The organism is Pseudomonas tensinigenes, assembly GCF_014268445.2.
GTDB lineage: Bacteria > Pseudomonadota > Gammaproteobacteria > Pseudomonadales > Pseudomonadaceae > Aquipseudomonas > Aquipseudomonas tensinigenes.
Genome location: NZ_CP077089.1, coordinates 1,677,256 through 1,791,113 on the forward strand (window position 1 = coordinate 1,677,256; position 113,858 = coordinate 1,791,113).

Annotated in this window: 104 protein-coding genes, 1 tRNA gene and 1 riboswitch (2 of these 106 only partly in view); of the genes, 54 read left to right on the forward strand and 51 right to left on the reverse strand. The window is 59.1% G+C overall.

Features of this window, described 5'->3' with window-relative positions; translation table 11 throughout:
• Positions 1–115: the 5' portion of a short chain dehydrogenase gene (locus HU718_RS07395; protein ID WP_122600752.1), read on the reverse strand. It extends 485 nt beyond the left edge of the window; 115 of the gene's 600 nt are visible here — the first part of the coding sequence; the start codon lies at positions 113–115; its stop codon lies beyond the left edge, outside the window.
• 104 nt (positions 116–219) lie between these two features.
• Here HU718_RS07395 and HU718_RS07400 point away from each other — a divergent pair, with 104 nt between their 5' ends.
• Positions 220–1,134: a LysR family transcriptional regulator gene (locus tag HU718_RS07400; RefSeq protein ID WP_186612590.1), complete on the forward strand. Its 915-nt coding sequence runs from the start codon at positions 220–222 to the stop codon at positions 1,132–1,134.
• A 115-nt stretch (positions 1,135–1,249) separates the two neighbouring features.
• Here HU718_RS07400 and HU718_RS07405 read toward each other — a convergent pair whose 3' ends face one another.
• The 5 genes from HU718_RS07405 to HU718_RS07425 form a co-directional block, all read right to left on the reverse strand.
• Positions 1,250–1,726: a DoxX family protein gene (locus HU718_RS07405; protein WP_186612592.1), complete on the reverse strand. Its 477-nt coding sequence runs from the start codon at positions 1,724–1,726 to the stop codon at positions 1,250–1,252.
• On the reverse strand, positions 1,723–2,481 hold the full coding sequence (locus HU718_RS07410; protein ID WP_186612594.1) for an HvfC/BufC N-terminal domain-containing protein: 759 nt from the start codon (positions 2,479–2,481) through the stop codon (positions 1,723–1,725). The genes HU718_RS07405 and HU718_RS07410 overlap by 4 nt, the downstream gene beginning before the upstream one ends.
• On the reverse strand, positions 2,478–3,365 hold the full coding sequence (gene bufB, locus HU718_RS07415; RefSeq protein ID WP_150706155.1) for an MNIO family bufferin maturase: 888 nt from the start codon (positions 3,363–3,365) through the stop codon (positions 2,478–2,480). The genes HU718_RS07410 and bufB overlap by 4 nt, the downstream gene beginning before the upstream one ends.
• Before the next feature lie 25 nt (positions 3,366–3,390).
• Positions 3,391–3,696: a BufA1 family periplasmic bufferin-type metallophore gene (locus HU718_RS07420; protein ID WP_102902698.1), complete on the reverse strand. Its 306-nt coding sequence runs from the start codon at positions 3,694–3,696 to the stop codon at positions 3,391–3,393.
• 82 nt (positions 3,697–3,778) lie between these two features.
• Entirely contained in the window at positions 3,779–3,949 is a 171-nt protein-coding gene (locus HU718_RS07425) for a hypothetical protein (RefSeq protein WP_186612596.1), read from the reverse strand.
• Between the two features lie 138 nt (positions 3,950–4,087).
• Between HU718_RS07425 and HU718_RS07430 the strand changes: the two genes are divergently transcribed.
• Entirely contained in the window at positions 4,088–5,404 is a 1,317-nt protein-coding gene (locus tag HU718_RS07430; protein WP_225936844.1) for a DUF2599 domain-containing protein, read from the forward strand.
• A gap of 33 nt (positions 5,405–5,437) precedes the next feature.
• Positions 5,438–6,673 carry a DUF2599 domain-containing protein gene (locus tag HU718_RS07435; protein ID WP_186612600.1) on the forward strand — a complete coding sequence of 412 codons (1,236 nt, stop codon included), beginning with the start codon at positions 5,438–5,440 and terminating at the stop codon, positions 6,671–6,673.
• Positions 6,674–6,862: 189 nt separating this feature from the next.
• Here HU718_RS07435 and HU718_RS07440 read toward each other — a convergent pair whose 3' ends face one another.
• From HU718_RS07440 to HU718_RS07460, 5 genes are all read right to left on the reverse strand, one after another.
• Positions 6,863–7,564: an ABC transporter ATP-binding protein gene (locus HU718_RS07440; RefSeq protein WP_008082262.1), complete on the reverse strand. Its 702-nt coding sequence runs from the start codon at positions 7,562–7,564 to the stop codon at positions 6,863–6,865.
• Complete coding sequence (gene livG / locus HU718_RS07445) at positions 7,565–8,332, reverse strand: high-affinity branched-chain amino acid ABC transporter ATP-binding protein LivG (RefSeq protein ID WP_027621149.1); 768 nt, start codon at positions 8,330–8,332, stop codon at positions 7,565–7,567.
• Positions 8,329–9,585, reverse strand: coding sequence for a high-affinity branched-chain amino acid ABC transporter permease LivM (locus HU718_RS07450; RefSeq protein WP_093438700.1), 1,257 nt, complete (start codon positions 9,583–9,585; stop codon positions 8,329–8,331). The genes livG and HU718_RS07450 overlap by 4 nt, the downstream gene beginning before the upstream one ends.
• Entirely contained in the window at positions 9,582–10,505 is a 924-nt protein-coding gene (gene livH, locus HU718_RS07455) for a high-affinity branched-chain amino acid ABC transporter permease LivH (protein ID WP_007918526.1), read from the reverse strand. The genes HU718_RS07450 and livH overlap by 4 nt, the downstream gene beginning before the upstream one ends.
• A 231-nt stretch (positions 10,506–10,736) precedes the next feature.
• Positions 10,737–11,864, reverse strand: a complete 1,128-nt coding sequence (locus HU718_RS07460) for a branched-chain amino acid ABC transporter substrate-binding protein (protein WP_016986598.1) — start codon at positions 11,862–11,864, stop codon at positions 10,737–10,739.
• A gap of 352 nt (positions 11,865–12,216) precedes the next feature.
• On the opposite strand from HU718_RS07460, the gene HU718_RS07465 reads away from it, so the two are divergent.
• Positions 12,217–12,537, forward strand: a complete 321-nt coding sequence (locus tag HU718_RS07465) for a DUF2288 domain-containing protein (RefSeq protein WP_150706160.1) — start codon at positions 12,217–12,219, stop codon at positions 12,535–12,537.
• A gap of 280 nt (positions 12,538–12,817) precedes the next feature.
• Here HU718_RS07465 and HU718_RS07470 read toward each other — a convergent pair whose 3' ends face one another.
• On the reverse strand, positions 12,818–15,016 hold the full coding sequence (locus HU718_RS07470) for a hypothetical protein (RefSeq protein ID WP_007918508.1): 2,199 nt from the start codon (positions 15,014–15,016) through the stop codon (positions 12,818–12,820).
• 196 nt (positions 15,017–15,212) lie between these two features.
• On the opposite strand from HU718_RS07470, the gene HU718_RS07475 reads away from it, so the two are divergent.
• On the forward strand, positions 15,213–16,109 hold the full coding sequence (locus HU718_RS07475; protein ID WP_186612602.1) for an NAD(P)-dependent oxidoreductase: 897 nt from the start codon (positions 15,213–15,215) through the stop codon (positions 16,107–16,109).
• Here the strand turns inward: HU718_RS07475 and HU718_RS07480 are convergent.
• Together HU718_RS07480 and HU718_RS07485 are read right to left on the reverse strand one after the other, a co-directional pair.
• Positions 16,000–18,282 carry a putative bifunctional diguanylate cyclase/phosphodiesterase gene (locus HU718_RS07480; RefSeq protein ID WP_186612604.1) on the reverse strand — a complete coding sequence of 761 codons (2,283 nt, stop codon included), beginning with the start codon at positions 18,280–18,282 and terminating at the stop codon, positions 16,000–16,002. The genes HU718_RS07475 and HU718_RS07480 overlap by 110 nt on opposite strands.
• Before the next feature lie 149 nt (positions 18,283–18,431).
• Positions 18,432–18,800 (reverse strand): YkgJ family cysteine cluster protein, encoded by a 369-nt coding sequence (locus HU718_RS07485; protein ID WP_007918504.1) that lies wholly within the window; start codon positions 18,798–18,800, stop codon positions 18,432–18,434.
• A gap of 301 nt (positions 18,801–19,101) precedes the next feature.
• On the opposite strand from HU718_RS07485, the gene HU718_RS07490 reads away from it, so the two are divergent.
• Positions 19,102–20,451, forward strand: a complete 1,350-nt coding sequence (locus HU718_RS07490) for a spinster family MFS transporter (RefSeq protein WP_186612606.1) — start codon at positions 19,102–19,104, stop codon at positions 20,449–20,451.
• A gap of 180 nt (positions 20,452–20,631) precedes the next feature.
• Here HU718_RS07490 and rapA read toward each other — a convergent pair whose 3' ends face one another.
• Positions 20,632–23,478, reverse strand: a complete 2,847-nt coding sequence (rapA, locus tag HU718_RS07495) for an RNA polymerase-associated protein RapA (protein ID WP_137217599.1) — start codon at positions 23,476–23,478, stop codon at positions 20,632–20,634.
• Between the two features lie 242 nt (positions 23,479–23,720).
• On the opposite strand from rapA, the gene HU718_RS07500 reads away from it, so the two are divergent.
• The 3 genes from HU718_RS07500 (at position 23,721) to ccoM (ending at position 24,597) form a co-directional block, all read left to right on the forward strand.
• On the forward strand, positions 23,721–24,062 hold the full coding sequence (locus tag HU718_RS07500; protein WP_003222394.1) for a hypothetical protein: 342 nt from the start codon (positions 23,721–23,723) through the stop codon (positions 24,060–24,062).
• Between the two features lie 114 nt (positions 24,063–24,176).
• Positions 24,177–24,338, forward strand: coding sequence for a hypothetical protein (locus HU718_RS07505; protein WP_007918490.1), 162 nt, complete (start codon positions 24,177–24,179; stop codon positions 24,336–24,338).
• A 145-nt stretch (positions 24,339–24,483) separates the two neighbouring features.
• Positions 24,484–24,597 carry a cytochrome c oxidase subunit CcoM gene (ccoM, locus tag HU718_RS29865; RefSeq protein WP_003222396.1) on the forward strand — a complete coding sequence of 38 codons (114 nt, stop codon included), beginning with the start codon at positions 24,484–24,486 and terminating at the stop codon, positions 24,595–24,597.
• A gap of 1,200 nt (positions 24,598–25,797) precedes the next feature.
• On the opposite strand, the gene HU718_RS07510 is transcribed toward ccoM, so the two are convergent.
• On the reverse strand, positions 25,798–27,273 hold the full coding sequence (locus HU718_RS07510; protein ID WP_016982821.1) for an inorganic phosphate transporter: 1,476 nt from the start codon (positions 27,271–27,273) through the stop codon (positions 25,798–25,800).
• A gap of 374 nt (positions 27,274–27,647) precedes the next feature.
• Positions 27,648–27,848, reverse strand: coding sequence for a hypothetical protein (locus HU718_RS07515; protein WP_008080067.1), 201 nt, complete (start codon positions 27,846–27,848; stop codon positions 27,648–27,650).
• Between the two features lie 651 nt (positions 27,849–28,499).
• On the opposite strand from HU718_RS07515, the gene pcaR reads away from it, so the two are divergent.
• From pcaR to pcaC, 11 genes are all read left to right on the forward strand, one after another.
• The gene (gene pcaR, locus HU718_RS07520) at positions 28,500–29,342 is read left to right on the forward strand and encodes a pca regulon transcriptional regulator PcaR (protein ID WP_007917109.1); all 843 of its coding nucleotides are present in this window, start codon (positions 28,500–28,502) and stop codon (positions 29,340–29,342) included.
• Between the two features lie 294 nt (positions 29,343–29,636).
• Complete coding sequence (gene pcaK, locus HU718_RS07525) at positions 29,637–30,983, forward strand: 4-hydroxybenzoate transporter PcaK (protein WP_095119182.1); 1,347 nt, start codon at positions 29,637–29,639, stop codon at positions 30,981–30,983.
• Between the two features lie 262 nt (positions 30,984–31,245).
• A complete protein-coding gene (locus tag HU718_RS07530) occupies positions 31,246–32,103 on the forward strand; it encodes a CoA transferase subunit A (RefSeq protein WP_064393052.1) in 858 nt (285 codons plus the stop codon).
• Complete coding sequence (locus HU718_RS07535; RefSeq protein ID WP_095049151.1) at positions 32,103–32,882, forward strand: CoA-transferase subunit beta; 780 nt, start codon at positions 32,103–32,105, stop codon at positions 32,880–32,882. Before HU718_RS07530 ends, HU718_RS07535 begins: the two co-directional genes overlap by 1 nt.
• A complete protein-coding gene (pcaF, locus tag HU718_RS07540) occupies positions 32,879–34,084 on the forward strand; it encodes a 3-oxoadipyl-CoA thiolase (RefSeq protein WP_186612608.1) in 1,206 nt (401 codons plus the stop codon). Before HU718_RS07535 ends, pcaF begins: the two co-directional genes overlap by 4 nt.
• 36 nt (positions 34,085–34,120) lie before the next feature.
• Positions 34,121–34,825, forward strand: a complete 705-nt coding sequence (gene pcaH, locus HU718_RS07545; protein WP_008080089.1) for a protocatechuate 3,4-dioxygenase subunit beta — start codon at positions 34,121–34,123, stop codon at positions 34,823–34,825.
• Between the two features lies 1 nt (position 34,826).
• Entirely contained in the window at positions 34,827–35,393 is a 567-nt protein-coding gene (pcaG, locus tag HU718_RS07550; protein WP_150730693.1) for a protocatechuate 3,4-dioxygenase subunit alpha, read from the forward strand.
• Between the two features lie 196 nt (positions 35,394–35,589).
• Positions 35,590–36,885 (forward strand): MFS family transporter, encoded by a 1,296-nt coding sequence (locus tag HU718_RS07555; RefSeq protein WP_150730691.1) that lies wholly within the window; start codon positions 35,590–35,592, stop codon positions 36,883–36,885.
• 46 nt (positions 36,886–36,931) lie between these two features.
• The gene (locus HU718_RS07560; RefSeq protein ID WP_150730690.1) at positions 36,932–38,296 is read left to right on the forward strand and encodes a 3-carboxy-cis,cis-muconate cycloisomerase; all 1,365 of its coding nucleotides are present in this window, start codon (positions 36,932–36,934) and stop codon (positions 38,294–38,296) included.
• Positions 38,297–38,308: 12 nt separating this feature from the next.
• Positions 38,309–39,097 carry a 3-oxoadipate enol-lactonase gene (pcaD, locus tag HU718_RS07565; protein ID WP_186612610.1) on the forward strand — a complete coding sequence of 263 codons (789 nt, stop codon included), beginning with the start codon at positions 38,309–38,311 and terminating at the stop codon, positions 39,095–39,097.
• A gap of 13 nt (positions 39,098–39,110) precedes the next feature.
• A complete protein-coding gene (gene pcaC, locus HU718_RS07570) occupies positions 39,111–39,503 on the forward strand; it encodes a 4-carboxymuconolactone decarboxylase (RefSeq protein ID WP_007917093.1) in 393 nt (130 codons plus the stop codon).
• Positions 39,504–39,626: 123 nt separating this feature from the next.
• Here the strand turns inward: pcaC and HU718_RS07575 are convergent, their stop codons facing one another.
• From HU718_RS07575 to HU718_RS07595, 5 genes are all read right to left on the reverse strand, one after another.
• Positions 39,627–40,430, reverse strand: a complete 804-nt coding sequence (locus tag HU718_RS07575; protein WP_186612612.1) for a methyltransferase domain-containing protein — start codon at positions 40,428–40,430, stop codon at positions 39,627–39,629.
• A 293-nt stretch (positions 40,431–40,723) separates the two neighbouring features.
• Positions 40,724–41,983: an OprD family porin gene (locus tag HU718_RS07580; RefSeq protein ID WP_186612614.1), complete on the reverse strand. Its 1,260-nt coding sequence runs from the start codon at positions 41,981–41,983 to the stop codon at positions 40,724–40,726.
• Positions 41,984–42,401: 418 nt separating this feature from the next.
• A complete protein-coding gene (emhC, locus tag HU718_RS07585) occupies positions 42,402–43,862 on the reverse strand; it encodes an efflux RND transporter outer membrane subunit EmhC (RefSeq protein WP_186612615.1) in 1,461 nt (486 codons plus the stop codon).
• Complete coding sequence (emhB, locus tag HU718_RS07590; protein WP_016982808.1) at positions 43,859–47,008, reverse strand: efflux RND transporter permease subunit EmhB; 3,150 nt, start codon at positions 47,006–47,008, stop codon at positions 43,859–43,861. The genes emhC and emhB overlap by 4 nt, the downstream gene beginning before the upstream one ends.
• A 3-nt stretch (positions 47,009–47,011) precedes the next feature.
• A complete protein-coding gene (locus HU718_RS07595; RefSeq protein ID WP_102902716.1) occupies positions 47,012–48,169 on the reverse strand; it encodes an efflux RND transporter periplasmic adaptor subunit in 1,158 nt (385 codons plus the stop codon).
• A 266-nt stretch (positions 48,170–48,435) separates the two neighbouring features.
• Between HU718_RS07595 and emhR the strand changes: the two genes are divergently transcribed.
• A complete protein-coding gene (gene emhR, locus HU718_RS07600; protein WP_016982806.1) occupies positions 48,436–49,068 on the forward strand; it encodes an efflux system transcriptional repressor EmhR in 633 nt (210 codons plus the stop codon).
• Between the two features lie 371 nt (positions 49,069–49,439).
• Here emhR and HU718_RS07605 read toward each other — a convergent pair whose 3' ends face one another.
• From HU718_RS07605 to HU718_RS07615, 3 genes are read right to left on the reverse strand one after another with little or no spacing between them, the layout of a single operon-like run.
• The gene (locus tag HU718_RS07605) at positions 49,440–50,489 is read right to left on the reverse strand and encodes an alkene reductase (protein WP_102902717.1); all 1,050 of its coding nucleotides are present in this window, start codon (positions 50,487–50,489) and stop codon (positions 49,440–49,442) included.
• 28 nt (positions 50,490–50,517) lie between these two features.
• Positions 50,518–51,684: an MFS transporter gene (locus tag HU718_RS07610; protein ID WP_186612617.1), complete on the reverse strand. Its 1,167-nt coding sequence runs from the start codon at positions 51,682–51,684 to the stop codon at positions 50,518–50,520.
• Positions 51,685–51,718: 34 nt separating this feature from the next.
• Positions 51,719–52,021, reverse strand: coding sequence for an ArsR/SmtB family transcription factor (locus HU718_RS07615; RefSeq protein WP_007917068.1), 303 nt, complete (start codon positions 52,019–52,021; stop codon positions 51,719–51,721).
• A 170-nt stretch (positions 52,022–52,191) separates the two neighbouring features.
• Between HU718_RS07615 and HU718_RS07620 the strand changes: the two genes are divergently transcribed.
• Positions 52,192–52,776 (forward strand): acyl carrier protein phosphodiesterase, encoded by a 585-nt coding sequence (locus HU718_RS07620; RefSeq protein WP_186612619.1) that lies wholly within the window; start codon positions 52,192–52,194, stop codon positions 52,774–52,776.
• 101 nt (positions 52,777–52,877) lie between these two features.
• Here the strand turns inward: HU718_RS07620 and HU718_RS07625 are convergent, their stop codons facing one another.
• Positions 52,878–53,672, reverse strand: coding sequence for a lysophospholipid acyltransferase family protein (locus HU718_RS07625; protein WP_175555137.1), 795 nt, complete (start codon positions 53,670–53,672; stop codon positions 52,878–52,880).
• Complete coding sequence (gene olsB / locus HU718_RS07630) at positions 53,672–54,427, reverse strand: L-ornithine N(alpha)-acyltransferase (protein ID WP_007916280.1); 756 nt, start codon at positions 54,425–54,427, stop codon at positions 53,672–53,674. Before olsB ends, HU718_RS07625 begins: the two co-directional genes overlap by 1 nt.
• Positions 54,428–54,580: 153 nt before the next feature.
• Between olsB and HU718_RS07635 the strand changes: the two genes are divergently transcribed.
• From HU718_RS07635 to HU718_RS07655, 5 genes are all read left to right on the forward strand, one after another.
• Positions 54,581–55,459: an acyl-CoA dehydrogenase middle domain-containing protein gene (locus tag HU718_RS07635; protein WP_186612621.1), complete on the forward strand. Its 879-nt coding sequence runs from the start codon at positions 54,581–54,583 to the stop codon at positions 55,457–55,459.
• Positions 55,460–55,625: 166 nt separating this feature from the next.
• A complete protein-coding gene (locus HU718_RS07640) occupies positions 55,626–56,699 on the forward strand; it encodes a serine hydrolase domain-containing protein (protein WP_186612623.1) in 1,074 nt (357 codons plus the stop codon).
• Positions 56,696–56,992 carry an amidase gene (locus HU718_RS07645; protein ID WP_186612625.1) on the forward strand — a complete coding sequence of 99 codons (297 nt, stop codon included), beginning with the start codon at positions 56,696–56,698 and terminating at the stop codon, positions 56,990–56,992. The genes HU718_RS07640 and HU718_RS07645 overlap by 4 nt, the downstream gene beginning before the upstream one ends.
• A 184-nt stretch (positions 56,993–57,176) precedes the next feature.
• The gene (locus tag HU718_RS07650) at positions 57,177–57,767 is read left to right on the forward strand and encodes a YceI family protein (protein WP_150706178.1); all 591 of its coding nucleotides are present in this window, start codon (positions 57,177–57,179) and stop codon (positions 57,765–57,767) included.
• 1 nt (position 57,768) lies between these two features.
• On the forward strand, positions 57,769–58,926 hold the full coding sequence (locus HU718_RS07655) for a phospholipase D-like domain-containing protein (protein ID WP_134178077.1): 1,158 nt from the start codon (positions 57,769–57,771) through the stop codon (positions 58,924–58,926).
• A 126-nt stretch (positions 58,927–59,052) separates the two neighbouring features.
• Here the strand turns inward: HU718_RS07655 and bglX are convergent, their stop codons facing one another.
• A complete protein-coding gene (gene bglX / locus HU718_RS07660; RefSeq protein WP_150706179.1) occupies positions 59,053–61,344 on the reverse strand; it encodes a beta-glucosidase BglX in 2,292 nt (763 codons plus the stop codon).
• Positions 61,345–61,605: 261 nt separating this feature from the next.
• Between bglX and HU718_RS07665 the strand changes: the two genes are divergently transcribed.
• From HU718_RS07665 to HU718_RS07680, 4 genes are all read left to right on the forward strand, one after another.
• Entirely contained in the window at positions 61,606–62,214 is a 609-nt protein-coding gene (locus HU718_RS07665; RefSeq protein WP_034153093.1) for a LemA family protein, read from the forward strand.
• A 119-nt stretch (positions 62,215–62,333) separates the two neighbouring features.
• A complete protein-coding gene (locus tag HU718_RS07670; RefSeq protein WP_186612627.1) occupies positions 62,334–63,089 on the forward strand; it encodes a TPM domain-containing protein in 756 nt (251 codons plus the stop codon).
• Positions 63,090–63,122: 33 nt separating this feature from the next.
• Positions 63,123–63,740 carry a TPM domain-containing protein gene (locus HU718_RS07675; protein ID WP_102902728.1) on the forward strand — a complete coding sequence of 206 codons (618 nt, stop codon included), beginning with the start codon at positions 63,123–63,125 and terminating at the stop codon, positions 63,738–63,740.
• A gap of 311 nt (positions 63,741–64,051) precedes the next feature.
• Entirely contained in the window at positions 64,052–65,269 is a 1,218-nt protein-coding gene (locus tag HU718_RS07680; protein ID WP_186612629.1) for a class I SAM-dependent methyltransferase, read from the forward strand.
• A gap of 65 nt (positions 65,270–65,334) precedes the next feature.
• Here the strand turns inward: HU718_RS07680 and HU718_RS07685 are convergent, their stop codons facing one another.
• Complete coding sequence (locus tag HU718_RS07685) at positions 65,335–66,240, reverse strand: DMT family transporter (RefSeq protein ID WP_186612631.1); 906 nt, start codon at positions 66,238–66,240, stop codon at positions 65,335–65,337.
• A 269-nt stretch (positions 66,241–66,509) separates the two neighbouring features.
• Between HU718_RS07685 and HU718_RS07690 the strand changes: the two genes are divergently transcribed.
• The 3 genes from HU718_RS07690 (at position 66,510) to HU718_RS07700 (ending at position 67,926) form a co-directional block, all read left to right on the forward strand.
• On the forward strand, positions 66,510–67,091 hold the full coding sequence (locus HU718_RS07690; RefSeq protein WP_102900216.1) for a DJ-1/PfpI family protein: 582 nt from the start codon (positions 66,510–66,512) through the stop codon (positions 67,089–67,091).
• A gap of 13 nt (positions 67,092–67,104) precedes the next feature.
• Entirely contained in the window at positions 67,105–67,410 is a 306-nt protein-coding gene (locus tag HU718_RS07695; protein ID WP_016982789.1) for a ribbon-helix-helix domain-containing protein, read from the forward strand.
• Between the two features lie 171 nt (positions 67,411–67,581).
• Complete coding sequence (locus HU718_RS07700) at positions 67,582–67,926, forward strand: YegP family protein (protein ID WP_186612633.1); 345 nt, start codon at positions 67,582–67,584, stop codon at positions 67,924–67,926.
• A 127-nt stretch (positions 67,927–68,053) separates the two neighbouring features.
• On the opposite strand, the gene HU718_RS07705 is transcribed toward HU718_RS07700, so the two are convergent.
• Together HU718_RS07705 and HU718_RS07710 are read right to left on the reverse strand one after the other, a co-directional pair.
• A complete protein-coding gene (locus HU718_RS07705; protein ID WP_150730676.1) occupies positions 68,054–68,935 on the reverse strand; it encodes a dihydrodipicolinate synthase family protein in 882 nt (293 codons plus the stop codon).
• Positions 68,936–68,957: 22 nt separating this feature from the next.
• Positions 68,958–69,740 carry an aldolase gene (locus tag HU718_RS07710; RefSeq protein WP_007911518.1) on the reverse strand — a complete coding sequence of 261 codons (783 nt, stop codon included), beginning with the start codon at positions 69,738–69,740 and terminating at the stop codon, positions 68,958–68,960.
• Between the two features lie 106 nt (positions 69,741–69,846).
• On the opposite strand from HU718_RS07710, the gene HU718_RS07715 reads away from it, so the two are divergent.
• On the forward strand, positions 69,847–70,389 hold the full coding sequence (locus HU718_RS07715) for a helix-turn-helix domain-containing protein (protein WP_150706184.1): 543 nt from the start codon (positions 69,847–69,849) through the stop codon (positions 70,387–70,389).
• A gap of 101 nt (positions 70,390–70,490) precedes the next feature.
• Here the strand turns inward: HU718_RS07715 and HU718_RS07720 are convergent, their stop codons facing one another.
• The gene (locus tag HU718_RS07720) at positions 70,491–71,510 is read right to left on the reverse strand and encodes a DUF4917 family protein (RefSeq protein WP_186612635.1); all 1,020 of its coding nucleotides are present in this window, start codon (positions 71,508–71,510) and stop codon (positions 70,491–70,493) included.
• 156 nt (positions 71,511–71,666) lie between these two features.
• On the opposite strand from HU718_RS07720, the gene yiaY reads away from it, so the two are divergent.
• From yiaY to HU718_RS07780, 12 genes are all read left to right on the forward strand, one after another.
• On the forward strand, positions 71,667–72,815 hold the full coding sequence (gene yiaY, locus HU718_RS07725; protein ID WP_186612637.1) for an L-threonine dehydrogenase: 1,149 nt from the start codon (positions 71,667–71,669) through the stop codon (positions 72,813–72,815).
• 68 nt (positions 72,816–72,883) lie between these two features.
• Positions 72,884–73,795: a LysR family transcriptional regulator gene (locus tag HU718_RS07730; protein WP_102900223.1), complete on the forward strand. Its 912-nt coding sequence runs from the start codon at positions 72,884–72,886 to the stop codon at positions 73,793–73,795.
• 250 nt (positions 73,796–74,045) lie between these two features.
• Positions 74,046–75,239: a CaiB/BaiF CoA transferase family protein gene (locus HU718_RS07735; protein ID WP_186612639.1), complete on the forward strand. Its 1,194-nt coding sequence runs from the start codon at positions 74,046–74,048 to the stop codon at positions 75,237–75,239.
• Positions 75,236–76,162 (forward strand): hydroxymethylglutaryl-CoA lyase, encoded by a 927-nt coding sequence (locus tag HU718_RS07740; RefSeq protein WP_150706189.1) that lies wholly within the window; start codon positions 75,236–75,238, stop codon positions 76,160–76,162. Before HU718_RS07735 ends, HU718_RS07740 begins: the two co-directional genes overlap by 4 nt.
• 172 nt (positions 76,163–76,334) lie before the next feature.
• Positions 76,335–77,666, forward strand: coding sequence for an MFS transporter (locus HU718_RS07745; protein WP_186612641.1), 1,332 nt, complete (start codon positions 76,335–76,337; stop codon positions 77,664–77,666).
• A 368-nt stretch (positions 77,667–78,034) separates the two neighbouring features.
• Complete coding sequence (locus HU718_RS07750; RefSeq protein WP_186612642.1) at positions 78,035–78,769, forward strand: PA3715 family protein; 735 nt, start codon at positions 78,035–78,037, stop codon at positions 78,767–78,769.
• Positions 78,770–78,798: 29 nt separating this feature from the next.
• A complete protein-coding gene (locus tag HU718_RS07755) occupies positions 78,799–79,524 on the forward strand; it encodes a PA3715 family protein (protein ID WP_186612644.1) in 726 nt (241 codons plus the stop codon).
• 4 nt (positions 79,525–79,528) lie between these two features.
• On the forward strand, positions 79,529–79,945 hold the full coding sequence (gene fos, locus HU718_RS07760; RefSeq protein WP_186612646.1) for a fosfomycin resistance glutathione transferase: 417 nt from the start codon (positions 79,529–79,531) through the stop codon (positions 79,943–79,945).
• A 60-nt stretch (positions 79,946–80,005) separates the two neighbouring features.
• Positions 80,006–80,644, forward strand: a complete 639-nt coding sequence (locus tag HU718_RS07765) for a LysE family translocator (protein WP_186612648.1) — start codon at positions 80,006–80,008, stop codon at positions 80,642–80,644.
• A 79-nt stretch (positions 80,645–80,723) separates the two neighbouring features.
• On the forward strand, positions 80,724–82,073 hold the full coding sequence (locus tag HU718_RS07770; RefSeq protein WP_186612650.1) for a sensor domain-containing protein: 1,350 nt from the start codon (positions 80,724–80,726) through the stop codon (positions 82,071–82,073).
• Between the two features lie 116 nt (positions 82,074–82,189).
• On the forward strand, positions 82,190–82,345 hold the full coding sequence (locus tag HU718_RS07775) for a KGG domain-containing protein (protein ID WP_007911485.1): 156 nt from the start codon (positions 82,190–82,192) through the stop codon (positions 82,343–82,345).
• A gap of 76 nt (positions 82,346–82,421) precedes the next feature.
• The gene (locus HU718_RS07780) at positions 82,422–82,925 is read left to right on the forward strand and encodes a DUF4142 domain-containing protein (protein WP_150706193.1); all 504 of its coding nucleotides are present in this window, start codon (positions 82,422–82,424) and stop codon (positions 82,923–82,925) included.
• Positions 82,926–83,013: 88 nt separating this feature from the next.
• Here HU718_RS07780 and HU718_RS07785 read toward each other — a convergent pair whose 3' ends face one another.
• Positions 83,014–83,424 carry a low affinity iron permease family protein gene (locus HU718_RS07785; RefSeq protein ID WP_007911483.1) on the reverse strand — a complete coding sequence of 137 codons (411 nt, stop codon included), beginning with the start codon at positions 83,422–83,424 and terminating at the stop codon, positions 83,014–83,016.
• A gap of 164 nt (positions 83,425–83,588) precedes the next feature.
• Here HU718_RS07785 and tam point away from each other — a divergent pair, with 164 nt between their 5' ends.
• Positions 83,589–84,359 carry a trans-aconitate 2-methyltransferase gene (tam, locus tag HU718_RS07790; protein WP_186612652.1) on the forward strand — a complete coding sequence of 257 codons (771 nt, stop codon included), beginning with the start codon at positions 83,589–83,591 and terminating at the stop codon, positions 84,357–84,359.
• A 202-nt stretch (positions 84,360–84,561) separates the two neighbouring features.
• Here tam and HU718_RS07795 read toward each other — a convergent pair whose 3' ends face one another.
• Positions 84,562–85,290 (reverse strand): class I SAM-dependent methyltransferase, encoded by a 729-nt coding sequence (locus HU718_RS07795; RefSeq protein ID WP_186612654.1) that lies wholly within the window; start codon positions 85,288–85,290, stop codon positions 84,562–84,564.
• A gap of 564 nt (positions 85,291–85,854) precedes the next feature.
• Here HU718_RS07795 and HU718_RS07800 point away from each other — a divergent pair.
• The gene (locus tag HU718_RS07800; protein WP_186612656.1) at positions 85,855–86,217 is read left to right on the forward strand and encodes a DUF6124 family protein; all 363 of its coding nucleotides are present in this window, start codon (positions 85,855–85,857) and stop codon (positions 86,215–86,217) included.
• A gap of 76 nt (positions 86,218–86,293) precedes the next feature.
• Here HU718_RS07800 and HU718_RS07805 read toward each other — a convergent pair whose 3' ends face one another.
• From HU718_RS07805 to HU718_RS07820, 4 genes are all read right to left on the reverse strand, one after another.
• Positions 86,294–87,553, reverse strand: a complete 1,260-nt coding sequence (locus HU718_RS07805) for a type II toxin-antitoxin system HipA family toxin (RefSeq protein WP_186612658.1) — start codon at positions 87,551–87,553, stop codon at positions 86,294–86,296.
• Positions 87,546–87,863, reverse strand: coding sequence for a helix-turn-helix domain-containing protein (locus tag HU718_RS07810; RefSeq protein WP_102900239.1), 318 nt, complete (start codon positions 87,861–87,863; stop codon positions 87,546–87,548). Before HU718_RS07810 ends, HU718_RS07805 begins: the two co-directional genes overlap by 8 nt.
• Positions 87,864–88,006: 143 nt before the next feature.
• Positions 88,007–88,414, reverse strand: a complete 408-nt coding sequence (locus HU718_RS07815) for a type II toxin-antitoxin system HicB family antitoxin (RefSeq protein WP_102900240.1) — start codon at positions 88,412–88,414, stop codon at positions 88,007–88,009.
• Positions 88,415–88,450: 36 nt separating this feature from the next.
• The gene (locus HU718_RS07820) at positions 88,451–88,630 is read right to left on the reverse strand and encodes a type II toxin-antitoxin system HicA family toxin (protein WP_186612660.1); all 180 of its coding nucleotides are present in this window, start codon (positions 88,628–88,630) and stop codon (positions 88,451–88,453) included.
• A 363-nt stretch (positions 88,631–88,993) separates the two neighbouring features.
• On the opposite strand from HU718_RS07820, the gene HU718_RS07825 reads away from it, so the two are divergent.
• Positions 88,994–89,512 carry a BRCT domain-containing protein gene (locus tag HU718_RS07825; RefSeq protein WP_110720088.1) on the forward strand — a complete coding sequence of 173 codons (519 nt, stop codon included), beginning with the start codon at positions 88,994–88,996 and terminating at the stop codon, positions 89,510–89,512.
• Positions 89,513–89,798: 286 nt separating this feature from the next.
• Here the strand turns inward: HU718_RS07825 and HU718_RS07830 are convergent.
• The 12 genes from HU718_RS07830 to HU718_RS07885 all read right to left on the reverse strand — a co-directional run bounded on the left by HU718_RS07830 (position 89,799) and on the right by HU718_RS07885 (position 103,870).
• A tRNA-Gly gene (locus HU718_RS07830) sits at positions 89,799–89,872 on the reverse strand.
• A gap of 158 nt (positions 89,873–90,030) precedes the next feature.
• On the reverse strand, positions 90,031–90,915 hold the full coding sequence (locus HU718_RS07835; protein ID WP_007911470.1) for an alpha/beta fold hydrolase: 885 nt from the start codon (positions 90,913–90,915) through the stop codon (positions 90,031–90,033).
• Between the two features lie 316 nt (positions 90,916–91,231).
• Complete coding sequence (locus tag HU718_RS07840; RefSeq protein WP_038358303.1) at positions 91,232–91,924, reverse strand: pseudouridine synthase; 693 nt, start codon at positions 91,922–91,924, stop codon at positions 91,232–91,234.
• Between the two features lie 34 nt (positions 91,925–91,958).
• A complete protein-coding gene (locus HU718_RS07845) occupies positions 91,959–92,189 on the reverse strand; it encodes a cysteine-rich CWC family protein (protein ID WP_064119704.1) in 231 nt (76 codons plus the stop codon).
• Positions 92,182–93,669, reverse strand: a complete 1,488-nt coding sequence (locus tag HU718_RS07850) for a sensor domain-containing diguanylate cyclase (RefSeq protein WP_186612662.1) — start codon at positions 93,667–93,669, stop codon at positions 92,182–92,184. Before HU718_RS07850 ends, HU718_RS07845 begins: the two co-directional genes overlap by 8 nt.
• A 385-nt stretch (positions 93,670–94,054) precedes the next feature.
• Positions 94,055–95,827, reverse strand: coding sequence for an allophanate hydrolase (gene atzF / locus HU718_RS07855; protein ID WP_186612664.1), 1,773 nt, complete (start codon positions 95,825–95,827; stop codon positions 94,055–94,057).
• 24 nt (positions 95,828–95,851) lie between these two features.
• Positions 95,852–99,499, reverse strand: a complete 3,648-nt coding sequence (gene uca / locus HU718_RS07860) for an urea carboxylase (RefSeq protein WP_186612667.1) — start codon at positions 99,497–99,499, stop codon at positions 95,852–95,854.
• Between the two features lie 280 nt (positions 99,500–99,779).
• Positions 99,780–100,421, reverse strand: a complete 642-nt coding sequence (locus HU718_RS07865; RefSeq protein ID WP_150730336.1) for an urea amidolyase associated protein UAAP2 — start codon at positions 100,419–100,421, stop codon at positions 99,780–99,782.
• A gap of 11 nt (positions 100,422–100,432) precedes the next feature.
• The gene (locus tag HU718_RS07870) at positions 100,433–101,158 is read right to left on the reverse strand and encodes an urea amidolyase associated protein UAAP1 (RefSeq protein ID WP_186612776.1); all 726 of its coding nucleotides are present in this window, start codon (positions 101,156–101,158) and stop codon (positions 100,433–100,435) included.
• 25 nt (positions 101,159–101,183) lie between these two features.
• Positions 101,184–101,972 carry an ABC transporter ATP-binding protein gene (locus HU718_RS07875; RefSeq protein WP_186612669.1) on the reverse strand — a complete coding sequence of 263 codons (789 nt, stop codon included), beginning with the start codon at positions 101,970–101,972 and terminating at the stop codon, positions 101,184–101,186.
• Positions 101,969–102,784 (reverse strand): ABC transporter permease, encoded by an 816-nt coding sequence (locus tag HU718_RS07880; protein WP_150795527.1) that lies wholly within the window; start codon positions 102,782–102,784, stop codon positions 101,969–101,971. The genes HU718_RS07875 and HU718_RS07880 overlap by 4 nt, the downstream gene beginning before the upstream one ends.
• Positions 102,785–102,802: 18 nt before the next feature.
• Complete coding sequence (locus tag HU718_RS07885) at positions 102,803–103,870, reverse strand: putative urea ABC transporter substrate-binding protein (RefSeq protein ID WP_186612671.1); 1,068 nt, start codon at positions 103,868–103,870, stop codon at positions 102,803–102,805.
• A 63-nt stretch (positions 103,871–103,933) separates the two neighbouring features.
• Positions 103,934–104,034, reverse strand: a riboswitch (guanidine-I (ykkC/yxkD leader).
• Between the two features lie 442 nt (positions 104,035–104,476).
• On the opposite strand from HU718_RS07885, the gene HU718_RS07890 reads away from it, so the two are divergent.
• From HU718_RS07890 to HU718_RS07905, 4 genes are all read left to right on the forward strand, one after another.
• A complete protein-coding gene (locus HU718_RS07890; protein ID WP_064388490.1) occupies positions 104,477–104,884 on the forward strand; it encodes a hypothetical protein in 408 nt (135 codons plus the stop codon).
• Between the two features lie 195 nt (positions 104,885–105,079).
• Positions 105,080–106,324, forward strand: a complete 1,245-nt coding sequence (locus HU718_RS07895; RefSeq protein ID WP_186612675.1) for a glycosyltransferase family 4 protein — start codon at positions 105,080–105,082, stop codon at positions 106,322–106,324.
• Between the two features lies 1 nt (position 106,325).
• Positions 106,326–107,180 (forward strand): hypothetical protein, encoded by an 855-nt coding sequence (locus tag HU718_RS07900; RefSeq protein ID WP_186612677.1) that lies wholly within the window; start codon positions 106,326–106,328, stop codon positions 107,178–107,180.
• A 2-nt stretch (positions 107,181–107,182) separates the two neighbouring features.
• Positions 107,183–112,747 carry a calcium-binding protein gene (locus HU718_RS07905; RefSeq protein ID WP_186612679.1) on the forward strand — a complete coding sequence of 1,855 codons (5,565 nt, stop codon included), beginning with the start codon at positions 107,183–107,185 and terminating at the stop codon, positions 112,745–112,747.
• A 68-nt stretch (positions 112,748–112,815) separates the two neighbouring features.
• Here HU718_RS07905 and dspII read toward each other — a convergent pair whose 3' ends face one another.
• On the reverse strand, positions 112,816–113,858 hold the 3' portion of the coding sequence (gene dspII / locus HU718_RS07910) for an enoyl-CoA hydratase/isomerase DspII (RefSeq protein ID WP_186612681.1). 70 nt of this gene lie beyond the right edge of the window; only the last 1,043 of its 1,113 coding nucleotides appear in the window; its start codon lies off the right edge, out of view; the stop codon is at positions 112,816–112,818.

A 113,858-nucleotide genomic window follows, 5' to 3' on the forward strand; every position in this document is an offset into this window, starting at 1 on the left:
CCACTTGCAAATCACCGCTGCTGCGCCCGATACGAATGACTTCGTGGCGTTGCGAGAGTTCTTTGTCCACCGCCGAACCAATAGTGCCGCCAGCGCCTATCAACAGAATCTTCATCGAGCTGTACCTCAAGTGAGTGAACGAGGTTTCAGTCTAGAGTGGTTTTTTCTGCGGATAAGCGCACTAATAGGCAACCTTTGGTTTTCAAATGGAAACAATCCATGAGCGAGATGGATGATCTGGCGGCGTTCGCGGTGCTGATCGAGGCCGGCAGTTTTACCCTGGCAGCGCAGCAATTGGGCTGCAGCAAGGGCCAGCTGTCCAAGCGCATCAGCCAGCTTGAAGCGCAGTTTTCTGTGGTGTTGCTGCAACGCACTACCCGGCGCTTGAGCCTGACCGCCGCCGGCGCAGCATTGTTGCCGCAGGCCCAGGCGCTGGTCGTCCAGGTGGAAAGGGCGCGTCAGGCCTTGGCGCGGTTGAAGGACGACATGGCCGGCCCGGTGCGCATGACGGTGCCGGTGTCGCTGGGCGAAACCTTCTTCGAGGGTTTGTTGCTGGAGTTCTCGCATCAATACCCTGAGGTGCAGATTGAGCTGGAGCTGAACAACAGTTATCGCGATCTGTCACGGGACGGCTTTGATCTGGCGATCCGCAGCGAGGTGGCCAATGACCAACGACTGGTGGCCAAACCGTTGCTGGCCTGGCAGGAAATGACCTGCGCCAGCCCGGCGTATCTCGAGCGTTTCGGTGAACCGCTGACACCGCAAGCACTGGTCGAACATCGCTGTTTGCTCAATAGCCACTACAGCGGGCGCGAAGAGTGGCTGTATCACCAGCAGCATGAATTGTTGCGGGTACGCGTGTCAGGACCGTTTGCCAGCAACCATTACAACTTGCTGAAGAAAGCCGCACTCAGCGGCGCCGGTATCGCGCGATTGCCTTCCTACCTGTTGCAGGCGGAATTGGCTGACGGCCGATTACGCTGGCTCCTGCGCGACTTTCAGACCCGGCGTATGCCGATGTATCTGGTGCATCCGTATCAGGGCGGCTTGCCGAAACGCACGCAGGTGCTGGCGGATTATTTGATCGGCTGGTTCAAGCGCAGCGGCGAGGCGCTGGATCGACTTCAGCGCTGATCATATGAACATAAACCCCATGTAGGAGCTGCCGAAGGCTGCGATCTTTTGATTTTGTTTTTTTCAAAGCAAGATCAAAAGATCGCAGCCTTCGGCAGCTCCTACAGGTCGGCGTTCAGTTGGCGAAGTGGCGGGCGATCAGATGATCAATCGACAACTTGCCCGGCCCTGTTGCCATCAGATACAGCAACACCGCCGCCCAGGTGCCGTGAGTCGGATAGGCATCGGGGTACACAAACAGTTGAATGACCAATGTCATACCCAACAACGCCAACGCCGAAAACCGTGTAGCGAAGCCAATCAGGATCAGCAGCGGGAAAAAGTGTTCGGCGAACGCCGCCATGTGCGCGGCAATCTCTGGCGACAGCAGTGGCACGTGGTATTCGCTCTTGAACAACGGAATGGTCGAATCGGCCAGACGTGGCCAGCCGACTTGAAAGGTGCCGTCGATCAGGTCAATGGCCAAACCTTCAATCTTGGTCTGTCCTGATTTCCAGAACACTGCGGCAATCGAGAAACGCGCAATGAACGCGACCAGGCTGTGGGGGATTTTTTCCAGCAGCGCGATGGCGCGGGTGATGAGCGTTTTCATGGCAGTTCCTTGCTATTCAAGTGGGTAATGGCGTTGCGCGCGATCAGTAAGCCGAGGGTTTGCGCAAGGTCGAATTCAGGGCTGTTTTCAGCCGCTGCCAAGAGGGGCTGTCCATCGATCAGGTTGCGGATAAACGTGCTGGCGCCGGGGTCGAGGGCAAACACTTCGACGTCCAGGTCATTGCGCAACACCAGCGCGTGTTGCCTTTGGTTGACGTCGATCCCCTCCAGCGTCAAGTCGTGTTGATGTGCGCCCCAGATCGCGACTACGGCATAGGCTGAGTCGAGCAGGTGAAGGGAGGGATGAAGGTCGAGGCGCAGCTCACTCAGCGTTTGCACATCAGCCAGTGCTGCCGTGATCTGTTCCGCGCGCACGGGCAGGGCGTCGGCCGCGTGGTAGGCGAGGGTGCGCAGGTGCTCAAGGCGCGCGACATCGGCCAGATAGGGCACGCTCGAGGCGGGTTCGAATGTCTGGATAAAGGCGGCGAACGCTTCGCCATAGCGATTCATCAACGGACTCTGCGGCGGCTGCTGTTGGACGAAAACGGCCGCCATGGCGCGAAAGAATTCATCGCCGACCAATTGCGCAACCACCGGGTAACTGTCGCTCAACGCATTGATCAGCGAACCCTGTACGTTATTGCGATACACCGCAAAGCGGCTTGCCGGATCGGCACCGTTGGCGCTGCACAGACCTTCGGGGCAGGGTAACCGTGTGTCGAGGAGCGCGGCAGCGAAATCGCGTTGCGCGCTCATGTGCGTGCTCCAGCATCCAGCAAAAGTGCATCAGCTTGCTGAGCTTCCGCCAGTAGCACCGCAAACGCCGGCACTTGATTGTCGCGCTCGATCAACGTCGCCACCGGGCCGATGCGTTGCAGCACTTGCCGGTACAAACCCCAGACGGCTTGATCGATCGGCGCGCCGTGATCGTCGATCAGCAAGCGATCGCCAAGGCTGTCGCTATCTTCGGCGAACCCGGCCAGATGAATTTCAGCCACCGTGTGTAATGGCAGCGCATCGAGATACGCCAGTGGATCACGCTGATGGTTCACGCAAGAAACGTAGACATTGTTGACGTCCAGCAGCAGGCCACAGCCGCTGCGGCGGATGACCTCGGCGATGAAATCTGCCTCATCGAGGGTTGAGCGTTGAAACGCCAGATAGGTTGCCGGATTCTCCAGCAGCATTGGCCGTTTGAGCGTGTTCTGCACTTGATCGATATGCTCGCAGACGCGATTCAACGTCGGCGTGTCATAAGCCAGCGGCAGTAGATCATTGAGGAACACCGGGCCATGGCTCGACCAGGCCAGGTGTTCGGAAAAGGCTTGCGGTTGATAGCGCTGAATCAGCTCGGCAAGGCGTTGAAGATGTTGTTTATCCAGCGGCCCTTCAGCACCGATGGACAAGCCGACACCGTGCAACGACAGTGGATACTGCTCGCGGATCAAACCGAGAAAATGATGAAACGGACCGCCGGCCACCATGTAGTTTTCGGCGTGGACTTCGAAGAAACCGATGTCCGGTTGTGAGCCGAGCACTTCACGAAAGTGCCCGGTCTTGAGTCCCAGCCCGGCACGGGACGGGAGCCCGGTGCGGGCTGCCTGAGTGCGGGGTTGGGCATGGTCATTGATCGTGAGCATGTTCGTCACTCAGGCAGGCCAACGATCAGGACTTGGCTTTGAAGGCTTGCATCTGACCGAAACCGGTCGGCGAAGTCTTGCTCTCAGTGGTAGCGCAGGTGCCCTTTGGAACGAGTTTCCAGGCGTTGGCCTGGTAGTCCATTTTCGCCGTGCCGGCACAGGTAGTGCCTGCACCTGCGGCGCAATCGTTGTGACCTTTCATGGCCACGCCGAAGCATTTTTCCATGTCGGCGTCTGCGGCATGGACGGTCGATACAGCAGCCATGCTCAGGGCAGAACCAAGGGCCAGAACCAGGGCAGTAGCGGACAGGGTGCGGGTGGTAGCAGTCATGATGTTTCTCCAGTCTTGTTCAGGGTTTTTACAAGCGCGATTGCGCTTGCTTGTCCCTCTAGAGAAAGCTCATGGCGATGCGTTACAGCCCAACCAAATCTTTTTCAGAAAAAACGCGCATCACCTGTAGGAGCTGCCGAAGGCTGCGATCTTTTGATCTTGATTCTGTTTTAAAAATCAAAGTCAAAAGATCGCAGCCTTCGGCAGCTCCTACAGGGGGAATCCACCTCACCGGTTTTTTCCACTCTGTCATGCGTGTTCTATAGTCAACTCGAAGGCCCTCTTTGCCTGGGCCGATTTACCAGGACGGTATCTCATGAAAAAGGATCGCTCGGATTCACCTGTGCTATCGCGCCGGTTTTCATGTTTTGTTTTGGCCTGCACATTCCCCTTGTGGTTCAGTTCGGCGGCTGCCCAGACAGTCTCCGATCCGCAGGACACCCTCAAACGCATCAACCTCAACTACAACACCCTCAAGGACGCCTGCCAGGAACCCGACACGGGTGCTGCACGCGGCCTCTACTATTGCAGCGGTGTGACCTTGCGAATGGTCAACGACGGGCCCTTCAATCCTTGGGATTACAGCCCTTACGCGATCAAGATCGGCGCGACTTCCTACTCGTGGATCCGCAAGGATCTGAGCACGCGAATTCTTATTCACCCGGCCGGTTTCATTCTGCGCACGCCCACCGATGCGGCGGCTCTGAAGCTGCCGGTCAAGGAGCAGGGATTTACCTGCATCTACGCATTCGACGGCGGCACCGGGCCTGAGCGCAAGTGGTATGGCTGCGGCTTTTTCGACAGCCGTGAGCCGCCGCGCACCGCTCAAGGCGCGATGAACAATCGCAATGCCGCGCTGGCCTATGGTACCTGCGCCGAAGCCGGGGTCAGTACCGCCGAGCAGTGGACGCAGAAATACACCGGGTTGATGAAGGGCCCGATCCAATATGGTCAGTGTTCATGGAACGCGGAAAAACCCAGCGACTGGAAAGCGATGATCCGCGTCCACGAGTCACGGCCGAACACCACCAACAAAGACCCTTTTGCCTTCAGTGCCCAGGTCAACGAATTCATGTTGAAGAACGCCACGGCGACCAACGATGGCAGCGAAAACATGAAGTACATCGATGCTTTTATCTACAACGTCAACAGCACACAGAACTTCGCCACGCGCGGTGATCAGGCGCCACCGAAACCGGAAAATGGCCTCAACAGCGCGCGCAACTTTCAGAAGAAACTCCACGCCCAAGGCTACAGCGTGCCGATCCTGCGCCTGGATTTCACCAAGCCGCCCGAGCAGCGCTTCAGTTATGTCGCCGCTGATCAGGCGATCGAGCCGATGATGGTAGGCGGCGTACAACCGACGCCCGTTGTGCCTGCGCCCGACTACATCGCCTCGGCCAATTGGATCAAGCGTTACGACCCGGGTACACGCAAGGATGAGTGGAGCTTGAGTGTGGTGCCCACATCGGCAGGGCGTGCCTTGCCCAACGAGCAACTCGGGGTTTTGTACGACCAGTTGTTCGCCCTCAAAGGGGCCGATAGCAATTGGCGCGATAACGAAAGATCCGTTGGCAGCATGCGTCAGCAATTGGGCTGCGTCCTGGTCAATTACCGCGCCAAGACGCCGTGGAATCTCGAGCCGTTTCGCCCGGCGTTGTCGGACAGCGAGACTCGGGCAGCGGGGTGCAATCCGGTCCCGCGTTGAAGATGTGTTTGGCTAATCAAGGAGATGCAAGCCATGAAAAAATGTTTGAACAGGATCACGCCATTTTTGATGTTGCCACTGCTGGTTCAGGCGACCTGGGCCAGTGCCGAGTCATGCGACGAGACGCTGAAAAAGGTTGAAACGTTGTACAACAAGACCGTCGACAGTTGCGGGCAGGACCCCGCGTCAGACTGTTCCGGGCTACTGGTGCGCGGCACGCATCGGGCGGACCCGGCGAAGGGGCAAAAATGGGATGTGTGGAATCCCAGCCCGAAAGCTGTGGAGCTGGGAACGTTTGCCGCCTCGTATATGCGCGCCGATGGCATCAGCTATGAAGACCCCGGCATGAGCACGCAGAATGGCTACCTCATTACGCCAAGGGATCTGATTCGCGACCCCGAGACGCCGGTACACGTGTACTGCGCCTTTCCCAATGACGCCTGGACCGACTATCGCAATGACCGGGGGTGCGGCGACAACAAAAACACCACGGCTTCAGAAGCGGTTTGCCAAGCCATGAAACCGCCGATCAGCAATCCGAATGCCTGGGTCGCGCACTTCACCCAGTACAACAACAATCGGCAACAGGACCAGTTGCAGTGCGGCTTCAATATGCGCAATCCGATGAGCAGCAAGGAGCGGGTCGACGCCTTTCGCAACTTCATGGGCGCGCGCAAAGTCATCAACAGTCGCGAGTTTCAAACCCAGACCGAACTGCGTCTAGGCAACCCGAAGACCGACGAGCTGCCAGTTCTGGCTTTTTTCTACAGCGATCAGCGCGGCTTGAACGACGCCTTGGCCAATCAGCGCGACTACAAGGCCAAGACCGGCAAGGACCGCAACATCATCAAGATCGATTTCCCGCGAACCCCGACCGCCAAGGCCACGTTCTCGTGCGTGCAAAGCGCACCGGCGCCAACGCAGTTCTGTGAGAAGTACATCGAGTCGAGCACCTGGGTACAACGGCCCGATCCGAAACTGGGGCCGAATACCTGGTCGCTCTCGGTGGTGCCGAGTGCATGCGGCCGCGCGATCAAGGACGACCAGACCGACCGGATGTTTGCCGAGTTGTACAACAAGCACAAAGACGATCAGCAGTGGCGGCAGTACAGCATCAATGGTGGGTCGTTGCGTCGGCAGATGGTCTGCCATCTGGCGGCGACCTACGAGGGAAAACCTGTCAGGAACAAGCCTGAGTGGAACCTTGAGCCGGCACGGCCTTATGTCGATCAGGCTACAGCGGTAGCCCAACACTGCAATCCGTACTAAGCGGTTGCTACAACTCTTCCCTGTGGGAGCGAGCCTGCTCGCGAAAGCGGTGTGTCATTCAGCAAATGTGCTGACTGATACTCCCTCTTCGCGAGCAGGCTCGCTCCCACAGGGGACTTGTGTTGAATTCAGGATTGGCAGATGAAAAAAAAACGGCCCGAAGGCCGTTTTTCTGTTTGGCGACATGCATCAACCGCCGAGATACGCCTCGCGCACTTTCGGGTCGGTCAGCAGCGCTTCACCGGTGCCTTGCATGACCACGCGGCCGTTCTCCAGAACGTACGCCCGATCTGCGATTTTCAAGGCCTGGTTGGCGTTCTGCTCGACCAGGAACACGGTCACACCGTCCTTGCGCAGCATTTCGATGATGTCGAAAATCTGCTGGATGATGATCGGTGCCAGGCCCAGCGACGGCTCGTCGAGCAGCAGCAGTTTCGGCTTGCTCATCAGCGCACGGCCGATGGCGAGCATTTGCTGTTCGCCGCCGGACATGGTTCCGCCGCGCTGGTTGAAGCGTTCTTTCAGGCGCGGGAACAGGCCGAGGACCTTGTCCATTTGCTCCTGATAGTCGCCCTTGTCGGTGAAGAAGCCGCCCATGGAGAGGTTTTCTTCAACGGTCAGACGGGCAAACACCCGACGACCTTCCGGCACCACCGCGATGCTCTTGCGCATGATCTGCGACGAGTCCTGGCCGACCAGTTCCTCACCCATGTAGCGGATGCTGCCGCTGTGCGCCTGCGGCGAACCGCAGAGCGTCATCAGCAGCGTGGACTTGCCGGCACCGTTGGCACCGATCAGGGTCACGATCTCGCCCTGACGGACTTCGACGTTGACGCTGTGCAGGGCTTGGATCTTGCCGTAGAAGGTGGAAACGTTTTCGAACTGCAGCATTTACGCTTCCCCCAGGTAGGCTTTGATCACTTCAGGATTGTCGCGGATCTGTTCCGGCGTGCCGTCAGCCAGAGGCGTGCCCTGGTTGATCACGACGATGTGGTCGGAAATGCTCATGACCAGTTTCATGTCGTGTTCGATCAGCAGCACGGTGACGTTGTGCTCTTCGCGCAGTACGCTGATCAGCGCCTTGAGGTCTTCGGTTTCCTTCGGGTTCAGACCGGCCGCCGGTTCGTCGAGCATGAGGATTCGCGGACGGGTCATCATGCAGCGGGCGATTTCCAGACGTCGTTGCTGACCGTAGGCCAGGGTGCCGGCGGTACGGTTGGCGAACTCTTTGAGGTTGACCTTTTCCAGCCAGTACTCGGCGAACTCCATGGCCTCGCGCTCGCTTTTGCGGAACGCCGGGGTCTTGAACAGGCCGGACAGGAAGTTGGTGTTCAAGTGACGGTGCTGGGCGATCAACAGGTTCTCGACCGCCGTCATGTCCTTGAACAGGCGCACGTTCTGGAAGGTACGCACCACGCCTTTGAGGGCGATCTTGTGGCCCGGCAGGCCTTGAATCGGCTCGCCGTCCAGCAGGATGCTGCCGCCAGATGGCTTGTAGAAACCGGTCAGGCAGTTGAACACGGTGGTCTTGCCCGCGCCGTTCGGCCCGATCAGTGCCACCACTTGTTTCTCTTTGACGGTCAGGGCCACGCCGTTGACCGCCAGCAAACCGCCGAAGCGCATGCTCAGGTTTTCGACTTTAAGGATCTCGCGGCTCATTTTCGCAACTCCATGTGTGGGCGTTGCATCGGCAGCAGACCTTGTGGACGCCAGATCATCATCAACACCATCAGCGCACCGAACATCAACATGCGGTACTCGCTGAACTCACGCATCATTTCCGGCAACAGGATCATCACCACGGCCGCCAGGATCACGCCCAGCTGCGAGCCCATGCCACCCAACACAACGATGGCGAGGATGATCGCCGACTCGATAAAGGTGAACGATTCCGGCGTCACCAGACCCTGACGGGCAGCGAAGAAGCTACCGGCGAAACCGGCGAATGCAGCGCCGAGAGTGAACGCGGAGAGCTTGATGATCGTTGGATTCAGACCCAGTGCACGGCAAGCGATTTCATCTTCACGCAGCGCTTCCCACGCACGACCGATCGGCATGCGCAGCAGGCGGTTGATGACGAACAGTGCCGCCAGTGCGAGCAACAGGGCAACCAGGTAAAGGAAGATCACCTTGTTGATCGAGTTGTATTGCAGGCCGAAATACTCGTGGAAGGTTTGCATGCCTTCCGCGGCTTTACGTTCGAAGGTCAGACCGAAGAACGTTGGTTTCTCGATGTTGCTGATGCCGTTCGGACCGCCGGTGATGTCGGTCAGGTTACGCAGGAACAGACGGATGATCTCACCGAAACCAAGGGTCACGATCGCCAGATAGTCACCGCGCAAACGCAGCACCGGGAAGCCCAGCAGGAAGCCGAACGTCGCCGCCATCAGGCCGGCAATCGGCAGGCAGATCCAGAAGCTCAGGCCGTAGTAGTGCGACAGCAGCGCGTAGCTGTAGGCGCCGACGGCGTAGAAACCGACGTAACCGAGGTCGAGCAGACCGGCCAGACCGACGACGATGTTCAGACCGAGGCCGAGCATCACGTAGATCAGGATCAGCGTGGCGATGTCCACCGCCCCACGCGAGCCGAAGAACGGCCACACCAGCGCCACCAGGATCAGCGCAATGATGAAATAGCGCTGAGTGGTCGGCAGGGTGAGGAAGTTGCTCGCCTTGGCCGGAATCAGCGGCAGGCCGGGCGACGAGCGCCAGGCTTTGCTGATCTGCTGGTTGAACAGCACGCGCAGGAACATCAGCACCGAGCAGATGGCGATGGTCGCCAGTACGGCCGGGCTGGTGTTGTGCACTTCCAGGTTGATGCCGACGATGGTCAGTTTCAGACCGAGTACCGGGTAGGCCACGGCCCACACCAGCAAAGCGCTGAACAGCGCCTGTTTAAGATTCCTAGTCATACTTTCTCAACCTCCGGACGGCCCAGAATGCCGGTCGGACGGAACAACAGCACCAGAACCAACAAGCCGAAAGCCACGACATCCTTGTACTGGTCGCCGAAGATATCGGCACCAAAGGCTTCCGCCACCCCAAGCACCAGCCCGCCGAGCATGGCGCCGGGGATGCTGCCGATACCGCCAAGTACCGCTGCGGTGAAGGCTTTGAGGCCGACGAGGAAACCGGCGTTCGGGTTGATCACCCCGTATTGCATGCTCAGCAGCACAGCGGCAACGGCTGCCAGCGCGGCACCAATGACGAAGGTCAGGGCGATGATGTTGTTGGTGTTGATGCCGAGCAGGTTGGCCATCTTGATGTCTTCGGCGCAGGCGCGGCAGGCGCGACCCAGGCGAGAGCGGGAGATGAACAGCGTCAGGCCGAGCATGGCGATCAGGGTCACCACGAACACCACGATTTGCATGTAGGAAATCAGCACTTCTTGTGCGCCACCTGGGCCGAAGGCAATGTTGCCCGGAATCAGGTTGGGGATAGCTTTGTCCTTGGAGTCTTGCGCCAGCAGAACCGTGTTCTGCAGGAAGATCGACATACCGATCGCGGAAATCAGCGGGATCAGACGGTTGCTGCCGCGCAGGGGGCGGTAGGCAATGCGTTCGATGCTGTAACCGTAGGAACTGGTGACGACGATGCTGGCGATGAACGCCGCCGTCATCAACAGCGGGACACTGTCGAGTCCCATCATGGTCAACCCGGCGATGGCGATGAACGCCACGTAAGAGCCGATCATGTACACCTCGCCGTGGGCGAAGTTGATCATTCCAATGATGCCGTAGACCATCGTGTAGCCGATGGCGATCAAGGCATACATGCTGCCAACGTTCAGGCCGTTAACCAGCTGTTGGAAGAAGTGATAGATGTCAGGCATTACAGCGCTCCTAAAAACCTGATACGCATTTCACTGGTGGAGTCATTTTCCCGCCCGGCCCCGTGGATCTATATCCACTTCGAATCCGGGTTTTGCCAGCGAACCGCTGATGACGGTTTTGAGATTTTCAGGTGGGGAGACTGGCGGATCACGCCAGCGCGGCCCAATACATTCGTAAAACAAAGCCCACGGCACGCCGTGGGCTTTATTGGCAGTCAGTCAGGCAGCGCCTTACTGAGGCGAAACTTCAGTTTTAGGTTTGCCGTTGTGCCACTCGTAAACCACGAATTTGAAGTCTTTCAGGTCGCCCTTGGCGTCGAAGCTCAGGTCGCCAGTCGGGGTCTTGAAGGTACCGGCGTGAATGGCTTCAGCCACTTTGGTCGCGTCTTCGGACTTGGCTGCCTTGATGCCTTCGGCAATCACTTCAACCGCCGAGTAGGACGGGAACACGAACGGACCGCTCGGATCTTCTTTCTTCGCCTTGAATGCATCGGCCAGGGCGATGTTGGCTGGATCCTGGTCGAAGGATTTCGGCAGGGTCACCAGCAGGCCTTCGGCTGCGTCTTTGGCGATCTGGGTGATCGAGTCGTTACCCACGCCTTCCGGACCCATGAACTTGGCTTTCAGGCCTTTTTCCTGGGCTTGACGCAGGATCAGACCCAGCTCCGGGTGGTAGCCGCCGTAGTAAACGAAGTCGACGTTGGCTTGTTTAAGTTTGGCGATGATCGCCGAGAAGTCTTTGTCGCCGGCGTTGACGCCTTCGAACACGGCAACCTTGGTGCCTTTCTTCTCGAGAGTCGATTTCACCGCGGTGGCGATGCCTTCACCGTACTGCTGTTTGTCGTGCAGTACGCCGACGATTTTCGGTTTGACGTGATCGGCAATGTAGTTACCGGCGGCAGGGCCCTGGGCGCTGTCGAGACCGATAGTACGGAAGATCATTTTGTAACCACGGGCGGTGATGTCCGGGCTGGTAGCAGCCGGGGTGATCATGATCACGCCTTCGTCTTCGTAGATGTCCGAAGCAGGTTGAGTGGAGCTGGAGCACAGGTGACCGACCACGAACTTGACGCCGTCGTTGACGACCTTGTTCGCTACGGCTACGGCTTGTTTTGGATCGCAGGCATCGTCGTATTCAACGGCTTCGAGCTTCTTGCCGTCGACGCCGCCCTTGGCGTTGATCTGCTCGATGGCCATTTTCGCGCCACTGAACTGCATGTCGCCGTATTGGGCTACTGGACCGGTTTTAGGACCGGCGATACCGATTTTGATGGTGTCAGCTGCGAACGAATGGCTGGCAACCCCGGCCAGAACCATAGCGGCAAACAGTTTGGAAATCTGCTTAGTAGCCTTAGTCATAGTGCTCCACTCTTACTGTTGTAATTTTTTTGAGTTCTGGCGCCGTAGCAGCAGAACCGGGTCAGATATCTTTGCGATACCCTCCGGAAATGCCCCCGGCAACTGTACCGGTACAGTGTAGAGCGCCGGTTGTCAGCCTGGGAAGCGGGCGCCGAGGGGCAAAACCTGGGGGTGTCGCATTTTTGAATGAAAAAGACAGAATCGCGGCGGGGTGTTCGTGGGCATATAGCCCAATCATCAGCATTCCTTGGCGTTCCTGCTCTTTTCGTTCGGTGCAGCCTTTTGCAACCGGGTTTTTCTGGCGGACCACCGACGTTATCATTCGCGTCGATTTCTTTTCCGGACAGCACCCATGAATCAAGAACCTAGCACCCTCTATGCCAAGCTGCTTGGTGAAACCGCATCTATTACCTGGAAAGAGTTGGAGCCGTTCTTTGCCAAGGGTGCCCTATTGTGGGTCGACCCTGCGCTCGATTTGATCGCTGCTGCCGAGGCTGTGGCGTCCGATGATGGCGAGAAAGTGGCTGCCTGGCTGGCCGAAGACAAACTCGCCAAGCTCTCTGAAACGCGGGCGCTGGATCTTTTTGAACGCGATCCCGAGATGTGGGCAGTGGTAGTTCGTCCGTGGATTCTGGTCCAGGAAAGGGCAGTTCCTGCTGACGTCGCACCTTGATGGTGCGGCCGGTCATCAGCGAAAAGTGTGTAGCGGAGTAGCGTGATGGCACGTTGCCGTAGAGAAACACCACAAGCGATGGTGGCCTCACGGTGACGTAAACGTAACGGGAACAGTTTAGTAAGCAGCCTAACGGCTGCTTAATTGTTTCTGGATATTGGAAAGGCTGAAATCTTCAGTGAATTTGAAGGCCTCTTCGCGAGCAGGCTCGCTCCCACATTTGGAATGCATTCCCCTGTGGGAGCGAGCCTGCTCGCGAATGGGGCGACTCGGTTGCGGATCAGACCGAGAACGACTTGCCGGTATGGTTATTCAGGGAAATAACCTTGGTCTTGCCAATCCGGTGACGGTAGATCTCGCGCAGGTACTTGATCGACTTCTTCACACAATCGCGCGACAAACGAATGTCATTGATCGAGACAAATTTCTCTTTGTCGTTGATCAGCTCGCGGTACTTCTTCTCGTACATCGGTTTGATCGCGTACCAGTTGGTGTCGAGGATCTTCGCCGGGTTCTCGAATTCGTTGAGCAGGTCATCAATGCGGTCTTCGTCGAACTCCTCGTTGATGATGAAATCAAGGATCGAGTTGTCCAGGGTCTCGTCGAAACGGTACGGGTTTTTCGCGAAGCAGCGTTTGATGAACGCCACTATCAAGGTCAGGAAGTCATCCGACAGGCACGGGCTCTTGGCGATCAACGTGGTCAGCGACAGGTTGGCCGAGGCGCCGATTACCAGTGCGTAACGCTTGAGCGTGGTGTTGGGGAACAGGCTGTTGAGGTGGGTCTTCAACCGGTTCAGGTCCATGTACGACAGCTTGTAGTCTTTCGGCAGCGAAACGATCGAGACCACCGACGAGCAGTTCTTGAAGAAGTGCAGGTCGTGCAGCGCGGCGGCGTCGTAACCGGAATTCTTGTACTGCTCCAGCGATGCGCGATAACGCTTGGACTCGATCGGCAAAAGACTGATGCCTTCAATCGCCTGCGTCACTTTGTTGAAGTGCGGCAGGTCGATCGAGCGGAAGAACAGATCGTCGATGTTCAGGCGCTGCGGCTCTTTGTCGAACACCTTGAACTTGTCGCTGCTCGGCGGCGGAGTTTCCGGCACCACCGATTCGGCGTAGGCAATCGCCACCGGGCCGGCCAGACTCATGAACAAGTCGTTGGCGTCGAGGCGAATGGTTTCGCCGATGTCGATGCCGGCGCGGCGGAAGTAGTTCTGGTCGTAGTCGGTGGTGACTGCCTGCGCCGTGAGAATGTTGAAGATCTGCTGCGAGATGTACTGGTTGGCGTGCTTTTCCATCGCATTGACATCAATGTTCTGGATGTTGCCGTCATCGCTCTCTTCGGCGTAACGCATGATGTCGTTGGAGATCAGCATCATCGCATTCCATGGGCGGATACGACCCATGACGCTGGCTTCGCTGCTGTCTTCATTGGCGAAGTTGTAGGAGAAATCCCATTCTTCCGAGAGGTATTTGCACAGCAGGCGACCGGCGTTGATGTGCAGCGCCTCGGACATTTCGCTGCGGTGGTCGGAAATGTTCGGTAGCACGCAGATGCCGCTGGTGAAGATCGGTTCGAACACGAACGAATGACCGCTCTTGCCGTCATGCTCGTCCATCGGCTTGGTGTCGAACGTCTTGTTCATGTACGAGTGCTGCTGGGCCAGACCGAATTCCGAAGCCATGCCGGAACCGGTACCGCCGCCGGCACTGAAGATCGAGAAATACAGACGCGACTGGTTGGCCTTGATGCCGCAGCTGTCGATCAGGTACGAGTGAATCATTTTCCAGTCAGGGCTGGAGAAGCGCTGGGTGTCCTTGTTGAGGATGATCTTCGCCAGGTACTGGCCGAGGATCGGCGCGTTACCGGCGCCACCGGCGTGGACTTCGGACAAGTCCATGATCTTCATTTTGCTGTAGTCGCGCAGGAAGCCGCTTTTCTCGCCCTTGCGCGAGAAACGGATACGCCCGGCGATGTCCTTGTCGAGGTCGCCGAGCATCACCAGCGGTTCGACCAGAAACACCGGTTTGGTCGATTTGTTCGGGCCGATGCGCAGGTTGTTCTTGATCCACTGCGCCGGGCTGTAACCCTTGTCGGCCAGTCGGCGATCCGCCGCGCGGTCTTCGTTGTTGAATTCGTTGAGGTAGAACTTGCGCGCGTTGTACACCAGCTCCGCGACGTCGAGGGCGATGTTCGAGCCGCAACGACCGAGGCCGATCAGGCACACCGAGGGGAATTCCTGGTCGTTGTGCTGTTCGTTGTCGCCTTCCAGGTGCGGTGGGCGCGGGAACACCAGATCACGCAGGCCGTCGAGGTTGTCGAGGATGCGGTCGGTATTGGTTTCAGTGAAGTACAGGTACTGCTGAGTCGACAGCGGGCGCGACGGGACCAATGGCTTCGACGATGACGGGCTGTTGGCGGCGGGGCTCAAAGTCAGATCGGATACCGCAGTGGCGGGATTATTTTTAGAAGTCATTGTGCGCCATATACCTGGACTGGTTGGCTCGCTGGCCTTTGCCTACGAACCTCACGGAATAAGATCTCGCGTCTTTTAATTGCGCGAATTGAGCCCGAGCATCAGGTTTTTGGCCTGACTGTCGCTGGGGGGAATCCTTTCCTGATCGTTGATGAATCGGCCATTATTCGGCGATCTTTAATCGAAAAGAGGCAAAATGATGTCAACGCTACCTTCGTTGGGGTTCGCCGGAATCGGTCTGATGGGCCTGCCTATGTGCCGCCGTTTGTTGGCCGCGGGTTACCCGCTGACCGTGTGGAATCGCAACCCGGCCAAGTGCGCGCCACTGGTCGAGGCCGGTGCCCGGCAGGTGGCGACCGCTGCTGAATTGTGCGAATACGCCGACGTGGTGATGTTGTGTCTGGCCGATACGGCGGTGGTTCGCGAGGTGGTGTTTGGCGCGGGCGGTATCGCCGAAGGCGCGAAAAGCGGCCATTTGCTGGTGGATTTTTCCAGCCTTGAACCGACGGCCACTCGCGAAATGGCGGCGACGCTTGCGGAGAAAACCGGCATGGCCTGGCTGGACTCACCGGTGTCCGGCGGCGTGGTCGGTGCCGAGGCGGGCAGTCTGGCGATCATGGTCGGCGGCGAAGCGGCAGATCTTCAGCGTGTACGTGCGGTGCTGCTCAACCTCGGTCAACGCGTCACGCACATGGGCGGCATCGGCGCGGGGCAGGTGACCAAGGCCTGCAACCAGATGATTGTCGCCTGCAACGCGCTGGTGATTGCCGAAGTGGTGGCGCTGGCGGAGCAGGCCGGGGTCGATGCGAGCCTGATCGCCGAGGCGCTGGCCGGCGGTTTTGCCGATTCGAAACCGTTGCAGATCCTCGCCCCGCAAATGGCCGAAAGCCGTTTCGAACCGATCAAATGGCACGTGCGCACACTGCTGAAGGATCTCGACACCGCCGTCAAATTCTCCCGCGAACAGGGTTCGGCGACGCCGATCAGCGGATTGGCCGCACAACTGATGCGCCTGCATGGGGCGCAGGGCTTTTTGGCGCAGGATCCAGCGACACTGGTGCAAATGTACCGCGCGCCAGAATCAACGGATTGACCGCGTGTGAATGTTTGCGCTGATTGATTTCTTCCAGCACCGGACGCAATTCGTCCAGCGGCACCGGACGGCTGAGCAGGTAACCCTGAATGAAATCGCAGCCCGAGCGTTCGAGGAATTCGTACTGCTCCAGGCTTTCCACGCCTTCGGTCACCACCTGCAAATGCAGGGTGTGGGCCATGACGATGATCGCTTGGACGATCTCCATGTCGGCGGTTGCCGTGGGAATGTCGAGGATGAACGAGCGGTCGATCTTCAGGGTGTTGAGCGGCAGGCGCTTGAGGTAGGCCAGCGACGAGTAGCCGGTGCCGAAGTCGTCGATCGACAGCGACACACCGAGCGCACGAATCTGTCGCAGCAGCACCAGGGTGTTGGCAATGTTGCCCATCAGCGCATTTTCGGTGACTTCCAGTTCCAGCCGTTCCGGCGCCACCCCGGCGCTGCGCAATGCCTGTTCGATTTCGTTGGCCAGTTCATCTCGGGTGAGGTTGAGTGGCGAGCAGTTCCAGGCGATTTTCAGTTCTTCGCAGCCATGCCGCGACAATTCGCCCAGATCCTTGCAGGCGCGGCGCAGCACCCAGTTGTCCAGTTCGGCGATCAGGCCATTGTTTTCGGCGATGGTGATAAAGCGATCCGGGGTCAGCAAACCGTGCAGCGGATGTTGCCAGCGGATCAGCGCTTCGAGCTTGGTGACACGGCCGGTTTTCAGTTCAAAAATCGGTTGGTAATAGAGCGTCAGACCGTTTTCTTCGCGCAGGGCATGGCGCAGTTCTTCTTCCAGTTGCAGCTCGAAGCTGGCGCGGGTCTTGAGGTTGGAACTGAAAAAGTGCAGGCCGTTGCGCCCCGCGCCTTTGGATTGATACAGCGCCAGATCGGCGTGTTTGAGCAGCTCCTCGCAGGTGCTGCCGTCCTCCGGAAACAGACTGATGCCGATGCTGGTGGTCATCACCATGCGACGTCCGGCCAGTTCGATCGGCTCTTTCATCTTGAGCATGATGCGCTGCGCCATATTGCGGGCTTCTTCGCGGTCACGCAGGTTGATGAGGATGCAGAACTCGTCGCCGCCGAAACGCGCGACCACGTCTTCATGGCTGCGCACCGAGCCTTTGATGTGCTGGGCGATCACCTTGAGCAGTTCGTCACCAGCGTCGTGACCGAGGCTGTCGTTGATCCGCTTGAAGTGGTCGATGTCGAGAAACATCACCGCGAGCATGCCGCCCTCGGCGGCTTTCTGGCAGAGTTTCTCGGCGAAGATCTGGTTGAACCCGCGGCGGTTGATCAGGTTGGTCAGGGCGTCGTAGTTGGCCGCTTGTTGCAGCGACATGCGCGCCTGATCGAGCTGGCTGAGCAGGGCGTTGACGCGGCGCAGGTCTTCTTCCTTGTTCTGCAGTTTTTTATCGGCCAGCGCCGCACTGATCGCACTGCCAAGGATCAGCAGGATGATCAGCGCCACGGTCAGGCCCAGTTGCAGATGCCCGTTATCGCCGCCGCTCGCTGTCAGGCCTCCCTCGGGAAGAACCAGATCCAGCGCAGCCATGCCGGTGAAATGCATGCTGATGATGCCGGCGCCGAGAATCAGCGCAGCGCTGTACTTGAGCAACTGATGCGCGACGCCGCTGCCTTCGCTGAGATAGCGGGCCACCCACAGCGCTGCGAAACTGGCGCCGATGGCGATCGCCACAGACAGCGCGAACAGTCCTGGCTGATAGTAGGCGGTGGCGCTCGACTTCATCGCCGCCATGCCAACGTAATGCATGCCGGCGATGCCCAGGCCGATGACAAACGCGGTTTTCAAGCAATGCAATGCACTCGGCTGCGCTTCGCTAAGGGTTTGCATGGCCAGCCAAGAGGCGAGCAGGGCGATCAGCAACGAGAAAAGGGTGATGCCAAGGTCGTACTGAATGTCGATCGGTGTCTGGAAAGCCAGCATGCCGATGAAATGCATGGCCCAGATGCCGCCTGCAAGGCAGGTCGCGCCGATCCAGCGCCAGATCCGTCGCGACCCCGGATCTTCGGCATTTACAACGCGCTCGGCCATATCCAGAGTGGCGAAACTGGCTGCGCAGGCGACCAGGTACGCAACCATCACCAGGAAAGGGTTGTGACTGCAATCGAGAATGACCTGCCCGCTCTCCGGCAGCTCGGTAACAAACTGCAAACCAAGCCACTCCATAGCATGCCCCGTCTCTGAAGTCGTCCTGACTGCGCGGTGAACGCAGGCGAATGACTGGAGTATAGAGGCGGTTTTAGCCGTGTAAGGGGTAGTGGCACATTGGCGCTAATGATTTCGGCATTAGCGTCATAGCGATTGGCGCTAAAGGCTCAAGCGATCTGCTCGAAAGGGATTTGCGCCCAGTCCGGTTGCAGCGGCGGCAAGCCGAAACGCGCGCGGGCCTTATCGCAATCGACATTCTGTTCGCCGTTTTCCCATGACGATTCGAATTCACGGCAGGGGCTGGAGCGCAATTCATAAATCGAGCACTTCACCTCGCTGCCGACTTCGCCGACCAACGCCGTGCAGCGCGGCGATTTGCAGTCGGTGCCGTTCATCGCCACCCGGCTGGGACTGATCTGCGTGACCAGTTCATCAGGCACCGTGCCGCCGGAAGATGAGCACTCACCCCAAAAGAAAGACACGCGAAAATGGGAACAGCAGGCACCGCAATTCAGACACGGACTGACTTCAGACATGGGCGAGGGTATCAAAGGGATTGATCGGGAGATCCGGACGGATCCGGCGGCCATTCTAGGCTTTGCCGCAGACTTGGGAAGGGGGGCGTGAAACTATTTTTTTGTGGCAAGGTTTTGCCGCAAAAGCCCCGGTTTTCGGGGGATTGCAGGCTTATCAAGGGCTTACGTTTCGTTACAGTGCCATGGGCCGATATCAGGCAGACGAATGATCACAGACAGCCTCGGCGCGGCTGACTAGATTGCAGGTTCCGGGCTCGGATGCGTTGGCAGTGAAGCCCCATAACAATAAAGAGACGGACCCATGCAGAACTCGACCCAAGCGGCGAATGCCTGGCGCATTCTGTTCCTGCTGTTCCTCGCCAACCTGTTCAACTTCTTCGACCGCACCATTCCGGCGATCATCATCGAACCAATCCGTATGGAATGGCACCTCAGTGACTTTCAACTGGGTATCGTCGGTACCGCATTCACCATCGTTTATGCCATTGCCGGCCTGCCCTTGGGGCGCATGGCCGATACCGGTTCGCGCAGTAAACTGATGGGCTGGGGCCTGGCAACGTGGAGTGCGCTGACGGCGGTCAACGGTCTGGTCGGCAGTTTCTGGAGCTTCCTGATCGTGCGCATGGGCATCGGCATCGGCGAAGCCAGTTATGCGCCGGCGGCCAACTCATTGATCGGTGACTTGTTTCCGGCGCATCGTCGGGCGCGGGCGATGGGCATTTTCATGCTCGGTCTGCCGCTGGGCCTGTTGCTGGCTTTCTTCACCATCGGCTGGATGGTCAAGGCTTTCGACAGCTGGCGTGCGCCGTTCTTTATTGCAGCGGTGCCGGGTCTGCTTCTGGCGATTTTCATGTTCTTTATCAAAGAGCCGAAGCGCGGGGCGGCGGAAACCGTTCAGGTTTCGCAAGAGAAAGTCGACAAGCCGATCCGCCGGATTCTGGCGGTGCCGACTTTTCTTTGGCTGGTGATGGCCGGGTTGTGTTTCAACTTCGCGACGTACGCCTGCAACTCGTTTCTGGTGCCGATGCTGCAACGCTATTTCCTCATGCCGTTGCAGGAAGCGGCGGTGGCGACCGGGATCATTGTTGGTGTGACCGGGCTGGTCGGCTTGACCCTGGGTGGCTGGATTGCTGACAAGATTCACCAGCGCGTGGCCAACGGGCGGTTGTTGTTCGCCGCGTTCAGTCTGATTATTTCGACGTTGTGCACGGCGTGGGCGTTGCATTCGGGGCGGATCGAGATTGGTGTGTTTGTCGCGGTGTTCAGTGTTGGTTGGCTGTTTGCCTACAACTTCTACACCTGCGTTTACACGGCGATTCAGGATGTGGTCGAACCACGTTTGCGGGCGACGGCGATGGCGTTGTTCTTTGCCGGGTTGTATCTGCTCGGCGGTGGCTTGGGGCCGGTGGTGGTGGGGGGCTTGTCGGATCATTTTGCGCATACCGCGATGGCGGCGGCGGGGGCTGAGCAGATGACCGAGGCGTTCAAGGCAGTCGGGCTGCATGATGCGATGTACCTGATTCCGGTGGCGCTGTTTTTGACCATGGTCTTTCTGTTTCTGGCGGCGCGGTGTTTTGTGCGCGATGCGCAGCGGATGAAGGAGGGGTTGGTTGCGGTGGTTGAGCCAGAGGTTGCTGCGGCGACGGCATGATGATCGTTCCCACGCTCTGCGTGGGAACGCAGCCCGGGACGCTCTGCGTCCCTTTCCGGAGCTGGAACGCGGAGCGTCCCCTGAGGCATTCCCACGCAGAGCGTGGGAACGATCTACGGCAAACAAAAAAGGCCCGCATCGCTGCGGGCCTTTCTGTTTTCAGCGCTGGAGCGGGGCGGTTTAGCCCGCCACCAACACCCGAATCGCTTCCAGTCGCAACGCCGCTTTATCCAGCATCGCCAGACCCTGCTCACGTTGTTCACGCAACGCCACCAGTTCGCTGTCACGCACGGTCGGGTTGACCGCTTGCAACGCGGTCAGGCGCGCCAGTTCTTCGTCGGTGTCGGCCGCCAGACGGCGACGGGCCTCGGCCACGCGCTCGGCGTGACGCGGGGCGATCTTGTCTTCACCGGCGTTGATCCGTGGCGTCAGCTGATCGCGCTGGGCCTGGATGAACTTGTTGGCGCTGGCGCGTGGCACGCTTTCCAGTTGATCGTTCAGCGTTTCGAACGAGACGCGTGGCGACAGATCGTTGCCATTGGCATCGAGCAGGCAGCGCAGAGCAGCTGGCGGCAGGTAACGGCCCAGTTGCAGCGAACGCGGCGCCACCACTTCGCTGACATACAGCAGCTCAAGCAGCACGGTGCCCGGTTTCAACGCCTTGTTCTTGATCAGCGCGACGGCGGTGTTGCCCATCGAACCGGACAGCACCAGGTCCATGCCGCCCTGCACCATCGGGTGTTCCCAGGTGATGAACTGCATGTCTTCGCGCGACAGCGCCTGGTTGCGGTCGTAGGTGATGGTCACGCCTTCGTCGTCGCCCAGAGGGAAACTGGCGTCGAGCATCTTCTCGCTCGGCTTGAGGATCAGGGCGTTTTCCGAATGGTCTTCGCTGTCGATGCCGAACGCGTCGAACAGGGTTTCCATGTAGATCGGCAGGGCGAACTGATCGTCTTGCTCGAGGATGTCCTCGACCAGCGCTTCACCTTCGCCGGCGCCGCCGGAGTTGAGTTCCAGCAGACGGTCACGACCGGTGTGCAGCTCGGCTTCCAGACGCTCACGCTCGCTGCGCGCTTCGTCGATCAGCGCTTGCCACTCGCTGTCGTCGGCTTCTTCGAGCAACGGCAGCAGGCGCGGGCCGAACTGATGCTGCAAGGCGTTGCCGGTCGGGCAGGTGTTGAGGAACGCGTTCAGTGCTTCGTGGTACCACTGGAACAGGCGCTCTTGCGGGCTGGTTTCCAGGTACGGCACGTGCAGTTCGATGATGTGCTTCTGGCCGATCCGGTCGAGACGACCGATTCGCTGCTCGAGCAGGTCCGGGTGCGACGGCAGATCGAACAGCACCAGGTGGTGAGCGAACTGGAAGTTGCGACCTTCACTGCCGATTTCCGAGCAGATCAGCACTTGTGCGCCGAACTCTTCGTCGGCGAAGTACGCGGCGGCGCGGTCACGCTCAAGGATGTTCATGCCTTCATGGAACACCGTGGCCGGGATGCCGGAACGCACGCGCAGGGCATCTTCCAGGTCCATCGCGGTTTCGGCGTGGGCGCAGATCACCAGCACTTTGGTGCGCTTGAGCATTTTCAGCTGATCGATCAGCCACTCGACGCGTGGGTCGAATTTCCACCAGCGCTCTTCTTCGCTGGCGTCCGGTTGCGCCTGGAAGCTGACTTCCGGGTACAGCTCGGCGTGTTCGCCCAGCGGCAGTTCGAGGTATTCGTCCGGGCATGGCAGCGGGTACGGGTGCAGTTTGCGTTCCGGGAAGCCCTGCACGGCGGCGCGGGTGTTACGGAACAGCACGCGGCCAGTGCCGTGGCGATCAAGCAGTTCACGCACGAGGCGCGCGCTGGCTTCGGTGTCGCCATCGTTGACCGCGGTCAGCAGCGCTTCGCCTTCGTTGCCGAGGAAACCCTGAATGGTTTTGTGCGCTTTGGCCGAGAGACGGCCCTTGTCGAGCAGCTCCTGAACGGCTTCGGCCACCGGGCGATAGTTGTCGCTCTCGGCGCGGAAGGCGGCCAGGTCATGGAAACGGTTTGGATCGAGCAGACGCAGACGGGCGAAGTGGCTGTCCTGGCCGAGTTGTTCCGGGGTGGCGGTGAGCAGCAGCACGCCCGGGATGACTTCGGCGAGTTGTTCGACCAGCGAGTATTCGGCGCTGGCCTTTTCTTCGTGCCAGACCAGGTGGTGCGCTTCGTCGACTACCAACAGATCCCAACCGGCAGCGAACAGTGCGTCTTGCGCCTTCTCGTCGTCGACCAGCCACTCCAGTGCAACCAGCGCCAGTTGGGTGTCTTCGAACGGGTTGGCGGCATCGCTTTCGATGAAGCGTTCTTCGTCGAACAGCGCAACCTGCAGGTTGAAGCGGCGGCGCATCTCCACCAGCCATTGGTGCTGGAGGTTTTCCGGGACGAGGATCAGCACGCGGTTGGCGCGGCCCGAGAGCAGTTGGCGATGGATCACCAGACCGGCTTCGATGGTTTTACCCAGACCCACTTCGTCCGCCAGCAGTACGCGTGGTGCAATGCGGTCGGCAACTTCACGGGCGATGTGCAATTGGTGCGCGATCGGTTGCGCACGCACGCCACCCAGGCCCCAGAGCGAAGATTGCAACTGGCGGCTGGTGTGTTCGAGGGTGTTGTAGCGCAGCGAGAACCACGCCAGCGGGTCGATCTGCCCGGCGAACAGACGGTCGCTGGCCAGACGGAACTGAATGAAGTTCGACAGCTGGGTTTCCGGCAGGGTGACGGCTTCGTTCTGCCCATTGAGACCGTGATAGACCATCAGCCCGTCGACATCGTCGACTTGCTGCACGGTCATCTTCCAGCCTTCGAAGTGGGTGATGCTGTCGCCCGGCGAGAATCGCACGCGGGTCAGGGGCGCATTCCGTAGCGCGTACTGGCGGGTTTCGCCAGTGGCCGGGTAAAGCACGGTCAACAAGCGGCCGTCCTGTGCCAGAACGGTGCCTAAACCAAGCTCTGCTTCGCTGTCACTGATCCAGCGTTGCCCCGGTTGATACTGCTGCGCCATGCTGCCTGACTCCCACCTTGAAAAAGCGGGCTATCTTAACGGAATGAGGGCTTCAGGGCCAAAGGATTAGGAGCAGTTGCGAGCTTTTAGCTGCAAGCTGCAGGTCGAAGCAGGCGGCGGTCATGCGTCGGTTTTACGAGAGAACAGGGCACCGGTGAGTGTTAACCCGGTCACAAGTTTGCGACCGACGGCTCAAGGCGCCTTTGCCGCAGCCGATAGCCTGCTGACAGGAGACCCTTTATATGTTGCCACCGATGCTCCCCCTGAGCGCTGTGCCGATCACTTCCCAGCAGGATCCGATCCGCCAGCGGCCGGACATTCCTCCGGTGGTGCCGGTGCAGGAAAGCTCCAACGAAAGCACGATCGATCTGCAAAAGCGCGATCCGGAAGAGGATCGATTGCTGGCGCGCGAAGAACAGCGCCGTCAGCAAGAACGTGATCGCCGTCGCCGCGAAGCCGATGAAGATCCCGAAGAGCATCTGGCCGTGCCTGGCACCGAACTGAATGCCGACAACACCGTGCCGGTGGTTCCGCTGATGGAAGATCAGCCGCGTCAGGGCTTGTGGGTCGATATCGAGATCTGAGTCGTTGTACCGCGTGGGACTCGCCGGCTGGTCAGCGCGCGGCTGAGGCTGCATTATTGGCGCAGTCCTGCCGGTGATGTGGCAGTTGTGATTCTTTCAAGTGATGCTGACGCCATGAGCCAAGACGACAAACTGATCGACCTCAGCACTGAACGCGCCAAGCGCGTGCACGATATTAAAGAGAAGCGCCTGAACGAAGTGCGCCAGGCTTTCGAGCAGGCGATGCCGTTGGGAAAAGCCAAGAAAAAGTCGAAAAACAAGCCGAAAAAGCGTTGATCTTCCCCTGCATCCGTTGATGCAGGTCAGTTATTTTCCCTCCTTTACTCTCCTTCGTTGCTGGTATTGATCCCGGTCAATTTGTGCGCCTGTGTGTTTGGTAACTTAGTTCCATCGCAGCAGAGCAGGGGCCAGGAGGCCAGTCATGTTTTTCGATAACGTGGTGTTTGCCGGGGTCCTGACTGTAGGGCTGATGGTTCTGTTTTTTGCAGGGTTTGGATTTTTTATCTGGAAGGATGCGAATAAGCGCAAGAAGTGATTCTTCTGGATTGATGAGCACGCAAGGCATTTTGGGGCGACTTCGGTTGCCCCTTTTTTTTGACTTGGCGGCCTGTGGGCCGACCATGTTGTGGGTGGGCTTTGTGAATACCCGTTGCTGCGGTAACGGCGGCTTAGGGTTCCGCCCTTACGGCGGGTCACTTTTTCCAGACGCCGAAAAAGTAACCAAAAAGGCTTGCTCCTACGTGCGGCCCGCTCGCTGGGGCTCGGGGTTCCTTCGCTGCGGGATCGATCCGGGCGCAGCGTCTCCGGTTTGCTTCGCTGCACCTCCTCTCGCTGTGTTTGGCTGCGCCAAACGGTCGCTGCGCTCCCACGCCCGGATCAATCCCTCCACTCAGCCTTCCGACGTCGCCCGTGGATCAAGATCAAGAGCAGGCGAGCTGACACTCGGCCTATTGAGTGGTGAAGAGCGGGTGTTCGGCTTTGGTTCGGTGTTGGATTCGCCCCTCACCCCAGCCCTCTCCCGAGGGAGAGGGAGCCGATTTGTGAGCTTTTCAGAATCTGAGTTCAACGTGGTATCGCACGTCGGCGTACCTCCCCCAAACACCGCGGTCAGTCCCCTCTCCCTCCGGGAGAGGGCTAGGGTGAGGGGCTCTTGATCTGATTCAGAATCTGAGTTCGGCTCGGTATTTCATGTCGGCGTAGCTCTCCCAAACACCTCGATCAGTCCCATCAATCGAGGGAGAGGGGGCAGATTTTTGTGCTTTTCAAAGCCTGAGTTCAGCGCGGTATCGCACGTCGGCGTACTTCTGCCAAACACCTCGATCAGTTACCTCTCCCTCCGGGAGAGGGCTAGGGTGAGGGGCTCTTGATCTGGCTTTTGATCTGGCTTTTTTGCCCCATCGGCAGGCCGAGCGTAGGTGTTCATCCGGGGGGAGGCGCGTAGCGCCGTGCGGCGAAGCCGCATACATCGAGAGGAGGTGCAGCGAAGCAAACCGTAGGCGATGCCCCCGGATGGACACCGTAGCGAGGGAACACTGAGCCTCAGCGAAGTGCCGTACGCCAGGGGCAAAGCCTTTTGCTTACTTTTTGGCGTTTGAAAAAGTGAGTCGCTGTAAGAGCGAAACCGCCAGCGGCAACTACCGCAGCAACGGATATGCCCCCAATCCAATCCCAAAACCCCAAACACAAAAAAAGCGCGATCCTCTCGAATCGCGCCTTTCTCATGTCCCGCTATCTATCAGCTACCCAGCGCCTTCGACGCCAGCCAGAACAACCCAGCCGATAGCGCAACCGTCGCCGGCAAGGTCAACACCCAAGCCAACAGAATGGTGCGAACCGTGCCACCCTGCAGGCCGCTCTTGTTAGCAACCATGGTGCCCGCCACGCCCGAGGACAGAACGTGCGTGGTCGACACCGGCAGGCTGAAGATGTTAGCCATACCGATCAAACTGGCCGTGGTGATCTGCGCCGACATGCCCTGGGAATAGGTCATGCCCTGCTTGCCGATCTTCTCGCCAATGGTCAATACCACGCGTTTCCAGCCAACCATGGTGCCCAGGCCCAGAGCCAGCGCGACCGCCAGAATCACCCAGAACGGCGCGTATTCAGTGGTGGTGGTCAGGTCTTTGCGCAGCTTGTCGAGGTCAGCCTTTTCACGGGCTTCCAGGCCAGGCAGCTTGCCAACCTTTTTCGCAGTGTCGTCCAGGCACAGCAGGTAGCGACGAACCTCCACACGGCTCTCCGAAGACAGCGAGTGGTAGTCCGCTACGCCTTTAAGCGTGTGCAGCAGGGCGGTGATGGTCGGTTCGGTCTGCTGCGGGTTGCAGCGGAATTTCTCCGGCAGGTCGCCTTCAACGCTCTTGCCCAGGGCCAGGAATTCACCCAGCGAATCGGCATTGCGTTGGTAGAACTGGCTCAGGTGCAGGGTCGCATCGCGAGTGCGTTCGATCTGGTAGGTGGTGCTGTTCAGATCGAGAACGAACTGCGCAGGCACGATACCAATCAACACCAGCATGATCAGGCCGATGCCTTTCTGGCCATCGTTTGAGCCGTGCACGAAGCTCACGGCCATGGCCGAGATCACCAGTACCAGACGGTTCCAGAATGGTGGGTGCTTCTTGTCGTCGATCTTGCGGCGCTGTTCCGGCGTCTTGTGCATCTTCGACAGCGGGCGCCACCATTTCAGGCCGATCAACACCAGCGCGGCGATCAGGAAGCCGGCCATCGGCGAGAACACCAGCGAGGCGCCGATGTCGATCGCTTTCTGCCAGTTCACGCCGTCAGCCAACGGGATATCGTTGATCAGGGCATTGGCCAGGCCGACACCGAGGATCGAGCCGATCAGGGTGTGTGAGCTGGACGCCGGGATACCGAAGTACCAGGTGCCGAGGTTCCAGGTGATTGCCGCGGCGAGCAACGAGAACACCATCGCCAGGCCATGGCCGGTGTTCACGTTGATCAGCAGTTCCACCGGCAGCAAGTGGACAATGGCATACGCCACGCCAACGCCACCCAGCAGCACGCCGAGGAAATTGAACACACCGGAAAAGAACACTGCCAGATGAGGCGGCATGGCTTTGGTGTAGATAACAGTGGCTACCGCGTTAGCGGTGTCATGAAATCCATTGATGAACTCGAAGGCGAGGACAAACGTCAGGGCGAGCAAGAGGCTCACAAGCACCCAAGCATCCAGTCCGCTGAATAAATCGATCATGAAGGTTTTCTGACCCGGTCGTAAGGGGGCGCGATTATGCCAGAAAAGACTGGAAATCGATGCCCTACCTGCTCATCGGTTACGCACTTCTTCGATTTAATTTGTTGCAGCACATGAAAACCTAGCGTTTTGCATGGTTTTTCAAGTCATTGATTTTGTTAGTAAAAGCATTGTTTTGCAGGTAATTTCGGCCATGCGCAAGGGTCTCAAACGCTTGTCTGAAATATCTGTGAAACGTGTAGGACGCCCGTCCTCAGTCTGCCAGACCGGTTGATGGCCGCTGCCCGCGGGTAGCGGGCGCGCAAGGCATCGTCGTTCCACCGCGCTCGTAGCCGGTATGGACGCAAACCTTCAAAAGCAACGAACACCGTCGCTCAAGGCTCTTCGGCTTTGAGTTCCTTTTCGATCTTTTCGATTTCTTGCTTGAAGACCTGATCCTGAACGGTCGGGCGTTTACGCCACGCTTTGCGTTCCGGTTCGGGCTGAGCGGCGTAGGTGGTGACTTCCCCGCCGTAAACTTCCTTGTAACGTTGTTCCTGGCGCTCAAGTTCCGCGCGCAGTTCGTCTTTCGTCACAGTGCTACCTGTATGAGTTGAGTTAAGTGTCTGGTGAAACGCACTGCAACGAATCGATTGAACGAAGCCACCGAGCATCCAACACCCGGACAGGCATTGGTGTAATCGGTGGGGCGATCAAGACTTCCGTGTTACAGGCGGCTACGGCACCAGATAAAAACTGACGCAGCATCAGTTTCCTGTTTCAGCGAGCGCAGGCGTTGCATGAATGATGCGCGTCAGGCGCTGGCCGGGCTGTTGGCGATGGACATCGCCGCAGCGAGTGAAAACCTCGACGATAAAAAAACGAGGTGCCACTGAGGTGCATTATAGCGGTCGATTCGGGAATGACTATCTTTGCCAAGTTAAAAACGGTTCTGGATGTGTGATTGTTTTGTGACTCGCAACTTTTGTCGCTAGTTGCAGTGCACGCTGGCCCTTATTTGCCGTGCGATCAGTTTTTGGCGTCATTTAGTCGAACAACTTAGGCGGTGATTCAAATAACGGCCGAAGTTGCCAACCCCGGAAAGGGTTTGAGGCGACCTGCACAGCTGATTGCGATTATCGGTCGGCGGTTCGATAATCGCCCAATCTTGCAGGCCCGACGCTTGTGCATTGGTCGGCAAGCCGTTTGTATAGCCCATTGATCCGTGCCGTATAGAAGGACAAGAAATGAACGATCAAATGCGCAACTCTTTCACCTCCGTGGCGCCGCCGATCGTCGCCTCACCGGCCAAACGCATCCAGGCGCTGACCGGTGATCCGGACTTCATGACCTCGCTGGCCCGTGGTCTGGCGGTGGTGCAGGCGTTCCAGGAGCGTAAACGCCATCTGACCATCGCCCAAATCAGTCACCGCACGGAAATTCCCCGCGCCGCCGTGCGCCGTTGCCTGCATACCTTGATCAAACTCGGCTACGCCACCACGGACGGTCGCACCTACTCATTGCTGCCCAAAGTACTGACCCTCGGCCACGCTTATCTGTCGTCGACGCCGTTGGCAGTATCCGCCCAGCCGTACCTCGACCGCATGAGCGAGCAACTGCACGAAGCCTGCAACATGGCCACGCTCGAAGGCGACGACATTCTCTACATCGCCCGCTCGGCAACCACGCAGCGGCTGATTTCGGTGGACCTGTCGGTGGGCGGTCGTTTGCCGGCGTACTGCACGTCGATGGGGCGGATTCTGCTGGCAGCACTCGATGACACATCGCTGCGTGAATACCTCGATCACGCCGAACTGGTCGCCAAGACCAGCCGCACGATTCACACCCCTGACGCGCTGCTCGAATGCCTGCAGGAAGTGCGGCAGCAGGGCTGGTGCATCGTCGATCAGGAACTGGAACAAGGCCTGCGTTCGATTGCCGTGCCGGTCTATGACGCTTCCGGCCAGGTGGTCGCGGCGCTCAACGTCAGTACCCACGCCGGTCGCGTCAGTCGCACCGAGCTGGAGCAGCGCTTCCTGCCGGGCCTGCTCAGTGCCAGTCGCGACCTCAGTGCACAGCTGTTCGCCTGATGAAGCTGTTCGATAAACGCACAGTGTTGCGTTTATCGAATTGACGCTAAAACCCTCGGATCATTAATGTCGCGGCAGCGTCATCCGGCGCTGATGTGAATGAGCCCGCCGGACTGTCGACTCCCATAATAATGACAAGAGGCAACTCACCATGCGCACGCTCTCCGACTGTCTCCGCTCCACCCGCTGTTGCCGGGTTTCCCGCAACGCCTGATCCAGACCTTCTATTCTTGTGACCGTGCCGCGTTTTGGCCGGTCGCCGTTCGACTGCGTTTTTTGCGTGGAATAAAAATAATGAACCAGCCTCAGTCCGCTGTGGGTAACTGCCTCGACGTGCAGACCTTCATCAATGCCCAACCGATCTCGCGCTATCAATGGCGGGTGGTGATTCTGTGTTTCCTGATTGTCTTTCTCGATGGCCTCGACACTGCCGCGATGGGCTTCATTGCCCCGGCGCTGTCGCAGGACTGGGGCATCGACCGCGCCAGCCTCGGCCCGGTGATGAGTGCTGCGTTGATCGGCATGGTTTTCGGTGCATTGGGTTCCGGCCCGTTGGCTGACCGCTTTGGACGAAAAGTCGTACTGGTGGGCGCTGTGGTTCTGTTCGGCGCCTTCAGCCTTGCTTCGGCATACAGCACTAACGTTGAACAACTGCTGGTGCTGCGCTTCCTGACCGGTCTTGGCTTGGGCGCGGGGATGCCGAACGCCACCACACTGCTCTCGGAATACACCCCGGAGCGCAAGAAGTCGCTGTTGGTGACCAGCATGTTCTGCGGCTTCAACCTGGGCATGGCCGGTGGCGGGTTTATTTCCGCCAAGCTGATTCCGGCGTTCGGCTGGCACAGCCTGTTGCTGATTGGCGGGGTTCTGCCGTTGATCCTCGCCGTGGTGCTGCTGTTCTGGCTGCCGGAATCGGCGCGTTATCTGGTGGTGCGCAATCGTGGCACTGACAAAGTGCGCAAGACCCTGGCACCGATCGATCCGGTCACCGTCGCTCAAGCCTCCAGTTTCAGCGTGCCGGAACAGAAAACCGTCAAGGCACGTAACGTGTTCGCGGTGATTTTCTCCGGCACTTACAGCACCGGCACCTTGTTGCTTTGGCTGACCTATTTCATGGGCCTGGTGATCGTTTACCTGCTGACCAGTTGGCTACCGACGCTGATGCGTGACAGCGGCGCGAGCATGGAGCAGGCCGCGTTTATCGGTGCGTTGTTCCAGTTTGGCGGGGTGTTGAGCGCGGTGGCGGTGGGATGGGCGATGGACCGCTTCAATCCGCACAAGGTCATCGGCATTTTCTACCTGTTGGCCGGGGTGTTTGCCTACGCGGTTGGGCAGAGCCTGGGCAACATCACCTTGCTGGCGACCTTGGTGCTGGTCGCGGGGATGTGCGTGAACGGTGCGCAATCGGCGATGCCGTCGCTGGCGGCGCGGTTTTATCCGACGCAGGGGCGGGCGACTGGCGTGTCGTGGATGCTGGGGATTGGCCGCTTTGGCGCGATTCTCGGCGCGTGGATGGGCGCTACGTTGCTGGGGCTGGGCTGGAATTTCGAGCAGGTGTTGACGGCGTTGGTGATTCCGGCGGCGTTGGCCACCACAGCGGTGGTGATCAAGGGCATGGTCAGTCATGCGGATGCGACCTGATATTTCGATGTAAAGCGAAAAGATCGCAGCCTTCGGCAGCTCCTACATGTGAACGCGTAACCCTGTAGGAGCTGCCGAAGGCTGCGATCTTTTGCAGGCAACACGAACCGATAGGCTGACAACAATCTGTTCGATAAACGAACACTCAGTCGATTATCGGATTGTTTGGCGATTTTCCCAGGCTTAATCTGCAGTGACTCCGGCGCTGAACCTCGCGCCTTTTTATCACTGGCGATTCATTACAAAAACAGGAGCCCGCTCCATGGCTGAGATCCTTTCGCTGCACGACGCGGTGAAGCAATTCGTCAACGACGGCGACACCGTCGCACTCGAAGGCTTCACTCACCTGATCCCTACGGCCGCCGGTCATGAAATCATTCGTCAGGGCAAGAAAGATCTGACATTGGTGCGGATGACGCCTGACCTGATCTACGACCAACTGATCGGCGCCGGTTGCGCACGCAAACTGATTTTCTCCTGGGGCGGCAACCCGGGTGTGGGTTCGCTGCACCGTCTGCGCGACGCGGTCGAGAAGCAATGGCCGCACGCTCTCGAAATCGAAGAGCACAGCCACGCCGACCTGGCGAATGCCTACGTCGCCGGCGCTTCCGGCCTGCCATTCGCGGTGCTGCGTGCTTACGCCGGCTCTGACCTGCCGAAGGTCAATCCACTGATCAAAACCGTGACCTGTCCGTTCACCGGTGAAGTGCTGGCGGCGGTGCCGTCGGTGCGCCCGGACGTGACCGTGATCCACGCACAGAAAGCCGACCGCCAAGGCAACGTGCTGCTGTGGGGCATCCTTGGCGTACAGAAAGAAGCCGCACTGGCGGCCAAGCGCTGCATCGTCACCGTCGAAGAAATTGTCGATGACCTCAAGGCGCCGATGAACGCCTGCGTCCTGCCGACCTGGGCCTTGAGCGCGGTCTGCCATGTACCCGGCGGCGCACATCCGTCCTACGCCCACGGTTACACCGAGCGTGACAATCGTTTCTATCAGGCGTGGGATCCGATCGCCCGCGACCGTGAGACGTTTACCGCGTGGATCAACGAATACATCCATGGCTGCGCTGACTTCAGCGCGTTCCAGGCCAAGTTGGCCGCTGCTTCGGAGGCCAAGTAATGACTTACACCACCAATGAAATGATGACCGTCGCCGCAGCCCGTCGCCTGAAGAACGGCTCGGTATGCTTCGTCGGTATCGGCCTGCCGTCGAAAGCCGCCAACCTTGCGCGCCTGACCTCGTCGCCGGACGTGGTGCTGATCTACGAATCTGGTCCGATTGGTGCCAAGCCGAGCGTGCTGCCGCTGTCCATTGGTGACGGCGAACTCGCTGAAACCGCTGACACTGTCGTACCGACCGGTGAGATTTTTCGCTATTGGTTGCAGGGCGGGCGCATCGACGTCGGTTTTCTCGGCGCCGCGCAGGTCGACCGTTTCGGCAACATCAACACCACCGTGGTTGGCGATTACTTCTCGCCGAAAGTGCGCCTGCCGGGTGCCGGTGGCGCGCCGGAAATTGCCGGTTCGGCGAAAAGCGTTCTGATCATCCTTAAACAGTCGGCGCGTTCGTTTGTCGACAAGCTCGATTTCATCACCTCGGTCGGTCACGGCGAGGGCGGCGATTCGCGTAAACGTCTGGGCCTGCCGGGCGCCGGTCCGGTCGGGATCATCACCGACCTGTGCATCATGGAACCGGAGGAGGGCACCCACGAATTTGTGGTCACCGCACTGCACCCGGGCGTGACCCGCGAGCAAGTGGTCGCGGCCACCGGTTGGGCGATCCGTTTTGCCGACAACGTCGAGAGCACTGCGCAACCGACTGAAGTCGAACTGACCGCGCTGCGCGATCTCGAAGCGCGCACCGCCGCCGCCCACGGTCAGGCACCGGGAGAAGCATGATGCGTGACGTTTATATCTGCGACGCGATTCGCACACCCATTGGCCGTTTCGGTGGCGGACTGTCCGCCGTGCGCGCCGATGACCTGGCCGCGGTGCCGATCAAGGCCCTGATGGAACGCAATCCATCGGTGGACTGGAGCGCCATCGATGAAGTGTTCCTCGGTTGCGCCAACCAGGCCGGCGAAGACAACCGCAACGTCGCGCGCATGGCGCTGCTGTTGGCGGGCCTGCCGGACAGCGTGCCGGGCGTGACGCTCAATCGTCTTTGCGCTTCGGGCATGGATGCGATCGGCACGGCGTTCCGAGCGATTGCCAGCGGCGAGATGGAACTGGCGATTGCCGGCGGCGTCGAGTCGATGTCCCGCGCACCGTTCGTGATGGGCAAGGCTGACGCGGCGTTTTCGCGCAACATGAAACTGGAAGACACCACCATCGGCTGGCGTTTCATCAACCCGTTGATGAAAGCGCAGTACGGCGTCGACGCGATGCCGCAGACTGCCGACAACGTCGCCGACGACTATAAAGTCTCGCGCGCCGATCAAGACGCCTTCGCTCTGCGCAGCCAGCAACGTACCGCCGCCGCGCAGGCTGCCGGCTACTTCGCCGAAGAAATTGTTGAAGTACGGATTGCCCACAAGAAGGGCGAAACCGTGGTTAGCCAGGATGAACATCCGCGCGCCGACACCACGATTGAAGCGCTGACCAAGTTGAAACCGGTCAACGGCCCGGACAAAACCGTCACCGCCGGCAATGCCTCCGGCGTCAACGACGGTGCCGCTGCGCTGATTCTGGCTTCCGCCGAAGCCGTGAAAAAACACGGCCTGACCGCCCGCGCCAAAGTGCTCGGCATGGCCAGCGCCGGTGTCGCGCCGCGGGTGATGGGCATCGGCCCGGTGCCAGCGGTGCGCAAATTGATCGAGCGCCTCGGCGTAGCGGTCAGCGATTTCGACGTTATCGAACTCAACGAAGCGTTTGCCAGCCAAGGCTTGGCGGTGCTGCGGGAACTGGGTCTGGCGGACGATGCCGCGCAGGTCAACCCGAACGGTGGCGCTATTGCCTTGGGTCACCCGCTGGGCATGAGCGGCGCACGATTGGTGCTGACTGCCCTGCATCAGCTGGAAAAAACCGGTGGCAAGAAAGGTCTGGCGACCATGTGCGTCGGTGTCGGCCAAGGTCTTGCCCTGGCCATCGAACGCGTCTGACGCAAGCCGTGACGAAAAAGAACAGAGGAAAGCGACATGTCTGACAAGCCTGGTTACCGTCGTCCGCAGGAAGGCACGCAGCCTGAATACCTGCACCCGACCTATCAATCCACTAACCTGCGCTCGCCGTCGAAACCGTTGGTGTTTCTGCCGCACTCGCTGTCGGAAATCACCGGACCGACCATCGGCGCCGAGCGCGTGGGCGACACCGATAACGACCTGACCGCCCAGCATGAAGGCGAGCCACAGGGCGAACGCATCATCATTCATGGCCGCGTACTCGATGAAAACGGTCTGCCGGTGCCGGGGATTCTGGTGGAAATCTGGCAGGCCAACGCCGCCGGCCGCTACAACCACAAGCGCGACCTGCACGATGCGCCGCTGGACCCGAACTTCACCGGCACCGGCCGCACCGTCACCGATGCCGATGGCTGGTATCAATTCCAGACCATCAAGCCTGGCGCCTACCCGTGGGGCAACCACCACAACGCCTGGCGTCCGGCGCACATCCACTTTTCGCTGTTCGGGCCGAGCATCCTCACCCGTTTGGTCACGCAAATGTATTTCCCGGGCGATCCGTTGCTGGCCTACGACCCGATCTACAACTGCGTGCCGGACACTTCGGCCAAGGAACGCCTGATCGCCAGTTTCGATCTGGAAAAAACCATTCCGTCCTACGCCCTCGGTTATCGCTGGGACATCGTGCTGCGCGGGCGTGAAGCCACGCCGATGGAGAAATAAGATGACGCTGACTGCGACCACGTCCCACACCGTCGGGCCGTACTACCACATCGGCCTGACCTGGCTGAACCGCGAAAACCTCACCGTTGATCAGACTCTTGGCGAGCGTGTGGCGATCACCGGGCAGGTGGTGGATGGCAATGGCGATGTCGTCAACGACGCCATGCTTGAAGTCTGGCAGGCGAATGCCGCCGGCAAGTACGACCACCCGGAAGACGAGCAGGACAAACCGCTCGATCCGCATTTCGAAGGCTTTGGCCGGGTGCCGGTGGATGCAGAAGGGCGCTTCCGCTTCACCACGGTCAAACCGGGTAGCGTAGAGGGCCTGAAAGGCTCGACGCAGGCGCCGCATCTGGTGGTGCTGGTGTTTGCCCGTGGACTGGTCAAGCACTTGCTGACGCGGATCTACTTTGAGGGCGAGCCGGCGAACGTTGATGATCCGTTGCTCGAATGCGTACCGGCGGAACGTCGCAGTACCCTGCTGGCCAAGCAGGACGCCTCGGGTGTTTACCAGTGGAATGTGATTCTGCAGGGCACTGATGCCGAGACGGTGTTCTTCGATTATTAATAGATCACCACCATCCCCTGTGGGAGCGAGCCTGCTCGCGAAAGCGGTGGGTCAGCCAACATCAATGTCGACTGACACTCCCTCTTCGCGAGCAGGCTCGCTCCCACAGGTGAGAACTGTGTTGCTGATGGAACTGTGGAACGGGACTGTTGCAAAGTATGTCTAGACTCTCACTGTCCCTATCGAGTGAAAAACAATGACAACTACCACCTCCCATTACACCGGCGAAGAGCGCAGCAAGCGCATCTTTGCCATTGTCGGCGCCTCATCCGGCAACCTCGTCGAATGGTTCGACTTCTACGTCTATGCCTTCTGCGCGATCTATTTCGCCCCGGCGTTTTTCCCCTCCGACAACCCGACGGTGCAACTGGTCAACACCGCTGGCGTGTTCGCCGCCGGCTTCCTGATGCGCCCGATTGGTGGCTGGATTTTCGGTCGCGTGGCCGACAAGCACGGCCGCAAGAATTCGATGCTCATCTCGATTCTGATGATGTGCTTTGGCTCGTTGCTGATTGCCTGCCTGCCGACGTACAAGGACATCGGCGTCTGGGCGCCAGTCCTGCTGTTGTTCGCCCGCTTGCTGCAAGGCCTGTCGGTCGGTGGCGAGTACGGCACCACCGCGACCTACATGAGCGAAGTTGCACTCAAGGGCCAGCGCGGATTTTTCGCCTCGTTCCAGTACGTGACGTTGATTGGCGGGCAACTGCTGGCGGTGTCGCTGGTAGTGGTCCTGCAGCAATTCCTCACCGAAGAAGACCTGCGCGCCTACGGCTGGCGGATTCCGTTTGTGGTCGGTGCGGTGGCGGCACTGATTTCGCTGTTCCTGCGTCGCAGCTTGAAAGAAACCACCAACAAGGAAACCCGCGCGCACAAAGACGCCGGCAGCATCGCCGCGCTGTTCCGCGATCACAAAGCCGCGTTCATCACCGTGCTCGGTTACACCGCCGGTGGCTCGCTGATTTTCTACACCTTCACCACCTACATGCAGAAGTACCTGGTGAACACCGCCGGCATGCACGCCAAGACCGCCAGCTACATCATGACCGGTGCGTTGTTCCTGTATATGTGCATGCAGCCGCTGTTCGGCATGCTCGCTGACAAGATTGGCCGCCGTAATTCGATGCTCTGGTTCGGCGCACTCGGCACGCTGTTCACCGTGCCGATTCTGTTGAGCCTGAAAAGCGTCAGCAGCCCGTTCCTCGCATTTGTGTTGATCACTGTGGCATTGGCGATTGTCAGTTTCTACACCTCGATCAGTGGCCTGGTGAAAGCCGAAATGTTCCCGCCGGAAGTCCGCGCCCTCGGCGTCGGTCTGGCTTATGCGGTGGCGAACGCGATCTTCGGCGGCTCGGCGGAATTCGTCGCCCTGAGCCTGAAGAACATCGGTATGGAAAACTCCTTCTACTGGTACGTGACGGCGATGATGGCGATCGCCTTCCTGTTCAGCCTGCGCCTGCCGAAACAGGCGGCGTATTTGCACCACGATCTCTAACCCGAAGTGCGCGGGCCGTGATGGCCGGCGCCGGCAAGGACTGTTTATGACTCAGCGACCGGGCAATCAATTGTTCGATGCCTACTTCACTGCCCGCGATATGCGCGAAGTGTTCTGCGATCAGGGCCGCGTGCAGGCGATGCTCGACTTCGAGGCGGCGCTGGCCCGGGCCGAGGCGCGGGTCGGGTTGATTCCTTCTGCGGCTGTCGCACCGATTGCTGCGGCGTGTAACGCGGGGTTGTATGACTTTGCGGCGCTGGGCGAGGCGATTGCCACGGCCGGTAATTCGGCGATTCCGCTGGTCAAGGCGTTGGGCAAGCAGATTGCTGCCCGCGACGCTGAAGCCGAACGTTACGTGCATTTGGGTGCGACCAGTCAGGACGTGATGGATTCCGGGTTGGTGCTGCAATTGCGTCAGGCATTGGTGTTGATCGAAGACGATCTGGCGCAACTGGCTGACTCTCTCGCTGTTCAAGCCCAACGCCATGCTGCAACGCCGCTGGCCGGACGCACCTGGCTGCAACACGCGACGCCGGTCACCCTCGGCATGAAAATCGCCGGATGGCTGGGCGCTGTTACTCGCAGTCGTCAGCGTCTACGCGAACTCAAGCCGCGTTTAATGGTGCTGCAGTTTGGCGGTGCATCCGGGACGCTCGCAGCCTTGGGCGAACAAGCCCTGCCAATTGCCGAAGCACTGGCCGAAGAGCTGCAACTGACCTTGCCGGAACAACCGTGGCACACCCAGCGCGATCGCGTGGTCGAGTTTGGCGCGGTGCTTGGTTTGATCGCCGGCAGCCTCGGCAAATTCGGCCGCGACATCAGCCTGTTGATGCAGACCGAAGCCGCCGAGGTTTTCGAGCCGTCGGCGCCGGGCAAGGGCGGTTCGTCAACCATGCCGCACAAGCGCAATCCGGTCGGCGCGGCGGTGTTGATCGGCGCAGCGATGCGGGTGCCGGGGCTGGTCTCGACGCTGTTCAGCGCGATGCCCCAGGAACACGAACGCAGCCTGGGTCTGTGGCATGCCGAATGGGAAACCTTGCCGGAGATTTGCTGCCTCGTTTCGGGTTCGCTGCAACAGGCTCGGTTACTCGCCGATGGCCTGGAAGTGGATGCCGAGCGCATGGGCCGAAACCTCGAATTGACTCAGGGGCTGGTGTTGGCCGAAGCCGTCAGCATCGTCCTCGCCCAGCGTGTCGGCCGCGACACCGCGCATCATCTGCTTGAACAATGCTGCAAACGCGCGGTGGCCGAGCAGCGCCATTTGCGCGCCGTACTCGGTGACGAACCGCAAGTCACCGCCGAGTTGAGCAGCGCTGAACTCGATCATCTTTTGAACCCCGCCCATTACCTCGGTCAGGCGCAAGTCTGGGTCGAGCGCGCGGTGGCCGAACACAACGCATTGTCTGACTGAAAGGAGAGGGCTGTGGCTTTCGTTCAACTCGCCGATGGCGAACTGCACTATCAAATTGAAGGCCCGGTCGATGCGCCGGTGCTGGTACTGTCCAACTCGCTGGGCACTGATCTGCACATGTGGCACGCGCAGATGCCAGCGTTCACCGAGCACTTTCGCGTGCTGCGTTTCGACACCCGTGGCCATGGCCAATCGCTGGTGACGCCGGGGCCTTACAGCATCGAGCAACTGGGTTATGACGTGCTCGGTTTGCTGGATGCACTGCACATTGAGCGCGCGCATTTCTGCGGATTGTCGATGGGCGGCCTGATCGGCCAGTGGCTGGGCATCAATGCCGGGCATCGTCTGAACAAGCTGGTCGTCTGCAACACCGCAGCTAAAATCGGCGATCCGTCGGTGTGGAACCCACGCATCGAAACCGTGCTGCGCGATGGCGCGGCGGCGATGGTGGCCCTGCGTGATGCTTCGATTGCCCGCTGGTTTACCCCGGACTTTTCGGCTGCTCATCCGGCGGCGGCCAAGCAGATTACCGACATGCTCGCGGCCACCTCGCCACAAGGTTATGCGGCCAACTGCGCGGCGGTGCGTGATGCCGATTTCCGTGAGCAACTGGCGTCGATCAATGTGCCGTTACTGGTGATTGCCGGTACTGAAGATGCGGTGACGCCGCCGTCCGGTGGGCACTTTATTCAGGAACATGTACGCGGTGCCGAATACGCCGAGTTCTATGCGGCGCACCTGTCCAACGTGCAGGCTGGCGCGGATTTCAGTGATCGCGTGTTGGCGTTTCTAAACGCCTGATAAGGGGATTTTCGTGGACGAGAAACAACGTTACGACGAAGGCATGCAAGTGCGCCGCGCGGTGCTCGGTGATGCGCATGTCGATCGCAGCCTGACCACGTTGACCGAGTTCAACTCGGAGTTTCAGGAGATGATCACCCGGCATGCCTGGGGTGATATCTGGACGCGTCCGGGCTTGCCTCGGCATACGCGCAGTTTGATCACTATCGCGATGCTGATCGGCATGAACCGCGAGGGTGAGCTGAAACTGCATCTGCGTGCGGCGGCTAATAATGGTGTGAGCCGGGGCGAGATCAAGGAAGTGATCATGCAGAGTGCAATTTACTGTGGGATTCCTGCGGCGAATGCGACGTTTCATCTGGCCGAATCGGTGTGGGATGAACTGGGTGTTGAATCCCGGGAATAAAGGTTGACCGATCCGACGTCTTCGCGAGCAGGCTCGCTCCCACAGGGAAATGCATTCCAATGTGGGAGCGAGCCTGCTCGCGAAGGGGGCAGACGCCGTTGCGCATCAATCAGCACAACTCACTCAAACCCTGGCAACAATAAATATCCGCTTGAACGCAAACAACGTATGCCCATCCCCCTCCTGCGGATAATGCTCATGCACCCGCATCAGGTAGTGATAAATAAACCGCGTCTGTTCCTCTGGACTCAGCGCCTGCATCACCGGCCGTAGCGCCGAGACCTTCACCCAGTCATACACTGGTGATTTGCCGTCGACTACCTGCAACTGCTCGGTCTCCCAGATATCCAGCGACGAGGTCAGCGGCGCGAGCAACCTGTAGTAATCCTCCAGTGCCAACAACGGCCGCGCCGCCATGCGCTGACGCAGCTCAGGTGTGCCCATCGGCGTGCCGCCGGGGCCGCCGTCTTCGAGGGTGTCGAGCATCAGTCGATACCACAGCGCATCGCGCCAGTCTGGCATGTGCGCCGCGAGACAACCGCCGGGACTCAGATAACCGAGCAGGTGCGGCAGCAGCGTTTCATGGCCCCCGATAAAGTGCAGTACCGCGGCAGCGAGCAGCAGGTCCGCCGGCTGCTCCGGTTGCCATTCGAGCAGATCGCAACACTTCCACTGCGCCCGGATCGGCAGGCAGCGCGCTTCATCGAGCATCTGCGTGGAGCTGTCGACGCCCTGCAACTGCGCGCTCGGCCAGCGTTCGGCCAACAACTGCGTGGCAATGCCGGTGCCGCAGCCGAGGTCGTAAATGCGTTGAGGGTTTTGCAAGTCGACACGGTCGAGCAATTCATTGACCGGGCGTTGCCTGAGACGGAAAAACTGCTGGTACGCCTTGGCGTCCCAGTCGGGTGTTGCGAGACGAGAGATCATTGAGGTGGTCCTCCGGTGATCGTTGGTGTCTTCCGATGACAACCTGGCTCCCAGCTTGAGGACCGACTACGACGACGGAAGCGGAAAGGTGAAGCACCTGATTCCTTCAGGTTTTGTCACTGTACCTGCCGGCCGGCAAAGTGCCACTTCTCCTGACCAATGGCGATAACTGCCTGTAGGAGATCAAATGTGGGAGCGAGCCTGCTCGCGAAGGCGGTGTATCAGTCAACATCTCTGTTGAATGTTAAGCCCTCTTCGCGAGCAGGCTCGCTCCCACAGGGGAATATCAGTGTTTAGAGGAGGCTGATCGGGTAGCTGACGATCAAGCGGTTCTCGTCGAACTCGTTGTTGCTGAAATCCCGGCGCATGGTCGAGTTGCGCCATCTGACGTTGAGATCCTTCAATGCGCCGCTCTGCACGGTGTAGCCCAGTTCCGATTCGCGGCCCCATTCCTTGCCGTCGGTGATCGTCCCGGTGTGCACATTGTCGCCGCTGATATAGCGGTTCATCAGGGTCAGGCCGGGGATGCCCAATGCCACGAAGTTGTAGTCATGGCGCACTTGCCAGGAGCGTTCCTGCGCATTGTCATAACTGGCGTTGTAGCTGTCGTTGGCCAGTGTGCCGCCGCTGGTGCCGTTGACGCGCATCCAGGCGCTGTCGCCGGTGAGTTTCTGCAGGCCGACGTAGAAGGTGTTGCCCCCGTACTTCGCGGAAAACATACCCGACCAGGTTTTGTTGTCGAGGTCTCCAGCACGGGCGCTACCATCGTCCTTGCCATAGAAGAATCCGAGGTTGGCGCCCAGCGTCCAGTCGCCCAGCGGCTGGCTGTGGATCAGGTTGACGTATTGCTGGCTGTAGATGTCTTTGAGTTCGGCATTCCACAGGCCGATCTGTGTGCGTTTTTCGTTGAAAACGTATTCACCGCCCTGGAAGTTGAAGCGATCAGAGGTGAACGCCGCTTTGCCGGTCATCGACATGTCGCTCATGCTGCTGTCGTCGCGCGGGCTGTTGGCGCGGAACTGGCCGCCGTAGAGGGTCAGTCCGTCGATTTCCTTCGAGGTGATCTGCCCGCCTCGGAAGGTTTGCGGCAGCGAGCGGCCGTCGTCCGAACGCAGGATCGGCAACACAGGCATCCACTCGCCGACCTTCACTTCGGTCTGCGAGAGTTTGGCCTTGAAGGCGACGTTGGTGCGGCCGAAGTTATCCGCCGGGCGGCCGTCGTGATCCAGCGGCAGCAACGCCGTGCCGCCGGTGCCTTTACCGCCATCAAGCTTTACCGAATACAGGCCGAGCACGTCCATGCCGAAGCCGACGGTGCCTTGGGTGAAGCCGGATTTTGCGTCGAGGATGAAGCTCTGCGTCCACTCTTCGGCCTTGCCCTGAGCTTTGGTTGGATTGGTGAAATTGCGGTTGATGTAGAAGTTGCGCAGGTTCAGGTTGACCTTGGCCCCTTCGATAAAACCGGCTTCTTCAGCGATAGCGGGCAGCGCCGCGCTGGCTAGAGCCAGGGCGATCAGGCCGGGAAATGCGTAAGGCGCAGGGGAAGCTGTCATGGGCTCGGGTCTCTCTTGTTTTTTTAAGGCGAACGGGTGCGCTGCGGCCGTTTTTTACGGTGCAGAAATGCGATGAATTCAGGGGGTGAAGCGACGGCGATCAGCCGGTCGGAGCAGGGCGCGGGAGCATGGTGTCGAACCTGTTGTTATTGGTTTTGTTGATCGAATGGTGCGGGGGGCGGATGTTCTGATTCAATTGGGAAAAGCGGGTTTTGGGCGATTATCGAACGCAAGATTAAGTCGGATTTTATGGTGTCTGTGAGGGCCTCTTCGCGAGCAGGCTCGCTCCCACATTTGGAATGCGATCCCCTGTGGGAGCGAGCCTGCTCGCGAAGGGGTCAGCCCAGAAAAAACAACTTTCTGACAGGCAACAAAAAGCCCACCAATCGGTGGGCTTCCTGTTTTCACCTGATGATGATCAGAACAACTTCATCTTCGGTGCTTCTTCTTTCAGCGGTTCGTTCTGCGCGGTCTGCGCATTCCAGCCACCGCCCAACGCCTTGTACAGGTTGACCGCACTGGTCAGCTGCGCGAGGCGGTCGGTGATCAGCGCTTGTTGCGCGCTGAACAGCTGACGCTGGGCATCGAGGAAGGTCAGGTTGCTGTCGACACCGATGCGGTAGCGACGTTCGGCCAGACGGTAGTAATCCTGGTTGGCCTGCACGAAGTCACGCTGCGCTTGCAACTGCTCGGTGTAGGTCTGGCGGGCGGCCAGGCCGTCGGCGACTTCCTGGAAGGCCGTTTGAATGGACTTCTCGTAGTTCGCCACGCCAATGTCCTTCTGGATCTTGGCGTAGTCGAGGCTGGCGCGCAGGCTGCCGGCGTTGAAGATCGGCAGGTTGATCTGCGGCTGGAACAGCCACGTTCCCGAACCACCCTTGAACAGGCCGGACAGATCCGGGCTCAGGCTGCCCGCGTTGGCGGTCAGGCTGATGCTCGGGAAGAACGCTGCACGGGCGGCGCCGATGTTGGCGTTGGCCGCTTTCAGGTTGTATTCCGCTTGCAGGATGTCCGGACGACGTTGCAGCAGATCCGAAGGCAGACCCGGCGGTACGTCGCTGAGCAGGTCATCCGCCAGCGGTTTGGCCGCTTGCAGATTGGCCGGAATACCGGTGCCGAGCAGCAGAGTCAGGCTGTTTTCGTCCTGCGCGACCTGGCGGGTGTAACGCGCCAGTTGTGCACGAGCGTTTTCCACCGAGGTGCGCGACTGCGCCAGGTCCAATGCCGAAGCGACACCGACTTCGTTGCTGCGGCTGGTCAGCTTGTAGCTTTCTTCGAAGGCACCGAGGGTGTCTTGGGTCAGCTTGAGCAGCTCCTTGTCCGCTTGCCAGGTCAGGTAAGCATTGGCGACGCTGGCGACCAGACTGATCTGGGTGCTGCGGCGTGCTTCTTCAGTGGCGAAGTATTGTTGCAACGCTTGTTCGCTCAGGCTGCGAACGCGACCGAACAGGTCGAGTTCGTAAGCGCTGATGCCGACGGTGGCGGAGTAGGAGCTGGTGATGCTCGACTCACCGGTCTGCGAGGCACGGGCCGGAACCCGCTGACGGCTGCCGCTGGCATTGGCCGAGACCGCCGGGAACAGGTCAGCACGCTGGATGCGGTATTGAGCCGCGTAAGCGTCGATGTTCAGCGCCGCGACACGCAGGTCGCGGTTGTTTTCCAGGGACACCTGGATCAGCTGTTGCAGCGCCGGATCATGGAAAAACTGCTTCCAGCCCTGCTCGGCAGCGGCCTGCGCCGGAGCCTGGGCCGGCGAGTACGCCGGCCCCTGCGGGAACTGGCCTGCGACCGGAGCCTCAGGCTGCTGATAGTCAGGTATCAGCGAGCAACCGCTCAGCACGAAGGCGGCGACTGCGATGGAGAGTAGCGACTTGCTCATTGGCCAGCCTCTTTAGGAGTTTCAGTCGCTTCATCCTCGTCAGCGATCTTACGCTGGCCGATGGACGAAACCGTAACGAAGAACAGTGGGACCCAGAAGATCGCCAGGATCGTGGCCGTGAGCATACCGCCAATCACGCCGGTACCGATCGCATGTTGACTGCCTGAACCTGCGCCAGTGGAGATCGCCAACGGTACAACACCGAGGACGAAGGCCAGCGAGGTCATGATGATCGGGCGCAGACGCATGCGGCAGGCTTCGATCGCCGCATCACGCAGGCTGCGTCCCTGTTCATGCAGTTCCTTGGCGAATTCGACGATCAGAATGGCGTTTTTAGCCGCCAGACCGATGGTCGTCAACAGGCCCACCTGGAAGTAAACGTCGTTGGACAGACCGCGCAGGCTGGTGGCCAGCAGCGCACCGATGATCCCCAGTGGCACCACGAGCATAACCGCGATCGGAATCGACCAGCTCTCGTACAACGCCGCCAGACACAGGAACACCATCAGCAGCGACAGAGCGTACAGCGCGGGCGCTTGCGAACCCGACAGACGTTCCTCATAGGACAGACCGGTCCAGGAGATACCGACACCCGCCGGCAGCTTCTTGGCAATCGCTTCGACTTCGGCCATCGCTTCACCGGTGGAATAACCCGGCGCTGGCGAACCGAGCACTTCCATCGCTTCTACGCCGTTGTAACGGGCCAGCTTCGGCGAACCGTAGATCCACTCGCCTTTGGCGAACGCGGAGAACGGCACCATGGTCCCGGCGTTGTTGCGCACGTACCATTTCTTCAAGTCTTCAGGGCTCATGCGAGCACCGGCCTGACCTTGCACGTAAACCTTCTTCACACGACCACGGTCGATGAAGTCGTTGACGTAGCTACTACCGAAGGAGATCGACAGCGTGCTGTTGATGTCGGTGAGGCTCAAGCCAAGGGCCTGGGCTTTCTCGTCGTCGATTTCCAGGTGGTATTGCGGTTCATCGTTCAGGCCGTTCGGACGCACCTGATAGAGCACCTTGCTCTGAGCGGCGAGGCCGAGGAACTGGTTACGCGCTTCCATCAGCTTTTCGTGCCCGATACCGGCGCGGTCCTGCAGGAACACGTCGAAACCGGTGGCGTTACCCAACTCCAGTACCGCAGGCGGGGCGAAAGCGAACACCATGGCATCGCGGAAACTGAAGAAGTGTTGCTGGGCACGTTGGGCCAGGGCAAACACGCTGTTGTCCGAGTTACGCTCGTCCCACGGCTTGAGCATGATGAACGCCAGGCCAGAGCTCTGACCGCGACCGGCGAAGTTGAAGCCGTTCACGGTGAACACCGAGGACACCGCGCCTGCTTCTTTATCCAGCAGGTAGCTGCGCATTTCGTCGATCACCACCTGAGTACGCTCGGCACTCGAACCGGCCGGGGTCTGCACCTGGGCGAACAGTACGCCTTGGTCTTCTTCCGGCAGGAACGCGGTTGGAATGCGGGTAAACAGCCAGATCATGCCGACCACGATCAGCAGATAAGCCAGCAGGTACGGCGCTTTGCGCGACAGCATGTTGCCGACACCGCGCTCGTAGCTCTGCACACCACGGTCGAAATTGCGGTTGAACCAGCCAAAGAAACCCTTCTTCGGCGTGCCATGCTCGCCTTTCGGAATCGCCTTGAGCATGGTGGCGCACAGCGCCGGGGTGAAGATCAGCGCAACCAGAACCGACAGGGCCATGGCCGAAACGATGGTGATCGAGAACTGCTTGTAGATCACACCGGTGGAACCGCTGAAGAACGCCATCGGCAACAGTACCGCCGACAGCACCAGCGCGATACCGACCAGTGCGCCCTGGATCTGGCCCATGGACTTCTTGGTCGCTTCCTTCGGTGACAAGCCTTCTTCGCTCATCACCCGCTCGACGTTTTCCACCACCACGATGGCGTCGTCCACCAGCAAACCGATGGCCAGCACCATGCCGAACATGGTCAGGGTGTTGATGCTGAAACCGAACGCCGCGAGGATGCCGAATGTACCCAGCAATACCACCGGCACAGTCATCGTGGTGATGACGGTGGCGCGGAAGTTCTGCAGGAACAGGAACATCACCAGGAACACCAGCACGATCGCTTCGACCAGGGTTTCAACCACACCTTTGATCGACTCGGTCACCACCGGGGTGGTGTCGTACGGGAACACCACTTCCATGCCTTGCGGGAAGAACGGCTTGAGGTCGTCAATCGTCTTGCGCAGCGCCTTGGCGGTGTCGAGGGCGTTGGCACCGTTGGCCAGTTTTACCGCCAGACCAGAAGCCGGGCTGCCGTTGAACTGCGCGGAAATGCTCGAGTTCTCACCGCCCAGACCGACGTCAGCGACGTCGCCGACACGCACTTGCGAGCCGTCCTGGTTAACCTTCAGCAGAATCGCCTTGAACTGCTCGGCAGTCTGCAGACGGGTCTTGCCGATGATCGTCGCGTTCAACTGCTGGCCCGGCAACGCCGGCAAACCGCCGAGCTGACCGGAAGACACCTGGACGTTCTGTGCCGAGATCGCGGTGCTGACATCGCCCGGGGTCAGGTTGTACTTGTTCAACTTGGCCGGGTCGAGCCAGATGCGCATCGCGTATTGGGCACCGAAGACCTGGAAGTCACCGACACCGGCGGTCCGCGAAATCGGGTCCTGCATGTTCGACACGATGTAGTTGGACAAGTCGTCCTTGGTCATGCTGCCGTCACGCGATACCACGCCGATCACCAAGAGGAAGTTTTTCACTGCCTTGGTCACGCGGATACCTTGTTGCTGCACTTCCTGCGGCAACAGCGGGGTCGCGAGGTTCAGCTTGTTCTGAACCTGCACCTGCGCGGTGTCGGAGTTGGTGCCTTGTTCGAAGGTCGCGGTGATGGTCATGCTGCCGTCGGAGTTACTTTCCGAGGACACATAACGCAGGTTGTCGATACCGTTGAGCTGCTGCTCGATCACCTGGACCACGGTGTCCTGCACGGTTTGCGCCGAAGCGCCCGGGTAGGTCACGGAGATCGCAATGGCCGGCGGCGCAATGCTCGGGTACTGGTTGATCGGCAATTTCAGGATCGAAAGTGCCCCGACCAGCATGATCACCAGGGCAATTACCCAGGCGAAAATCGGACGGTCGATGAAGAATTTTGACATGGATTACTCCCCTTTGCCGCCGGCGGCTTTGTCAGCTGCCTGAGCGGGGGCCGGGTTCTTGTTGCCGACATTGGTGGCTTCGGACGGGTTGACCTGAACACCCGGGCGCACGTACTGCAGCCCTTCGGTGATCAGACGATCGCCCGCTTTCAAGCCGTCTTCGATCAGCCACTGGCTGCCAACGGTGCGGCTGGCCTTGAGCTGACGCAGTTCGACCTTGTTGTCGGCGCCGACGACCAGTGCGGTCGGGGTGCCTTTGAGGTCGCGGGTCACGCCTTGTTGCGGCGCCAGAATGGCCGCAGCGTTGACGCCGGCCTGCAACTGGGCGCGGACGAACATGCCCGGCAGCAGGGTGTGATCCGGGTTCGGGAACACCGCGCGCAGGGTTACGGAACCGGTAGTCGGGTCGACCGTGACTTCGGAGAATTCCAGCTTACCGTCGAGCTTGTACTGGCTGCCGTCTTCCAGGGTCAGTTTGACTGCTGCCGAGTTTTCACCGGATTTTTGCAGACGACCGCTTTCCAGCTCGCGGCGCAATTCCAGCAGTTCAACCGAAGACTGGGTGACGTCGACGTAGATCGGATCGAGTTGCTGGATCGTCGCCATTGCGTCGGTCTGGCCGTTGCTGACCAATGCACCTTCGGTGACCGATGAACGGCCGATACGCCCGGAGATCGGCGCGTAAACCTTGGTGTAACGCACGTTGATCTGCGCGCTCTGCAACGACGCTTCCGATTCCATGCGGTTGGACACGGCGGTGTCGTATTCCTGACGGCTTACGGCCTGCTCGTCGACCAGTTGCTTGTAGCGATCGGAGATCGACTTGGTCGAACGCAGGTTGGCTTCGGCGCTTTTCAGGGTCGCTTCATAGACCGACGGATCGATCTGATACAGCTGCTGGCCGGCTTTGACATCGCCGCCTTCCTTGAACAGACGCTTGAGAATGATGCCGTTGACCTGCGGTCGAACTTCCGCAACACGGAACGCACTGGTGCGACCTGGCAGCTCGGAGGTGAGGGTAAACGCTTGTGGTTGTAGGGTGACGACGCCGACCTGAGGCGGTGGAGCGGCCGGTGCCGCTTCTTCCTTTTTACATCCGCTGAGCAGCGATGCCAGGGCGACGGCAGTGACCAGAGCGGTAACAGCTGGCTTGAATTGCATGAAGATCCTCGGGTCAGGCGCGCAAAGAGCGCACAAGAAGTGTGTAAGGGTAAAAAAAGGATACCGGGTGGATAAGTAGCTTGCTAAGGAATATACTTACGTTCATGGTTGTTTGTAAATACCTTGGCGTCGTATCCATCCTGTTACAAAACACGTCGCAAGGTTTGAAATTGTAGGCCGGGGAGCTGATCCGTGAGAGATCGCCCCCTCTTTATTCAGCGGATATTCAGCCATCCCTGAAACATCCTGTTTGAGGTTTTACTGTCATGGTCCGTCGTACCAAAGAGGAAGCTCAAGAAACCCGTAGCCAGATTCTGGAAGCGGCGGAGAAAGCCTTTTATGAAAGGGGCGTCGCTCGAACAACGCTGGCCGACATCGCGACAATGGCCGGCGTCACCCGCGGCGCTATTTACTGGCATTTCAGCAACAAGGCCGATCTGGTCCAGGCCATGCTGGATTCGCTGCGTGAACCGCTGGATGAATTGGCCAGGGCCAGCGAAAGTGAAGATGAGCTCGATCCATTGGGCTGCATGCGCCAACTGCTGATTCATTTGTTTCATCAAGTTGCGCTGGACCCGAAAACCCGGCGTATCAACGAAATTCTGTTTCATAAGTGCGAGTTCACCGATGAAATGTGCGATTTGCGCCAGCAGCGCCGGGACGTCAGTCTCGATTGCAATGAGCGCATCGCTCTGACGTTGCGTAATGCGGTCAATCGCGGCCAGTTGCCGGAAGATCTCGACACTGCCCGTGCGGCCATCAGCATTCACAGCTATATCGATGGCCTTCTGTATGGATGGCTGCTGGCGCCGGACAGCTTTGAGCTGCATGCCGAGGCTGAGCGTTGGGTCGATACAGGGTTGGATATGCTGCGCCTGAGCCCCAGCCTGCGCAAATGAAACAAATGCGTAATTGGCACAGGTTATGTCAATTGACCTGCCTTTACACAGACCTGCGGCGGGGAGTTTATACGTAGCGAACTACGCATTTTGTAGGGAATTTGTGTCGTCTGTGTGAATGAGTGTGAGCCGCTTGCCCTCACCCTAGCCCTCTCCCAGAGGGAGAGGGGACTGACCGAGGTGTTCTTGCAAGTTACACCGGCCTGAAAAACCCAGTCGAACTCCGAATTTAAAAACTACACAAATCGGCCCCCTCTCCCTCGGGAGAGGGCTGGGGTGAGGGGCTGCGTACTCAGCCGCGCAATCAATCTCCCGGCGAACACAAAAAAGCCCCCGACTCTCAAAAGTCGGGGGCTTTGTGTTTCTACTGCTTACAGCGCTGGATAGTCGATATAACCTACCGGGCCTTTCGCGTAGAACAACTCCGGCCGCGCATCATTCAACGGCGCATCCGCCTTCAAACGAGCCGGCAGATCCGGGTTGGCAATAAACGGCACACCAAACGCCACAGCGTCAGCCTTGCCACTGGCCAGCCATTCGTTGGCGCTGTCCTTGGTGAATTTTTCGTTGGCGATGTACGGGCCACCGAACGCTTCTTTCAGTTGCGGGCCGAGGCTGTCGGCACCTTCTTTCTCACGGGAGCAGATGAACGCGATGCCGCGTTTGCCCAGTTCACGTGCGACGTAGGTGAAGGTTTCCGCCAGGTTGTCATCGCCCATGTCGTGGGAATCGGCGCGCGGTGCCAGGTGCACACCGACACGGCCGGCGCCCCAGACTTCGATCGCCGCGTCAGTCACTTCCAGCAGCAGACGCGCACGGTTTTCCAGCGAGCCGCCGTAGTTGTCAGTGCGCTGGTTGGTGCTGCTTTGCAGGAACTGGTCGAGCAGGTAACCGTTGGCACCGTGGATTTCCACGCCGTCGAAACCGGCGGCTTTGGCGTTTTCGGCGCCGGTGCGGTAGGCGTCGACGATGTCGGCGATTTCAGCGGTTTCCAGAGCGCGTGGGGTTGGATAGTCGGCCATTGGACGAACCAGGCTGACGTGACCTTTCGGCTGGATGGCGCTTGGTGCCACTGGCGCTTCACCGTTGAGGTACGACGGGTGGGAAACCCGGCCGACGTGCCACAGTTGCAGGAAGATCTTGCCGCCAGCGCCGTGAATGGCTTTGGTCACGTTGGCCCAGCCGCGCACTTGATCGTTGGACCAGATGCCCGGGGTGTCAGGATAGCCAACGCCCATTGGCGTCACCGACGTGGCTTCGCTGAGGATCAGGCCAGCGGACGCGCGTTGTACGTAGTATTCCGCCATCAGCGCGTTCGGCACGCGGCCTTCGTCGGCGCGGCAGCGGGTCAGTGGGGCCATGATGATGCGGTTGGCCAGCTCGATGTCACCCAGTTTGATCGGATCAAAAATAGTTGCCATGTCTACAACCCTCGTAAGTAAAAGTTAATCAGTTAGTTGCCGGGGCCAGATCGGCATTGCCGTTCTGACGGAAAGTAATCAGGGTCACCAGCAGGGCGAGCACGGCCAGTGCGGCGGCTGCGAGCGGCACGCTGGTCAGGCCGTAACCGTGGGCGATGACGCTGCCGCCGACCCAGGCGCCAAGAGCGTTACCGACGTTGAAGGCGCCGATGTTCAGGGTCGACACCAGGTTCGGTGCGGCTTTGCCGAAGGTCACCACGTTGACTTGCAGCGCCGGCACGGCGGCAAAACACGCGGTGGCCCAGAGGAACAGGGTGATTTCGGTCGGGATCAGCGCGACGCTGGTCCAGGTCAGCACGCTGGAGACCACGGCCATGGTGATGAACACGCCGATCAGCGTGGCGGCCATGCCCTTGTCGGCGAGTTTGCCGCCGATGATGTTGCCGACGGTCAGGCCCAGGCCGATCAGCATCAGCGTCCAGGTCACGCCACGCGGCGACACACCGGTGACTTCGCCGAGCAGCGGGGCGACGTAGGTGAACAGAGTGAAGACGGATGCGGCGAACAGCGCGGTCATGCTCAGCGACAGCCAGATCCCGGCACCTTTAAGGGCGGCGAGTTCGGCGCGCATATCGAGTTTCTCTTCGTCACGCTTGGATGGCAGGAAGCGGATCAGGCCAATCAGCGCAATCACGCCGATAACGGTCACCGCCCAGAAGGTCGAGCGCCAGCCGTATTGCTGACCCAGCGCAGTGCCCAGCGGCACACCGAGGACGTTGGCCAGGGTCAGGCCGGTGAACATCAAAGCCACTGCCGAAGCGCGTTTATTCGCCGGCACCAGATTGGCCGCCACTACCGAGCCGATGCCGAAGAACGCACCGTGGCACAGCGCGGTGATCACCCGGGCAAACATCAGCACGTTGTAATCACTGGCCATCGCACAGAGCAGGTTGCCGACAATAAAGATGCCCATCAACGCCACCAGCGCCGCTTTACGCGGCAGTCTGGCGGTGGCCATGGCCATGAACGGCGCACCGATCGCCACGCCCAAGGCGTAACCGGTCACCAGCCAGCCGGCGCCGGGGATCGACACACCGAGGTCGGCCGCCACATTGGGCAGCAGGCCCATGATGACGAATTCGGTGGTGCCGATGGCGAAGGCGCTCAAGGCGAGGATGAGTAGCGAGAGGGGCATGCAGGTTTCCTTGTCGGCTGGCTGACGTTAAGGGTCAGAGCTCTTTACTGAGGGTGCTGAGAAACGCCTGGATCACGTCCTCGTTACGTTTGAAAAAGTGCCATTGCCCGGCCTTCTGGCTGCTGATCAGACCGGCGCGCTGCAACGTCGCGAGGTGCGCAGAAACGGTCGACTGCGACAGGCCGCAGCGTTGATCGATCTGCCCGGCGCAGATGCCGTATTCGTGGTTGTGCAACTGTTCCGGAAATTCGTTCTTCGGGTCTTTCAGCCAGTTGAGGATGTCTCGCCGTACTGGGTGCGCCAGGGCTTTTATTATTTCGTCGAGGTCGAGGTTCATGGCAGAGTGCTCACAATGTGTACAACGCTATATCGCGATGTGGCGAAATATAAATCGTTAGATCGCGATACACCAATATGATTTTGATCTGACGTCAGCATAAATTGGTATATCGCGTTATAACGATACGATGGTGTATGGATTGCGGGTCGCAGTGCTAAGCTGCGCCCATGAACTATCTCGCACATTTACACCTCGGTGGCCAGCGCCCCGGGCAACTGCTCGGCAGTCTGTATGGCGATTTCGTCAAAGGCCGGCTGCAAGGGCAGTTTGCGCCGGAGGTGGAAGCGGCCATTCAATTGCATCGACGGATTGACGTGTTCACTGATCGCCATCCGCTGGTGGACATTGCCCTGGGGCGATTTTCCGATACCCGCCGGCGTTATGCCGGGATCGTGCTCGATGTGTTTTTCGATCATTGCCTGGCGCGGGACTGGAGGCTGTATGCCGATCAGCCGCTGGAGGTTTTCACCGCTGATGTGTATCGGGTGCTGACCCGCGAGCGGGAACTGCCCGAGCGCCTGGCGAAGATCGCCCCGCACATGGTTGCCAATGACTGGTTGGGGTCGTATCAGGAATTTGAAGTGCTGGAACAGGTGTTGCGCGGGATCTCGCGGCGACTGACCCGGCCGGAAGAGCTGGCGGGAGCGATGCAGGAATTGCGGCGGTTGTATGAGCCGCTCAGTGAAGACTTCAGATTGTTTTACCCCCAACTCCAGGACTTCGCCCAAAACCCTGATCCAATGAGGATCTAAATGTGGGAGCGAGCCTGCTCGCGAAGGCGGCGTGTCATTCAGCATCTATATTGGCTGAGACACCGCTTTCGCGAGCAGGCTCGCTCCCACAGGGGGGGATTTCAAGCAGCAATCAATTCACCTGCGCGACGCGGTTCGGCCGGTTTCGCCACCTCGCCAAACAACGCTTTTTGCACCGCCTGCTGCGCTTCAAACGCCAGCGCCGCACGCTCACGACCCTGACAGGCTATCGGCTTGAGCAGGTGCACTTCAACGTCGCCGCAATCATTGCTGAACAGGCGCATCAGGTGCGAGAGCAGATCATCGTCACCAATAAACGGCGCCAGCCCATCGATCTCTCCATCACGCAGATAACGGATCGCCACCGGTTGCAGCATCACCTCGGAATCAATCGCTGCCGCCAGCAAGCGACCATGAAAGGTGCGCAAAGAACGGCCGTCGGTGGTGGTGCCTTCCGGGAACATCAGCAAGGCGTGATCGGTTTGCAGGTGACGGGTCATCTGCTTGCGGATCAACTGGCTGTCGCCCGAACCGCGACGAATGAACAGGCTGCCGGCCTTCGCCGCGAGCCAACCGGCCACAGGCCAGGTGCGCACTTCAGCCTTGGACAGAAACGACAGCGGCGTGAGCATCCCCAGCAGCGGAATATCAGTCCACGACACATGATTGCTGACCCACAGCATCGGCTGTTTCGGCAACTCACCGTGCACCGTCACGCGAAAGGGCAGGGCATTACTCAGGCGCGCCATGAAAAAGCGCGACCAGCGCTGACGCCGTTCCATCGAATGTGCCAAACCAATTCGCTCGAATACGCCGAAGACGCTGGCCATGGTCAAACCCAGCGACACCACCAACAGCACTCGCGCGATCCGCGCGTACACCCGCAACCGGCTCATTACACAGCCGCCTTGAAGTGCTTGGCGTAGCGCGGGCAGAGTTCGTCGCGCTTGAGCAGGATGAACACGTCGGCGACCTGAAAATCTTCGTCCCAGCACGGCTCACCGCAGATCTTCGCACCCAGACGCATGTAGGCCTTGAGCAGCGGCGGCATTTCGGCGATTACGTTCGATGGAATATCCAGCGTCGGCAGCGGATTTTTCGGCTCGGCGCGCAGGTGTTCGGTGCACAGATAACGTTCGCGCAGGCGCTGCATGATCGCGTGGGCCTGAATGCCGCCGTCCTGCATCGGGATGCTCGCGCAACCCATCAGATAGCTGTAGCCGCCCTGATTCAATACTTCCGCCAACTCGCCCCACAACACCGCGATGGTGCCGCCGTTGCGGTACGCCGGGTCGACGCAGGTGCGGCCGATTTCGAGGATCGGGCCTTGCAGATGGGCGAGGCCGTGCAGGCTGAATTCCTCTTCGCTGTAGAACTTGCCGAGGCTGCTGGCGGCGGTGTGATCAAGCAAACGCGTGGTCGCGACCAAACGGCCGGTGTTCAAATCACGCACGCCGATGTGGCTGCAGTGAACATCATAATCATCCATGTCCAGACCCAGTTCCGCGCCTTTCAGTTTGGCGTTGAATTCGCCGCTGAAGACGTTGAAGCGCAGGGCCTGGGCTTGCTGCAAGGCCTCGGCGCCGATCAGGCGTTCGGCTTGCAGGCGGCGTTCATTGCCGGTGTCGCTGATGCGGGCGATCTGAGTCATGTGAATCTCCGTACGGGCCTTTAACCCGTCGTGGGTTGCAGCCGATCGACTTTCTTTATGCAGCCGTGTTGTGCAAAGTCAGGCTATGTAGCCCCGGTGTCATCGCCATGAACGTTCGGTGATGCTTATATGACAGCCCACAAGGAGCCTCCTATGCCCTGGCCAGATCTGCTGCACAGCCGTGACCGATTGCCCGCCGTTGCCGACCTGGCCGAGGATTTTGCGACGTTGTTGCAGCAACTGGGCAACGTCACGCCGTTCGAATTGGCGGTCGCGGGCGGGCGGCGGATGGCGACGCCGGGGCTGGCGTTTCTGGTCGGTTATCAGGCGGCATTGCGTATGCTGTGGCCGAGCGCGCCGCTGAGCCTCGGAGCTTTGTGTGCGACCGAACAGCGCAGTTTGCGCCCGGCGGATATGCAGACGCGGCTGAGCGATTTGCGCCTGAGCGGGCGCAAGGATTTCGTCACCGCTGGCGATGCGGCGGACTGGCTGTTGATCGCTGCGCGCAGCGAAGAACCCGGCGAAACGCCGCGCCTGAGTCTGGCGGTTGTGTACCCCGGCGAGCCCGGCGTGACCGTGGAAAAACTGCCGGCGCTGCCGTTGATGCCGGACATCAGTCATGGCCGGTTGCTGCTGGATGGCGCGTTGTGTGAGTTGCTGGCGGGGGATGGTTGGGATGCTTATGTGAAGCCGTTTCGCACCCTGGAAGATGTCTATGTGTTGAGCGCGATGACCGCGTGGTTGTATGGCGTCGGCCAGGACAGTGACTGGCCGCAGACGCTGCAACTTCGGTTGCTGGCGTTGTTGGCCGGGTGCGCCGAGGCGAGTCGGCAACCGCCGAACAATCCGGCCGGGCATGTGTTGCTCGGTGGGTTGTTTGCGCAGTTTGAGGCGCTGGAGGGGGAGGTGAGTCAGGCGTTGGCTGACGGGCCGGCAGAATGGGCGCAGATGTGGCAGCGCGATCGGGGGGTGATGCAGTTGGCGGCGGGGGCTCGGGCCACGCGGTTGGCCAAGGCTTTGGTGGCGGGCTGAAGGGCCTCATCGCGAGCAGGCTCACTCCTACAGTTGATCGAGTTTCGTCAGTTGAAATGCGATCCCCCGTAGGAGTGAGCCTGCTCGCGATAGCAATCCCAAGAACACCACACATCTGTCATCAACCCCGACTAGTCTCAGCAGATTCATTCCCAGAGCCCTCCCCATGTGCAAAGGCCTGTCGCTGTTTCTGCTGCTGATCAGCTTCACCGTTCACGCCGAACAATGGCCGGGTGAAGAATGGCCAACCGGCCCGAAGGTCACCGATACAGAGGCGCTGGAAAACTACGCCTTCCCACCCCGCGACGACGCCAACCGCCAAGGCATCCGCACCGACGCGCTGCTGATCATCCATGACGGCCAGATCATCTACGAACGCTACGCCGGCCCGACCACCGAACACACTCCGCACCTGACCTGGTCGATCAGCAAAAGCCTGATGGCCACGGTCCTTGGTGTGGCATACGGCGAAGGCCTGTTCAAACTCGAAGACCCCGCCGCGAAGTTCTATCCGCCACTCGCTAAACACCCGCAGATAAAAATCGCCGACCTGTTGCACTGGGCCTCCGGCATCGACTGGCAGGAAGACTACGAATACGCCCCGCTGAAATCCTCGGTGGTGGCGATGCTCTATACCCGTGGCCACCGCGACATGGCCGCATTCACCGCCGACCACGACATCTATGCCAAACCGGGTGAGGCTTTCCGGTACTCCAGTGGCGACAGCAACCTGCTCGCGGCGGCGTTGAAGAACATCGTCGGCCCGCAGCACTATCCAGACTATCCGTGGACGGCGCTGTTCGAACCGTTGGGCATTCGTCATGCCGTGTGGGAAACCGATGCCGCTGGCACCTTTGTCGCGTCGTCTTACGCTTACCTGACGGCGCGGGATCTGGCGCGTGTCGGTTTGCTGATGGCCCGCGATGGGCGATGGAGTGATCGCCAATTGCTGCCCAAGGACTGGGTCGCGTTCAACTTGAAACCCTTCAGTGGCTATAAGGCCCATCAGGACGAAGCCGTGCCCGGCGGCCAATGGTGGCTCAATCGCCCGGCGGATAGCGCCGCATCACCGTGGCCCGATGCACCGCCCGACACCTTCGCCGCCCTCGGCCACTGGGGCCAGGCGCTGTACGTGATTCCCAGCGAGAAACTGGTGATCGTGCGATATGGCGATGATCGCGATGGCAGCTATCGACATAACGAGTTGCTTAAGCGTGTACTGATGGCGGTGCGGCCATGAAGCGCTTCTTGCTGTTAGTGCTGGTCCTGCTGCTCGGCTGGATCGTCTACGAACGAGAAAACCTGTGGGCCTTCCCGGACATCATCAGTGCCTACACGGCGAAGGAATATTGTTCCTGCCGGTACGTGATGAACAACGACGCCGAGTATTGCCGTGGCTACGTGAAACAGTGGCTGCCGACCAGCGCCTTCACCGATGACAGCGTCAGTAAAACCATCACCGTCAGCGGCATGGGCCGCAGCAACCGCGCCCAGTGGTTGAGCGAACGCCAGGGCTGCCGCCTCAAGCCCTGAAAACATCCGATGGTTTTTTGTGGGAGCGAGCCTGCTCGCGAATGCAATAGCAGGCGCACCTTCTCTGTTGAGGCAGATGACGTTTTCGCGAGCAGGCTCGCTCCCACCGGGTGTGATCTTCAGTTTGCAATAACGGCGTGGGCGGTTAAGGTTCGTGCAGGTTTATCGGCCCCACGAGTGTTCAATGTTCAACCGCCCCCTCTGTGCAACCCTGTCGAGCCTGTTGCTCGCCGCCGTCGCGCTGCCGGCGCAGGCCAATTGGTATCTGGACGGCGAGTCGTCGCGGCTGTCGTTCGTCAGCACGAAAAACGCCAACATTTCCGAAGTGCAGCGCTTTCTGGTGCTGCACGGCAAGGTCGACCCCAACGGTCGTGCCGAAGTCGAAGTCGAACTGGATTCGATCAACAGCGGCATTCCGCTGCGCGATGAGCGCATGCGCAAGGAGCTGTTCCAGATCGAGCAATTCCCCGAAGCGACCATCACCACCCAGATTGATTTGCGCCCGATCAACGATCTGGCGCCCGGCGCGCAGCTGGAATTGCGTCTGCCGCTGACCGTCAACCTGCACGGCAAACAACACGAATATCCCGCCGAACTGCTGGCGACGCGTCTCGATGATCGTCGTTTTCAGGTGGTCACCCTGGAGCCGCTGGTGATCAACGCTGAAGATTTCGATCTCCTGCCGGGGCTGGAAAGCCTGCGCAAACTCGCCGATCTGTCGGCCATCAGTCTGTCGGTGCCGGTGGGTGCGGTGCTGATCTTCACGGCGCGCTGACATGCGCGGCGCGGTGTTTCCGTGGCGGGATGGCAACCGGTTCGAACTGTTGATCGACGGCCCGCAATTCTTTCCGCGCATGCTTGAGCAGATTGCTGGCGCTCAAGAGCAGATCGAACTCGAACTGTACCTGGTCGAGGCCGGCGCCTGTGCCGAAACCATCGTGCAGGCGCTGGTGCTGGCGGCCGAACGTGGCGTGCGCGTGCGGTGCCTGTTCGATGATTACGGCAGCCTGGCGTTTACGCTCAATCTGCGTCAGCGCCTGACACACGCTGGAGTCGAACTACGTTTCTACAATCGCCTGAGCTGGCGGCGCTGGATCGGTAATTTCTATCGTGATCACCGTAAATTGCTGCTGGTCGATCAGCGTCTGGCCGTGGTCGGCGGCACCGGGGTCACTGACGAGTTCTGGACGCCGGGGCACGACACCAGCGAATGGCACGAAGTGATGGTCGAGATCAGCGGCCCGTTGGTGATCGACTGGCAATTGCTGTTTGATCGTCAGTGGATTGCCAACCGCTATCGGCGCGCCTGGCGCCCGGCCGCGCATTTTGGCCTGCCGCGTTTGCCGCGGGTGCCGGACAAGGGTGAGGGCATGGGTCGCGTGGCGTATGCCGACGCCCGCCAGCATCGCGACATTCTGCAGTCGCTGTTCCGTGCGCTGAACAGCGGGCAAAAACGCATCTGGATGGCCACACCGTACTTCCTGCCAACCTGGAAAATTCGCCGCTCCCTGCGCAAGGCTGCGGCGCGCGGCGTTGATGTGCGGTTGCTGCTGACCGGGCCGCGCACCGATCACCCGTCAGTGCGCTACGCCGGGCATCGTTATTACCCGCGACTGCTCAAGGCCGGGGTGCAGATCTTCGAGTACCAGCCGTGCTTTCTGCATTTGAAAATGGTGCTGGTCGACGATTGGGTGAGCATCGGTTCGTGCAACTTTGATCACTGGAACCTGCGCTTCAATCTGGAGGCGAATCTGGAGGCGCTGGACCCGTCGTTGACGGCAGCGGTAGAGGCGAGTTTTGTGAAGGACTTCGGGCTGAGTCAGCAGGTGAGTCTGGAGGAGTGGCAACGCCGGCCGTTGTGGCGGCGGGTCAAGCAGCGGGTTTGGGGCTGGGTGGATCGGGTGGTGGTCAATATCCTGGATAGACGGGGATAAATTAACGCTGCAAAACCAATGTAGGAGTGAGCCTGCTCGCGATAGCGGTGTGTCAGTCAGCATTGAATTAGCTGAATGACCGCTATCGCGAGCAGGCTCACTCCTACAAGGGGACTGCGTTGTCAGTTACAGCAACTCGAAGCTCTGCTGCGTCACGTCCTGCGAATCCAGGCCGATCTGCACGTTGAACTTGCCAGGCTCTGCCGCGTACTTGAGCTGGGCGTTGTAGAACTTCAGGTCATCCTCGGTGATGGTGAAGTGCACGACTTTCTGTTCACCGGCCTTGAGCATGATTTTCTGGAAGTTCTTCAGCTCTTTCACCGGGCGAATCATCGAGCCGGTGACGTCCTGAATGTACAACTGCACCACGGTTTCGCCGTCACGCTTGCCGGTGTTTTTCACCATGACACTGGCGTCGAGCTTGCCGGTGGCGTTCAGCGTGGTCGACGACAGCGCCATGTCGCTCAGGGCGAAGTTGGTGTAGCTCAGGCCGTAACCGAACGGGAACAGGGGACCTGTGGTGTCATCGAAATACTGCGAGGTGTAGTTGCCCGGTTTGCCCGGCGTGAACGGCCGACCAATGCTCAGGTGGTTGTAGTAAGTCGGGATCTGGCCCACGGAACGCGGGAAGGTCACTGGCAGTTTGCCCGACGGGTTGTAGTCGCCGAACAGCACGTCGGCGATGGCGTTGCCGCCCTCGGTGCCGCTGAACCAGGTTTCCAGAATCGCGTCAGCTGATTGGTTCTCTTCGAGAATGGTCAGCGGGCGGCCGTTCATCAACACCAATACCAGCGGTTTGCCGGTGGCTTTCAGCGCACGGATCAGCTCGCGCTGGCTTTCCGGGATGTTCAGGTCGGTGCGGCTGGAGGATTCGTGGGACATGCCACGGGATTCACCTACCGCTGCAACGATCACGTCAGCGTCCTTGGCAGCTTTCACTGCTTCGTCGATCAGCACGTTGGCCGGGCGCGGATCATCGACCACTTCCGGCGCATCGAAGTTGAGGAAGTTCAGGTAGTCGAGCACCTTCTTGTCGCTGGTGATGTTGGCGCCACGGGCGTAGATCAGGTTCGACTTGTTGCCGATCACCGAACTCATGCCATCGAACAGCGTTACCGATTGCGCAGGGCGCCCGGCGGCCGCCCAACTGCCCATCATGTCGATCGGTGCTTTGGCCAACGGGCCGACCAGCGCGACTTTTGCGTCTTTCTTCAGCGGCAGGGTTTCGTTCTGGTTCTTCAGCAGCACCAGACTGCGACGCGCCACTTCACGGGCCTCGGCGCGGTGCAGACGGCTCTCGGCGTAGGTGTCGGCCGGATCATCCTCAGCCTTGCCGATACGCAGGTACGGGTCCTTGAACAGGCCCATGTCGTACTTGGCCGCGAGCACTTCACGCACGGCGTTGTCGATGTCTTTCTGCTCGATCTCACCGGACTTGAGCAGCCCCGGCAGTTCTTTGCCGTACAGGGTGTCGTTCATGCTCATGTCGATGCCGGCCTTGATCGCCAGCTTCGCCGCTTCACGACCGTCGCGGGCCACGCCGTGCTTGATCAGCTCGAAAATCGCACCGTGGTCGCTGACCGCCAGGCCCTTGAAACCCCAGTCGCGACGCAGCAGATCGTTCATCAGCCAGGTGTTGGCCGTGGCCGGAATGCCGTTGATCGAGTTCAGCGCAACCATCACACCGCCGGCGCCGGCATCAATCGCGGCGCGGTACGGTGGCAGGTAATCCTGGTACATCTTCACCGGACTCATGTCGACGGTGTTGTAGTCGCGACCGCCCTCGACCGCGCCGTACAGGGCGAAGTGCTTGACGCTGGCCATGATGCTGTCAGCCGCGCTCGGGGTGGCGCCCTGATAGGCGCGAACCATGACGCCGGCAATGCGCGAGGTCAGGTAGGTGTCTTCACCGAAACCTTCGGAGCTGCGGCCCCAGCGCGGGTCGCGAGAGATGTCGACCATCGGCGCGAAGGTGATGTCGAGGCTGTCGGCAGCGGCTTCTTTAGCGGCAACGCGCCCGGACTGGCCGATGGCGTCCATGTCCCAGCTCGAGGCGAGGGCCAGCGGAATCGGGAAAATCGTACGGTGACCGTGGATCACGTCGTACGCGAAAAACATCGGAATCTTCAGGCGGCTGCGCATGGCCGCGTCCTGCATCGGCCGGTTTTCCGGGCGGGTGATCGAGTTGAACGTGCCGCCGATGTTGCCGGCAGCGATCTCTTTGCGGATCAGCTCACGTGGCATTTCCGGGCCGATGCTGATCAGGCGCAACTGGCCGATCTTTTCATCGAGGGTCATTTGGCTCATCAGATTCGTGATGAACGCGTCCTTGTTTTCCAGGGGTACCGGGGTCGTGGCGGCCAATACTTGATGACTGGCCAGGCTGACGAACAGACCCAGCAAACACAGCTTCTTCATGAATATTTTTCTCAAGGGCCCAAGCGGCAATGCAACGCCGGCCAGCCAAAATTTAGGGAGCGACTATTGTTGTTCGGGTACAGGCTCAAAGAAACAGAGCCAAAAACGGCAGCCGACACTTGGCAGCATGATCACGCAGGGCACTTTTTAGCCCATTGCCCCGTCGTAATCCAGCGACGCGGCCGATTATGCCCCAAGAGCCCGCTGAGAATGTTTCGCGCTCGGTTTTTATAATGATATGTGCCAAGGAGCATCACTGCGATGAATGTAAGCCCAACCAATCGCTCGCGTTTGCAGGTCGCCACGCTGCTGGTGCTGGCCACGCTGTTGACCGCGTGCGGCATCAACAATATCCCGACCCTCGACGAACAGGCCAAAGCCGCATGGGGCCAGGTGCAGAACCAGTACCAGCGCCGCGCCGACCTGATCCCCAATCTGGTGGAAACGGTGAAGGGTTATGCCAAGCATGAAGAGGAAACCCTCACGGCAGTGATTGAAGCGCGGGCGAAAGCGACCTCGATTCAGGTCGACGCCAGCACCCTCGACAATCCCGAGAAACTTAAGCAATTCCAGCAGGCGCAGGATCAACTGACCGGTGCATTGAGCCGCCTGATGGTGGTGTCCGAGCGCTATCCGGATCTGAAGGCCAACCAGAACTTCCTCGCCCTGCAATCGCAGCTGGAAGGCACGGAAAACCGCATTGCCGTGGCTCGCCGCGATTTCATTCTGGCGGTGCAGAAATACAACACCGAGATCCGCACCTTCCCCGGTCGCCTCTGGCACAGCGTGATGTACAGCGATCTGCCGATCCGCGAAACCTTCGAAGCCACCACACCAGATGCCGATAAGGCACCCCAGGTCAAATTCTGAAAACACACCTGTGTAGGAGCTGCCGAAGGCTGCGATCTTTTGATGTTGGTTGGTAAAAAAACAAGATCAAAAGATCGCAGCCTTCGGCAGCTCCTACGGGGGATCGGTGGGGGGTATGCATGCGTGTGTTGAAAATGGGCCTGGTGCTGATGCTGTGGCTGTTCGCCGTCAGCGCCCGGGCCGAGTTGACGTTCCCGGCGCTGAGCGGGCGGGTAGTGGACGAAGCGCAGATGCTCGAGCCATCAGTGCGCGCGCAACTGAGCCAGCAGTTGCAGGCCCACGAGCAGGCGACCGGCGAGCAATTGGTCGTGGTCACGCTGCCGGATCTGCAAGGCACGACCATTGAGGACTTCGGCGTTCAACTCGGTCGCCACTGGGCCATCGGGCAAAAGGACAAGAACAATGGCGCCCTGCTGATCGTCGCCCGTGACGAGCGCAAACTGCGCATCGAAGTCGGTTATGGCCTGGAAGACCGGCTGACCGATGCGCAGACTTCAGTGATCATCCATCAAGTCATCACCCCTGCCTTCAAGGCCGGCAACTTCAGCAAAGGCATCAGTGATGGCGTCGCGGCGATGCTGGTGGTGCTCGGTGGCAATCCGCTGGATGAGCCGTCGACGGTGTATGAATCCAGCGGTGATCCGTCCGATGATTTCATCTCGCGGCACCCGGGATTGTTCGTGTTTTTGGTGATGTTGTTCATCCTGACGGTGTTTGTCTGCCAGATGCTCGGTATCCTGCCTGCCGGCCGGGGCGGCTCCGGAGGAGGGGGCGGCTTCGGCGGTGGCGGCGGTTTTGGCGGCGGCGGTGGAGGCGGAGGCTTCAGCGGCGGCGGGGGCAGTTTCGGCGGCGGTGGTTCGTCCGGCGGCTGGTGATATCAGAAGAATAATGAGCAGGCACTTTTCAACATGGCATTACTGACTGAACACGAACAACGCAAGGTCGCCGAGGCGATCGCCCGGGTCGAGCGCGACACCGATGCCGAACTGGTGACGGTGCTCGCGGCGCGCGCCGATGACTACGCGTACATCCCGTTGTTGTGGGCCAGCCTGCTGGCGCTGATGGTGCCGGGCATCGTCCACTACCTGACCGGGTGGCTGACCCTGCGCAGTCTGCTGCTGGTGCAGTGGGGAGCGTTTATCGTGCTGTGCCTGCTGTTTCGTCTGCCGAAAATCACCACTCATTTGATACCGCGTCGCGTGCGGCATTGGCGTGCGTCAAACCTGGCGCGGCGGCAGTTTCTCGAGCAGAACCTGCATCACACCGTGGGCAGCACGGGGATGCTGATTTTTGTTTGCGAGGCGGAGCGGTATGTGGAGATTCTGGTGGATGAGGGGATTTCCAAACGGCTGGATAATAAATCCTGGGATGCCATTGTCGCGGCGTTTACCGAGCAGGTCAGGCAGGGGCGCACGTTGGAGGGATTTGTCACGTGTATCGAGGCGTGTGGGGAGTTGCTGAAGGTGCATGTGCCGGTGACGCAGGTGAGGAATGAGTTGCCGAATCGGTTGGTGGTGTTGGGTTAGGTTGCAGATTTTTTATTCGGCTTGAGGGCCATACCCTCACCCCAGCCCTCTCCCAGAGGGAGAGGGAGCCGACCGAGGTGTCTTGCGCTGGACATCGACTTGGAAAAACGTATCGATTATGGATTCAAAGCAAATCGTTCAAGTCGGTGTATCTCGTCAATATCCCCCAATCAGTCCCCTCTACCTCTGGGAGAGGGCTAGGGTGAGGGCCGCTTTAACCAACCGTTCGGTAAATAAGAGCGTGTCCCCAACCCCCATCCCCCCTAAAATACCCGCCATTCCCGATTTCGCCCGTCCGAGGCCGCTTTTTCATGTCCGTTACTGCTCCAGCCACCAAACCAGCGCCTGATCACCACGCCCAGTTCATCGAGCTCCTGCAAACCAGCCTTGAACAGAACGGCTTCATCAAACTGGTGCTGGCCAAGTACGTCGGTGACGAAGCGGAGCTGCAGCGGGTGATCATCAAAGCGGTCACCGTCAAAGCGCAGCCGAACTTGTCCTTCGTCTATCGCTACAAAACCCGCGACATCACCAAAAACCTGCCGCTAAGCGAAGGTGTTGCGACCATTGCCGCGCTGCTGCCAGCCTCGTTCAAAAATGCCCATTTACTCGCGGTAACTGACGAAGCCCAGCTCGAATACAGCAAAAAGGGCAAGAGTTCGCTGTTCAAAAGCAAACCTCAGCAATTGCGCGAAGCGCCGTCCGCCGAGCACAACCGCGAGAAAAATCGCTTCCTCGAATTGAGTCGGCCGTTCCTCAAGGACCTGGGCGTGACCAATGCCCAAAACGAGCTGATTCCGGCGATGTCGCGCAAGTGGAAGCAGATCAACAAGTTCATCGAAGTGTTCAGCCATGCGCTGACCTCTTCGCCGCTGGCGCTGGACAAACCGGTGCGTGTGGCGGATTTCGGTTCGGGCAAGGGTTATCTGACTTTCGCGATTCACGATTACCTGCGCAACACCTTGAAGGCCGAGGGCGAAGTCACCGGCGTCGAGCTGCGTGAGGAAATGGTCAACCTGTGCAACGCCGCGGCGGCAAAACTCGATCATCCGGGGCTGGTGTTCAAGTGCGGTGACGTGCGCAGCATGGCGCCGAGCGAGCTGGACGTGATGATCGCCCTGCATGCCTGCGACATCGCCACTGACTACGCGATCCACACCGGCATCCGCTCGGGCGCGTCGATCATCATGTGCTCGCCGTGTTGCCACAAACAGATCCGCCTGCAGATCCAGAGCCCGGCGCTGCTCAAACCGATGTTGCAATACGGTTTGCACCTCGGCCAACAGGCGGAAATGGTCACCGACAGTCTGCGCGCGTTGTTCCTTGAGGCCTGCGGTTACGAGACCAAGGTCTTCGAGTTCATCTCGCTGGATCACACCAACAAGAACAAGATGATTCTCGCGGTAAAACGCGCCGAGCCGGTGGACCCGGCTCAACTATTGGTGAAGATCGAAGAGTTGAAGGCTTTCTACCACATCAGCGAGCACTGCCTGGAAACCCTCCTGCGCGCTGACGGCTACCTGGCCTGACCTTGACCTTGTGGGAGCGAGCCTGCTCGCGAAGGCGGACTGACAGTCAATGATGATATTGGCTGTTAAGGCCCTTTCGCGAGCAGGCTCGCTCCCACATGGGGTTTGATGGCGGTCTTGCGACCGAGCATGACAGTGGCGATGACTCCACACGCAAACACCCAGGTAATCGGTTCGACATGTTCACCAAAGAACAGCGCCGAAAACGCGATGGTGAAGAAAATCTGCAACAACTGGATCTGACTGACCCGGGCAATCCCGCCCATGGCCAGCCCCGCGTACCAGGCAAAGAAACCAAGAAACTGCGAAAACAGCGCCACATAACCAAACGCCCACCACGTCTTGGCCGACACCGCACCGTGATGTTGCAGCGCCAGGTACAACACCGGCCCGACCAACAGCGGCGTCGACAGCACCAGCGCCCAGCAGATCACCTGCCAGCCGCCCATCTCCTTGGCCAACCGCCCGCCCTCGGCGTAACCCAGTCCACCGACGGCAATCGCGCCGAGCATCAGCAAATCACCCGCCTGAATGCTGCCGGCCCCGGTATACAACGCATAACCGAGCACCAGCGCACTGCCCAGCGCCGCGCAGGCCCAGAAGGCTTTCGACGGACGTTCGTGGGACAACCACGCGGCATACAGCGCCACGCACAGCGGTTGCAGGCCGTTGACCAGCGCACCGTGAGACGCCGGCAAGGTTTGCATGGCCCACGCCGACAACACCGGAAAACCCAGAATCACCCCGGCGATCACCAGGCTCAGGCCTTTGACTTGCTGCCAGGTTGGCCACTTCTCGCGGCGCCACAGCAACAGCAACGCCGCAGGAATCGCTGCAAACAATGCGCGACCCAAACCGTTGAGCAATGGATGCAGTTCCTGCACCACGATGCGGGTGAAGGGCAGAGTGAGGCTGAAGATCACCACGCCGAGCAGGCCGAGGACCATGCCGGTGTTTTCGCGCGAGGACATGATGGGAGACCAGAATCGTAGGGAATTAGAAGGTGTCCTCATCTAGCCATAATCCGCGAATTTCTGGGTGTTACAGCTAGGCACGGACTTAGGCGTACAGTTTGCGGACGCCATCGCGAGCAGGCTCACTCCTACAGTTGAAATGCGTACTTCTGTAGGAGTGAGCCTGCTCGCGATGGCGTCAACTCGGTAGTAGCCCGTTGTTACCCGTCACTGTCGAATAGGTCTACCTTGAACACTCCCAAGCATTCTCCAGAGGAGACCTCCCCATGGCCGCGAAAAAGATCCTGATGCTGGTCGGCGATTACGTCGAAGACTACGAAGTGATGGTGCCGTTCCAGGCCCTGCAAATGGTCGGTCACACCGTCCACGGCGTGTGCCCGGACAAGGCTGCCGGCCAGACTGTGCGCACCGCGATCCATGACTTCGAAGGCGACCAGACTTACAGCGAAAAGCCCGGTCACCTGTTCGCCCTCAACTTCGATTTCGCCAAGGTGAACGAAGCCGATTACGACGCGCTGCTGATCCCCGGCGGGCGTGCGCCGGAATACCTGCGCCTCAACGAAAAAGTCCTCGAGCTGGTGCGCGCCTTCGACAAGGCCGGAAAACCGATTGCTGCCGTTTGCCACGGCGCGCAACTGCTGGCGGCGGCGGGCGTGCTTGAAGGCCGCGAATGCAGTGCCTATCCGGCCTGCGCCCCGGAAGTGCGACTGGCGGGTGGCACGTACATCGACATTCCGGTGACGGACGGCCACGTTCAAGGCAATCTGGCCACGGCACCGGCATGGCCGGCGCATCCGAACTGGCTGGCCGGGTTTCTCGGTTTGCTCGGCACCAAAATCACTCTGTAACGAGGATTCGCCGATGTGCGAGCTCTACGTCAAGGCTGACCCGATTCTCTACGAATCACGCTCGCGCTCGCTGCGTATCTGCGGCGTGGTGACCACGCTGCGCCTGGAGAATCAGTTCTGGGACATCCTCAGCGAAATCGCCGAGGTCGACGGTATGACCACCAACCAATTGATCGCCAAGCTGTATGAAGAGGTGATGGATTATCGCGGCGAAGTGGTGAATTTTGCCTCGTTCCTGCGGGTGAGTTGTACGCGCTACCTGAGCCAGCGGCGGGTGAGTGCGCCGGAGTTGTCGGTGGTGCGGGCGGTGGTGAAATAGCCGGCACCGAGTGCCTCATTCGCGAGCAGGCTCGCTCCCACATGTCCTTGGAGAACTCGCTCTAAAGTGGGAGCGAGCCTGCTCGCGAAGAGGCCGGTACAGGCGACAGATGTTCTGGACTGGTCTTTACTCTGAAACGCGAAATCTCTCTATCGCCAAGGAGCAACGAGCATGTCCGGATGGTACGAAATCAGTAAAAGCAGCAACGGCCAGTTCAGGTTCGTGCTGAAAGCGGCGAACGCCGAAACGATTCTGACCAGCGAGCTGTACACCACTCGCGCAGCGGCCGACGGCGGCATCGCGGCGGTGCAAACCAACAGCCCGCTGGATGAGCGCTACGAGAAGAAGTCGACGAAGGATGGCCATCCGTACTTCAATCTGAAAGCGGCCAATCATCAGGTCATTGGCAGCAGCGAGGCGTATTCATCGGATGCGGCGTGCGATAAAGGCATTGCCAGCGTCAAGGTGAACGGACCGAGCAAGGTGATCAAGGACAAGACTTTGCCCGTCCTCTGAATTCACCACATCCCCTGTAGGAGTGAGCCTGCTCGCGATAGCGGTGGGTCAGTCGACACATGCTCAGCTGATCCACCGCTATCGCGAGCAGGCTCACTCCTACATTGGTTTTTGGGGGGCAGTGAGATCAGCGCAGGGTTTTCAGAATCGTTTGCAGCTGCGTCTGGCCCGCCTCACTCAACGGGAAGACCGGCAGACGCGGATCGCCCACCTCCAGCCCGGTCTGCCGCAACCCGGCCTTGATCGTCGCCGGCAAGCCACCCTTGAGAATGAAATCCAGCAGCGGCAACTGGCGATAGAACAGATCCCGCGCCCGATCCAGATCGCCGGCCATGGCCGCGTCATAAAGATCCAGGTTCAACTGCGGAATAAGGTTCGGCGCCGCCGTGCACCAGCCTTTCGCCCCGGCGGCGAACGCTTCCAGCGCCAGCGGATTGCAGCCGTTGTAGAACGGCACCTGGCCTTCGCCGAGCAATTGCAGCTTGTGCATGCGCTGAATATCGCCGGTGCTCTCCTTGACCATGGTCACGTTTTCCACGGCATTGACGATGCGTAGAATCAAATCCACCGACATGTCGGTGCCGCTGGTGGCCGGGTTGTTGTAGAGCATGATCGGCACGCCGATGCTCTCGCCGATGGCACGGTAGTGCGCGAGGATTTCCGCCTCGGTGAGTTTCCAGTACGAAGCCGGCAGCACCATCACCACGTCGGCACCATGGGCTTCAGCGAAACGTGCGCGGCGCACGGCTTTGGCGGTGGTCAGGTCGGACACGCTGACAATGGTCGGCACGCGTTTGGCCACATGCTTGATGCTGAACTCGGCGACCTGATCCCACTCCGCATCGCTCAGGTAAGCGCCTTCGCCGGTGCTGCCCAATGGCGCGATGGCGTGGACACCGCTGTCGATCAGGCGATCGATCGATTGACCCAGGGCGGGCAGATCCAGACCTTCGCCGTTGGCGCCGAACGGGGTGATGGTGTAGCCGATGATGCCGTGAATAGTGGACATGGGAATCTCTCCGTAACAGGTTTCAGTTCAGGCAATCGGCGTGTTGGCGCAGGTTCTGCCGGGCGTAGTAGTTGAAGGCGGCGGCGTGGCGTTTCGGCTTGGCGATCCAGTCATGCGCCTCGCGGCCCAGCTCAGGGATGATCGGTTTGATCGTGCCCGCCGCCATCGCCAGCAGTTGCAGTTTGGCCGCGCGTTCGATCAATTGGGCGATCACACAGGCCTCTTCAATCGTCGTACCGGTCGACAACTGACCGTGATGCGAAAGCAGGATCGCGCGTTTGTCGCCCAGCGCACCGGCAATCAGCTCACCTTCTTCATTGCCCACCGGCACGCCCGGCCAACCTTCGAGAAACGCGCAGTCGTCGTACAGCGGGCACAGGTCCATGTGGGAAATCTGCAGCGGTACTTCCAGCATCGACAGCGCCGCGACGTGGGTCGGATGGGTGTGAATGATGCAATTTACATCCGGGCGAGCGCGGTAAACCCAGCTGTGGAAACGGTTGGCCGGGTTGGCCATGCCGTGGCCTTCGAGGACTTCCAGGTCCTCGTTGACCAGCAGCAGATTGCTCGCCGTGATTTCGTCGAAACCCAGGCCCAGTTGCTGAGTGTAATAGGTGCCGGGCTGCGGGCCACGGGCGGTGATTTGGCCGGCGAGGCCTGAGTCGTGACCGTTCTCGAACAGGATCCGGCAGGTCAGGGCCAGCTTTTGCCGATCCGTCCACGTATTATCCGCCAGGCTTTTTTGCATCTGGGTCAGCGCTTGCTTGACCAGTTGGTCTTTGGGTAGTGCTAATGTCTTGGCCATGTCTGTGTCCTTTGGGTGATTGCAAATGACACGAAAGAGGCTATATGACACAAAGTGTCATTGGCAAGCACAAATCGTCGCTTCCTTGCTGGAATAACCGCCGCGCATGTCTATCCGTTTGAAATTATTGAGAAAAAAACTTGGCGTAACCCTTGAGGCACTGGCCGAAAAATCCGGCATGACCAAGAGTTATCTGTCGAAAGTCGAGCGCGGGCTGAACACTCCGTCGATTGCTGCTGCGTTGAAACTGGCGAAAGCGCTGAATGTGAAGGTCGAGGAGTTGTTCTCTGAGGACAACGTCAGCCTCGACAGCTACAGCCTGGTGCGCAGCCACGAGCGCCAGTCACTGGCGGCGAATGACCAGAGCCCCGGCTACGCAGTGCTCGCGCATCAGGTCAGCGAGCGCAACCTGCTGCCGTTCATCATCTATCCGCCGAAAGAGTTCAGCGACAAGACCTTCAAGGAGCACTTGGGCGAGGAGTTTCTGTTCGTTCACGAAGGGCAGGTGGAAGTGGATTTCATGAACGAGAAGGTGCTGCTGGAGCGCGGTGATGCGCTGCACTTCAATGCGCAGAAACCGCACCGGATCAGATCGGTGGGGGATGTGCAGGCGCAGTTGCTGGTGGTGGTGCACAGCAGCGAAGATTGAGGTGCGCCCCAAAAGCTTCGCGAGCAGGCTCGCTCCCACAGGTTGAATGCATTCCAGATGTGGGAGCGAGCCTGCTCGCGAAGGCATCAGTCAGGCCTGCATCAAACCTCGACCGGCACCGATAACTTCGGATTGCCGAGCGCATGGCTCTTCGCATCAAAAAACCGCAACTCAACGCCTGTGCCTTCGAACACCTGCGCGTAATGCCGCTTCTGATGCTGAACAAACGCCGCACTGCGCGGATAAATCGAGATCGCCACCGTCGCAGGTTTCGCCAAGCGCAACGCCCGAACAATGTGCGCATCCTGCTCGCCCAACGCATGACCAAAGATGCACAAACTGCCGCCATGCCCGAGCAATTGCTTATAACAGAACGACAGGTAATCCGAACTGCGAATGGTCTTGAGCTTGTCCGCGCTCGGACCTTCGGTGACGAACAGCGGCACGTCATCCAGCGTCTTGATCGTGTTGTTGATCGCAAAACTACCAAGCAACGTGCCTTCGGTTGAGGTCAGTTTGCGCGCCGTGCCGTCCTGATTGCGCACCAGATGCAGACCGCCGTGCAGGTACAACAAGCGCGGTTTGTCGGTGGCAGTTTCGCTCAGATCAAAACTCGCACTGGCGCCGTTGAACAGATCGTCAATGGCCGCGCTGTTGTGTTGCAGCGCCCAGTAGTTGAGCAGGTCGTAATTGGTGGTGAACACGGTGCGATAGCGCGCCAGTTCTTCGTTCAGCGTCGCCAGCGTCGAAGGCTTCACCAGACGCCACGGAATGTGCACGGCGTGCACGGTGTTGATCAACGCTTCCTTGATCGCGTAGTAACGATTGCGCGGCGCCGCTGAGCTGACGGCCAACGCTTTGTTGACCCGGCTGGTGGTTTTCAGCGCGCCGAGTACCTGCTCGAAGCTGCGCGTTTGCATGGCGTCGAACACCGCCAGTTCCGACGGGCTCAGCGGTTTCTCCTCCACGGTGCGGGCGTTTTCAAACAGCGAGTCGTAGCCGAAGTCGTCCCATACCGCACGGCTGGCGCCGTTGCCCACCAGCAAGCCGTTGAAATCGGTCGCGGCGCGCAGGGTGTTCCAGTCTTCGAGGCTGGCGTCGACATCGAGAAAATCGGTCATTGCGTAGGCGGTCTCAAAACAAAGGGGCTGATGGACGGCGACTTTATCACGAGCGGGCATTGAGCCAGATCAACATCGCTCGTGACCGATCGGTCGATGCTGTGCCTATCCGCCGAACCGGAGCAGTCGATTCGGCCCCTGTCAGGAGATGCGCGCATGACCAGCACCTTTTTCATTCCGGCGGTAAACATCATGGGCAACGGCTGCCTCGACGAAGCCATGGTCGCCATTCGCAACTACGGTTTTCGCAAAGCGTTGATCGTCACTGACGCGGGCTTGGCCAAGGCTGGCGTGGCGACGATGGTCGCCGAGAAACTGGCGATGCAGGACATCGATTCGGTGATTTTTGACGGCGCCAAACCGAACCCGAGTATTGCCAATGTCGAGTCGGGGCTGGGATTGCTCAAAGAGAGTCGCTGCGATTTCGTCGTGTCGCTGGGCGGCGGTTCGCCCCACGACTGCGCCAAAGGCATCGCTCTGTGTGCGACCAATGGCGGGCAGATCCGTGATTACGAAGGCATCGATCAATCGAGCAAGCCGCAACTGCCACTGATCGCGATCAACACCACCGCCGGCACTGCCAGCGAGATGACTCGTTTTTGCATCATCACCGACGAATCACGCCACGTGAAAATGGCCATCGTCGACCGCAATGTCACGCCACTGCTGTCGGTCAACGACCCGGAGTTGATGGTCGCCATGCCCAAAGGCCTGACCGCCGCCACTGGCTTGGACGCGCTGACCCACGCCATCGAAGCCTATGTCTCGACCGCTGCCAACCCGATCACCGATGCCTGCGCGTTGAAGGCGATGACCCTGATCAGCAACAACCTGCGCTTGGCCGTGCGCGACGGCAGCGACCTCGCCGCGCGGGAAAACATGGCGTACGCGCAGTTCCTCGCCGGCATGGCGTTCAACAATGCCTCGCTCGGGTACGTGCATGCGATGGCGCATCAGTTGGGCGGTTTCTACGACTTGCCCCATGGCGTGTGCAACGCCGTGCTGCTGCCCCATGTGCAGACGTTCAATGCGCTGGTCTGTGCCGAGCGGCTGACCGATGTGGCCCACGCGATGGGCGCCGACATTCGTGGTTGCAGTCCGGAAGAAGGCGCGCAAGCGGCCATCAGCGCGATCCGCTGTCTGGCCAAAGACGTTGAGATTCCCGGTGGCTTACGTGAACTCGGCGCCAAGCTCAGCGACATCCCGTTACTCGCCAGCAATGCCCTGAAGGACGCCTGCGGTCTGACCAATCCTCGGGCGGCGGATCAACGCCAGATCGAGGAGATCTTCCGCAACGCGTTCTGAGACGGGTACAGCGATGGCGAACGGCGTTATGCTCAAGGCCCGTTCGCGCCACCCTCGCCGAGTCTCGCATGCTGCAAAAAAGCCTGATCCGCCGCCTCGACCTGATCACCCTGCAACTGTTTGTTGCCGTGCACGAAGAGGGCACGCTGACCCGCGCGGCCTCGCGTGAAGCCATCGCGGTGTCGGCGGCGAGCAAGCGGCTGATGGAGCTGGAAGAGGCGCTCGGGATCAGTTTGTTCGTGCGCCAGGCCAAGGGCATGACGCTGACCCCGGCCGGGGAAACGTTGTTGCACCATGCCCGGCAGATGCTGTTCAACGTCGAGAAAATGGGCCTGGAGCTCGGCGAGCACAGCCACGGCGTGCGCGGTTATGTGCGCATGCTGGCGAACCTTTCGGCGATCATCCAGTTTCTTCCCGAAGACCTGCGTGACTTCTCCGCGCAGCATCCGCAGGTCAAGACCGATCTTGAAGAACGGCCCAGCGCCGGGGTGATTCAGGGTGTGCTCGATGGCGTGGCGGATCTCGGTATCTGCTCCAACGACAGCGACATCAAAGGCCTGCACAGCGTGTTGTACCGTCAGGACAAACTGGTTGTCGTGATGTTGCCCGAACATCCTTTGGCCGCGCGTGAATTCGTTGCCTTCAGCGAAACCCTCGACAGCGACTACGTCGGTTTGCACGCGGCCAGTTCGATCAACATGCGTACTCATGCGGCGGCTCGTCAGGCCGGTAAAGTCCTGCGTATTCGCATTCATGTGCCGGGGTTCGATGCGGTGTGCCGGATGGTTCAGGCCAACATGGGCATCGGCATTTTGCCGCAGCGCGCGTATGAACTGTTTGGTCAGGCACTGGGGTTGCACGCGGTGCCGTTGACGGATGACTGGTCGGATCGCGCGTTGATTGTGGTGGTGCGCGATGAGGCGCGGTTGTCGCCGGTGAGTCGGTTGTTGTTTGAGCATTTGCGGGGGCAGGGCGCTTAGATCTCCAGTGAATGTTCCGGCCTCTTCGCGAGCAGGCTCGCTCCCACAGTGGATGTGTGTTGAACACAGAATCTGCAGCCGCCACGAAACCCTGTGGGAGCGAGCTTGCTCGCGAAGACTGATTTGAATTCACCACATCACCTTTGAGCGTTCGCATTTGGCGAACGCCCATTGCCGAGAGACGTCTGGATTGCCCGATCATCGTTCCTCTAGCCTTGGCGCATATTCCAAGAACAAGAGGTACCCCGCGATGACTGCCCCTTTGAGTGCGATCAAAGTGATCGAGATCGGCACCCTGATCGCCGCGCCGTTTGCCGCGCGCATGCTCGCCGAGTTCGGCGCCGAGGTGATCAAGATTGAAGCCATGGGTCAGGGCGACCCGCTGCGCAAATGGCGCAAGCTGCACGAAGGCACGTCGCTGTGGTGGTATCTGCAATCACGCAACAAGAAATCCTTGGCGCTCAACCTCAAATCCGCCGAAGGCATCGAACTGGTCAAGCAACTGGCCGGCGATGCTGACGTGATCATCGAAAACCTGCGCCCCGGTGCGCTGGAAAAACTTGGTCTGGGTTGGGACGTGCTCCACGCGCTCAACCCCAATCTCACCCTCGTGCGTATTTCCGGTTATGGCCAGACCGGCCCGTACCGTGATCGTCCGGGCTTTGGCGCGATCGGCGAAGCGATGGGCGGCATTCGTTACACCACCGGCACCCCCGGTTCGCCACCGGCACGGGTCGGCGTCAGCCTCGGTGATTCGCTGGCCTCGCTGCACGCGGTGATCGGCGCGCTGATGTCGCTGCTGCGGGTCAAGACCGGGCAGGGCGGCGGGCAGATCGTCGACGTGTCGCTGGCCGAAAGCGTGTTCAACGTCATGGAAAGTCTGGTGCCGGAATACGACATGCAGGGCCATGTCCGCGAACGCAGCGGCGGCGCCTTGCCGGGTATCGCACCGTCCAACACTTACCTGACGGCTGACGGGGCCTATGTGGTGATTGCCGGCAACAGCGACCCGATCTACAAACGTCTGATGCAAACCATCGGCCGTGATGACCTGGCTGAAGCAGCGGAATTCGCCCACAACGACGGTCGCGCGGCCAAGAGCGGTTTGCTCGACGCCGCCATCACTCATTGGACCAGCAGCCTGCCGATCGACGACGTGCTCGCGGCGCTGGAAGAGGCTGAAGTGCCGGCCGGGCGCATTTATTCAGTGGCCGACATTGTGGCCGATCCGCACTATCAGGCGCGGGACATGCTGCTCAATGCAGAACTGCCTGGCGGCGCGACGGTGAAGATGCCCGGCATCGTCCCTAAACTCTCGGAAACCCCCGGCGGCGTGAACTGGTCGGGGCCGACACTCGGCCAGCACACCGACGGCATTCTCGCCAGCCTTGGCCTGACTGAACTAGACATCGAACGCCTGAAAAGCCAAGGGGTGGTGCAATGATCACGGACTATTCGCAAACCCTGATCGTCCAGGAAGTCTCGCCGCGCGACGGTTTGCAGATCGAGCCGACCTGGGTGGAAACCGCTGACAAGATCGCCCTGATCAATCAGCTGTCACTGGCCCGTTTCAGCCGTATCGAGGCCGGCTCGTTCGTGTCGCCGAAAGCGATTCCGGCGCTGCGTGATGGCGAGCAGGTTTTCACTGGCATTGAGCGACAGCCTGGGGTGATTTACGTCGCGCTGATTCCCAACCTCAAAGGTGCGCAGCGTGCACTGGAGGCGGGCGCCGATGAACTGAATCTGGTGATGTCCGCCAGCCAGACGCACAACATGGCCAACATGCGCATGCGCTGTGAAGACTCGATGGCGGCGTTCGGTGACATCGTTTCGTTCGCCAGCGGTTCCGGTGTGCGCCTCAATGGTAGCGTTGCTACCACGTTCGGTTGCCCGTTCGAAGGTCAGATTGACGAGGATCGCGTGCTGCAAATCGTCGACGCTTATCAGGAACTCGGCATCGCGGGTATTACCCTCGCCGACACCACTGGCATGGCCAATCCCCGACAGGTGGATCGCTTGGTGCGGCGGGTGTTGCAGCGGGTTTCGCCGGCCGATCTGACTTTGCATTTCCACAACACTCGGGGTCTGGGGCTGTGCAATGTGCTGGCGGCTTACGAGGCGGGGGCGCGACGTTTCGATGCCGCGCTCGGTGGTCTCGGTGGCTGCCCGTTTGCGCCGGGTGCGTCGGGCAATATCTGCACTGAAGACCTGGTGAACCTGTGCGATGAAATCGGCATTCACACCGGCATCGACTTGCCGCTGCTGCTGAAACTCTCTCGTGGCTTGCCGGATCTGCTGGGCCACGAAGTGCCCGGCCAATTGGCCAAGGCCGGACGCAACTGCGACCTGCACCCGATCCCCACCTGAATATACAAATCCCCCTGTGGGAGCGAGCCTGCTCGCGATAGCGGTGTATCAATCACCGCAAATGTTGCCTGACACACCGCTATCGCGAGCAGGCTCACTCCTACAGTTAAAAACGCATACCAGACAACAAAAACAATCGGACGCCCACCGGCAGTCCGTCTGGAGAAAAGCCATGAGCCTCAATGTAATGGAGGCGGGCGCAAGTCCGTCCGTCGATCACGACGCCGAAAAAACCCTGGTCAGCAAAGTCGCCTGGCGCCTGATGCCGCTGATCATGGTCTGCTACCTGTTCGCCTTTTTCGACCGCATCAACATCAGCTTCGCCAAGTTCCAGTTGCAGACCGATTTGAGCCTGAGCGACACCGCGTACGGCCTCGGCGCTGGGCTGTTCGTGGTCGGTTACGTGCTGTTCGAAGTGCCGAGCAACATGATGCTCTACAAGGTCGGCGCACGCCGCTGGATCGCGCGGATCATGATGTCGTGGGGCGTGGCGACGGCGGCGATGGTGTTCGTCAACAGTGAATGGCAGTTCTACGCGCTGCGCTTTGTCATCGGCGCGATGGAAGCCGGGTTTGCCCCAGGCGTGCTGTATTACCTGACGCTGTGGTTCCCGCAGCATTTCCGTGGTCGCATTACCTCGATGCTGTTTCTCGCTTCGGCATTTGCCGGGCTGGTCGGCGCGCCATTCTCCGGTCTGGTGCTGGAACACCTCGACGGCGTGCTGGAAATGCGCGGCTGGCACTGGCTGTTTCTGCTCGGCGGCGTGCCGTGCATCGGCCTCGGTTTTCTGGTGCTGACGCAGCTCAAGGATCGCATCGAGGATGCACACTGGCTGACTGCGGACGAGAAGAAGTTGCTCTCCAGTCGAATCGCCCAACATGAGCCGCACAAGAGCGGCGGTTCGTTGCTTGCAGCGCTGAAGATTCCCGGTTTTCTGACCTTGGGGCTGATCTACTTTCTGATCCAGGTGGCGTCTTACGGTTTGAATTTCTGGGCGCCGCAATTGATCCGCAGCGCCGGTACCGAGAGCCCGGTGATGATCGGTCTGCTGACGGCCATTCCGTACATTTGCGGGGCGATCAGCATGGTGGTGATCGGGCGTTTGTCAGACGCGACCGGTGAGCGGCGCAAATTTGTCGCCGGGCTGGTGATCGTCGGCGCGATCGGCTTTTTCAGTGCGGGGATTTTCGCCAGCCACACGACGTTTCTGATCGTCGCCCTGGGCTTGCTGGGCGCCGGGATTATCGCTTCGATTCCGAGCTTCTGGACCTTGCCACCGAAGTTGTTGGCCGGGGCTGGCGCTGGTGCGGCGGGCGGGATTGCGGTGATCAACACCCTGGGGCAATTCGGCGGGATTGTCAGCCCGGTGATGGTCGGGCGGATCAAGGATCTGACCGGCAGCACCACCCCGGCGCTATACGTGATTGGCGTAGCGGCGCTGATCGCTGCGGCACTGTTGCTGTGGGGGTTGCCGCAGAAACTGCGCACGCTCGATAAGTTCTGAGATTTGCGGTGCCTGCAATGACGCCTTCGCGAGCAGGCTCGCTCCCACATTTGATTGCATTTCAACTGAAGAAACGCGATTCCTGTGGGAGCGAGCCTGCTCGCGAAGACTGACTTCCAGACACTGATAAATCACGGATTGGTTCCATCAGTTAACAGCCACCCCATTCTTCTCAAACACACGAATCAACACCACCCTGGCAATCGCCAACATCGCCAACATCGCCAACATCGCCCCAACGCCCGCAACGCCGTCAACGACTTCTCGCTACCAAGCGGGAAATGCACTTTGGTTTACTGATGATTCGGTTGAAAGGGCCGATACAGCAGGGGATAGTGCGCGGCTGAAAAGTGCTCAAGGAGCGGGAAGTGACAGTGAAGTCTGGCTGGATCGGGTGTGCGGCATTGTGCGGGTGGTTGCTGGCGGGGCAGGCATTGGCCGATTGCACGCCGGCGCCCACGGCGCATGAGATGGATTTTTCCCTCTGCAAGGACTGGCCGGCGTATCCCGGGCTGACGCTCACCGCTGCTGCCAATTTCTCGCCCGATCCGGTGTATGGCGAGTCAGGGACTGTAGGGCTTTACGATCTGCGTTTGGCCTTGGTGGCGAGCGCAGACTCGCAGCCGTTAGCGAGCTTTTATCAGCCCTCCGCATTCTCCGTGGATGCCATCGCGCTTGATGAACTGAAATTCGATACTGCCCGCTATAAACTCTCACCTCAGTTGCAGGCTTTTGGTGTGCGAGTGCGGTTTAAAGGGTCTTCCCGCGTGAATCCTGTGGATGAAACCTGGTTGTCGCTTTATGTGAAAGACGGCAACGCATTGCGTCCTGTCATGAATCGGCTGGTGGTTTATGAATATGGTGGGGAGTGGGATGGCAATTGTGCAGGAGAGCGCTACGAGACTACGCGAACCGTAGCTTTGGCCAAGACCAGCAGCCATGGCTTTGCCGATCTGATGATCAAAACGATCCGTAGCTCGACCGTTGGCGAGGGCGAAGGCGAGGCGTGTGTATCCAATACCGTCACGCAAAAACCAGTCTTGACGACACTTCGCTATGACGGCAAAAACTACGTAATGCCTGAAGATTTCAAAGGCTTCTAAGACCGATGTCTTTTACTCAAGGAAGAATAATGTTCTCGCGTACTACATTGCTGGGCTCTTTCATCGCGATGGGCCTTTTTACAATGGCCGCTCAAGCCCAGGCCGCCTGCCAGACCAAAGACTTCGACGGCAAATCCCTGTCGCGCTGCAAAATCTGGCCCGCCGTGCAGAATCAGGCGATCGCGGTCAAATCCACCTATCTTGCCGACGCCGGCGACGATGATGCCGGGGTGTTCGATCTGGATCTGTCGATCATCAACGCCAGCACTTACAACCCCATTGCCACTTACCGTAAACCGGGGGCTTACAACTCCGATGCCGTGCGCTTTGAGGATCTGCGCATCGACACCGCCCGTTATCGACTGGCGCCGGAGGTTCGGGCTTTCGGTCTGCGTTCAAAGTTCGCGCACAGTTCCCACGCCATTCCCTACGAGAAAACCGATCTGGCGCTGTACGTTCGCGAAGGCAACGAGTTGCGCCCGGTGCTGGAGGGTTTGGTGGTTGCCAAGAGCAACGGTGAGTTCATGAATGATTGCGAAGGCTACACAAAGACGATTCGCCGAACCGTCGAGATCGGTCCTTCCAGCCATCATGGTCTGGCCGATTTGATCGTTACCACCAGCGGCAACAAAATGAAAAACACTCAATCGGGTAAAGAGTGCGTTTCCAATACCACCCGCCTGAAGCAAAAACAGATCACCCTGACCTACGACGGCCAGCAATACATCGTCCCTGAAGACCTCAGAGGTTACTGACCCGATGCTCACCGGCCTCAACCACCTGACCCTCGCGGTCAGCGATTTGAATCGCAGTCTGGCGTTCTATCGCGATGTGCTGCAGTTGCGCGTCGAAGCCACGTGGGATGCCGGTGCCTACTTGTCGCTGCCAGGGTTGTGGTTGTGTTTGTCGCTTGATCCGCTGCGATCGAGTGAACCGTGCACCGATTACACCCACTACGCTTTCAGCCTCAATGCAGCCGATTTCTCAACGTTCGTAGCAAAGCTAAAAGCGGCGAATGTGCAGGAGTGGCGCGACAACCGCAGCGAAGGTGCATCGTTCTACTTCCTTGATCCCGATGGCCACAAGCTCGAAGCCCATGTCGGCGATCTCGCTTCACGGCTGGCAGCGTGTCGGCAAAAACCGTACGCCGGCATGCGTTTTTACGACGAGTCATGATCAGACACATTTGTCTGTTATAGACTGGCGGCCACGTGTTCTGGCGCTTGCAGGTTTTCCATGACTCCATCGTTGCTAATGGCCGTGCTGGCCTCGGGTTTCATTTACGGGATTACGCCCGGGCCGGGCGTGCTGGCGGTGTTCGGCATCGGCGCAGCCCATGGGCGGCGGGCCGGGGCGGGGTTTCTTTGCGGGCATCTGCTCGGCGATGTGGTCTGGTGCAGCACGGCGCTGATCGCGATTGTCGGTGCCCGGGAAATCGGCAGCACCGCGTTTGATGTGCTCGGTGTGCTCAGCGCCTTGTACCTGTTCTGGCTCGGCTGGCGCGCGGTGCGGGCCCAGCGTCGTAACGGTGACGAACCGCAAGGCGCGGCGCGCAAGCCGTTCTGGCACGGCATTCTGTTTGGCTTGACCAATCCCAAGGCCTACCCGGTGGCGGTCGCGACCTTCACCGCGCTCCTGTCGAGCCGCGCCGAACTGCTCAACTGGTCGATGCTGCCGGCGCTGATTGCCCTGAGTTTCCTCGGCGGCTTGCTGGCCTACGCTATCCTGATTGGCGTGGTCGGCGCGCAGCGCGTGCGCACGCTGTATCAGCGTCACGAATTGTTGATCACCCGCCTGTGTGGCGTGATGTTTATCGGTTTCGCCATCAACGCGCTGGTGCATGCGCTGCCGGGACTGATGCCGAACAAGGCTTGAAAGTGTGTGCAGGGATGCGCAATCAAAAGGTCAGGGATGGTTGATCAGTGCTGCATTGCCCGGACACCCACGCTGAACCATGGAAAGCCGAAATTCCGCGCCGTTGGCGAGTTTTATCGATCTGTTGCTGGACGCCGTTTGCGCAGTCGACAAGCAGGGTCGCTTCGTTTTTGTCAGTGCCGCTTGTGAGCGTGTTTTCGGCTATTCGCCTGAAGAATTGATCGGCCGACAAATGATCGAACTGGTGCACCCGGCGGATCGTCAGCGCACCCTCGCCGCCGCCAACGAAATCATGGGCGGCGAACCCAAGCTCAACTTCGAAAACCGTTATCTGCGCAAGGATGGCAGCGTCGTGCACATCCTCTGGTCGGCGCGCTGGTCGGAAGTCGACCAACTGCGCATCGCCGTGGCGCGCGACATCACCGAGCGCAAACGAGCCGAATCGCGCCAGGCTGCGCTCTATGCGATATCCGAAGCGGCCCATGCGGCGGAAGATTTGCTGGCGCTGTTCAAACGTATCCACCTGATTATCGGCGAATGGCTGCCGGCGATGAATTTCTCCGTGGCGCTGTACGATGAGCACTGCGCACAACTGAATTTCCCCTATCACGTCGACGATGACGAATTGCAGCCCGAACGACCGGGCACCGTCACTGGACGTCTGTGTGCGGAAGTTATCCGTAGCGGACAGCCGATTCTTCTGACGCCAGACAGTGCAGATTCCCCGGCGGATTTCGCCGCGCTGGTGGCGGAGCAGAACTCGCCATGCTGGCTTGGCGTGCCGTTGAACTCGAAGAACGGCACCATCGGTGCCTTGATCGTCAAAAGTCTGCCCGGCGGCGAGCGCTACACCGAGCAAGACAAGGAACTGCTGCAATACGTTTGCGCCCAGGTCGCCACGGCCATCGAGCGCCAGCAATTGCACGCCCGCCTGCGGCGCATGGCGCAGTACGATCAACTCACGCAGCTGCCCAATCGTGAATTGCTGCGCGATCGCTTGAAGGCTGCGTTGGCCGGCGCTCGCGAGCAATCAGGGCACATGGCCTTGTTGTATGTCGACCTGGATCGCTTCAAACAGGTCAACGACACCTTTGGTCACGCCGTCGGCGACATGCTCCTGCAAACCGTGGCCAACCGCCTCAAGGGCTGCGTGCGCGAAACCGACACGGTGGCCCGAATTGGCGGCGATGAATTTGTCGTGCTGCTGCACAGCGTTCAGGTCTCGGAAGATGCTGACGGCGTGGCGGAAAAAATCCGACAGGTACTGGTGCAACCGATGCGTCTCGATGGCCACAACCTGCACATCGAACCAAGCATCGGCGTTGCCCGCTATCCAGAGCACGGCAGTGAAGAACAGCAACTGTTCCGCCATGCCGATCAGGCGATGTACGCCGCCAAACGCTTAAACCATCACGCGCTCAATAGCTGATTTGGGGCCGCCGTTCGTCGCAGCGACTGCAACTTTTCTAAACCTTTGCCGGCCAGAAAATTCTCAATCTAGGCGGGCACCTGCTCGCCACGATCATTACCAAGAGGTAGAGAATCATGCCTAATTCAAGAAACTCGAACTCGGGAAACTTCGCCAACGATCGAACCAAGGCCTCTGAAGCAGGTCGCAAAGGTGGGAAAACCACCACAACGACCGTCGACAAAGAGCCAAAACCAGACATGGGCCGCAAGCCCGCTCAGAAATCGAAGTAGTCGGTGAAGGTAGTTTTGATTGAGAGGCGGGGGCGTAAGCTCCCGCTTGAATTTTGCAAGTAAGGAGGGCGCGACCATGAGCCGAATGGCCACCCGTATACGCAACATGAGTTTTGCATCACTGTTGGGTCTGTGTGCCAGCAGTGCTTTTGCCCAGTCGCCCGCCGATTTCATCAACGATGCCTCGGCCAAAGGCATGGCCGACATCGAGGCCAGTCGTCTGGCTCACAGCAAGGCCGAATCGAAAGAGGTCAAGGACTACACCATCGTCGTCATCAACGACCGCACGACGGCCAACCAGCACTTGGCGAAAATCGCCAAGAAGCTCGACCTGCCCGTTGCGCCGCGTGAAGAACTGGCCGACAAGGCCAAGGAATTGATGCCGCAAGTGACCGACGGCGCCTCCTTCGATCAGGCCTATGCCGCCAGTCAGGTCAAAGCCACTGAAGAGGCCATCGAGCAGATTCAGCAGCAAGCGCAGACCACCGACGTGCCGGAGATTAAAGCGTTTGCCGACGAGACATTGCCGAAACTGCAAAGCCATCTGGAGAAGGCTCGCGCCTTACAGGCTAGCCGCTAATCAAGGTTAAAAGATCGCAGCCTCCGGCAGCTCCTACACCTGTTTATGTAGGAGCTGCCGAAGGCTGCGATCTTTTGATTTTAAACCCTCAGCACTCATTCAAATCCTGCTTCGACTTGCTCTTCTCGCCCAGCCCCTCTAGGTTAAACACCTCACCCTCGCCCAACGAGCGGTAGTGCCTGCGCAACGCCTCCAACTGTTTCAGATCCAGCGCCTCCAGCCCAAGCATCGCGTTCTGCGCCTCTTTGGTCACCAAGAGCAATTCATCGATTTTCAAATGGAGAATATCGGTATCGCGGTTCTGCGTGTTCTGGATCAGGAACACCATCAGGAAGGTGATGATCGTGGTCGAGGTGTTGATGATCAGTTGCCAGGTGTCGTTGTAATCAAAGATCGGCCCGCTCAAACCCCACAACCCGATCAAGATCAACGCGCCCATGAAGGTCTTGGGACTACCGGCCACCATCGCGAGCTTCTGGGAGATTTTTGCGAATTTCATAGCCGTGTTCCTTATTGGGAAGAGTCTTGAAATTCAGACATCTGCGGCTGGTGGAAAATTCTAATTACAAATCCGCTGACGTCACCGGACGTTGGTAGGAGAGGCAGGCGCGCCAGATCGCTGTATCGTGACGAATCGCTGGAATGCCCCGACAGGAGAACGCAATGAGTTGGTCCGCCAAACAATACGTCGCTTTCGAAGATGAACGCACCCGCCCGGCCCGCGATCTGCTGGCGGCGATTCCCACGCCTGAAGCGCGAACAGTGGTCGATATCGGTTGTGGTCCCGGTAACTCGACTGAGTTGCTGGTGCAGCGTTTTCTTGGGGCGAAGGTCAGTGGGCTGGACAGCTCGGCAGACATGATCGACGCGGCTCGCAAGCGCTTGCCGGATCTGCGCTTCGCTGTCGCCGAGATTGATAAGTGGGCCGATGCAGGGCCGTTTGATGTGATCTTCGCTAATGCCGTATTGCAGTGGGTGCCGGATCACGCGACGTTGTTGCCGACTTTGGCCAGCAAGCTGTCGGCGGGTGGCAGTCTGGCGATCCAGATGCCGGATAACCTCAATGAACCCTCACACCGCTTGATGCGTGAAGTCGCCGCGAATGGTCCGTGGGCGAGCAAGCTTTCCGGCGCTGCGGGGCAGCGTACCGACATGGCCAGCGCCAGTGATTATTTCTCGATGCTGCGACCACACTGTGCGCAGGTCGATGTGTGGCGTACGACCTATCACCATCAACTGTCAGGCGGGGCGGCGGGGGTGGTGGAGTGGTTCAAGGGTAGCGGGTTGATTCCGTTTTTGAATCCGCTGACCGAGGCGGAAAAGGCGCAGTACCTGGAGCAATATCTGGCGGAGGTCGGGAAGGCTTATCCGGCGCTGGCGGATGGTTCGGTGCTGTTGCCGTTTCCACGGTTATTTATCGTCGCGACGCGTTGAAATAAATTGGGCCTGTTTTTCGGCTGGAGATTTTTGGTGCGCTTTCGGACGGACCCCTCACCCCAGCCCTCTCCCGAGGGAGAGGGAGCCGATGGCCGTTGCTTCAAAAACCTGAGTTCAGCTCGATATTTCAGGTCGGCGTAACCCTAGAGAACAACTCGGTCAGTCCCCTCTCCCTTTGGGAGAGGGTTAGGGTGAGGGTTCAGCGCTGCACCGCCACCAACATCATCATCGGCCGCTCCCGCTCTTCTGCCAGCGCCGGTTGCGCCGCCACTTCAGCATCGCTCGGCCCCCATTCATTGACACGTCGAATCGAGAACCCCGCATCGATCAGCGAATTGAGCAATGTCCCAACCGTACGATGCTGCTTGATCACGCCTTCAGCCAACCAGTTCGTAACCCGCTCACCCTCCAACTGATAGCTGTCCAACGGCCAACGCTTGTTGCCTTCACTATCCACCAGCCAACCCGGATTACGCGGCGCCATAAAGATTGGATGCTCAATGGAAAACACAAAGTGCGAACCCGGTTTCAGTGCCGCATACAGGTGCGCAAACAGCCCCGGCAGATCCTTGATGTAATGCAGCGCCAGTGAACTGTAAGCCAGATCAAAACTGCAGGCGGGCAAGTCGAGCTGTTCCAGATCGGCGCGCTCATAACGAATGTTCGCCGCCGTCGTGGTCTCCCGAGCCCGCTCCAGCATCTTCTCCGAGACATCCAGCCCCAAGACACTGGCCGCGCCATTCTCAATGGCCCAACGGCTGAACCAGCCATAACCGCAGCCCAGATCCACCACGTTCAGGCCGTGCATGGAAGGCAACAGCGCCTTGAGCGCCGGCCACTCCGGCGCCGCGTCGAGGCCACCGATTGAGCGGTTCATCTGGCTGTAGCCCTGGAAGAATTCGGGATCGTCGTAAATGTTTTGCGTCATGGTGAAGTGCTCTTTTGAGTTCGATCGTCAGCGGCAAAGTGGCCGCGATTGGAATCCCTCGAAAGTGATGGCGCGTATTCGTCGATGGCCGCGCAGGGGAGGGTGGTGGCTGATATGGAAATGCTAGTCGGTCGAGAGGACGGTGAAAATCGATGGAGTGTTGTGGATCTGTAATGTCAGAAAATGCTGCAAGGTTTTTGGCTGCTTAAACGCATTCGGTGGCCAGTGTTTATAAGTGTTCGGTGTTACGTCCTGAAGCCTACAAATCCTTGCGCCGTTGCCTACCGCTACGCCAGAATCCGCCGGCTTGTGCGCCTGGGGGGCGGTCGGTAACTTGGTTCGCGTCACTGATTTCCAGTGATCGGGTTTAGCAGCCACGCGTTTCCACCAAATCGTACGAGCGTCATTTAGCCAGGTTCTCCTGTGCTTAATGGTGGCTGTGCGCATGGCACCCTCGGGTGCGCCGGGATTTTGGTGGATTCGCCCGGTCTGCTAACTTGCGTACAGCCGCCACCCTTTCGTGTAGCAGCGGAATGGTCGTAGCCCTATTTTGGAATACACCAAATGTTCAAAGTTACGCCAAATCCGCCGGAAACCGATCCGGCATCCCCCTACGAATCACCCAATTCAAAGAAATTCCACGAAGCCGCCGAACGCGCCCTCGACCACTATCTCAGCCCCACGGCCAGAATTATGGGTTCCACCCGCGAACCCGAACCGATGTATCTCGCCAACCCTAAATACGACACCGAATCCCTGCTGGCCAACGCCAGCGAAACACTCGGCTCGGCCACCACCATGCTCAACAACTTCGCCGCGCTGCTGGATACCTCACACCGCAAGACAGCGCTCGGCATTGCACAGGTGGTCATGTTGGGCGAATTGGCGGTGAATCAGGCACTGGATAAGGTTGTGCCGGCGGGTTAACCCGATCGCTTTAATAAGCCAAAGAAACCGGCGAATTAGCGCCGGTTTCTCGAGACTGCTAACTGGCAGCAAGAATTCAGGCAAGTAGCCCGATGTTTTGGTCGATGCGTTGTTGAATGGTGCGCAAGGTTTCCTGGGTGATCACACCCGGATACAAACTTTCAGCCACGGCTGAGAATCGGCTAGCTACCTCGCAAAATCTGTCAATGATGTCGGCGGCCGTAGCGGCGTTTACTTCAGCCTCCACTGCAAGGTTGAGCAGGTTTTCTCTTCCAATTTCCAAGGCTTCACCCATCACGTCCATCTGGTGATAGCCTCCCGGCCCCTCGCAGAACGTGACGTCATAGGCCGGCGCTAATTTCCAGTCTCCGCCAGGCGACATGATGTAAGCAAAGTTCTTCGGATGGTCGTCTCGGTTGTTGAATGCGACATTGAAGACGACCCGCTCAAACGCTGCGGCTTTCTCTCGTACGTCATTGCTGCACTTATGAGTCGCACGCAGGAAGTTGACGTAGTCCAGCGCCCCGGGGGATCTGAAATCCGCACCGGTAAAGGCTGCAAGACTCTGCATGGGCACCCGCAAGTCGTTTTGTCGGTCAAAGCGTTTGGTGGCAAAAGCGGCCATTCCCTCAGACAGGCTGAAATAACGAGTGTCAGGAGTCTGGATACCGCACAAGCGTAAACATTCGGCGTAGACCATTTCGATGGCGCACACCTCGGGATGTTCTTGCTGAGCCGGAAACTTCACCAACCAGGCTTCGAAACCGGGAGTGGCAGCCGTAGTAAAGGCGTCAGTGTGCGGATCGCGATATACCAGCGCTTTGGGTCGGGCGCCCTGTGGAGAGCCTCCGATCAGTAGCAGCTTCTGGAGAAGCTCTCCACCTTTACCTTTGAGTACCTCCTGCACTTCGGACGCGAGCAACTCGATGGGAACATGCATTTGCGGTTCCAGCGCCTCGGGTGCAACAGGTTCAAACGACATGGCCCCCATGGCATTGTTGCCAATGTAGGCTAGCCGCTCCAAAGGGCCTATTCGCGCGGGGTTGAGGCCTCGACGTTTGAACAATCGGTCCATCAGTAACATGCCCCAGCCATCCGGCAGCGAGTCATAAACCGGCCCAGGCAGTCCCAACTGATGTGACGGGAAATCCCGGTTTAACCTGGCTCCCTGTAATGGAAGCCTCAAGGAGGAGAGTTCCAGCCCTCTGTTTTTTGCCTCATCGCTGTACTCAAACATGACCTGCGGGCGACCGGTCAGGGCTTTCGTTGTAGCAAGTGTGCCCCACCGCCAACGTTCACCCCAGCCCGCGTAGTAGACGTCAACTTGTTCAAGCATTGTCGGCTTTCCTTTTGATGCGATGACGCTTGGCCGTCTTTTCGTAGCGAATCATATCGTCAAGAGTTTCGAGCCTTGGCAGAAACAACCCTTCGAGCTCCTTTTCGCGTCCGAGAACCATCGCCACTCGCACCATGTTGTCGAAACTCACATTACGACCGGCTTCAAGGTTTGACACCGTATTCGTCGCAATGCCCGCGCGAGCGGCCACGTCTGCTTGTGTCATCTCCAAGGCCAATCGCTCTGTGCGCAGGCGTTGGCAAATCCGTTTGACGATCTCGCTCGCGGTCGTGAGGCTTAAATCCAGCATGTCGTGTGTACCGTCGGCGTTCAGTTTTGATTGTCAGTACACAATATACTGTGGATTAAACCTAAAAATATCATTTAACTCACAAGAAAATGTAATTAGGTTTAATGGGTAGGATAGGCCAGCACGGGTTGATGCGCCAAGGTTCAACCCTGCTGCAAAACTTTCAGAGCCGCCGACGCCAGAAAGCCCGAGCGGCTTTTCTCTTCCGGGTGATGCAACACATACTCGTCAATGCGGTTGAGCAAGTGCCCCGGCAGGGTGATGTTGAGCTTTTGGGCTTTGCCCAAGTACTTGAGCACATCGATATCCACCACGGCCCATGCACAACCGGCGTATTTCGGGTTGGCTACGTGCAGGCTCAGTTTGCTGGCCGCTGGAATGGGGGCGTCGTCGTCCGCGAGAATCTCGAAATGACCTTCGATGGCTTCGCGGGCCATGGCGACGGCATCGTCCAGATCCTCTCCGGCGGAAAAGCATCCAGGAATGTCCGGGACTTCTACACCCCAGGCGTGTTGGTCATCGCCAATTGAAATCGCAATCGGGTAGAGCATATTCGTTGTCCTCCATGGCGCAACTGACTCAGAGGGTCAAAGCAGCGCCTGCTGCAAAATACTGATGGCCGTTTTCTTCAGCAGATCCTTTTTCGGATGTGGCACGGTGACCAGTCCTAGTTTGGTCGGATGCTTGAAGTGATGGTGACTTCCTTTGATCCGTACCAGATACCAACCGTCTGCGACGAGTTGGCCGATTAAAAAACGGCTATTCACAACACCTCCCTGTGGTGTGCTTGGTGGGTACTATACCCATTGAGTTAAAGTGATCAACACTATAACCACCGGTCGGTCGTCCTCTACTGACGGGCGGGGTCGCTTACCGCAGTCTAGGTAAGGCAGACGCGATGGCGAGGTGGGTGTGTTACCGGGTTTTGCTCATGTTCATGTGGCGGTCTTTCGCTGCAAAATAATGGAACACATCTTTTTCTGACGTCACTCTCGGGCTGCTAACGTTGACTCTAATGGGCGAAGGTCATGGACATTCAACGAGCCTGTTGAAAGGAAGTCACCTCTCGATAAAGCCGCGTAGTAATGCATGGAATTTGGCCATGTGATCGTCAGAAGGGAGTGAAACGGATGTCGACTCTAAAATTCAGCTATAGAGATGCAAAGGGCGATTTAAGTCAGCGAGAGTTGATTCAATGGTCAGAAAATTCGGCTTACATTCAAGGACGATCTGTCAGCGATACCTTTCCTAAAACCTATCGCAAGGATCGCATCATCGAAGTATTGCTTGGGGCTGAGCTGCTCTTAAACGAGGCCGCTCCTCCTTCTCCGAGGCTTCAGCACGATCGAAAGCCACCGGCGCTCGTTGCTTCAGAAGCCGCTTCGCAAACGCCTCATCCGAAAATGTCACCGGGTAGGATCAATCAAATTCTTTTCACTGGGTTCGCAGCTGCACAACGGGCTGAGCTTGAGCAAAAAGCAGTGGAATATGGGTTGAAGGTCATGAGTACGGCAGGCAAGACGCTGACGTTTCTTTGTTATGGCGAAAATGCGGGGCCAACCAAAGTTTCCAAGGCGCTTGAGGCTGGAGCTTTTATCATCAACTCAGAGCAATTCTTGAATCTGATCACAACGGGAGAAATCCCCTGAAGTCATCACGTCGCTTAGCCTGCGCATTGAATCTGCGCCAACCGCCGAATGCTTGTTACATGCAGCCAGCATCACCTCATTCTGCTTCTTGGTAGCTGCGGTCAGCACTTCACGGTAAACGCGCTTTTTTTCGTGGGATTTCGCATTACGGATGAAGTCTGCGAATGGGCTTGCGTACTCCCCTTTTACCAACCTCAAATCCCAGCCACAAAAAAACCGGCCCTATAGGCCGGTTTTTGCTGTTCCTGCATCCCCCGTCAAAAAACAACGTGAGACAAAAATTGAGTGGAGCGGGTAGAGGGAATCGAACCCTCGTCGGAAGCTTGGGAAGCTACTGTTCTACCATTAAACTATACCCGCTCAGAGCGGCTGACTTTGTACCAGACTCGGCCACGGATTTGAAGTTTTTCTTTTACTCATGAACGCTTTAAATCACTGAAAACGGTCAATCGCGGGCGAGCACTTCGGTCAGAAAAGCAAAATCTCAACCCCACAGCCTCGCTCGCAACGACACTCTTTCAAATAGCCAATGCATGTTGATCCTGAACAAACGAGTAACGCGTTCGGCTGGTCTGCTGCGCCGGTTTCAGAAAGCCGAGCAGGGCATTCTGGCTATCGCGGCACGCGGCCTTGTGTTCCATGTCGAGGAAGTGCCCGGTGGCTTGCAGCGTGGTGAACGTGCTCTGCGCCACATGATTGCCAAACAGGCGCGCGTCTTCGGCTGCGGTGTATTCGTCCCATTCGCCGTTTAGAAACAGCACTGGCACGTTGATCTTTTTCGCTGCGTTCAGATAGCACTGCCGATCACTGTGCAACACGTCGCTGATGTGGAAGTGCATCTGCCCGTATTCGTGCTCGGCGAGGCTGCTGACGTGGCGATAGTTGAAGCGTTTGAACAACGACGGCAGGTGTTTACCGATGGTGCTGTTGACCAGATGGCCGACGCGGTCGCCATCGCGCTGGCCGAGGTAGTCGACGCCGCGTTCGAGGTAATCGAGCATGTGCGCGTTGATCACTGGCGAGAACGAGCTGATCACGGCCCGTTCAATGCGCCGTGGCTGGTGGGCGAGGGCGACCAGGGTCGCGGCGCCGCCCCAGGAGAACGACAGCACGTGTTCGGCGGCGAAGTGGTCGATCAGCTCCAGCAGAATCTGTCCTTCGACGTCCTTCGTCAGATGTTTCTCGTGGCGGTTATGGGCTTTTGACCGGCCCGCGTAGGGCTGGTCGTAGCAGACCACGTTGAATTGCGGGTGCAGGTTTTTCACAGTCTGTGCAAACGACGCAGTCGTGGCCATCGAGCCGTTGACCAGGATGATGGTCTTTTCTGCGGCGTCTGCGCGATAGAACTCCGTGTAAACCCGATACTGACCCTGTATATCCAGCACAGCGATTTCTGGCCTCATGTCATAAGACTCCTGGCAAGCAAGCGGGTATGCGCGCAAATAGAGATTGCACGAGCTTTGTGACAGGTAGGCATACGCCTGGAATTTGCTTGGCCCATGTCGATCCATGACTGCGGTCGACGGGTATTGTTATTGGCGGGCAGTCTGCCGGCTGAGGCGGAGCCTTGAAGGCTCTCTACCGGCAAAAAGTTTCTTGGATGTATGTTGTGACTCATCGGTCACAATCTGGCCGACGTCCTGATTCAAGCAGGGGAGTCGGGATCGCGCAAGTGCCGTTGGTAAATTGTTCGACAACTTCTGCTGAGCGGTCGCCGGCTTAGAACAAATGGATCTCTTCGGTGCGCAAAGCGCGGTACTCGCCCGGTTTTAGCGCGTTATCGAGATGCAGAAGACCCATGGATTCGCGGTGCAGGCGCAGGACTTTGTTGTTGAAGAAACCAAACATGCGCTTCACCTGATGATAGCGGCCCTCGACGATGCTCAACCGCGCCGACCGTGGCCCGAGCAGCTCCAGTTGCGCCGGCTGCGTGGTCAGGTCTTCGAAGGCGAAGTAGATGCCCTCGGCAAAAGTGCTCGCATATTGCGCGCCAATCTCCTGCTCGGTCTCGACGTAGTAGACCTTTGGCAGTTTGGTCTGCGGCTGGGTCAGGCGTCGCGACCATGCGCCGTCGTTGGTGATCAGCATCAGGCCGGTGGTGTTGAAGTCCAGGCGTCCGGCGATGTGCAGATCGTCCTTGTCCGGCTCATCGATCAGGTCGAGCACGGTCGGATGTTGCGGATCGCGGGTGGCGCTGACGCAGCCCGGCGGCTTGTGCAGCATGAAGTAGCGCGCCGCTTTGCCGACTTGTAGCACTTCGTCATCGACTTCGACACGGCTGAATTCCAGCACTTCGCTGTGCGGATCGCTGACGACTTTTCCGTCAATCCGCACGCGCTTTTCCACCAGCAACAGACGAACCTGCTGACGGTTGTAGCGGGGCAGGTTGCTGAGGAAACGGTCGACGCGCATGTTCAGGTTTCAGTGAGTGGGGGGGGGGCGCATCTTACGGGATCGGCCGCTTGGCCGCTTGCAGTTGCGCCTCGACCTGCGCGCAACGCGGGCACAGGCAGGATTGGTTGCGCAGTTCTGGCGGCAGCGCTTCAAGCACGGCCGGATCGATGCTCACGCCATAGCACCAGCATTCGCGGTCGGCGGTGCGCGGGTCGGCGAGGCTGCAGTCGTTGCGGGCGCCGCAGGCCGGGCAATGGTCGGGTTTAACGTCGGAATCAGGCATAAGTCGAGTGAGGCATTTCCACGCAGGTGCGGTTGCGGCCGGTGTGTTTGGCCCGGTACATCGCATGATCGGCCCGTGACAGCAGGCTGTGCAAGGTGTCATCGCGTTGCAGAGTGGTGGCGCCGATGCTCACTGTCAGATTGAGGCGATGGCCGTCGTAGGCATATTCGTGTTGTTCGACGTGTTGGCGGATCTTCTCGGCAATTTTCTGACCGGTGTCGCCGTCGGTGTCCTTCAGTAAAACGATAAATTCCTCACCGCCCCAGCGGCAGACAATGTCGGCATGGCGCAGGCAACTTTGCAGGTCGCGGGCAAAACCGATCAGCACCTGATCGCCGGCCATGTGCCCGTAAGTGTCGTTCAACACTTTGAAGTGATCGAGGTCGAGCAGCAACGCCGTTAGTGGTTTGGTTTCGCGTTGGGCTTCGTGCAGGGCTTGTGCGGCGAGAATGTCGAAGCCACGGCGGTTGGGCAGTTCTGTGAGGCTGTCGAGGGTGGCCTGAGCCTGGATTTTGCTTTGATAGCGTTTGATCACGCGGTTGAGCAGCGCCAGCACAATCAGCGTCACCAGCAGGCAGATCAGCAGATTCAGGTACAGAGACTGACGGATTTCACTCAGCGCGCCATCTTCGCGTTTATCAACAAACAGATACCAGTTCAGCTCCGGGATAAACCTCACGTTGAGGAAATGCCCTTGCCCATGAGCGGAATATTCGTAGCTGCCGCTGTGGGGTTTCGGCAACTGGCTGACCAGACTTTTCATGCTTTCGAGTTCGCCGAGACTCTTGCCGATGTGCGCGCCTTCAGGCCCGCCGTCGGCGCCGGTCAACACCAGTCGGCCGAAGGTGTCGACGAAGTACACGCTGCGTTGATAGCGCTGTTGATATTTGTCGATCAGCTTGATCACCGCGTCCACGGTCAGGCCGACGCCCGCCGCACCGATGAAACGGTTGTGGTAGTCGTAAACCTTGTAGTTGATGAAGAAGGTCAGGTTGTCCTTGTTGGCCAGATCCGGGTCGACGTTGATCTCATACGGGTCCTTCATGTCGCGCACACGGAAGTACCAGGCGTCGCGCGGTTCGTCGACCTTGACCTGCTTGAGCACGCCTTTGGCGTGGTAGTAGGTGTGCGTGCTGTTGGAGACGAAGAACGCGGTGTAGGCGCCGTAATGGGTCATGACTTCGTCGAGGTAACGGGTCATTTGCTCGGGATTCTGCTCGCCATTGACCACCCAGTCGCGCATGAAGGTGTCGCGGGACATCATCGAGGAAATCAGGATCGGCCGGACGAGGTCTTTCTGGATTTCCGAGTAGACCGTGTCGGATGTCAGCGGCAGTTCGGTGTTGACGATGTTGTCGCGGATCGACGCGCGGGAGGCGTAGTAGCTGAGTAACGACGTGGCGAGGAAACCGGCGCCGAGCAGGGCGATCAGCGTCAGGACCAGCGAGCGTTGCGAGTACAGGGGAGAACGAAGCGGCATGGCAGTTCCGTTGGCAGTGGCCCGATGGCATGCATTCTAGTGGGATGGCCGGGAAAAGACTGCGGGATTTATGCCTGAAATGGCGGGGGATATGACGTTGAGGGTGTGTCAGCAGGATCGCTCCCTCACCCCAGCCCTCTCCCGGAGGGAGAGGGAGCTAAATTGTGGTGATTTCAAAAATTGTGTTCGGCTCGGCATCACCGAATGGCAACTATCTTAAAAACACCTCGGTCAGTCCCTTCGCCCTCCGGGAGAGGGGTCTAAATTGTGGTGATTTCAAAAATTGTGTTCGGCTCGGTATCACCGAATGGCAACTATCTTAAAAACACCTCGGTCAGTCCCCTCTCCCTCCGGGAGAGGGCTAGGGTGAGGGTTGGTTTCCGGATCAGTTCCGAGTCTCAAGATACGCCCGCCAGCCCCCCAAATGGCTGATGTCCAGCGCACCCTCCAGTCCATACGGCTCACAAATAAACCCGCTCTCCCAACGCCCATCCGCCAGTTGCACCTTGCCCAATCCAAGCGGTGCCGGAATCCCGGTGAGGAACGAGCCCAATTCACTGCTCGGCAATTCCCACACCTCCACCGCAATCGCCACACCGCCATCCTTCACTCGCACCATGCCCGGCCGCAGCGGCGGGCCGCCGGCCAACGCATACAGTTGATAATCCGGTGAGCTCAACGTCGTCTCCAGCAAGCGCCCACCCCGCTGGGTCAGTTGCCAGTTCAGTGCCAACCCCTGCAGATGCGCGCCACACACCACGATGCGTGCGCGATCATGGCGTGCAACGTTCGCGGGCGTTGGCAATGCCGTGTTCTGCTGACGCTGCAGCGCATCGGCCACACTCAGCAAATATTGATCGGTGAACGCCCGGCCAAACAGCGTCACGCCCCACGGCAAACCGTTGGCCATAAACCCGCTCGGCACGGCGACGGCGGCGTAGTCGAGCAGGTTCATGAAGTTGGTGTAGTAACCCAGTTCTGAATTGCGCAGCACCGGTTCGGCTTGCAGTTCGGCCAGCGTCACCGGGCGGCCAATGGTCGGTGTGAGCACGCATTCGAGGCCTTCGAGGGCCTGATCGCACAGCGCCTTCAAGGTTTGCAGCTGATACTGCGCGCGGAAGGTCTGCACGCCGCTCACCGCCGGGGCCTTGGCCAGCACGGCGCGAATCACCGGCAGAACGGCTTCGGGATTCTGTTCCATCAACTCGCCCGCCACGCTATAGCGCTCGGCGACCCACGGCCCCTCGTAAAGCAAACGCGCGGCTTCAAGGAATGGTGACAGGTCCAGCTCGACCGCTTCGCCACCCAAGGCCTTGAGCCGGTCGATGGCATCGCCAAACAACAGCGGGCCTTCGACGCAGCCGAAAAACTCAAGATCCTGCGCATGCGGCACGCCGAAACGAAATGCCCGTGGCGCACCAAACGCCGAGCCGTCATTCCACGATGGATTGCGACGGCTGTATTCGTCGCGCGGATCAAGCTTGGCGGTCAGCGCAAGCAACTGACTGGCCTCACGCGCCGTCGCGGTAAACGTCGTCACGCAGTCGAGCGTACGACACGCCGGCAGCACGCCGGCGGTGGAGATCAGCCCTTTGCTCGCCTTCAATCCAACCAGATTATTCAGCGCCGCCGGCACCCGACCGGAGCCTGCGGTATCGGTGCCCAAGGCAAAACTTGCCACACCCAGCGCCACCGCCAGCGACGAACCGGCGCTGGAACCGCCGGACGGATACTCCGTCAACACACTGTTGGGGCACGCGCCATACGGCGAGCGGCTGCCATTGAGCCCCGTGGCAAATTGATCGAGATTGGTCTTGCCCAACGGAATCGCACCCAACGTGATCAACTGCTCGACGAGGGTCGCCGAGCGCTCCGGCACATAAGCAAAGTCCGGGCACGCGGCCGTGGTGGGAATACCGGCCAGATCGATATTGTCCTTGATCGCAAACGGCACGCCGTACAGCGGCAGGCTATCGAGCTCGCGACCGTCGAGAGCGGCGAGATAGGGCTCCAGTTCGGCGACGCTGAGCAGGTGGATGAACAGGTGATAATCCGGGTTCAGCGCGGCAGCTTTCTCGCGCAGTTTCAGCAGCAGTTGGCGCGGTGTGGTGTCGCCATTGCGATAGGCCTGGCGCAGTACATCGAGTTGCAGATTCATGAGTTGATCCTTATCCAATTGGCTTCAGTCGAGTTCCAGCACCACGACCCGTTGTCCGGCGCGCACCGCTGAACCGGGTTGCACGCGAATCTCGCGCACCACCCCGGCCATCGGCGCGAGTACCGGGATTTCCATCTTCATCGACTCGAGAATCACCAGCACATCGCCCGCCGCGACACGGCTGCCGGCCTCGACCTGCACCTGCCAGAGATTGCCGGCAATGTGGCTGTCGACGCTATGTTCACCGTCGGCTAGTGGCGTATCTTCGCTGGTTTGCGCCACGGCTTCTTCGCTGTCGAAATGCGCCTGACCGCTGGCGATCCAGCGTTCACGCTCAGCATTGAAGGCGCCCTGTTGCTGGGCACGAAAGGCGTTGATGCCTACGGCTTCACGATTGAGAAAAGCCTGATAATCGGCGAGGTTGAGCTGGCTGTGTTCGATGTTGAGATCGAAGCGCCCGAGTGGAAAATCCCTGCGGATGCGTAGCAGTTCTTCGGCGCTGACCGGGTAGAAACGAATCTGATCGAAGAAGCGCAGCAGCCACGGTTTACCGTCGAACGCGGCGACTTCGCGGTAGCGATTCCACATCTGCAAGGTGCGCCCGACAAACTGATAACCGCCGGGGCCTTCCATGCCGTACACGCACATGTAGGCGCCGCCGATGCCCACCGAGTTTTCGGCCGTCCAGGTGCGTGCCGGGTTGTATTTGGTCGTGACCAGGCGATGGCGCGGATCCAGCGGCGTGGCCACCGGTGCACCGAGATAGACATCGCCGAGCCCCATCACCAGATAGCTCGCATCGAACACCGTGCGCTGCACTTCGTCGAGGTTCGGCAGGTCGTTGATGCGGCGAATGAACTCCAGATTGCTCGGGCACCACGGCGCGTCCTTGCGCACGGTGGTCATGTATTTTTCGATGGCCAATTGGCAGGCCGGGTCGTCCCACGACAACGGCAAATGCACGATGCGTGACGGCACTTGCAGATCGTTGGCCGCGCACACCGTGTCCCACTCGCCGGCGATGATGCCGAGCAGATCGGCCAGTGGCAGTTGCTCGGGCTGGTAGTGGATTTGCAATGAGCGAATACCGGGGGTGAGGTCGATCACGCCGTGCAGGGATTTGCTTTCCAGTGCCTGCATGAGGGCATGGGCGCGGAAGCGCAGGACGAGGTTGAGCTCAGGTTCGCCGATTTCCAACAACAAATGCGTATCCCCGGAGACCCGCGCGACAAGCCGCACATCCCCCTGACCCAACTCCAACACCACAGGTGACATCAAACCCTGTGGGAGCGAGCCTGCTCGCGAATGCGCTGGGTCAATCAATTCTGATGTGTCTGAAATATCGCCTTCGCGAGCAGGCTCGCTCCCACAGGGGGCATCCCATTTCAGGGCGAGATCGCGAGCGGTTTTTAGATTGACGGGGATGAACCGGATTTTATCGCCAGCCTTGAGCTGCCCCAGTTGCCACAGATCCGCCTCGATTACCGTCACCGGGCAGACAAACCCGCCGAGGCTCGGGCCATCGGGGCCGAGGATCACCGGCATGTCACCGGTGAAATCCACCGCACCAATGGCATACGGATTGTCGTGAATGTTTGACGGATGCAACCCGGCTTCACCACCGTCCGCGCGCACCCATTCCGGCTTCGGCCCGATCAGGCGAACACCGGTGCGGCTGGAGTTGAAATGCACTTCCCACTGGGTTTCAAAAAAAGTGCCGATGTAATTTTCGGTGAAATATTCCGGCGCAGCGTGCGGGCCGTAAATCACCCGAATCTGCCGCACCGCCGGCAACTCGAAAATGTGCTGGAGTGCCAGTTGTTGACCGCTGCTACGGTCGGCCAGCGCAGGCACATGCAACACATCCCCAGCGCGCAACGCACGACCACCATGCCCACCAAACTGACCCAGCGTGAAGGTGCTTTTACTGCCCAGATAATCCGGCACCTGCAAGCCGCCGCGCAGGCACAGATAACTGCGTGCCCCGGCGCCACTGATGCTGCCCAGATGCAACGTTGCGCCCGCCGGGATCAGCAGCGCGGTGTTCATCGGCACGCTTGCACCTTCAAGCGTCAAGGCAATCGGCGCCCCCGTCACCGCGACCACTGCTGCGCAGTTGAAGCGCAGCAAAGGCCCGCTCATGGTGATTTCCAGCGCCGCCGCGCCTTCAGCATTGCCAAGCAGACGATTGCCCAGACGCAACGCGCGGCTGTCCATCGGCCCCGACGGCGGTACACCGACCGCCCAGTAGCCGAGGCGACCGGGATAGTCCTGCACGCTGGTTTGCGTGCCGGCGCTGAGCACATCGAAGGTGTTGGCGCGATAGACCAGACCTTCCAGGCAACGGGTCCACGGCTCGCCGCTGGCGAACGGCGTGTCGAGGAGAATCTGCCGCAGGTAATCGCGGTTGGTTTCGACGCCGTACAACAGACTGTCGCCCAACGCTTGATGCAACTCGGCTCGCGCCTGTTCGCGGGTCGGCGCCCAGGTGATGACTTTGGCAATCATTGGATCGAAATACGGCGGGATCTCGCAGCCAGCCTCGACCCAGGTATCGATGCGCAGTTGAATGCCGTTGGCCGGCGGGAATTCCACGGCCGTCAGCAAGCCTGGGCTCGGCTGAAAATCGCGGCCCGGGTCTTCTGCATAAAGCCGTGCCTGAATCGCATGGCCTTCAGGTTGCAAACCACGTATGAGCTCGCTCAGCGGCGGCAGATCACCGGCCGCTAACTCGACCATCCAGCGCACCAGATCGACGCCCCAGACTTGTTCAGTGACGCCATGCTCCACCTGCAATCGCGTGTTCACTTCAAGAAAATAGAAACGCTGCGCCTCGCTGTCGAAGACGAATTCCACCGTGCCGGCGCTGCGGTAGTTCACCGCTTTCGCCAGTTTGATCGCCGCTGCGCACAGCTCATCGGCCATGCCATCCGGCAGGTTCGGCGCCGGGGTTTCTTCGAGGACTTTCTGATTGCGCCGCTGCACTGAGCAGTCGCGCACGCCGAGGGCGATGACCTCACCGCGACCGTCACCGAACACCTGCACTTCCAGATGACGGGCACGCTGGATGTACTTTTCGATGAACACCCCGGCGTCGCTGAAATTGTTCTGACCGAGGCGTTTCACCGCTTCGAACGACTCGCTCAGTTCGCTGGCGCTACGGCACACGCGCATGCCGATGCCGCCACCGCCGGCGGTGCTTTTCAGCATCACCGGGTAGCCGACCTGTTCAACGGCAATCAGCGCAGCGTCGAGGCTGTCGAGCAGTTCGGTGCCTTCGAGCATGGGCACGCCGTGCTGTTTGGCGAGGGCGCGGGCGGTGTGTTTGAGGCCGAACACGCGAAGTTGCTCCGGCGTCGGACCGATGAAAGCGATGTCGTGTGCTTCGCAGGCTTCGGCGAACGCGGCGTTTTCCGAGAGAAATCCGTAGCCGGGATGGATCGCCGTGGCGCCGCTTTGTTTGGCGATGGCGAGGATTTTGTCGACCGCCAGATAAGTGCCGGCGGCGGCGCCTTCACCGAGGCTGTGGGCTTCGTCGGCGTGCAGGATGTGCAGGCTGGCGGCGTCGGCTTCGGAATACACGGCCACACCTTTGACCTGCAGTGAGGCAAGGGTGCGCAGAATGCGGCAGGCGATCGCGCCACGATTGGCAATGAGGACTTTTTCGAACATGGCATAACCCCTGAAGGGGAAGCGGGCCGTCCCGCCGTTTTTCGACAGACATCCGGGCCGTCCCGGATGAAAAAAACAGGTCTTCCAAACCACTTCAGATCCCTTGTGGGAGCGAGCCTGTTCGCGAAGGCGTTGGATCAGCCGCATCAATGCTGAATGACACACCGCATTCGCGAGCAGGCTCGCTCCCACAGGGCTTAGGGGTGTCTGGGGGATTTCAGGCACTGCCCGGAGCGCGCCTGGCACAGGGCAAACAACCAACGGCGCAAACGACTGATTTTCAGTTCCATACCAGCAGCTCCGCAGGTGTCGGGTTATAGGCGTTGCACGGGTTGTTCAGTTGCGGACAGTTGGAAATCAGCACGATGACATCCATCTCCGCACGCAAATCAACGTACTTGCCCGGCGCCGAAATCCCGTCCTCGAAGGTCAGCCCGCCATCCGCCGTGACCGGCACATTCATGAAGAAATTGATGTTCGGCCCGATGTCGCCTTTGCTCAGTCGCCCATCATGGACGCAGGCGCGCAGGTAGTTGTCGCGGCAGCTGTGCATGTAGCGCTTTTCCAGGGCATAGCGCACGGTGTTGCTCTCTTGCGCGCAGGCACCGCCGAGGGTGTCGTGGCGTCCGCAGGTGTCGGCGACGATGGTCAGCATCGCGTGGCCGAGGTTGGAATAGAGCACGCTGCCGGTGCTCAGGTAGACGCTGTTCTGCCGACGCAAGGTGCGCTGCACGTCGTAGCGTTCCTTGGGATTGGCGAGGCTGTAGAACAAGGTATCGATGGCCTGATTGCCTTCCAGGTCGAGGATGCGCAGGGTCTGGCCGGCCTTGACCTCCATCAGCCAGGGTTCACCGGCCGGGATCGTGGCGCGGTAAACCGCAGCCTCGGGTTGTTTTTGCGAAGTGGCGATAGCAACTGACATGGCAGCGATCCTCAGGCGAACAAACGGTCGGTGTTGATAAAGCCGCGCTCATTTTCCGGGCGCGAGGTGCGGCAGTGTTCGGCAACGCTGGCGTCGGCGTTCATCCAGCTCAGCTTCAGTGGTTTCGGTACGTATTCGGGGGACGGGTCCATTGGATGTTGCAGAGCGGTGAGCACCACCAGCGTGTCCATCGGCGCGTACAGTTCGATGTAGTCGCCGGCCTTGGAATTGCCCTCGACGAAGTGGAAACGCCCGGCCTCATCGACGTTCACGCGGCTGAACAGGTTGAGCGTCATCAGCAGATCGGACAGGCCCAGCCCCCACTTGCCGAGCTCCACCAGCAGGTTGTCGGTGCCGTTGCGGAAGAAGCCGTTGCGCAGTTCCTGATAGCGGCCCTGGCCGTACTTTTCTGCGACCTCTTCAGCGCAGAGCACACCGCCGAGGCTGTCGCTCCAGCCGCAGGTGTCGGCGGTGATTGCGGCCAGCACGCGGCCCATGTCCGAGTACAGACAATGGCCACTGGTCAGCTTGGCGGTGTGTTGGCATTTGAGGCTGTCGGGCAGGTTCAGCCGCTCGGTTTTTTCATTGGCGTTGAGCAGGGTCAGGCTGACGTTGGCGCCGCCGCGCAGATCGGTCAGGCGCAGCAATTGGCCGCGCTTCAACACGAAGGAACGGTGGCCGCCACCGGGGAGCATTTCTTCGGTAAACGGTGGGAACAGTTGAGTCGAATCGGTCATCGGCTTATTCATTGAAGAAGTCCTCTCAAGCGGTGCGAAGGGCGCCTGCCAGTGGTAACGGCAGGGCGTCGACGGCGGCGCGTTGGGCGCGGCGGTCGCTGTTCAAAGGGATGTCGTAGGTGATGCGTGCGCCATAGGCGCCGGGGGCGTGCGGGTCGAGACGCACCTTGTCGAACACCAGCAGACGCGTGCCGAGGCTGAAGCCTTCGGACAGGTCATGGGTGACCATGAACACCGTCAGTTTCGTCTCGCGCCACAACTCCAGCAGCAACGCGTGCATGTCTTTGCGGATGCCCGGATCGAGCGCGCCGAACGGTTCGTCGAGCAGCAACACGCGTGGTTTCATGATCAGTGCCTGAGCAATCGCCAACCTTTGCTGCATGCCGCCGGACAGCTGCGCCGGGTATTTGTCGAGGGCATGGCCGAGGCCGACTTTGTCCAGCAATGCCGCAGCCTGTTCGCGCGCCTCGCGTTTGGCGCTACCGAACAGCCGGCCGAGCAACGGTGCACGCGGCAGTTCGAGGCCGAGGGCGACGTTGTCCAGCACGCTCAAATGCGGGAACACCGAGTAGCGCTGGAACACCACGCCACGGCTGGCATCCGGTTCGCTGGCCAGCGGTTGACCGTCGAGCAGAATCTCGCCGCGACTTGCCGTTTCCTGGCCGAGCAGCAGGCGCAGAAACGTCGATTTGCCGCAACCGGATGCGCCGACCAAGGTGCAAAACTCACCTTCGTTGACGTTCAGGTTCAAGCCTTCCAGCACCACTTGATCGGCGTATTGCTGCCAGACGTTTTTTACCGTGATGAAGCTCATTTGGCCGCCCCCTCGTACCAAGGGAAGGCGCGACGGGTCAGGTACTTCAGGCCCCAATCCATCAGCCAGGCGAGGAGGGTGATCCACACCACGTACGGCAGAATCACGTCCATCGCCAGATAACGCCGGACCAGAAAAATCCGGTAGCCGAGGCCGTCGGTGGAGGCAATCGCTTCGGCGGCAATCAGGAACAGCCACGCCGAGCCGAGCATCAGCCGCAACGAGATCAGCAAGCGTGGCAGCAACTGCGGCAGTACCACGCGCAGCATCAGCGTCCAGGTCGAGGCGCCGAGGGTCTGCGCCTTGATCAGCAGTTCGACGGGAATTTCCCGGGCGCGTTGTTCGAGGTCGCGAGCAAGCGCCGGGGTAATGCCGATGACAATCAGCATGACTTTCGACAACTCGCCCAGACCGAAAACGATGAACAGAATCGGCAGGATCGCCAGCGGCGGCACCATCGACAGCACCGTCAGCAGTGGCGACAACGGTGCGCCGAACAGCGGCAGCGTGCCGGCGGCGATGCCCAGGCACAGCCCGGCCAGCGCAGCAATACCGAGGCCGATGGCCAGACGCCGCAGACTCGACGCGGTGTCCTGCCACAACAGGTAGTCACCGGTGCGGCTGTCGGCATTCAAGGCCAAGCGTTTGACCGCGTCGGTCATCTGCACGGCGCTGGGCAGCAGTTTGTCGTTGGGGTTGTCCGCCAGGCGCTCGGCCGAGCCCATGAAGTAGGCGAACAGCAGCAGAGCGAACGGCAGGATCACCAACAACAGGCGACTGGGGCGATCCGGGTGGCGATTGATCAGGCGCATGGCCAAATCCTCCGTGGCTTACAGCTTGGCGTCGGCGGCCATCTGCACGTAAGTCGGATCGAAACGCAGCTTGAGGTTGCCGGTGTCGCCGCTGGTCACGCCGTTGGCGAAGGCCATGCCGACCGCGCTGGTGTCTTTCGCGCCTTCGCCGAGCAAGCCGTGCTGGAAGGAGAACTCGGCGACCTTGCGCATGGTTTCCGGCAGTTGCTTGCTCGTGGCAAAGTTCAGCGCTTCGCTTGGCGTGGCGAACAGTTTGGTGGTGTCGAGTTGCGCCTGGAATCCGGCCAGATCAGTGCCCGAGGCTTTGGCCATGTGCTCCAGCGCAGCTTTGCTCGCGGCGTTCTTGGCGTTCATGAGCTCGACCACTTCGAACCACGCACCGGTCAGTGCTTTGCCCAGCGCCGGGTTGTCTTTGAGGGTGGCGCTGTTGACCACCATCATGTCCATGATCTCGCCGGGAATCTGGCTGGAGTTGAACACTTCGGTCACGCCCGGTTTGGCCTTGATGTCCGAGAGCATCGGGTTCCAGGTGGTCACGGCGTTGACTTGCGCGGTGTTGAAAGCGGCGGAGATGTCGGCGTCGGAAGTGTTGACCACTTTCAGGTCTTTTTCGGTCAGATCGACCGAGTCCAGCGCGCGGGCCAGCAGGTAGTGCGAGACCGACAGTTCGACCAGGTTGACGTCCATGCCCTTGAGGTCGGCGACTTTTTTGCCGTCGCCCTTGAGGACGATGCCGTCGTTGCCGTTGGAGAAATCGCTGATGATCAGCGCGGTGCTGTCGACGCCGCCCGCCGCTGGAATGGTCAGTGCGTCCATGTTGGTCATGGTGCAGCCGTCGAACTGGCCGGCGGTGTACTGGTTGATCGATTCGACGTAGTCGTTGAGCTGCACGACGTCGATCTTGATCCCGTACTTCTTCGCCCATTTGTCGACGATGCCCTGGCTGCCGGCGTATTCCCATGGCATCCAGCCGGCGTAAATCGTCCAGCACACGCTGAAGTGATCTTTCTGGGCGGCGGGGGCTTGGCTGCTGATGAGCGCGGCGAAGGCGGCGGCGAGCAGGGCGGGCAAACGTAGTCGGGTCATGGTGGATTCTCCAGTTGATCAAGGGCGGACAGGAAGGCAACGCGGCACCGCGAACGGTGGCTTGTCTCCCGGGCTTTTGTCCCGCCGTGTAACCTCAACTGGAGGTCGCCAACTCTCGGACCAGCCACTCGCGAATGCGAGCCGGAACCCTAGTCAGCCATTGCAAATTGTGGTGCCGCGAACCTGTGATGACTCCTGCACGGGTTTGCTAAAGCGAGACGCGTGCCAAGTCGCGTCAGGCGCTCTGGCACGGGCGCGCGGGTTGCTTAGGGTTGGCGGCGAGGGCGCTGAGGCGCTTTGTGTTGGTGCGCGGCTGCACCGTGATGCAGCGCGTTTGCCGCTGATCCGATGGTGTGCGCCGTTGGCATCGCGGCGGTTACGGACGGGGTTATCACGGCGGCGGATATCACGGTGGTCACCATTAATCAGCGGCTGAATGACGGCGTTTTTGCGGATGAACAAGGTTTCATAGATCACTTGTTTCAACTTGTTGCAGGAACGCACCAGATGCCGAAAACGCTGTCTGATTTTTCGACAGTCACCGATTAAATGACTGTCGCCTGCCAGCGTCGCTGGTGTGGCCAACCCGCGGTCCAGGAGGCCGCCATGTATAGACGAATTCTTCTGCTTGCTGCGTTGATGTTTTCCGTTGCCGGTTGCGTCCCGTACTCCTACGCTGACTCGTATTACAGTTCAGAGGTCTACACCTCACCCGCACCGGCCTACTACAACACGGGTGGCACGTATTACAACGGTGGCAGCAGGTATTACGCGCAGCCACGCTATTACCAACCAGCCCCGCGGTATTACCAGCAACCGCGCTATTACCAATCGGCGCCGCGTTACTATCAACCGGCCCCGCGTCACTACGAAAGCCGTCGCTGGCACGGCAATGATCGCGGACGCTGGGATGGCCACCGTCGCGGTGGTTGGGACAACGATCACCGCGGTCGTGGCAACTACGACCGACACAGCGGACGTGGCGACCACAACGGTCGTGGCAATCGCTGGTAAATCCACGCAAAAGAAAGCGGCGCTATTAGCGCCGCTTTTTTATGCCCGTCGAAAAGTCGCCCGATTAGCCATCTCCTAGGGTATTCCCAGACGCTTCCTACAGTTTCATTTCCTTGCATTTGTTAGCGTTTGTTCCTGCCGATCGAGGTGAGCAAAACTCAGTTCAATAGCGGCGAATAAACGGACGATGCCGCTATGAAGCTTCTTGTGATTCACCAAAACTTTCCGGGCCAGTTCCGTCATGTGGTGCTGGCGGCGATTGACAGGCGTTATGAGGTTTTGGCGATAGGTCGGGATACGGCGCCGGGTATCGCTGGGGTGAAAATATATCGATACCGCGCTGCCAGCCGAGCACCGGGCGGTATTCACCCCTACCTGACCCGTTACGAACAAGCGGTGACTGATGGACAGAAGGTTTTGGAAATTCTGCGCAGGCTGAAACATTCGGGTTATCGGCCGGACGTAATTCTCGCTCATCCCGGGTGGGGGGAAACGCTCTTCGTCAAGGATGTCTATCCTGACACGCCGCTTGTTCACTATTGCGAATATTACTATCGAGCGCAGGGCGCGGATTCCGGGTTCGACCCTGAATTCCCGCGAGCCCCAAGGGATTCATCAAGGCTGCGAATACTCAATTCGCTGCATCTTTTGAATCTTGAGCAATGTGACATTGCGATTGCGCCTACGCGGTGGCAGCGCAGTCTGTTTCCTGCAGCGTATCAATCGGCCATTCGGGTTGTTCACGAGGGCGTCATTCAACGTTCTTGCTTGGCGAAAGTCAGGGCAGTCAGGTTGCCCAATGGAGTCGAACTGAGAGCCGGGCAGCCGATCGTTACTTATGTCGCGAGGAATCTTGAGCCTTATCGCGGGTTTCATAGTTTTATGCGAGCGATTCCGCCTATTCAGGCTGAGTGTCCCGATGTGCAGATAATCATAGTGGGCGGTGATGACGTCAGTTACGGGTGTAAGCCGGTTGGCTATGCAAATTGGCGCAGCAGGATGGAGGCAGAGGTAAGTTTCGATCATTCCACCGTTCATTTCACAGGGAAGCTTCCATACCAGACTTACCGGGCAGTTCTGCAATGTTCAAAGGTTCATGTTTATTTGACGTATCCGTTTGTTTTGTCGTGGTCGTTACTGGAGGCGATGGCCTCTGGGTGTGTGGTAGTAGCGTCGGATACGGCTCCGGTAAGGGAGGTGATCGTTGATGGTCACAATGGATTGCTGGTGGACTTCTTCGATCATCACGCTATTGCCAAACGTATTGCCAGGGTTCTTGAATCCGCTGGTGAGTACGACCGCCTTCGCAGCGCTGCGAAGTTGACGGCGAGCAGATTCGATGTGGAGTGCGGCACGAAAAAATACTTCGAGGTATTTGAAAGCGCAACATCCGGGTATCTCAAGAAACAGCCTGTTCCTCAGTTTGACAGGGAGATTTGAAATGCTCCGGATGTCGCGCAAGCAATGGGTTAAATGGTTTAAGAAGTTTTTTAAGTGCGGCTTGTTTGTTTATGTCTGTTACTGCGTGGTGGGTTTTTATATCCGTGAAGAAGAAGTCGCCGAGGCGATGGCAATCTATTACGCGGATCAGGAGGCCTGTCAAAAGAAGCTGGCGAGTATGAAGCAGGTGCCCATACTGGGCGGCAGCTATGTGGATAAGACTCTGGTGCCGGAGTTTTATGTTGGCATGCCTGAATTGGCGAATAAGAAAGCCTGCCTTGCCAATACGCTCAAGGGGCATTTCTGGTGGACCGGGACGGAGATACGCTCGTACTACGATCAGAGTGTAAAGCCGATTCCTGAAAGTTGGCGTCTTTATAAAGTGAGCGTCGGGCTTTATACAAGAAAAGAGACTACTGAGCCCCATGAGCGGGGCTATCGACACGTCAACTGGCCGGATGAATTGATTGTAAAGCTAAAAAATTATCCGGGACTGGAGCTTTGGCTTAATGCACCTCCGCCGCATTTCAAGAATGAGGGGGTCGTTAGAACGTTTGTCATTACTGGCTGGTCGCGGCGTGATGGAACACCTCGATTAATAAATTGTGACGGCTTGATACGTCCGGCTTCCGAGGAAGAACTGACTGGCAAGAAACTGGCAAAGTTCAGCAGAACTGAACTGGAGAATCTGGATTTTGGAAAGTTGAGTTTTTTTTGCACAGTGGAGTTACACAGCTTTGATTTTTCCGGGGGGCACGGTCGCGTAAGTCTCCGACTTTCCTCATTACGCGAAGCACCTGGGATGCTCAAGTTTCTCAGTGATTATCTTTCACGCGCTGTTATTACAAGGAAGTAACGATGAGTTATGTATTTAGCGATATGGAAAAAACAGAAATCTTTAATGCAGCCAATATTTGCAAAGGGATGAGGCTGCGCTCAGAAGAGATTCAGTACGAAGCGCTGGAGTTAGCAGGGACTGGCTGCGCTCCGCTGTATCAAAAGCTATTTGACATTATCGATGGAAGAGTTTCTGAAGTTTTCGCTGTTGATGAAGAGACTGCAAAAGTTCTGAATAGCGCCAGGCTCTGGCTTGCCGTGGCTATTGATGCCAACGGGGGAAACGGTGCCTACTCCGCCCTGATTCGCGGCTATACCTCGCGCCAAGGCGAATTGAGACTGAATAAAATCTTCAGTGAAGACCTGATGCAGCTGTCATCCAATCAAGTCGCCGTCAATTTCATCAATACCCTGATCGACGGATCCCTTGCTGATCGATTAGCACCCTGGACGGTTCCGTCCATTAGCCAGATCGCAGAAATCGATGCCAGCGCGATTGGCGAGGCTCTGTTTAGTAAGGTTTGCGGGGAGGACGATACAGCCGTGAAACGCAATGCCGGTTGGTCCGGGACAGTCGGATTCAGCCTGTTGGGTGGAGCGCCGCCCTATGAAACCTGGAGATTGATCTCCGCGGGTGATTCGCAAGGGGAAGATGGCGGCCCGCCGACTCAAGCAAAAGCCAACAGGCTCGATGACTATAAAAATATTCTGTTCGCCATCGATTCATACAGTGTCGGCCTGCGGGCGGCGATCAGCAATTTCGGCGTCAATCCATTGCAAAGTCTGCTTTCCGTCGTGCCGGAGCAAATCAATATCGCGCTCGCCAGTGGCAGCCTCAATCCGCTGATTCAGCATGTAGTGAAAGGCACGCCGGTTTCCGTCGTGGTCGACCTGATACTGCGCTATGGCCAGAACGAATTCCTGGACATGTTCAAGCGCACCTACGAAGGCGATTCAGCAGCGCCGCCTACCACCGATGAAGCCTTCGCCACCAACGCTTACGCATTCTTCTCGGCATTTTCACCCGAGCAGTCCCAAAGCATCGTCACCCGATCAATCGGCGAATACGGAAACGCGGATTCATGGGCAAAACTGGCTGGGGAGTCGACCCCCGTCGGCCTGTCGTTGCGCAATTCCCTGAAGCAGCTCAGTGAAATCGTCATTGAACGCGATGACGGTTATCCCGGACGCGGACTGGAGCTCTACGATCCGCTGACCGGCGAAGGTTTCATCACCGCGCAATGGCTCGCCGATCGTGCGCAAATGTTGGCCCGGTTGATTGCCCGAACCCAGGGCTCGTTTGGAGAACAATCGCTGCAGAAGTTTTCCTACTCCGATCTCGCCTCAGCCAAACAGGTGCCGATGACCACCGGTGTGTTGAACCCGCTGGTCATGTTCGGTGATGACGGCGCGCGGTCTTTCGCGGGCGGTGCGAACACTGATCATCTGTATGGCGGCGCGGGCAATGACACGATCAACGGCCTGGCAGGTCACGATGTCATCGAGGGTGGACGCGGCAACGACTTGCTTGCCGGAGGCGACGGCAATGATGCGCTGTACGCAATGGCCGGTGATGATGTTTTGCTCGGAGGAAAGGGCAACGACACTTTGATCGGTGGCGCAGGCAGCGACCGCTATGAGTTTTCCAGCGGTGATGGCATCGATGAGATCTTCGACGCCAACGCCAATGGGCAGCTATGGATCAACGGCGCGCCGATTCCTTCACTCAAACGCCGCGCCCCTTTGAGCGATGTCTGGTCGACCGAGGATCAGGCCATTACCCTGACTCTCATCGAAGAACTCAGCGAACCCACGCTCAACATCAAATATGGCCTGAACGATCTCGTCGTTATCAAGAACTTCCGCCCCGGGATGCTGGGTATCCGACTTCCTGAATACCAAGACCCTACGGTCTCTGCTCCCGATCTGGTTCTCCAGGGCGACTGGAAAGCGAAAGATATCGACCCGAATGTTTCCGGTGATCAGTTCTCATACGATGAGTTGGGCAACGCCTTGCTATTGCCCAACGTAAAACAGAGAAACAAGGCCGATGTGCTCTACGGCTCTGCAAAAGACGACGTCATTCTCGGACTTGGTGGATCAGACCGATTGTTCGGCAAGGACGGAAACGATCAGTTGTTTGGGGATAAACGGACGACGCTCGAAAAGGCCATGGCCGCTGGTGACTCTAAAGGGAAAGCCGCTCGAGGCGATTGGCTTGACGGAGGCGCCGGCCACGATTTGCTCATCGGTACAGCATCCCAGGACGTGCTTCTGGGCGGTAACGATCGGGATACGCTGATTGGAGGTGCGGGAGATGACGTTTTATCAGGGGATGCAACGACCGGCGCGCTGGAGCAGAAATGGGGATTCAAACGCGTCGACGTTCTTATAGACGGCGGTGTCACCAGTCACCGAACTGTCTTTTCAAAGGCCTCCTTTAATAGTTCGACGCAGGGCGATAACGACGTTCTCTACGGTCAGGGCGGTCGCGATGTTCTCAATGGTGAATGGGGCGACGATCTGCTTGATGGCGGAACTGAGGATGACCTTCTTGGAGGGGATGGCGGGAATGACACGCTGGCCGGAGGAAGTGGTAACGACACAATGATGGGAGATAACCTCGACTGGGGCGGTGGCCTGCAAAGCAAACACCATGGCAATGATGTATTGGACGGTGGCAGTGGCGATGATCGGCTCGCTGGTAACGGTGGAAACGACGCGATTTATGGTGGTCCAGGCAATGACACTCTCAAGGGCGATGACGATGTACTGAACGGCGTTGCCGGTGACGCCGCCCATTTTTTTGGAAATGACCTGCTGGACGGTGGCGCGGGAGACGACAAACTCTGGGGCGGTGGGGCGGACGATCTGCTGTTCGGAGGTGAGGGTAACGACGTGCTGGCCGGGGATTATGCTGAGCACCCGATTCGTTATCACGGTAATGATTTACTCGATGGCGGAACGGGCGATGACACACTTCAGGGAATGGGTGGCTCCGATACCCTGATCGGTGGGGCAGGAGCTGACGCGCTGGATGGTGATGTGTCCAACCTGCAGTCAGGTGGAATCAACAATGATTACCTTCAAGGCGATGAAGGAAACGATACCCTTCTGGGAGGCTTGGGCGCCGACACGCTTTATGGCGGCGCTGATGATGACATTTTATCCGGCGACTACGAGCAGACAGCCGAGGCTGAACACGGCGCAGATTATCTGGACGGTGGTTCAGGCAACGATACCCTGCTGGGCGGTGGTGGCAACGACACTTTGTTGGGCGGGGAGGGTGTAGACCACCTTCGTGGAGATTCAGGCAATAACGTTTTTGATGGCGGGGCCGGTAACGACGTGATGGAGGGCCATGACGGCGCTGATCTTTACTATTTCGGGGTGGGTGATGGTCTTGACGTTATCACCGATTCAGGTGGCAGCAATGTCATCAAGTTCGGTGCCGGGTTCTCTGCGGAAAGTCTGAAAGCCGACATCATTGATGTTTCCGTAGGCCGGGTATTGCGGCTGTTCAATGGTGAGGGGGACGCCATCCTTATCAGGAATTATGAAGAATGGAAGAATTCAACGTTCACGTTTAGCGATGGTGTCATTCTCGGCTATCAAGAGGTCATGAAAAAAACGCTGCCAGCCGTAGATATCATCGAACCGCCAGCAGGGGAAGGAGTGCTGGCCAAAGAAGAAGATAAAGACATCATTGCAGACGAAGACCCGGTTGCTGTTCCGGGCCAATCAGGGATCGTTGTTCCTGGTGAGGAACGAAGTAATGCCATTGATCATAATGTTGGCTGGACAGACAGGTTCCTGGCGGAGCTCAAAGCAAAGCGCTCCGCAAGCAGGCATGCAACAGGCTTTACCTTGAGCAAACCAGGTGTCTGGGTTCGTAACCATATAACCACCAACGATACGGGTTATATCACCCACACTGATGTGATCGATGAAAGCATCGAAACGGGGGTATTGTCTGAAACGCCTCAATGGATGGGGTCTGCCACTGGCGATGCGGTATTTAGCGAAAGACAGTCAAGCTCTACATCCCAATCCAGTTTTCGAGAGGTAAAGAAAGAGGGCATTACGTCGCCGTTATTACTGGAGCCACGTTATTTTCGATCTGGCACTGCCAGCGGTTTTTCATTCAAAGTCGGCGACGTAATTATTGCAGATAGAACAGATTCAGGTGCTATCGAAGGATGGTACATCTATCCTGCTGAAAGTTTCACGGCGGGCGAAACTGTCCGCAAGGAATTTCGGCGGGATGTCACAACTGAAGCGATCAAACATAAAGTTGTCCACGGCGACGATGTCGGTGGGCGAGTTAATGTCGAAGTCGGCAATCTTTTCCAGGGTGGTGCAGGCGATGACCTGATCGTCGCCTATTCTGGTGTTCTACTTGATTACGACTATATTAATGACAGGATACCGGGTGCCTTTCTGTCCGCCGGGGCGGGCAATGATACCCTGCTCGGTTCTGAAGGCGCTGATTATTTATTGAGCGGCGCTGGGGATGACTACCTGTACGGTGAAAACGGTGCCGATACTTACATCGTGCAGGCACATGTTGGCGCAACGACCATTATCGCGGATGTGCTGAATCCGGTTTTTCTCCGACCTGAAGTAGGTGTTGCCGGATGGAAGGACGAGTATGGATTAGTCGATCAAGATACTGTCGTGCTTCCAGAGGACGCGACGCAGGAGAATTTGCAGCTCAGTTGGGGCGCAACACTCATTGAAACAGTGAATGTTGAGTTGGCAACTGATCCGCGTCGTGATGCCTATCGCCATCCGCCTCGGGCGAAAATGCTCTATTCGACACTCGATATTAAATGGGGTGGGTCGCAGAAAGTTCGCATTGTTCTACCCAATGCCGGAGATATTGAGGGTTCCGGTATCGAGGTTATAAAGTTTGCAGATGGATCAAGCGTTACTCTCAAAGAGCTGTTTGGCTCCAGTCAGCTGGGTCCTGCCCCGGATACTTATCACAATGGTCTGTTGGTCGATAATGCGGCCAGTGCCAAATCTATGAGAGATGGCCAAGCGCTCCCACTGGTGGGAAGTCACGGTAATGACACGCTAAGCGGCGCAGGTGAAATCAGAGGTATGCATGGACATGATGTGCTGATGGGGAGTGTCGACGATGATGTGCTGCTCGGCGGTCCCGGTAATGACACATTGTCTGGTGGTGCTGGCAACGATCTCTATAAATACGATGGTCTTGGAAGAGACTTGATTAACAATACCGGGGGTGGGATCGATGGAATCGATTTTTCTGGTGTGGGTATACCTATTGAACAATTAAGGTTTCATCGCGATCAGGATGATCTTGTCATAGTGGTCAGTTATGGCGTGGGCCCCAAGATTCGAGTGGCTAATCATTTTTCTGGAGGCGAAAGCGCGATTGGGTTCATAAGGGTTAGCGGTGAAGGAAAGGCAGTTCAAGACTACACCTCAATGCAAATTGCCGAACGACTGCATCCTCTTCCGCCGTTGCGGGATGTGGAGGATATTCTTGTAAAAGAAAACGAAGAATCGCACCTCGCTTTGGCCGAAATAATTCAGTTCTACGAACTGAACATGTGACCGCAATAACTTCAGATTGAGGGAACCGCGATGGGACCAAGAGGTGACCATCGCGGGCAATCAGTACTTCAATACTGCGTCAAATCCGCCAACGGATGCCGCCCCTCCCAAACCTTGTGAAAATGCGCCTCAACCACCGCTTCCGGCACATTGTTGATATCCGGCCAATGCCAGTGCGGCTTCTGATCCTTGTCGATCAACCGTGCGCGAACCCCTTCGCTGAACTCCGGATGCCGGCAGCAATTGAGGCTCAGGGTGTATTCCATCTGAAAGACTTCGGCCAGCGACATGTGCCGGGCGCGGATGATCTGTTCCCAGACCAGATGCGCGGTCAGCGGCGAGCCTTCGCTCATGGTTTTCGCTGCCCGTGCGATCAACGGATCGCTGCTGTCGCGCTGCAGGCTGATGGCTTTCCAGGCGCAGGCCACGTTGCTGACGTCGAGCAGTTCGTCGATCTGCTGGCGACGCGGTAGCCACTGCGCCTCGGGCATCTGCGCCACGGCTTCCTGCTGCAACGCCTTGAGCAAACTGTTGAGTTGCACGTCTGTCTGTTCCTGCCAATTGAGCTGCAGCAGGCCTTCGATCAATTGCGGCTGCTGTTCGTCAAGCAGGAAGCGGTCGGCCAGGTCCAGATCGATCGCATCACGAGCGTTCATGTGCGCACCGGTCAGGCCGAGGAACAAACCGAGCTTGCCCGGCAGCCGGGCGAGAAACCAACTGGCGCCGACGTCCGGATACAAACCAATGCTGATTTCCGGCATCGCCAGGCGGCTGCTCGGCGTAACAATCCGCGTACTGGCACCTTGCAACAGGCCCATGCCGCCACCGAGCACGTAACCATGGCCCCAGCAGATCAACGGTTTCGGATAGGTGTGCAGGCTGTAATCCAGACGATATTCCGCGCTGAAAAACTGCGCGGCCAGCGGTGGTACTTCGCCGGGATGGGCGCGACAGGCCTCAACCAGGCTGCGCACCTCGCCGCCAGCGCAGAAGGCCTTGGCGCCATTGCCGCGCAGTAGCACGCAGACGATTTGTGGATCCTTGGCCCAGGCGTTCAGCTTGTCGCTGAGGGCGTTGATCATCGGCAGGGACAGCGCATTCAGCGACTTTT

Excerpts from the sequence above, each read along its gene's own strand:
- HU718_RS07400 (WP_186612590.1), top strand. The coding sequence starts at position 220 with ATGAGCGAGATGGATGATCTGGCGGCGTTCGCGGTGCTGATCGAGGCC.
- HU718_RS07405 (WP_186612592.1), bottom strand. The coding sequence starts at position 1,726 with ATGAAAACGCTCATCACCCGCGCCATCGCGCTGCTGGAAAAAATCCCC.
- HU718_RS07410 (WP_186612594.1), bottom strand. The coding sequence starts at position 2,481 with ATGAGCGCGCAACGCGATTTCGCTGCCGCGCTCCTCGACACACGGTTA.
- bufB (WP_150706155.1), bottom strand. The coding sequence starts at position 3,365 with ATGCTCACGATCAATGACCATGCCCAACCCCGCACTCAGGCAGCCCGC.
- HU718_RS07420 (WP_102902698.1), bottom strand. The coding sequence starts at position 3,696 with ATGACTGCTACCACCCGCACCCTGTCCGCTACTGCCCTGGTTCTGGCC.
- HU718_RS07425 (WP_186612596.1), bottom strand. The coding sequence starts at position 3,949 with ATGACAGAGTGGAAAAAACCGGTGAGGTGGATTCCCCCTGTAGGAGCT.
- HU718_RS07435 (WP_186612600.1), top strand. The coding sequence starts at position 5,438 with ATGAAAAAATGTTTGAACAGGATCACGCCATTTTTGATGTTGCCACTG.
- HU718_RS07440 (WP_008082262.1), bottom strand. The coding sequence starts at position 7,564 with ATGCTGCAGTTCGAAAACGTTTCCACCTTCTACGGCAAGATCCAAGCC.
- livG (WP_027621149.1), bottom strand. The coding sequence starts at position 8,332 with ATGAGCCGCGAGATCCTTAAAGTCGAAAACCTGAGCATGCGCTTCGGC.
- HU718_RS07450 (WP_093438700.1), bottom strand. The coding sequence starts at position 9,585 with ATGACTAGGAATCTTAAACAGGCGCTGTTCAGCGCTTTGCTGGTGTGG.
- livH (WP_007918526.1), bottom strand. The coding sequence starts at position 10,505 with ATGCCTGACATCTATCACTTCTTCCAACAGCTGGTTAACGGCCTGAAC.
- HU718_RS07460 (WP_016986598.1), bottom strand. The coding sequence starts at position 11,864 with ATGACTAAGGCTACTAAGCAGATTTCCAAACTGTTTGCCGCTATGGTT.
- HU718_RS07465 (WP_150706160.1), top strand. The coding sequence starts at position 12,217 with ATGAATCAAGAACCTAGCACCCTCTATGCCAAGCTGCTTGGTGAAACC.
- HU718_RS07470 (WP_007918508.1), bottom strand. The coding sequence starts at position 15,016 with ATGACTTCTAAAAATAATCCCGCCACTGCGGTATCCGATCTGACTTTG.
- HU718_RS07475 (WP_186612602.1), top strand. The coding sequence starts at position 15,213 with ATGATGTCAACGCTACCTTCGTTGGGGTTCGCCGGAATCGGTCTGATG.
- HU718_RS07480 (WP_186612604.1), bottom strand. The coding sequence starts at position 18,282 with ATGGAGTGGCTTGGTTTGCAGTTTGTTACCGAGCTGCCGGAGAGCGGG.
- HU718_RS07485 (WP_007918504.1), bottom strand. The coding sequence starts at position 18,800 with ATGTCTGAAGTCAGTCCGTGTCTGAATTGCGGTGCCTGCTGTTCCCAT.
- HU718_RS07490 (WP_186612606.1), top strand. The coding sequence starts at position 19,102 with ATGCAGAACTCGACCCAAGCGGCGAATGCCTGGCGCATTCTGTTCCTG.
- rapA (WP_137217599.1), bottom strand. The coding sequence starts at position 23,478 with ATGGCGCAGCAGTATCAACCGGGGCAACGCTGGATCAGTGACAGCGAA.
- HU718_RS07500 (WP_003222394.1), top strand. The coding sequence starts at position 23,721 with ATGTTGCCACCGATGCTCCCCCTGAGCGCTGTGCCGATCACTTCCCAG.
- HU718_RS07505 (WP_007918490.1), top strand. The coding sequence starts at position 24,177 with ATGAGCCAAGACGACAAACTGATCGACCTCAGCACTGAACGCGCCAAG.
- ccoM (WP_003222396.1), top strand. The coding sequence starts at position 24,484 with ATGTTTTTCGATAACGTGGTGTTTGCCGGGGTCCTGACTGTAGGGCTG.
- HU718_RS07510 (WP_016982821.1), bottom strand. The coding sequence starts at position 27,273 with ATGATCGATTTATTCAGCGGACTGGATGCTTGGGTGCTTGTGAGCCTC.
- pcaR (WP_007917109.1), top strand. The coding sequence starts at position 28,500 with ATGAACGATCAAATGCGCAACTCTTTCACCTCCGTGGCGCCGCCGATC.
- pcaK (WP_095119182.1), top strand. The coding sequence starts at position 29,637 with ATGAACCAGCCTCAGTCCGCTGTGGGTAACTGCCTCGACGTGCAGACC.
- HU718_RS07530 (WP_064393052.1), top strand. The coding sequence starts at position 31,246 with ATGGCTGAGATCCTTTCGCTGCACGACGCGGTGAAGCAATTCGTCAAC.
- HU718_RS07535 (WP_095049151.1), top strand. The coding sequence starts at position 32,103 with ATGACTTACACCACCAATGAAATGATGACCGTCGCCGCAGCCCGTCGC.
- pcaF (WP_186612608.1), top strand. The coding sequence starts at position 32,879 with ATGATGCGTGACGTTTATATCTGCGACGCGATTCGCACACCCATTGGC.
- pcaH (WP_008080089.1), top strand. The coding sequence starts at position 34,121 with ATGTCTGACAAGCCTGGTTACCGTCGTCCGCAGGAAGGCACGCAGCCT.
- pcaG (WP_150730693.1), top strand. The coding sequence starts at position 34,827 with ATGACGCTGACTGCGACCACGTCCCACACCGTCGGGCCGTACTACCAC.
- HU718_RS07555 (WP_150730691.1), top strand. The coding sequence starts at position 35,590 with ATGACAACTACCACCTCCCATTACACCGGCGAAGAGCGCAGCAAGCGC.
- HU718_RS07560 (WP_150730690.1), top strand. The coding sequence starts at position 36,932 with ATGACTCAGCGACCGGGCAATCAATTGTTCGATGCCTACTTCACTGCC.
- HU718_RS07575 (WP_186612612.1), bottom strand. The coding sequence starts at position 40,430 with ATGATCTCTCGTCTCGCAACACCCGACTGGGACGCCAAGGCGTACCAG.
- HU718_RS07580 (WP_186612614.1), bottom strand. The coding sequence starts at position 41,983 with ATGACAGCTTCCCCTGCGCCTTACGCATTTCCCGGCCTGATCGCCCTG.
- emhC (WP_186612615.1), bottom strand. The coding sequence starts at position 43,862 with ATGAGCAAGTCGCTACTCTCCATCGCAGTCGCCGCCTTCGTGCTGAGC.
- emhB (WP_016982808.1), bottom strand. The coding sequence starts at position 47,008 with ATGTCAAAATTCTTCATCGACCGTCCGATTTTCGCCTGGGTAATTGCC.
- HU718_RS07595 (WP_102902716.1), bottom strand. The coding sequence starts at position 48,169 with ATGCAATTCAAGCCAGCTGTTACCGCTCTGGTCACTGCCGTCGCCCTG.
- emhR (WP_016982806.1), top strand. The coding sequence starts at position 48,436 with ATGGTCCGTCGTACCAAAGAGGAAGCTCAAGAAACCCGTAGCCAGATT.
- HU718_RS07605 (WP_102902717.1), bottom strand. The coding sequence starts at position 50,489 with ATGGCAACTATTTTTGATCCGATCAAACTGGGTGACATCGAGCTGGCC.
- HU718_RS07610 (WP_186612617.1), bottom strand. The coding sequence starts at position 51,684 with ATGCCCCTCTCGCTACTCATCCTCGCCTTGAGCGCCTTCGCCATCGGC.
- HU718_RS07615 (WP_007917068.1), bottom strand. The coding sequence starts at position 52,021 with ATGAACCTCGACCTCGACGAAATAATAAAAGCCCTGGCGCACCCAGTA.
- HU718_RS07620 (WP_186612619.1), top strand. The coding sequence starts at position 52,192 with ATGAACTATCTCGCACATTTACACCTCGGTGGCCAGCGCCCCGGGCAA.
- HU718_RS07625 (WP_175555137.1), bottom strand. The coding sequence starts at position 53,672 with ATGAGCCGGTTGCGGGTGTACGCGCGGATCGCGCGAGTGCTGTTGGTG.
- olsB (WP_007916280.1), bottom strand. The coding sequence starts at position 54,427 with ATGACTCAGATCGCCCGCATCAGCGACACCGGCAATGAACGCCGCCTG.
- HU718_RS07635 (WP_186612621.1), top strand. The coding sequence starts at position 54,581 with ATGCCCTGGCCAGATCTGCTGCACAGCCGTGACCGATTGCCCGCCGTT.
- HU718_RS07640 (WP_186612623.1), top strand. The coding sequence starts at position 55,626 with ATGTGCAAAGGCCTGTCGCTGTTTCTGCTGCTGATCAGCTTCACCGTT.
- HU718_RS07645 (WP_186612625.1), top strand. The coding sequence starts at position 56,696 with ATGAAGCGCTTCTTGCTGTTAGTGCTGGTCCTGCTGCTCGGCTGGATC.
- HU718_RS07650 (WP_150706178.1), top strand. The coding sequence starts at position 57,177 with ATGTTCAACCGCCCCCTCTGTGCAACCCTGTCGAGCCTGTTGCTCGCC.
- HU718_RS07655 (WP_134178077.1), top strand. The coding sequence starts at position 57,769 with ATGCGCGGCGCGGTGTTTCCGTGGCGGGATGGCAACCGGTTCGAACTG.
- bglX (WP_150706179.1), bottom strand. The coding sequence starts at position 61,344 with ATGAAGAAGCTGTGTTTGCTGGGTCTGTTCGTCAGCCTGGCCAGTCAT.
- HU718_RS07665 (WP_034153093.1), top strand. The coding sequence starts at position 61,606 with ATGAATGTAAGCCCAACCAATCGCTCGCGTTTGCAGGTCGCCACGCTG.
- HU718_RS07670 (WP_186612627.1), top strand. The coding sequence starts at position 62,334 with ATGCGTGTGTTGAAAATGGGCCTGGTGCTGATGCTGTGGCTGTTCGCC.
- HU718_RS07675 (WP_102902728.1), top strand. The coding sequence starts at position 63,123 with ATGGCATTACTGACTGAACACGAACAACGCAAGGTCGCCGAGGCGATC.
- HU718_RS07680 (WP_186612629.1), top strand. The coding sequence starts at position 64,052 with ATGTCCGTTACTGCTCCAGCCACCAAACCAGCGCCTGATCACCACGCC.
- HU718_RS07685 (WP_186612631.1), bottom strand. The coding sequence starts at position 66,240 with ATGTCCTCGCGCGAAAACACCGGCATGGTCCTCGGCCTGCTCGGCGTG.
- HU718_RS07690 (WP_102900216.1), top strand. The coding sequence starts at position 66,510 with ATGGCCGCGAAAAAGATCCTGATGCTGGTCGGCGATTACGTCGAAGAC.
- HU718_RS07695 (WP_016982789.1), top strand. The coding sequence starts at position 67,105 with ATGTGCGAGCTCTACGTCAAGGCTGACCCGATTCTCTACGAATCACGC.
- HU718_RS07700 (WP_186612633.1), top strand. The coding sequence starts at position 67,582 with ATGTCCGGATGGTACGAAATCAGTAAAAGCAGCAACGGCCAGTTCAGG.
- HU718_RS07705 (WP_150730676.1), bottom strand. The coding sequence starts at position 68,935 with ATGTCCACTATTCACGGCATCATCGGCTACACCATCACCCCGTTCGGC.
- HU718_RS07710 (WP_007911518.1), bottom strand. The coding sequence starts at position 69,740 with ATGGCCAAGACATTAGCACTACCCAAAGACCAACTGGTCAAGCAAGCG.
- HU718_RS07715 (WP_150706184.1), top strand. The coding sequence starts at position 69,847 with ATGTCTATCCGTTTGAAATTATTGAGAAAAAAACTTGGCGTAACCCTT.
- HU718_RS07720 (WP_186612635.1), bottom strand. The coding sequence starts at position 71,510 with ATGACCGATTTTCTCGATGTCGACGCCAGCCTCGAAGACTGGAACACC.
- yiaY (WP_186612637.1), top strand. The coding sequence starts at position 71,667 with ATGACCAGCACCTTTTTCATTCCGGCGGTAAACATCATGGGCAACGGC.
- HU718_RS07730 (WP_102900223.1), top strand. The coding sequence starts at position 72,884 with ATGCTGCAAAAAAGCCTGATCCGCCGCCTCGACCTGATCACCCTGCAA.
- HU718_RS07735 (WP_186612639.1), top strand. The coding sequence starts at position 74,046 with ATGACTGCCCCTTTGAGTGCGATCAAAGTGATCGAGATCGGCACCCTG.
- HU718_RS07740 (WP_150706189.1), top strand. The coding sequence starts at position 75,236 with ATGATCACGGACTATTCGCAAACCCTGATCGTCCAGGAAGTCTCGCCG.
- HU718_RS07745 (WP_186612641.1), top strand. The coding sequence starts at position 76,335 with ATGAGCCTCAATGTAATGGAGGCGGGCGCAAGTCCGTCCGTCGATCAC.
- HU718_RS07755 (WP_186612644.1), top strand. The coding sequence starts at position 78,799 with ATGTTCTCGCGTACTACATTGCTGGGCTCTTTCATCGCGATGGGCCTT.
- fos (WP_186612646.1), top strand. The coding sequence starts at position 79,529 with ATGCTCACCGGCCTCAACCACCTGACCCTCGCGGTCAGCGATTTGAAT.
- HU718_RS07765 (WP_186612648.1), top strand. The coding sequence starts at position 80,006 with ATGACTCCATCGTTGCTAATGGCCGTGCTGGCCTCGGGTTTCATTTAC.
- HU718_RS07770 (WP_186612650.1), top strand. The coding sequence starts at position 80,724 with ATGGAAAGCCGAAATTCCGCGCCGTTGGCGAGTTTTATCGATCTGTTG.
- HU718_RS07775 (WP_007911485.1), top strand. The coding sequence starts at position 82,190 with ATGCCTAATTCAAGAAACTCGAACTCGGGAAACTTCGCCAACGATCGA.
- HU718_RS07780 (WP_150706193.1), top strand. The coding sequence starts at position 82,422 with ATGAGCCGAATGGCCACCCGTATACGCAACATGAGTTTTGCATCACTG.
- HU718_RS07785 (WP_007911483.1), bottom strand. The coding sequence starts at position 83,424 with ATGAAATTCGCAAAAATCTCCCAGAAGCTCGCGATGGTGGCCGGTAGT.
- tam (WP_186612652.1), top strand. The coding sequence starts at position 83,589 with ATGAGTTGGTCCGCCAAACAATACGTCGCTTTCGAAGATGAACGCACC.
- HU718_RS07795 (WP_186612654.1), bottom strand. The coding sequence starts at position 85,290 with ATGACGCAAAACATTTACGACGATCCCGAATTCTTCCAGGGCTACAGC.
- HU718_RS07800 (WP_186612656.1), top strand. The coding sequence starts at position 85,855 with ATGTTCAAAGTTACGCCAAATCCGCCGGAAACCGATCCGGCATCCCCC.
- HU718_RS07805 (WP_186612658.1), bottom strand. The coding sequence starts at position 87,553 with ATGCTTGAACAAGTTGACGTCTACTACGCGGGCTGGGGTGAACGTTGG.
- HU718_RS07810 (WP_102900239.1), bottom strand. The coding sequence starts at position 87,863 with ATGCTGGATTTAAGCCTCACGACCGCGAGCGAGATCGTCAAACGGATT.
- HU718_RS07815 (WP_102900240.1), bottom strand. The coding sequence starts at position 88,414 with ATGCTCTACCCGATTGCGATTTCAATTGGCGATGACCAACACGCCTGG.
- HU718_RS07825 (WP_110720088.1), top strand. The coding sequence starts at position 88,994 with ATGTCGACTCTAAAATTCAGCTATAGAGATGCAAAGGGCGATTTAAGT.
- HU718_RS07835 (WP_007911470.1), bottom strand. The coding sequence starts at position 90,915 with ATGAGGCCAGAAATCGCTGTGCTGGATATACAGGGTCAGTATCGGGTT.
- HU718_RS07840 (WP_038358303.1), bottom strand. The coding sequence starts at position 91,924 with ATGCGCGTCGACCGTTTCCTCAGCAACCTGCCCCGCTACAACCGTCAG.
- HU718_RS07845 (WP_064119704.1), bottom strand. The coding sequence starts at position 92,189 with ATGCCTGATTCCGACGTTAAACCCGACCATTGCCCGGCCTGCGGCGCC.
- HU718_RS07850 (WP_186612662.1), bottom strand. The coding sequence starts at position 93,669 with ATGCCGCTTCGTTCTCCCCTGTACTCGCAACGCTCGCTGGTCCTGACG.
- atzF (WP_186612664.1), bottom strand. The coding sequence starts at position 95,827 with ATGAATCTGCAACTCGATGTACTGCGCCAGGCCTATCGCAATGGCGAC.
- uca (WP_186612667.1), bottom strand. The coding sequence starts at position 99,499 with ATGTTCGAAAAAGTCCTCATTGCCAATCGTGGCGCGATCGCCTGCCGC.
- HU718_RS07865 (WP_150730336.1), bottom strand. The coding sequence starts at position 100,421 with ATGTCAGTTGCTATCGCCACTTCGCAAAAACAACCCGAGGCTGCGGTT.
- HU718_RS07870 (WP_186612776.1), bottom strand. The coding sequence starts at position 101,158 with ATGACCGATTCGACTCAACTGTTCCCACCGTTTACCGAAGAAATGCTC.
- HU718_RS07875 (WP_186612669.1), bottom strand. The coding sequence starts at position 101,972 with ATGAGCTTCATCACGGTAAAAAACGTCTGGCAGCAATACGCCGATCAA.
- HU718_RS07880 (WP_150795527.1), bottom strand. The coding sequence starts at position 102,784 with ATGCGCCTGATCAATCGCCACCCGGATCGCCCCAGTCGCCTGTTGTTG.
- HU718_RS07885 (WP_186612671.1), bottom strand. The coding sequence starts at position 103,870 with ATGACCCGACTACGTTTGCCCGCCCTGCTCGCCGCCGCCTTCGCCGCG.
- HU718_RS07890 (WP_064388490.1), top strand. The coding sequence starts at position 104,477 with ATGTATAGACGAATTCTTCTGCTTGCTGCGTTGATGTTTTCCGTTGCC.
- HU718_RS07895 (WP_186612675.1), top strand. The coding sequence starts at position 105,080 with ATGAAGCTTCTTGTGATTCACCAAAACTTTCCGGGCCAGTTCCGTCAT.
- HU718_RS07900 (WP_186612677.1), top strand. The coding sequence starts at position 106,326 with ATGCTCCGGATGTCGCGCAAGCAATGGGTTAAATGGTTTAAGAAGTTT.
- HU718_RS07905 (WP_186612679.1), top strand. The coding sequence starts at position 107,183 with ATGAGTTATGTATTTAGCGATATGGAAAAAACAGAAATCTTTAATGCA.